The 115,343-nt window shown below is 32.1% G+C and carries 103 protein-coding genes, 3 tRNA genes and 1 pseudogene (1 of these 107 cut by a window edge); 60 read left to right on the top strand and 47 right to left on the bottom strand.

Annotation, left to right across the window (positions count from 1 at the left end; genetic code table 11):
• The 5 genes in view from truB to mce are tightly spaced (at most 58 nt apart) and all read right to left on the bottom strand, a layout consistent with a single transcriptional unit that may run on beyond the window.
• On the bottom strand, positions 1-372 hold the 5' portion of the coding sequence (gene truB, locus C7448_RS03475; RefSeq protein WP_115899949.1) for a tRNA pseudouridine(55) synthase TruB. It extends 312 nt beyond the left edge of the window; the window shows 372 of its 684 coding nt (coding positions 1-372); its start codon is at positions 370-372; the stop codon falls past the left edge of the window.
• Entirely contained in the window at positions 373-1,167 is a 795-nt protein-coding gene (locus tag C7448_RS03480) for an undecaprenyl-diphosphate phosphatase (protein ID WP_115899950.1), read from the bottom strand.
• 2 nt (positions 1,168-1,169) lie between these two features.
• Complete coding sequence (locus C7448_RS03485) at positions 1,170-1,412, bottom strand: DUF3098 domain-containing protein (RefSeq protein WP_115899951.1); 243 nt, start codon at positions 1,410-1,412, stop codon at positions 1,170-1,172.
• 7 nt (positions 1,413-1,419) lie between these two features.
• Positions 1,420-2,298 (bottom strand): cell division protein FtsX, encoded by an 879-nt coding sequence (locus C7448_RS03490; RefSeq protein WP_115899952.1) that lies wholly within the window; start codon positions 2,296-2,298, stop codon positions 1,420-1,422.
• A 58-nt stretch (positions 2,299-2,356) separates the two neighbouring features.
• On the bottom strand, positions 2,357-2,761 hold the full coding sequence (gene mce / locus C7448_RS03495; protein ID WP_115900131.1) for a methylmalonyl-CoA epimerase: 405 nt from the start codon (positions 2,759-2,761) through the stop codon (positions 2,357-2,359).
• Between the two features lie 233 nt (positions 2,762-2,994).
• On the opposite strand from mce, the gene C7448_RS03500 reads away from it, so the two are divergent.
• From C7448_RS03500 to C7448_RS03525, 5 genes are all read left to right on the top strand, one after another.
• Positions 2,995-3,693, top strand: a complete 699-nt coding sequence (locus C7448_RS03500) for a hypothetical protein (RefSeq protein ID WP_147300491.1) — start codon at positions 2,995-2,997, stop codon at positions 3,691-3,693.
• Between the two features lie 509 nt (positions 3,694-4,202).
• Positions 4,203-5,039 carry a sensor histidine kinase gene (locus tag C7448_RS03510; RefSeq protein ID WP_317124703.1) on the top strand — a complete coding sequence of 279 codons (837 nt, stop codon included), beginning with the start codon at positions 4,203-4,205 and terminating at the stop codon, positions 5,037-5,039.
• A gap of 54 nt (positions 5,040-5,093) precedes the next feature.
• Entirely contained in the window at positions 5,094-5,738 is a 645-nt protein-coding gene (locus C7448_RS03515; RefSeq protein ID WP_317124704.1) for a response regulator transcription factor, read from the top strand.
• A 21-nt stretch (positions 5,739-5,759) separates the two neighbouring features.
• A complete protein-coding gene (rbfA, locus tag C7448_RS03520) occupies positions 5,760-6,155 on the top strand; it encodes a 30S ribosome-binding factor RbfA (protein ID WP_115899957.1) in 396 nt (131 codons plus the stop codon).
• A gap of 38 nt (positions 6,156-6,193) precedes the next feature.
• Positions 6,194-7,396, top strand: coding sequence for an ABC transporter permease (locus tag C7448_RS03525; protein WP_115899958.1), 1,203 nt, complete (start codon positions 6,194-6,196; stop codon positions 7,394-7,396).
• A 5-nt stretch (positions 7,397-7,401) separates the two neighbouring features.
• Here C7448_RS03525 and dusB read toward each other — a convergent pair whose 3' ends face one another.
• Positions 7,402-8,403: a tRNA dihydrouridine synthase DusB gene (gene dusB, locus C7448_RS03530; RefSeq protein WP_115899959.1), complete on the bottom strand. Its 1,002-nt coding sequence runs from the start codon at positions 8,401-8,403 to the stop codon at positions 7,402-7,404.
• Positions 8,404-8,468: 65 nt separating this feature from the next.
• On the opposite strand from dusB, the gene C7448_RS03535 reads away from it, so the two are divergent.
• The 4 genes from C7448_RS03535 (at position 8,469) to lepA (ending at position 12,776) form a co-directional block, all read left to right on the top strand.
• Positions 8,469-9,221: a prolipoprotein diacylglyceryl transferase gene (locus C7448_RS03535; protein ID WP_115900132.1), complete on the top strand. Its 753-nt coding sequence runs from the start codon at positions 8,469-8,471 to the stop codon at positions 9,219-9,221.
• Positions 9,202-10,596 (top strand): radical SAM protein, encoded by a 1,395-nt coding sequence (locus C7448_RS03540; protein WP_115899960.1) that lies wholly within the window; start codon positions 9,202-9,204, stop codon positions 10,594-10,596. Before C7448_RS03535 ends, C7448_RS03540 begins: the two co-directional genes overlap by 20 nt.
• Positions 10,597-10,602: 6 nt before the next feature.
• Positions 10,603-10,803, top strand: a complete 201-nt coding sequence (locus tag C7448_RS03545; protein ID WP_115899961.1) for a hypothetical protein — start codon at positions 10,603-10,605, stop codon at positions 10,801-10,803.
• A 176-nt stretch (positions 10,804-10,979) separates the two neighbouring features.
• Positions 10,980-12,776 (top strand): translation elongation factor 4, encoded by a 1,797-nt coding sequence (lepA, locus tag C7448_RS03550; RefSeq protein ID WP_115899962.1) that lies wholly within the window; start codon positions 10,980-10,982, stop codon positions 12,774-12,776.
• Positions 12,777-12,891: 115 nt separating this feature from the next.
• On the opposite strand, the gene C7448_RS03555 is transcribed toward lepA, so the two are convergent.
• Positions 12,892-13,590, bottom strand: coding sequence for a zinc metallopeptidase (locus C7448_RS03555; protein WP_115899963.1), 699 nt, complete (start codon positions 13,588-13,590; stop codon positions 12,892-12,894).
• Positions 13,591-13,685: 95 nt separating this feature from the next.
• On the opposite strand from C7448_RS03555, the gene C7448_RS03560 reads away from it, so the two are divergent.
• The 6 genes from C7448_RS03560 to C7448_RS03585 all read left to right on the top strand — a co-directional run bounded on the left by C7448_RS03560 (position 13,686) and on the right by C7448_RS03585 (position 18,006).
• Positions 13,686-14,717, top strand: coding sequence for an asparaginase (locus tag C7448_RS03560; RefSeq protein WP_115899964.1), 1,032 nt, complete (start codon positions 13,686-13,688; stop codon positions 14,715-14,717).
• Between the two features lie 252 nt (positions 14,718-14,969).
• Positions 14,970-15,683 (top strand): MotA/TolQ/ExbB proton channel family protein, encoded by a 714-nt coding sequence (locus tag C7448_RS03565; RefSeq protein WP_115899965.1) that lies wholly within the window; start codon positions 14,970-14,972, stop codon positions 15,681-15,683.
• 9 nt (positions 15,684-15,692) lie between these two features.
• Positions 15,693-16,130 carry a hypothetical protein gene (locus C7448_RS03570; RefSeq protein ID WP_115899966.1) on the top strand — a complete coding sequence of 146 codons (438 nt, stop codon included), beginning with the start codon at positions 15,693-15,695 and terminating at the stop codon, positions 16,128-16,130.
• A gap of 6 nt (positions 16,131-16,136) precedes the next feature.
• On the top strand, positions 16,137-16,763 hold the full coding sequence (locus tag C7448_RS03575; protein ID WP_115899967.1) for an ExbD/TolR family protein: 627 nt from the start codon (positions 16,137-16,139) through the stop codon (positions 16,761-16,763).
• Between the two features lie 17 nt (positions 16,764-16,780).
• Positions 16,781-17,251 carry an ExbD/TolR family protein gene (locus C7448_RS03580; protein ID WP_115899968.1) on the top strand — a complete coding sequence of 157 codons (471 nt, stop codon included), beginning with the start codon at positions 16,781-16,783 and terminating at the stop codon, positions 17,249-17,251.
• Between the two features lie 86 nt (positions 17,252-17,337).
• Complete coding sequence (locus tag C7448_RS03585) at positions 17,338-18,006, top strand: porin family protein (RefSeq protein WP_115899969.1); 669 nt, start codon at positions 17,338-17,340, stop codon at positions 18,004-18,006.
• Here the strand turns inward: C7448_RS03585 and C7448_RS03590 are convergent.
• The 11 genes from C7448_RS03590 to C7448_RS03640 form a co-directional block, all read right to left on the bottom strand.
• The gene (locus C7448_RS03590) at positions 18,001-18,600 is read right to left on the bottom strand and encodes a hypothetical protein (RefSeq protein WP_115899970.1); all 600 of its coding nucleotides are present in this window, start codon (positions 18,598-18,600) and stop codon (positions 18,001-18,003) included. The two genes, C7448_RS03585 and C7448_RS03590, sit on opposite strands and share 6 nt — an antisense overlap.
• Complete coding sequence (gene rpoN, locus C7448_RS03595; protein ID WP_115899971.1) at positions 18,600-20,063, bottom strand: RNA polymerase factor sigma-54; 1,464 nt, start codon at positions 20,061-20,063, stop codon at positions 18,600-18,602. Before rpoN ends, C7448_RS03590 begins: the two co-directional genes overlap by 1 nt.
• Before the next feature lie 83 nt (positions 20,064-20,146).
• Complete coding sequence (gene asnS, locus C7448_RS03600) at positions 20,147-21,580, bottom strand: asparagine--tRNA ligase (protein ID WP_115899972.1); 1,434 nt, start codon at positions 21,578-21,580, stop codon at positions 20,147-20,149.
• 154 nt (positions 21,581-21,734) lie between these two features.
• The gene (locus C7448_RS03605) at positions 21,735-24,098 is read right to left on the bottom strand and encodes an efflux RND transporter permease subunit (protein ID WP_115899973.1); all 2,364 of its coding nucleotides are present in this window, start codon (positions 24,096-24,098) and stop codon (positions 21,735-21,737) included.
• 98 nt (positions 24,099-24,196) lie between these two features.
• Entirely contained in the window at positions 24,197-24,751 is a 555-nt protein-coding gene (gene frr / locus C7448_RS03610; RefSeq protein WP_115899974.1) for a ribosome recycling factor, read from the bottom strand.
• Positions 24,752-24,798: 47 nt separating this feature from the next.
• The gene (pyrH, locus tag C7448_RS03615) at positions 24,799-25,509 is read right to left on the bottom strand and encodes a UMP kinase (protein WP_115899975.1); all 711 of its coding nucleotides are present in this window, start codon (positions 25,507-25,509) and stop codon (positions 24,799-24,801) included.
• A gap of 110 nt (positions 25,510-25,619) precedes the next feature.
• Positions 25,620-26,588 (bottom strand): translation elongation factor Ts, encoded by a 969-nt coding sequence (gene tsf / locus C7448_RS03620; protein ID WP_115899976.1) that lies wholly within the window; start codon positions 26,586-26,588, stop codon positions 25,620-25,622.
• A gap of 91 nt (positions 26,589-26,679) precedes the next feature.
• The gene (gene rpsB, locus C7448_RS03625) at positions 26,680-27,432 is read right to left on the bottom strand and encodes a 30S ribosomal protein S2 (RefSeq protein ID WP_115899977.1); all 753 of its coding nucleotides are present in this window, start codon (positions 27,430-27,432) and stop codon (positions 26,680-26,682) included.
• A 143-nt stretch (positions 27,433-27,575) separates the two neighbouring features.
• Entirely contained in the window at positions 27,576-27,962 is a 387-nt protein-coding gene (gene rpsI / locus C7448_RS03630) for a 30S ribosomal protein S9 (protein ID WP_115899978.1), read from the bottom strand.
• A 2-nt stretch (positions 27,963-27,964) separates the two neighbouring features.
• Complete coding sequence (rplM, locus tag C7448_RS03635) at positions 27,965-28,420, bottom strand: 50S ribosomal protein L13 (protein ID WP_115899979.1); 456 nt, start codon at positions 28,418-28,420, stop codon at positions 27,965-27,967.
• Positions 28,421-28,611: 191 nt separating this feature from the next.
• Positions 28,612-29,460 (bottom strand): OmpA/MotB family protein, encoded by an 849-nt coding sequence (locus C7448_RS03640; protein ID WP_115899980.1) that lies wholly within the window; start codon positions 29,458-29,460, stop codon positions 28,612-28,614.
• 129 nt (positions 29,461-29,589) lie between these two features.
• On the opposite strand from C7448_RS03640, the gene C7448_RS03645 reads away from it, so the two are divergent.
• Entirely contained in the window at positions 29,590-30,561 is a 972-nt protein-coding gene (locus C7448_RS03645; RefSeq protein WP_115899981.1) for an FAD:protein FMN transferase, read from the top strand.
• On the opposite strand, the gene C7448_RS03650 is transcribed toward C7448_RS03645, so the two are convergent.
• The 5 genes from C7448_RS03650 to C7448_RS03675 form a co-directional block, all read right to left on the bottom strand.
• Positions 30,558-31,328 (bottom strand): class I SAM-dependent methyltransferase, encoded by a 771-nt coding sequence (locus C7448_RS03650; protein WP_115899982.1) that lies wholly within the window; start codon positions 31,326-31,328, stop codon positions 30,558-30,560. The two genes, C7448_RS03645 and C7448_RS03650, sit on opposite strands and share 4 nt — an antisense overlap.
• 207 nt (positions 31,329-31,535) lie before the next feature.
• Positions 31,536-32,354, bottom strand: coding sequence for a type I methionyl aminopeptidase (gene map, locus C7448_RS03655; protein ID WP_115899983.1), 819 nt, complete (start codon positions 32,352-32,354; stop codon positions 31,536-31,538).
• Between the two features lie 29 nt (positions 32,355-32,383).
• Positions 32,384-32,914, bottom strand: a complete 531-nt coding sequence (locus C7448_RS03660) for a thioredoxin family protein (RefSeq protein WP_115899984.1) — start codon at positions 32,912-32,914, stop codon at positions 32,384-32,386.
• Between the two features lie 16 nt (positions 32,915-32,930).
• The gene (gene gpmI / locus C7448_RS03665) at positions 32,931-34,448 is read right to left on the bottom strand and encodes a 2,3-bisphosphoglycerate-independent phosphoglycerate mutase (RefSeq protein ID WP_115899985.1); all 1,518 of its coding nucleotides are present in this window, start codon (positions 34,446-34,448) and stop codon (positions 32,931-32,933) included.
• 382 nt (positions 34,449-34,830) lie between these two features.
• Entirely contained in the window at positions 34,831-35,598 is a 768-nt protein-coding gene (locus C7448_RS03675) for a M48 family metalloprotease (RefSeq protein ID WP_115899987.1), read from the bottom strand.
• Between the two features lie 115 nt (positions 35,599-35,713).
• On the opposite strand from C7448_RS03675, the gene C7448_RS03680 reads away from it, so the two are divergent.
• Positions 35,714-37,471: an aromatic amino acid hydroxylase gene (locus tag C7448_RS03680; protein ID WP_115899988.1), complete on the top strand. Its 1,758-nt coding sequence runs from the start codon at positions 35,714-35,716 to the stop codon at positions 37,469-37,471.
• 34 nt (positions 37,472-37,505) lie between these two features.
• Positions 37,506-37,787 (top strand): rhodanese-like domain-containing protein, encoded by a 282-nt coding sequence (locus tag C7448_RS03685; protein WP_115900133.1) that lies wholly within the window; start codon positions 37,506-37,508, stop codon positions 37,785-37,787.
• 11 nt (positions 37,788-37,798) lie between these two features.
• Here C7448_RS03685 and C7448_RS03690 read toward each other — a convergent pair whose 3' ends face one another.
• Positions 37,799-38,749: a GSCFA domain-containing protein gene (locus C7448_RS03690; protein WP_115899989.1), complete on the bottom strand. Its 951-nt coding sequence runs from the start codon at positions 38,747-38,749 to the stop codon at positions 37,799-37,801.
• Between the two features lie 111 nt (positions 38,750-38,860).
• Between C7448_RS03690 and C7448_RS15995 the strand changes: the two are divergent.
• The 16 genes and pseudogenes from C7448_RS15995 to C7448_RS03765 all read left to right on the top strand — a co-directional run.
• A pseudogene (locus C7448_RS15995) lies at positions 38,861-39,070 on the top strand (MerR family transcriptional regulator); the annotation flags it as partial.
• A gap of 6 nt (positions 39,071-39,076) precedes the next feature.
• On the top strand, positions 39,077-39,754 hold the full coding sequence (locus C7448_RS03695; protein WP_245939431.1) for a cobalamin B12-binding domain-containing protein: 678 nt from the start codon (positions 39,077-39,079) through the stop codon (positions 39,752-39,754).
• A 211-nt stretch (positions 39,755-39,965) separates the two neighbouring features.
• Positions 39,966-40,922: a fasciclin domain-containing protein gene (locus tag C7448_RS03700; protein WP_115899991.1), complete on the top strand. Its 957-nt coding sequence runs from the start codon at positions 39,966-39,968 to the stop codon at positions 40,920-40,922.
• Positions 40,923-41,001: 79 nt separating this feature from the next.
• Positions 41,002-42,483: a phytoene desaturase family protein gene (locus tag C7448_RS03705; RefSeq protein ID WP_115899992.1), complete on the top strand. Its 1,482-nt coding sequence runs from the start codon at positions 41,002-41,004 to the stop codon at positions 42,481-42,483.
• A complete protein-coding gene (locus C7448_RS03710) occupies positions 42,467-43,309 on the top strand; it encodes a phytoene/squalene synthase family protein (RefSeq protein ID WP_115899993.1) in 843 nt (280 codons plus the stop codon). Before C7448_RS03705 ends, C7448_RS03710 begins: the two co-directional genes overlap by 17 nt.
• Positions 43,306-43,752 carry a hypothetical protein gene (locus tag C7448_RS03715; RefSeq protein ID WP_115899994.1) on the top strand — a complete coding sequence of 149 codons (447 nt, stop codon included), beginning with the start codon at positions 43,306-43,308 and terminating at the stop codon, positions 43,750-43,752. The genes C7448_RS03710 and C7448_RS03715 overlap by 4 nt, the downstream gene beginning before the upstream one ends.
• On the top strand, positions 43,749-44,204 hold the full coding sequence (locus C7448_RS03720) for a sterol desaturase family protein (protein WP_115899995.1): 456 nt from the start codon (positions 43,749-43,751) through the stop codon (positions 44,202-44,204). Before C7448_RS03715 ends, C7448_RS03720 begins: the two co-directional genes overlap by 4 nt.
• Complete coding sequence (locus C7448_RS03725; protein WP_170136997.1) at positions 44,201-44,902, top strand: lycopene cyclase domain-containing protein; 702 nt, start codon at positions 44,201-44,203, stop codon at positions 44,900-44,902. Before C7448_RS03720 ends, C7448_RS03725 begins: the two co-directional genes overlap by 4 nt.
• The gene (locus C7448_RS03730) at positions 44,889-45,362 is read left to right on the top strand and encodes a TspO/MBR family protein (protein WP_115899996.1); all 474 of its coding nucleotides are present in this window, start codon (positions 44,889-44,891) and stop codon (positions 45,360-45,362) included. Before C7448_RS03725 ends, C7448_RS03730 begins: the two co-directional genes overlap by 14 nt.
• Before the next feature lie 3 nt (positions 45,363-45,365).
• A complete protein-coding gene (locus tag C7448_RS03735; RefSeq protein WP_047790020.1) occupies positions 45,366-46,019 on the top strand; it encodes a TetR family transcriptional regulator C-terminal domain-containing protein in 654 nt (217 codons plus the stop codon).
• The gene (locus tag C7448_RS03740) at positions 46,016-47,326 is read left to right on the top strand and encodes an ABC1 kinase family protein (protein ID WP_115899997.1); all 1,311 of its coding nucleotides are present in this window, start codon (positions 46,016-46,018) and stop codon (positions 47,324-47,326) included. The genes C7448_RS03735 and C7448_RS03740 overlap by 4 nt, the downstream gene beginning before the upstream one ends.
• Entirely contained in the window at positions 47,326-47,940 is a 615-nt protein-coding gene (locus tag C7448_RS03745) for a flavin reductase family protein (protein ID WP_115899998.1), read from the top strand. Before C7448_RS03740 ends, C7448_RS03745 begins: the two co-directional genes overlap by 1 nt.
• Positions 47,937-49,358 carry an SDR family oxidoreductase gene (locus C7448_RS03750; protein WP_115899999.1) on the top strand — a complete coding sequence of 474 codons (1,422 nt, stop codon included), beginning with the start codon at positions 47,937-47,939 and terminating at the stop codon, positions 49,356-49,358. The genes C7448_RS03745 and C7448_RS03750 overlap by 4 nt, the downstream gene beginning before the upstream one ends.
• Before the next feature lie 21 nt (positions 49,359-49,379).
• Complete coding sequence (locus tag C7448_RS03755) at positions 49,380-49,922, top strand: glutathione peroxidase (RefSeq protein ID WP_115900000.1); 543 nt, start codon at positions 49,380-49,382, stop codon at positions 49,920-49,922.
• Complete coding sequence (locus tag C7448_RS03760; protein ID WP_115900001.1) at positions 49,922-50,407, top strand: SRPBCC family protein; 486 nt, start codon at positions 49,922-49,924, stop codon at positions 50,405-50,407. Before C7448_RS03755 ends, C7448_RS03760 begins: the two co-directional genes overlap by 1 nt.
• The gene (locus C7448_RS03765; protein ID WP_115900002.1) at positions 50,397-51,683 is read left to right on the top strand and encodes a cryptochrome/photolyase family protein; all 1,287 of its coding nucleotides are present in this window, start codon (positions 50,397-50,399) and stop codon (positions 51,681-51,683) included. Before C7448_RS03760 ends, C7448_RS03765 begins: the two co-directional genes overlap by 11 nt.
• Positions 51,684-51,720: 37 nt before the next feature.
• On the opposite strand, the gene alaS is transcribed toward C7448_RS03765, so the two are convergent.
• Complete coding sequence (gene alaS, locus C7448_RS03770; RefSeq protein ID WP_115900003.1) at positions 51,721-54,336, bottom strand: alanine--tRNA ligase; 2,616 nt, start codon at positions 54,334-54,336, stop codon at positions 51,721-51,723.
• 153 nt (positions 54,337-54,489) lie between these two features.
• Here alaS and C7448_RS03775 point away from each other — a divergent pair, with 153 nt between their 5' ends.
• The 6 genes from C7448_RS03775 (at position 54,490) to C7448_RS03800 (ending at position 59,533) form a co-directional block, all read left to right on the top strand.
• Entirely contained in the window at positions 54,490-55,458 is a 969-nt protein-coding gene (locus tag C7448_RS03775) for a M23 family metallopeptidase (protein WP_115900004.1), read from the top strand.
• A 21-nt stretch (positions 55,459-55,479) separates the two neighbouring features.
• Positions 55,480-55,809 carry a MerR family transcriptional regulator gene (locus C7448_RS03780; RefSeq protein ID WP_115900005.1) on the top strand — a complete coding sequence of 110 codons (330 nt, stop codon included), beginning with the start codon at positions 55,480-55,482 and terminating at the stop codon, positions 55,807-55,809.
• Positions 55,810-55,828: 19 nt separating this feature from the next.
• Complete coding sequence (locus tag C7448_RS03785) at positions 55,829-56,425, top strand: LemA family protein (RefSeq protein WP_115900006.1); 597 nt, start codon at positions 55,829-55,831, stop codon at positions 56,423-56,425.
• 6 nt (positions 56,426-56,431) lie between these two features.
• On the top strand, positions 56,432-56,869 hold the full coding sequence (locus C7448_RS03790) for a TPM domain-containing protein (protein WP_115900007.1): 438 nt from the start codon (positions 56,432-56,434) through the stop codon (positions 56,867-56,869).
• On the top strand, positions 56,850-57,743 hold the full coding sequence (locus C7448_RS03795; protein ID WP_245939423.1) for a TPM domain-containing protein: 894 nt from the start codon (positions 56,850-56,852) through the stop codon (positions 57,741-57,743). The genes C7448_RS03790 and C7448_RS03795 overlap by 20 nt, the downstream gene beginning before the upstream one ends.
• A gap of 86 nt (positions 57,744-57,829) precedes the next feature.
• On the top strand, positions 57,830-59,533 hold the full coding sequence (locus C7448_RS03800) for an alkaline phosphatase D family protein (protein ID WP_115900008.1): 1,704 nt from the start codon (positions 57,830-57,832) through the stop codon (positions 59,531-59,533).
• Positions 59,534-59,809: 276 nt separating this feature from the next.
• On the opposite strand, the gene C7448_RS03805 is transcribed toward C7448_RS03800, so the two are convergent.
• The 4 genes from C7448_RS03805 to C7448_RS03820 form a co-directional block, all read right to left on the bottom strand.
• Positions 59,810-60,535: a DUF6261 family protein gene (locus C7448_RS03805; protein ID WP_147300492.1), complete on the bottom strand. Its 726-nt coding sequence runs from the start codon at positions 60,533-60,535 to the stop codon at positions 59,810-59,812.
• A gap of 679 nt (positions 60,536-61,214) precedes the next feature.
• Complete coding sequence (locus tag C7448_RS03810) at positions 61,215-62,054, bottom strand: hypothetical protein (protein WP_115900010.1); 840 nt, start codon at positions 62,052-62,054, stop codon at positions 61,215-61,217.
• 24 nt (positions 62,055-62,078) lie between these two features.
• Positions 62,079-62,780, bottom strand: a complete 702-nt coding sequence (locus tag C7448_RS03815; protein ID WP_115900011.1) for a hypothetical protein — start codon at positions 62,778-62,780, stop codon at positions 62,079-62,081.
• Entirely contained in the window at positions 62,780-66,139 is a 3,360-nt protein-coding gene (locus C7448_RS03820) for a toxin VasX (RefSeq protein WP_115900012.1), read from the bottom strand. Before C7448_RS03820 ends, C7448_RS03815 begins: the two co-directional genes overlap by 1 nt.
• Before the next feature lie 326 nt (positions 66,140-66,465).
• On the opposite strand from C7448_RS03820, the gene C7448_RS03825 reads away from it, so the two are divergent.
• Positions 66,466-67,320, top strand: coding sequence for an SdiA-regulated/phytase-like domain-containing protein (locus C7448_RS03825; RefSeq protein ID WP_115900013.1), 855 nt, complete (start codon positions 66,466-66,468; stop codon positions 67,318-67,320).
• 73 nt (positions 67,321-67,393) lie between these two features.
• On the opposite strand, the gene C7448_RS03830 is transcribed toward C7448_RS03825, so the two are convergent.
• A complete protein-coding gene (locus tag C7448_RS03830) occupies positions 67,394-67,846 on the bottom strand; it encodes a hypothetical protein (protein WP_115900014.1) in 453 nt (150 codons plus the stop codon).
• A gap of 144 nt (positions 67,847-67,990) precedes the next feature.
• Between C7448_RS03830 and C7448_RS03835 the strand changes: the two genes are divergently transcribed.
• The 6 genes from C7448_RS03835 to C7448_RS03860 all read left to right on the top strand — a co-directional run bounded on the left by C7448_RS03835 (position 67,991) and on the right by C7448_RS03860 (position 74,454).
• On the top strand, positions 67,991-69,847 hold the full coding sequence (locus C7448_RS03835) for a tetratricopeptide repeat-containing sensor histidine kinase (protein WP_245939424.1): 1,857 nt from the start codon (positions 67,991-67,993) through the stop codon (positions 69,845-69,847).
• A gap of 1 nt (position 69,848) precedes the next feature.
• A complete protein-coding gene (locus C7448_RS03840) occupies positions 69,849-70,598 on the top strand; it encodes a LytR/AlgR family response regulator transcription factor (RefSeq protein WP_115900015.1) in 750 nt (249 codons plus the stop codon).
• Between the two features lie 92 nt (positions 70,599-70,690).
• On the top strand, positions 70,691-71,101 hold the full coding sequence (locus C7448_RS03845; RefSeq protein WP_115900016.1) for a hypothetical protein: 411 nt from the start codon (positions 70,691-70,693) through the stop codon (positions 71,099-71,101).
• Between the two features lie 28 nt (positions 71,102-71,129).
• The gene (locus tag C7448_RS03850) at positions 71,130-71,771 is read left to right on the top strand and encodes a hypothetical protein (RefSeq protein WP_115900017.1); all 642 of its coding nucleotides are present in this window, start codon (positions 71,130-71,132) and stop codon (positions 71,769-71,771) included.
• Positions 71,772-71,790: 19 nt separating this feature from the next.
• Positions 71,791-72,951, top strand: coding sequence for a DUF6882 domain-containing protein (locus C7448_RS15930; protein WP_211321878.1), 1,161 nt, complete (start codon positions 71,791-71,793; stop codon positions 72,949-72,951).
• A 12-nt stretch (positions 72,952-72,963) separates the two neighbouring features.
• Entirely contained in the window at positions 72,964-74,454 is a 1,491-nt protein-coding gene (locus C7448_RS03860; RefSeq protein ID WP_115900018.1) for a M48 family metallopeptidase, read from the top strand.
• Positions 74,455-74,496: 42 nt separating this feature from the next.
• Here the strand turns inward: C7448_RS03860 and C7448_RS03865 are convergent, their stop codons facing one another.
• The 4 genes from C7448_RS03865 to C7448_RS03880 form a co-directional block, all read right to left on the bottom strand.
• The gene (locus tag C7448_RS03865) at positions 74,497-74,880 is read right to left on the bottom strand and encodes a DUF423 domain-containing protein (RefSeq protein ID WP_115900019.1); all 384 of its coding nucleotides are present in this window, start codon (positions 74,878-74,880) and stop codon (positions 74,497-74,499) included.
• 13 nt (positions 74,881-74,893) lie between these two features.
• Positions 74,894-78,532: a ShlB/FhaC/HecB family hemolysin secretion/activation protein gene (locus C7448_RS03870; protein WP_170136998.1), complete on the bottom strand. Its 3,639-nt coding sequence runs from the start codon at positions 78,530-78,532 to the stop codon at positions 74,894-74,896.
• A 66-nt stretch (positions 78,533-78,598) separates the two neighbouring features.
• On the bottom strand, positions 78,599-79,186 hold the full coding sequence (locus C7448_RS03875) for a nucleotidyltransferase family protein (RefSeq protein ID WP_115900021.1): 588 nt from the start codon (positions 79,184-79,186) through the stop codon (positions 78,599-78,601).
• Between the two features lie 2 nt (positions 79,187-79,188).
• Positions 79,189-80,208, bottom strand: coding sequence for an XdhC family protein (locus C7448_RS03880; RefSeq protein WP_115900022.1), 1,020 nt, complete (start codon positions 80,206-80,208; stop codon positions 79,189-79,191).
• 97 nt (positions 80,209-80,305) lie between these two features.
• Here C7448_RS03880 and C7448_RS03885 point away from each other — a divergent pair, with 97 nt between their 5' ends.
• Positions 80,306-81,535, top strand: a complete 1,230-nt coding sequence (locus C7448_RS03885; protein WP_115900023.1) for a Pycsar system effector family protein — start codon at positions 80,306-80,308, stop codon at positions 81,533-81,535.
• Between the two features lie 6 nt (positions 81,536-81,541).
• Here the strand turns inward: C7448_RS03885 and C7448_RS03890 are convergent, their stop codons facing one another.
• From C7448_RS03890 to der, 3 genes are all read right to left on the bottom strand, one after another.
• Positions 81,542-83,926: a GAF domain-containing protein gene (locus C7448_RS03890; RefSeq protein WP_115900024.1), complete on the bottom strand. Its 2,385-nt coding sequence runs from the start codon at positions 83,924-83,926 to the stop codon at positions 81,542-81,544.
• Positions 83,927-84,186: 260 nt separating this feature from the next.
• Positions 84,187-86,961 carry an outer membrane beta-barrel protein gene (locus tag C7448_RS03895; RefSeq protein ID WP_115900025.1) on the bottom strand — a complete coding sequence of 925 codons (2,775 nt, stop codon included), beginning with the start codon at positions 86,959-86,961 and terminating at the stop codon, positions 84,187-84,189.
• Between the two features lie 78 nt (positions 86,962-87,039).
• Complete coding sequence (gene der, locus C7448_RS03900) at positions 87,040-88,347, bottom strand: ribosome biogenesis GTPase Der (protein ID WP_115900026.1); 1,308 nt, start codon at positions 88,345-88,347, stop codon at positions 87,040-87,042.
• Positions 88,348-88,453: 106 nt separating this feature from the next.
• Here der and C7448_RS03905 point away from each other — a divergent pair, with 106 nt between their 5' ends.
• Positions 88,454-88,966: an ABC transporter ATP-binding protein gene (locus C7448_RS03905; protein ID WP_115900027.1), complete on the top strand. Its 513-nt coding sequence runs from the start codon at positions 88,454-88,456 to the stop codon at positions 88,964-88,966.
• On the opposite strand, the gene era is transcribed toward C7448_RS03905, so the two are convergent.
• Positions 88,963-89,844, bottom strand: a complete 882-nt coding sequence (era, locus tag C7448_RS03910) for a GTPase Era (protein ID WP_115900028.1) — start codon at positions 89,842-89,844, stop codon at positions 88,963-88,965. The two genes, C7448_RS03905 and era, sit on opposite strands and share 4 nt — an antisense overlap.
• 140 nt (positions 89,845-89,984) lie before the next feature.
• On the opposite strand from era, the gene C7448_RS03915 reads away from it, so the two are divergent.
• The 10 genes from C7448_RS03915 to C7448_RS03960 all read left to right on the top strand — a co-directional run bounded on the left by C7448_RS03915 (position 89,985) and on the right by C7448_RS03960 (position 98,006).
• Positions 89,985-90,057 (top strand) — tRNA-Met (locus tag C7448_RS03915).
• A 521-nt stretch (positions 90,058-90,578) separates the two neighbouring features.
• Positions 90,579-90,651 (top strand) — tRNA-Met (locus C7448_RS03920).
• Between the two features lie 109 nt (positions 90,652-90,760).
• Entirely contained in the window at positions 90,761-92,053 is a 1,293-nt protein-coding gene (locus C7448_RS03925; protein WP_245939425.1) for a tyrosine-type recombinase/integrase, read from the top strand.
• Positions 92,054-92,197: 144 nt separating this feature from the next.
• Positions 92,198-92,383, top strand: coding sequence for a hypothetical protein (locus C7448_RS03930; RefSeq protein ID WP_115900030.1), 186 nt, complete (start codon positions 92,198-92,200; stop codon positions 92,381-92,383).
• Between the two features lie 107 nt (positions 92,384-92,490).
• Positions 92,491-92,928: a hypothetical protein gene (locus C7448_RS03935; protein ID WP_115900031.1), complete on the top strand. Its 438-nt coding sequence runs from the start codon at positions 92,491-92,493 to the stop codon at positions 92,926-92,928.
• Positions 92,929-93,166: 238 nt separating this feature from the next.
• Positions 93,167-93,790 (top strand): JAB domain-containing protein, encoded by a 624-nt coding sequence (locus C7448_RS03940; protein ID WP_115900032.1) that lies wholly within the window; start codon positions 93,167-93,169, stop codon positions 93,788-93,790.
• 300 nt (positions 93,791-94,090) lie between these two features.
• A complete protein-coding gene (gene tssD / locus C7448_RS03945; RefSeq protein ID WP_115900033.1) occupies positions 94,091-94,876 on the top strand; it encodes a type VI secretion system tube protein TssD in 786 nt (261 codons plus the stop codon).
• Complete coding sequence (locus tag C7448_RS03950; protein WP_115900034.1) at positions 94,869-96,254, top strand: hypothetical protein; 1,386 nt, start codon at positions 94,869-94,871, stop codon at positions 96,252-96,254. The genes tssD and C7448_RS03950 overlap by 8 nt, the downstream gene beginning before the upstream one ends.
• Complete coding sequence (locus tag C7448_RS03955; RefSeq protein ID WP_115900035.1) at positions 96,254-96,880, top strand: toxin-antitoxin system YwqK family antitoxin; 627 nt, start codon at positions 96,254-96,256, stop codon at positions 96,878-96,880. Before C7448_RS03950 ends, C7448_RS03955 begins: the two co-directional genes overlap by 1 nt.
• Before the next feature lie 469 nt (positions 96,881-97,349).
• Positions 97,350-98,006 carry an IS1 family transposase gene (locus tag C7448_RS03960; RefSeq protein WP_115900036.1) on the top strand — a complete coding sequence of 219 codons (657 nt, stop codon included), beginning with the start codon at positions 97,350-97,352 and terminating at the stop codon, positions 98,004-98,006.
• Between the two features lie 142 nt (positions 98,007-98,148).
• On the opposite strand, the gene C7448_RS03965 is transcribed toward C7448_RS03960, so the two are convergent.
• From C7448_RS03965 to C7448_RS03990, 6 genes are all read right to left on the bottom strand, one after another.
• A complete protein-coding gene (locus C7448_RS03965) occupies positions 98,149-98,934 on the bottom strand; it encodes a DUF4261 domain-containing protein (protein ID WP_047788658.1) in 786 nt (261 codons plus the stop codon).
• Positions 98,935-99,299: 365 nt separating this feature from the next.
• Complete coding sequence (locus C7448_RS03970; protein WP_047788692.1) at positions 99,300-100,094, bottom strand: cation transporter; 795 nt, start codon at positions 100,092-100,094, stop codon at positions 99,300-99,302.
• A gap of 1 nt (position 100,095) precedes the next feature.
• Positions 100,096-102,279 carry a TonB-dependent receptor gene (locus tag C7448_RS03975; protein WP_115900037.1) on the bottom strand — a complete coding sequence of 728 codons (2,184 nt, stop codon included), beginning with the start codon at positions 102,277-102,279 and terminating at the stop codon, positions 100,096-100,098.
• A 66-nt stretch (positions 102,280-102,345) separates the two neighbouring features.
• The gene (locus tag C7448_RS03980; RefSeq protein ID WP_047788656.1) at positions 102,346-102,756 is read right to left on the bottom strand and encodes a Fur family transcriptional regulator; all 411 of its coding nucleotides are present in this window, start codon (positions 102,754-102,756) and stop codon (positions 102,346-102,348) included.
• 272 nt (positions 102,757-103,028) lie between these two features.
• On the bottom strand, positions 103,029-104,975 hold the full coding sequence (locus tag C7448_RS03985; RefSeq protein ID WP_147300493.1) for a hypothetical protein: 1,947 nt from the start codon (positions 104,973-104,975) through the stop codon (positions 103,029-103,031).
• Between the two features lie 115 nt (positions 104,976-105,090).
• Positions 105,091-106,197 (bottom strand): tyrosine-type recombinase/integrase, encoded by a 1,107-nt coding sequence (locus C7448_RS03990; protein ID WP_115900039.1) that lies wholly within the window; start codon positions 106,195-106,197, stop codon positions 105,091-105,093.
• Positions 106,198-106,308: 111 nt separating this feature from the next.
• On the opposite strand from C7448_RS03990, the gene C7448_RS03995 reads away from it, so the two are divergent.
• A tRNA-Ser gene (locus C7448_RS03995) sits at positions 106,309-106,376 on the top strand.
• Positions 106,377-106,431: 55 nt separating this feature from the next.
• On the opposite strand, the gene C7448_RS04000 is transcribed toward C7448_RS03995, so the two are convergent.
• Genes C7448_RS04000 through C7448_RS04010 form a run of 3 tightly spaced genes read right to left on the bottom strand, consistent with a single transcriptional unit; the run spans position 106,432 to position 115,024 of the window.
• The gene (locus tag C7448_RS04000; RefSeq protein ID WP_170136999.1) at positions 106,432-108,345 is read right to left on the bottom strand and encodes an OmpA family protein; all 1,914 of its coding nucleotides are present in this window, start codon (positions 108,343-108,345) and stop codon (positions 106,432-106,434) included.
• A gap of 12 nt (positions 108,346-108,357) precedes the next feature.
• The gene (locus C7448_RS04005; RefSeq protein ID WP_115900041.1) at positions 108,358-109,278 is read right to left on the bottom strand and encodes a PorP/SprF family type IX secretion system membrane protein; all 921 of its coding nucleotides are present in this window, start codon (positions 109,276-109,278) and stop codon (positions 108,358-108,360) included.
• 10 nt (positions 109,279-109,288) lie between these two features.
• Positions 109,289-115,024: an Ig-like domain-containing protein gene (locus C7448_RS04010; RefSeq protein ID WP_115900042.1), complete on the bottom strand. Its 5,736-nt coding sequence runs from the start codon at positions 115,022-115,024 to the stop codon at positions 109,289-109,291.
• Positions 115,025-115,343: the final 319 nt, after the last annotated feature.

The following is a 115,343-nucleotide window of genomic DNA, read 5'->3' on the forward strand; positions in this document are numbered from 1 at the left end:
TTGAATTTTGCCGGTGAACTGTTCGGTAGTTTTATGTAGTAATTCTTCCGTAATATGTTCTGTAGGAAACGTTTCGTTAATTTCTGTTTCTAAATCGTAACTAGGCGTGGTAGCACCAATAACAAATGTACCCGTATATTCTTTTACCTGTCCTTGATATTCGTTAATGTTTTTGGTCTGTTTACCAGTGCAAATAATTAGCAAACCAGTAGCTAGAGGATCTAGAGTTCCAGCATGCCCAACTTTAATTTTTTTGATATCAAAACGTTTACGAATATGCCAACGTAGTTTGTTTACGACTTGAAAAGAAGTCCATTCTAAAGGTTTATCAATCAATAAAACCTGTCCGTTTTTGTAATCTTCTGCAGTCATTTAAAAAAATAAAGAGTAGCCAATGGCAATTAAACCTACAATAGCACAGTATAAAGAGAAATAAGATAACTTACTCTTTTTAACTAAGGCTATCATCCAAGTACATGCTAATAATCCAGAAATAAAAGCAGCGATAAAACCAGCTGATAATGGAATAATTTCTGAACTCTGAAAATTAATGTCTCCACCTAAAATATCTTTAGCTACTTTTCCTAAAATTAAAGGTACAACCATTAAAAAAGAAAAACGAGCAGCTTTGGTACGATCTACTCCTAATAATACAGATGTTGAAATAGTAGCTCCCGAACGTGAAATTCCAGGTAACATGGCAATTGCTTGAGAGATTCCTATAATTACAGAGTTCTTAAAAGAAACACTTTTGTTTGTGTTTTTAGCCTTGTCAGCCAATAAAAGCAACACAGCAGTAACTAGCAACATTAATCCTACTAATAAAATTTTTCCTCCAAAAAAGCTTTCTAATTCTTTTTCAAAAGCTAGACCTATAATTACAGCAGGAATCATAGAAAGAATAATTTTCACAGAAAACTGCATTTCCTCATTCCATTTAAATTGAAAAAGTCCTTTAAAAATTTCAGCAATTTCTTTTCTAAATACTACAATAGTACTGAGTGCTGTAGCAGCGTGTAGAACAACAGTAAATGTTAGGCTTTCTTGAGGTACAGAAGTATCTCCAAATAAAGCTTTTGCTAACTCTAAATGACCACTAGATGAAACTGGTAAAAATTCAGTAAGTCCCTGGATGATTCCAAGGATAATTGCTTCTAATAAATCCATGCTTATTTTTTAGGGTTGGCAAAAATAGCATAAATTTCAATACCCAATCCGATAATTACTAAGGTAGGAGCTAAACGAATTCTACGCCAACCATATATTTCAGGGTTAAACATGTTAGGGTCGTCGCTACCGCCACCTGCCATTAAAATAAACCCTAAGGCAATTACAGCGATACCAATAAGCATGATGATATAATTTCGCTTACCGAATAGAAATTCTTGTTTTGATGAATTATCTTTTTTCATAAATAATTTAGTAATACAAATCGTTGGTTTGTAAGTTTAAGAATCGTTGTGTAGCAAAGAAGGTGCTAATCCATGTAATAAAAAATGCAACAAGTATAACTCCTCCAGCTACATACCCTAAAGCAGCATAATCTGTAAGTAGTTCTAATGTAGGGATGTATTTGTCTACATAATAAATTAAAACACCCAATCCACTTATAGATATAAAAGCTCCTAGTAACCCTAGTTTAATACTTTGCCAAATAAAAGGTCTACGAATAAAACTCTTAGTGGCACCAACCATTTGCATGGTTTTTATGTTGAATCGTTTTGAGTAGATTGATAATCGGATAGAGCTGTTAATTAAAATAATAGCAACCAACCCAAAAAAACCACTTAATACCAATAACCAAAAACTAATACGTTGAATATTTTTGGTAAGTAGTTGTACTAATGGTTTGTCGTAACTTACTTCTGCAATAAATTTATTTTTATCAAAAGACTTTTCAAGCTCACTCATTTTTTCAGGAGTCACAAAATCTGCTTTCAGGTAAATGTCTATTCCATTTTTTAACGGGTTGTCTCCCAAAAACTGTAAAAAGTCTTCGCCTAAATCTTTTTTATATTCTTTAGCTGCGTCTTCTTTAGAAATGTAAACTACTTTATTAACAAAATCTTCTTTTTTAATAGATTCTTTAAGGCTTTTAATGTTTTTGTCAGCGACTTCATCTTTTAAGAAAAGCGTCATAACTACTTTTTCCTTAAAGTGATTTGCAACTTTCGTTGATTTTAAAAGAACTAAACCTAAAACACCAATCATAAAAAGTACTAGTGCAATACTTACTATTACTGATATGTATGAAGATTGTAATCGGCGTTTTTGAAAAGAATCAAAAGAGGTTGTCATTAGTAAATACTGATTTTAAGGCGTTGCAAGATACAAATATTTAATTTTTAAATACTTCCTATTCTTCTATCTCTTGGCATAACTCTATGAGTACACCATTGGTGGTTTTAGGATGCAAAAAAGCGACTAGTTTATTATCGGCTCCTTTTTTAGGAGTTTCATTCAAAACAGTAAAACCTTCACCTTGTAAACGTTTAATTTCTTCTTTTATGTTATTAACTGCAAAAGCAATGTGATGAATTCCTTCTCCTTTTTTTTCTATAAACTTTGCTATAGGGCTATCAGGCTTTGTAGCTTCTAATAATTCAATTTTATTAGGTCCTGATTTAAAGAAAGAAGTTTTTACACCCTCGCTAGTAACTTCTTCAGTTTTATAATGTGATTCTCCAAAAAGAGAAGCAAATAACGAGTTAGATTTTTCTAAATCTTTAACGGCTATACCAATGTGTTCAATTTTGTTCATAGCGTAAAAGTAAGAAAAAGTCTTCTTAAAAACTTCATAAAAAACAAGAGTATATGTCATGAAAAAGTAATAGTTAAAACATTTGTAGCGGTAAGGGGTTTTTCCTGTTTGTAGGTTGTTGTTGATTGAGTAACCAGTTGATAACTTTAGTTTTAGAGGTTTTCTCTGTTGGTCCGCTTTTTTTATTAAAAAATAAGCCGTTATATTTAGAAAATCAAAAAATCAACTTTATTATGAAAAAAACTAACCAACTTAAATTAGTATTGTTAACTCTTGTAATGAGTTTTGCTATTTCATGTGATAAGATAAATGGCAATAAATGCGACTGTGACGATTGGCAGTCTCAAGTTCCAAAAGGTACTTTTTGCTACTCTGATGAAGGAAGAACAGAAGAAATGCTAAACTATAAGGAAGTTATTGAAATGTTATCAAGTTATGATAGAACAAGAATAGCTCCGCTAGAAGAGGCCTTAGGGTATGAAGATACGCGGGCAAATACATTCGATTTTGTACAGTTTAAAAAGTATCTGGGGCATGTAGAAAACCTAAGTAAAAAGGCAAAAATTAAAATAACGGGAATTAGCTTTATATCTACAGCCAAGGAAAACCACAATAAAACAGGGAAAAGTTATAGTAGTTTAATTTATATTCCTACCACTACAATTGATGGAAAGCAAATAGCTTTTGATCCTGTGCAATCTGCAAAACATGGAAAGTTAGTAACGTTTAAAGAAATGCTAAAAAAGAATGGATATAAATGGATTTACAATACTAAAGAAGAGTTTGAAAAAGGGAAGAAAGATGATTATAATTATAGGATAAAAACAGTAAGAGAAAATAAAGCAGGTTTTATGTTTACTACTTCTTTAGATGATGAATTATTAAGTGGAGCAGGTAATTATGGGCATTTAGAACCGCCTTACGCCAATTAATAAATAAATTTTATGCACCTATTTGACGCTCCTTTATATTCACAGTTATTAGCAGCTTTATTAAGTAGTATTCTTTTATTGAAAAAGAGAACATTTTTTATAAAGATATTGACATTATATCTAGTTGTGACTTTTGTTGTTGAGTTAATAGGGACATATTTGAGTAGTATTAGAGGAGCAAATTTTAGAGTTTATCATTACTATGCGGTCTTTTCTTACTTTACAATATTTATTCTATTTAGGAGTGTTTTAAAAGAAAAAAAATATTTGAAAATTGTCTATACATTATTGGTATTACTTGTAATTCTATGGGGATTGACTTTTTTTGATAAAAACTATATGCATTACACAGCTATGTTGGGTTCTCTGTGTATTGGAGGTTTGATTTTTTTGTACTTAAGAGAGTTATTACTATCAAATGAGATTGTAAATTATAAAAAGTTGTTGCCATTTTGGGTATCTGTAGGGTTTCTAGTTTTTCATTTACCGGCCATCCCATTTTTTAGTTTTTGGAGTTATATGAAAAACAGAGATTTAGTACCAATTTTACATTCGTTAATTGTTTTGATGAATATTATCATATCTTTTGGATTAATATGGAGCAGCAGGAAGGTAGAATATTAATAGTCACCACAATTGTAATCATTATTATTATTGTTTTTTTAGTGACATTGTTTACGGTTTTCCAAAACAGAAAAAACAAGCTGTTGCAGGAGAGAGCTGTTAATAAAAAACGTTACGAACGTGAAATTGCAGAAACTCAAATAGAAATAAGAGAAGAAACTTTAAGAAATATTAGTTGGGAGTTGCATGATAACATAGGGCAACTCCTAACATTAGCAAAAATACAATTACAACATGCCTCTCCAGAAAATATGGGAGAAATCTCTGAAATTATAGCAAAAAGTTTAACAGAAGTAAGAGCCTTATCAAAAATAATTAATCCTGATTTTATTAATAACATAAAATTAAGAGAAGCTTTAGACTTAGAGATTGAACGATTTAATAGGTTGAATTATATCGAAGCAAGTTTAATAGTAACAGGAGAAGAAATAGAAATAAATCAAAAACACGGAATTATTATTTTTAGAATTCTTCAAGAATTTTTTTCAAATACAATAAAGCACTCTAAGGGATCTAAACTAGAGGTTTTTCTGCATTATAAAAATGATTTAATTCAAATTGTAGCAAAAGATAATGGTGTAGGATTTGAAATGGCCAGAGTGAGGTTTAAAGGGCTTGGTTTACAAAATATAAAAGCTAGAGCGAAGCTAATTAATGCAGAGGCAAAGTTTATGTCAGAGCCCCAAAAAGGCACAAGTTTAATAATAAATTACTATATTTAAAGAACCTTAGTGTATTTCCCCAACAACTAATAACCAAATATAACCTAAGAAATCATGAAATACTCAGTTGTTGTTGTAGATGATCATACGTTATTGTCACAAGCTATCGAAGGTATGGTAAACACTTTTGATAAATTTAAGGTGCTTTATACTTGCAAAAATGGTAAAGAAGTCGAAGAAAAGTTTTTAGCATCGCCTAAAAATATACCAGATTTAGTTTTAGTAGATGTAAATATGCCAGTGATGAATGGTATTGAAACTACAGAATGGATAGTGAATAACTATCCACAAGTTCATGTTATGGCATTGTCTGTAGAAGATGCTGATGGAACTATTTTAAAAATGTTAAAAGCAGGTGCTGTAGGGTATTTACTAAAAGATACTAAAAAAGAAATCCTAGAGAAAGCGTTGTTAGAAATGATGGATAACGGATTTTATCATACTAGGAATGTTACCACTCTTTTATTAGATTCAGTTTCAGGGAAAAACTCAAGAAATAATTTCGCATTTAAGGATAATGAAGTAACGTTTATGAAGTTAGCATGTTCTGAATTGACGTATAAAGAAATCGCAGAAAAAATGTTTTTAAGCCCAAAAACTATTGATGGCTATCGAGATAGTTTGTTTACGAAACTAAACGTAAGAAATAGAGTTGGCTTAGTTATGTACGCCATAAAAAATAAAATTTACACTCCGTAATTTTATCCTTAAATTTGCAGCATGGAAGAAACAAATAGACAACGAAAAATAGCAGGAGTGTTGCAACAGGATTTGGTAGACGTTTTACAACGTGCTGCTCAAGATGGAATGAAGGGGGTGATTATATCGGTTTCTAAAGTTTCGGTTACTGCAGATTTAGGGGTGGCGAAAGTATACTTAAGTGTTTTCCCTTCTGATAAAAGAGACGAAATTATTAAAGGAGTAGTATCAAATACACCTTTAATTCGTCATGAATTAGCACAACGAACAAAAAATCAATTACGAAGAATGCCAGAACTGTTGTTCTTTGGAGATGATAGTTTGGATTATATTGAAGATATTGATAAGTCTTTAAAAGGAAAAGATGTAGATCCGATAAAAAATCCAGATGTTTTACCTCGTCGTCAAAAACGTTAATAATTTTTGTTACATTGGCTAGCTAAATTTATTAATACTTGAACTTCTCTTTATACATAGCTAAACGATACCTGTTCTCAAAAACAAGTACTAATGCGATTAATATTATTACAGCAATAGCTGTTTTTGGTGTTGTGGTTGGTACCTTAGCCCTGTTTGTTGTATTGTCTGGTTTTTCAGGGTTAAAAACGTTTAGTGATTCGTTACTAAATGCATCTGATCCAGATATAAAAATTACAGCATCTAAAGGAAAAACTTTTCAATATTCTCAGAAATTAGATAGTGTCTTGCAACAAAATAAAGAGCTAGAAGTAGCTTCAAAAGTTGTTGAAGAACGTGTTTTCTTAAAGTATAAAGACAAGGAGCATATTGCCCAAATAAAAGGGGTAGATTCAAATTATTCAAAAATTATTCCAACAGACTCTTTGTTAACAGTAGGTACTTGGATTGATGAAGAATATAAGAATACAGCAGTAGTAGGGTACGGAATATCGTATAAATTATCGTTAGGGATTTTTAATTTTGGTGAAGCACTTCAAATTTTAGTGCCAAAGCCAGGAAAAGGGTTTATTAATGCAAACAATGCTTTCCGGTCTGTTTCAACACAAATAGTAGGTGTATATACGGGTTCAGAAGAATTTCAGAATAAATACGTTTTTACTGAAGCTTCACTCGCTCAAGAATTGCTAGGGTATGGTGATAATGAAATTACAGGCATTGAACTTCGTTTAAAAGAAGGTGTAAACCTTGATACATTTCAAAAGAATTTGCAAAATGTTTTGGGAGATGAATTAAAAGTACAAACCCGTGCGCAGTTAAATACCTTGTATTATAAAGTCATAAATACCGAAAACTTTATTTCGTATTTAATTTTTACTTTAATTGTAGCTATTGCTTTATTTAATGTCATCGGATCAATCATAATGATGATTATTGATAAACGTCAGAACCTAAAAACACTTTTTAATTTAGGAAGCAGCATTGACGATATAAAAAAGATATTCGTATTGCAAGGTTTTTTATTAACGTTGGTAGGAATGAGTATCGGAGTTGTTTTAGGAGTAATCCTTGTGCTAATTCAACAACGATTTGAATTATTAATGATTACACAAAATTTAGCATATCCAGTAGAGTTTAAATGGTTAAACTTACTGGTAGTGGTTATTACAATTTCAGTTCTAGGATATTTAGCAGCAAAAATTGCAAGCTCTAGAATTTCAAAAAACTTTATTGAGCGATAGAATACTTATCCTATTTCAGGAATAGTTGCATTTCCAAATTTAGTTTGTACTTCATCAAAAGCAGCAAAAACATCTTTAGGATCATCAGAAGTAACCATTTTCATTCTGTATTCTTTAAAATGTGGAATTCCTTTAAAATAATTTGTGTAGTGTCTTCTTGTTTCTACAACACCTAAATGTTCACCTTTCCAGTCAATAGCCATTTCTAAATGACGACGAGCCATATCAACACGTTTAGAAATAGTTGGTTTAGATAAATGCTTGCCAGTTTTAAAATAATGTTTCACTTCATTAAAAAACCAAGGGTATCCAATAGAAGCACGACCAATCATACAGCCATCTAGTCCATATTTGTCACGCATTTCCATAGCTTTTTCAGGAGAATCAACATCACCATTCCCAAACACAGGAATATGCATTCTCGGATTGTTCTTTACTTCAGCAATTGGAGCCCAATCAGCGCTACCTTTGTACATTTGAGCACGTGTACGTCCGTGAATTGAAATAGCTTTACAGCCAACATCTTGTAAACGTTCGGCAACTTCAATAATTCGAATAGAATCATGATCCCAGCCTAAACGAGTTTTTACAGTAATAGGTAAGTTGGTATGTTTAACCATGGCCTCAGTAAGAGAAACCATTAAGTCAATATCTTTTAAAATTCCAGCCCCAGCACCTTTTGAAACCACTTTTTTTACAGGACATCCAAAGTTGATGTCAATAATATCTGGATTCGTTTTTTCAACAATCTCAACCGAACGTAACATGGAGTCGAGATTTGCACCAAAAATTTGAATACCTACGGGGCGTTCTTTTTCGTAAATATCTAGTTTCATTACGCTCTTGGCTGCGTCGCGAATCAATCCTTCCGAAGAAATAAATTCAGTATACACTACATCAGCACCGTTTTCTTTACATAAAGCTCTAAACGGAGGGTCACTCACATCTTCCATTGGCGCTAACAATAGCGGAAAATCAGGAAGTTCTATGTTACCTATTTTTATCATGCTGCAAAGTTACTTTTTTTTGAGTAATTATGTATATTTCGTCTTTTAACTCACAATCTTTTTTATTGGAACTACCTTTTGAACCAATTTTATTTGGTTATACACTTAATATTCATCTTATTTTAGAATATTTAGCATTTTTTTTAGCCTTTCGTTATTATGTTTTCTTGCGTAAGAAAAAAGAAGATTATATTTCTTCTCATAACAGGTTGTCTATTATTTTAGGTGCAGCAGCTGGGGCTTTGATAGGTTCTAGGTTAGTGGGAGTGTTAGAAAATCCTTTAGTCACTTTTTCTACAGAAAACATGCTTCAAATTTTGAATACTAAAACAATCATGGGAGGTTTGTTCGGTGGTTTGTTAGGTGTAGAGATAGCAAAGAAAATAATTGGAGAAACAAAATCATCTGGAGACTTGTTTGTACTTCCAATAATTGCAGGAATTTTTATAGGAAGAATAGGGTGTTTTCTTTCTGGGATTAATGAATTTACCTATGGAAGAAAAACTAAATTATTTTTAGGTATGGATTTAGGTGATGGTATTTTAAGACATCCGGTAGCGTTATATGAGTTGGTGTTTTTAATTGTATTGTTTGTTGGGTTGAAATATTTACAAAAATATTATACTTTACAATCGGGAGAACTTTTTAAGTTTTTTATGTTAACTTATTTTGGTTTTCGCTTTTTTATAGAATTTTTAAAACCAAATATCTTTTTTGTATTAGGGTTAAGTACTATTCAAATACTATGTATGGTTTGTTATGTATATTACACGAAATTTATAATCCAAAAAATAAAAAATGCCAGAAAGAAAATATAACTACTATGATTTTACATTGAGCTTGTGTCCTGAATGTTTAAAAAGAGTAGATGCTAAAATTGTTTTTGAAAATGATAAGGTTTACATGCTTAAACGTTGTAGAGAGCATGGTAATTCTAAAGTGTTAATAGCAGATGATATTGAATATTATAAAAATATCAGAAACTACAACAAACCTAGTGAAATGCCTTACACGTTTAATACAAAAACAGATTATGGATGCCCTTATGATTGCGGTTTATGTCCAGATCATGAACAGCATTCATGTTTAACAGTTGTAGAGGTTACTGATAGATGTAATTTAACGTGTCCTACCTGTTATGCAGGTTCATCACCCACTTACGGACGTCATCGAACATTAGAAGAAGTAAAAGCGATGTTAGATGCTGTGGTAAAAAATGAAAAAGAACCCGATGTGGTACAAATTAGTGGAGGAGAACCAACAATACATCCACAGTTTTGGGAAATCTTAGACTATGCAAAATCACTTCCTATTCGACATTTAATGTTAAATACTAATGGAATAAAAATAGCGAAAGACATTACTTTTGCCGAACGATTGAAAACCTATACACCAGATTTTGAAATTTATTTACAGTTTGATTCTTTTGAAGATAATGTGTTAAGAGAGTTAAGAGGAGCAGATTTGAATAGTGTTCGCAAGCAAGCACTCGATAATTTGAATAAACTAAATCTATCTACAACTTTGGTAGTTACCCTTCAAAAAGGATTAAACGATCATGAAATAGGTAAAGTGATAGATTATGCTTTGCAGCAAAAAAGTGTGAGAGGAGTTACTTTTCAACCAACACAAATTGCAGGAAGGTTAGAAAGTTTCAATCCAGAAACAGATAGAATGACGCTTACAGAAGTTAGAAGAAAAATCATGGAACAAACTGATGTTTTTAACGCAGATGATTTAATACCTGTACCCTGTAACCCTGATGCTCTTGTAATGGGATATGCGCTTAAATTAGGAGGAGAAGTATTTCCATTAACACGCTATATTAATCCGAATGATTTATTAGATAATAGTAAAAACACTATTATTTATGAGCAAGACGAGGCGCTGCATGGAAAAATGATAGAGCTATTTAGTACTGGGAATTCTGTAGAAGTAGCGGAAGAAAATTTAAAATCAATAATGTGTTGCTTGCCTAATATTGATGCACCAGAGTTGGGGTACGATAATTTATTTAGAATTATTATTATGCAGTTTATTGATGCTTACAACTTTGATGTTAGGGCTGTGAAAAAATCATGTGTACATATTGTTGACAAAGACAATAAAATTATTCCTTTTGAAACAATGAACCTGTTTTATAGGGATGACAAAAAAGAGTATTTAGAAGAGTTAAGACAAGAGATAAAATAAATTGATATGAATTTTTTAGAAGGAAATATGGATCTGTCAGGTTTATTTATAATTATTGGTTTAATTATGTTTGGACCTCCAATACTATTTGCTATCATAGGAGCAGCAGTTAGAAAAAAAAGTAAAACAGCCTCAAAAATATTTTATATACTGGCTGTTTTATATTTAATAATTGGCCTAGGAATATGTGGAGGTGCTCTTAGTTAAATAAGTTAGTAGAGATGTTTAATTTTCGCTATCTATTTTGTTTGCAGTAGCCTGCAAATAAAGTATCTTTGCAGATTAGAAGTAGTTAGAATTACGACGAATGAATCCATGCTAGATATCAAGTAAACAAAAATTTATGTTACATGTCTAGAAATGGCTTGAGAAACTTTAGATGAATGAAAAATATCAGAAACTTTTGCATTATTGCACATATTGACCACGGTAAAAGTACCCTTGCCGATAGGTTGTTAGATTATACAGGTTCGGTTACAGAACGTGAAAAGCAAAACCAACTGTTAGATAGCATGGATTTAGAGCGAGAACGTGGAATTACCATTAAATCGCATGCAATCCAAATGGATTATGTTTATGAAGGAGAGCAATATACCTTAAACTTAATTGATACTCCAGGTCACGTAGATTTTTCATATGAAGTTTCTCGTTCAATTGCAGCTTGTGAAGGAGCTTTATTAATTGTTGATGCAGCACAAAGTATTCAAGCACAAACGATTTCGAACTTATATTTAGCCTTAGAAAATGACTTGGAAATTATTCCAGTATTAAATAAAGTAGATTTACCTTCAGCTAACCCAGAAGAAGTAACTGATGATATTGTTGATTTATTAGGGTGCGAGCCAGAAGATGTGATACATGCTAGTGGAAAAACAGGTTTTGGTGTTGATAATATTTTAGAAGCTATTATAAAGAAAATATCAGCTCCAAAAGGTAACCCAGACGCTCCATTGAAAGCTTTAATTTTTGACTCGGTGTATAATTCGTATCGAGGGATTGAAACCTATTTTAGAGTGATTGACGGATCTATTAAAAAGAACCAACAAATAAAATTCATGGCAACCGGAAAACAATATGGTGCCGATGAAGTGGGAACGCTAAAGTTAAGTCAGGTTGTTAAGCAAGAAATAAAAACAGGAGATGTTGGTTATTTAATCACAGGAATTAAAGCAGCAAAAGAAGTAAAAGTAGGTGATACTATTACAGATTTTGCAAACCCAACAGCCGAAAGAATAGAAGGGTTTGAAGATGTAAAACCAATGGTGTTTGCAGGGATTTATCCTGTAGATACAGAGGACTATGAAGAATTGCGTGCATCTATGGAAAAGCTTCAGTTAAACGATGCTTCGTTAGTGTTTCAACCAGAAAGTTCAGCTGCACTTGGTTTTGGATTCCGATGTGGATTCTTAGGAATGCTACACATGGAAATTATTCAAGAACGTTTAGAGCGTGAGTTTAATATGACAGTAATTACTACCGTTCCTAACGTAAGTTATCACGCATTTACGCATAAAAACCGAGATGAAATTATCATCGTTAATAACCCAACAGATTTACCGGACCCATCTAAATTAGATAGAGTAGAAGAACCCTTTATTAAGGCTTCAATTATTACAAAATCTGACTTTGTTGGTCAAGTAATGTCACTTTGTATTGAGAAACGAGGACAAATTGTAAATCAAACCTATTTAACTCCAGAGCGAGTTGAGTTGATCTTTGATATGCCATTGGCAGAAATTGTTTTCGATTTTTATGACAGGTTAAAAACAGTTTCTAAAGGATATGCGTCATTTGATTATCATCCGATAGGAATGCAAAAATCGAAGTTAGTTCGTGTAGATATGTTATTAAATGGGCAGCCAGTTGATGCGCTTTCTGCATTATTACATGCAGATAATGCCTATTCAATAGGAAAGCGTATTTGTGAGAAGTTAAAAGAATTAATTCCGCGCCAACAATTTGATATTCCTATTCAGGCAGCGATTGGAGCAAAAATTATCGCTCGTGAAACTGTAAAAGCCTTACGTAAAGATGTAACTGCAAAATGTTACGGAGGAGATATTTCTCGTAAACGTAAGTTGTTAGAAAAGCAGAAGAAAGGTAAAAAACGTATGCGTCAAGTTGGTAATGTAGAAATTCCACAGCAAGCATTTATGGCAGTTTTGAAGTTGAATGACTAGTTTTTTAGAAACTAGAATAAATAAGATAGAAAGAATAGTATAGAAAAATCCCCGTTTTGATTTAATCAAAACGGGGATTTTAATTGTTACATTTTCAAATTACTACATTAGAATATTAATCTCTGTTTCCTAAAATTTGCAAGGCCCAATATAATAACATTGCTAAAGAACCAAGAGCAGCAACTAAATAAGTTCTTGCAGCCCATTTTAAAGCATCTTTAGAGCCTGCCAGCTCTTCACGAGTTACCATGTTTTTATTTTCTAACCAAGCCAATGCTCTATTACTCGCATCATATTCAACAGGTAAAGTAATAAAACTAAAAATAGTACCTAAAGCCATAAAAGCTAAACCAGCTAATGCAATATAAAAACCAATACCTGTGCTACCTGAAGCTGCACCAAAAGCAATACCTCCAATCACCATCCATTGAGAAAAACGAGAAGTAATACTTACCATAGGCACCAATTTAGATCGCATTTGTAAATATTGGTAAGCTCTAGCGTGTTGTACAGCGTGTCCAACCTCGTGAGCAGCGACGGCAGCAGCAGCAGCATTTCGTTGGTTGTACACAGCTTCACTTAGGTTTACAGTTTTGTTTTGCGGATTGTAGTGGTCGGTTAACATACCTGGTGTAGAAATTACCTGAACATCGGAAATGCCATGATCAGCTAGCATTTTTTGAGCAATTTCAGCACCACTCATCCCATTACGTAAGTGAACTTGAGAGTATTTTTTAAACTTACGTTTTAACGTATTGCTCACTAACCAACTGAATAGCGATATAATACCAATTAGAATATAAAATCCTATCATAATCTATATAGTTTTAAAATTTTGTATCATTTTTGTTGGATAAATTTACAACATAAATTATTCCAAATTAATAACGGTATAAAAAAAATGTCAAGATGACAAATCAACCTAAAATTTTAATAGTTTACACAGGCGGAACTATTGGTATGGTTAAAGACTATAACACAGGGGCGTTAAAAGCTTTTGATTTCAGTCAAATATCAAGTAAAATACCAGAATTACAGCAGCTTAACTGTGAAATTAATACGATATCGTTTGATGAACCTATTGATTCTTCTAACATGAGCGTAACCTATTATATACAAATAGCAGAAATTATTTCTGATAATTATGACAAGTTTGACGGTTTTGTAGTGCTAACAGGTTCGGATACCATGTCGTATACATCGTCAGCAATAAGTTTTATGTTTGAAAACTTACAAAAGCCTGTGATTTTTACAGGCTCACAATTACCTATTGGAGATTTACGTACAGATGCTAAAGAAAACTTAATTACATCCATACAAGTTGCATCAGCTTATGAAAATGGAAAGCCAGTAATTCAAGAAGTAGGGTTGTATTTTGAATATAAATTGTATAGAGCGAACAGAACTACAAAAATAAATGCCGAACAATTTGAAGCGTTTGCTTCTATGAATTATCCACCATTAGCTGAAAGTGGGGTACATCTAAATTTTAATTATCCATTATTACTTAAGCCGAAAGAAAATCAAAATGATTTAGTAGTAAGAAAGAATTTAGATAATCACGTAGCTATTTTAAAATTATTTCCGGGTATTACAGAATCAGTAGTTAGAAGTTTTATGAATATTCCAGATTTAAAAGGAATTATTTTAGAAACTTATGGATCAGGTAATGCGCCAACCGAAAAATGGTTTGTTGATTTGTTGGAAGAGTCAGTAAGTAAAGGAATTTATATTGTTAATGTAACTCAATGTAAAGGAGGAAGCGTAATTTTAGGACATTACGAAACAAGTTCAGAATTAAAACGTATTGGTATTGTTGATGGTAAGGATATTACAACAGAAACAGCCATTGCAAAAATGATGTATTTATTGGGAGAAAAGCTTTCAAAAGAAGAATTTACACATTATTTTCAAATACCACTTAGAGGAGAAATGGTTTAGTTTGTAAATAAATCGTTAATTTTGTGCTTGTAACTGCTTGAAATAGTATAGAAAAGAGTTAAAAAAGGGGTGTTTAATAGAAATCATATAGATTTTTTTTAATGTACCAACATTTTTTTGTTACTTGCCACTCTGTAAAATTAAAAGCGTAATAAGTACAAGTAAAGAATTACTTATTTGTAAAAAATTAAGTTATTCATAGTAAAATTTGTATTTTTAACCCGTTAACTATTTAAAATTAATTATAACAAAATGAAAAAAGTAGTAAATATCCTAACGATTACAGGATTTATGTTTTTAGGAGCTATTCAATCAACTTATGCTCAAGAAGCTGAGAAAACTTTTCACCAAGAGTTAAAGCAACGTTTTATTGAAGGAGACCCTAAGTTTATGGGAATTGTATTGGTAGCCTTAATTTTAGGTTTAGCTATTGCAATTGAAAGAATTATTTATTTAAACATGGCTACAACAAATACTAAAAAATTAGTAGCTAGCGTTGACGAAGCATTAAGTTCAGGTGGTGTAGAAGCTGCTAAAGAAGTTTGTAGAAATACAAAAGGTCCTGTTGCCTCTATCTTTTTCCAAGGTTTAGAGAGAGCTGATGAAGGATTAGATGCTGCTGAAAAAGCTGTTGTAGGATACGGTGGAGTACAAATGGGGTTATTAGAGAAAAACGTTTCTTGGTTATCTTTATTTATCGCGTTAGCACCAATGTTAGGGTTCATGGGAACTGTAATTGGTATGATTGATGCATTTGATAGAATTGCTGTAGCAAATGATATTTCTCCAGCGGTAGTTGCAGGGGGTATTAAAATTGCATTATTAACAACAGTATTTGGTCTTATTGTAGCGATTATTTTACAAATTTTCTATAACTATATTATTTCGAAGATTGATAGTATCGTTAACAATATGGAAGATGCATCTATCTCTTTAATCGATTTATTAGCTAAGTATAAAAAATAATCAATCAATATGAATAGTAAAATATTAACATTACTAGTAGCTGCAATTTCACTTATCGGTGCTGCATTATTTTTAAATGTAGCAAGAATAGATAAAGAAGATGTAGAGGCAGTGTCAAGTGCTGTTTCTCCTTTAGTAACCTATTCTTTCTGGTTGTTAATTGGGGTAGTAGTAACAGCAGTTGTAGCCTCTATGTGGGGGATGCTTAAAAATCCTGCAGCATTAAAAAAAGTATTATTAGGTGTTTTAGCATTAGCAGTTCTTTTTGCAGTATCTTATTTCTTATCTTCAGATGCACAAGTAATTGGAGCAGATGGAGCAGAATTAGCAGCGCAAGGGAGCACATCTAAATGGGTAGGAACAGGAATTACATACAGCGTTTTCTTAGGAGTAATAGCTAGTGCATTCTTTGTTTGGGATTTATTAAAAGGAATCGTTAAATCATAAGTTAATATGGCAAGAAGAGAAAACCCAGAAATTAATGCAGGTTCGATGGCAGATATTGCCTTCTTGCTACTTATCTTTTTCCTTGTAACAACAACGATGGATGTAGATTCAGGTATCCCTAAAAAGTTAGCTGAAAAAACTGATGTAAAACCACCAATTATTAAAGAAAAAAATATTTTTCAAGTTAGCATTAACCGTAATAATCAACTTTTAGTTGAGGATCAGGTAATGGAGTTGAAAGACTTAAAAGATGCAGCTATAAAATTTATTGATAATGGTGGAGGTATTGGTAACCCAATGCCAGGAAAAGAAGCAGGAGCTACTTGTAATTACTGTAAAGGTGAAAAAGACCCTGAATCGTCAGATCATCCAAATAAAGCAGTAATCTCTGTTGAAAGTGATAGAGGTACTGAGTATGGTACTTATGTTGCTGTACAAAATGAATTGTTAAGAGCTTATACAGAATTACGTAACAGATTGTGCCAAGAGAAATATGGTATGAGCTTTACTGAATTAGAACAAGCTTTTAAAGACAGCGCAAGAAAAGATGAGTCATTAAGAAGGAAAGTAGAAGATATCAAGTCAAGTTATCCTCAAATTATTTCTGATACAGACCCAACAAACGTTCAATAATAGTAAAACAATAGAGTATGTCTAAATTTAAAAAGAAGAAAAAAGGGTTGCCAGCTGTATCTACGGCATCTTTACCAGATATTGTTTTTATGTTATTATTCTTTTTTATGGTAACTACTACCATGAGAGAAACAGATTTACAGGTTGAATCACCTCGTTTACCTAGTGCAAGTGAAGTAAAAAAGCTTGAACGTAAAAGTTTGGTGAGTACAATTTATGTTGGTAAAGCAAAGGATCCAAAATATGGTACAGGATATAACAGAATTCAGTTAAACGACAAAATAGCTACTCCAGATGAGGTACCGTCGTTTATCTATCTTGAAAGAGATAATGTTTCTGAAGCAGAAGTACCTTTTATGACAACTTCAATAAAGGCAGATAGAGAATCGAGTGTAGGTACATTAGCCGATATTCGTGAGAAATTAAGAGATGTTAACGCTCTTAAATTAAGTTTATCTACTCACAAAGGAGATGTTATTAAGAAGTAATTACTTTTAAATAAAACAAAAAGAGCAATCATTTGATTGCTCTTTTTTTATACAAAAAAGGTATATTTATCGTTAGATAATTATCTATGAAGTACATCGTAAGTTTTTTAATGTTTTTTCTGTCTTTACAACTCTTTAGTCAGAAAGATTCTCTACAGTTAGGAGATAAATATTGGGAAGATCAATTATATATTGATATAACCTATAATTTATTACAAGATCAACCTGAGGAATTAGGTAGGACAGGTTTCTCATATGGATTGGCAGCAGGTTATATGAAAGATATACCTTTTAATAGAAATGGGAAAACAGCTATTGCTATAGGATTAGGGTATAACTATGACTCATTTAGTCATGAATTAAAAGTGTTAGAAGGAAATGTAAAAGAGTATGAAACTGATCCTGACATTTCATCCAATAAAATAAAACTTCACAATTTAGAAATGCCTATTCAGTTTAGATGGCGATCTTCAGATGCAAACACGTATTCATTTTGGCGTTTTTATGCGGGTTTTAAAGTTTCTTATAATATAAGTAATAACTTTCGATACGATTTACCATCAGGACAAGTTAGTTTTTCAAATGCAGAAAAGTATAATAAATGGCAAACAGGTGTAACGTTATCTGCAGGTTATGGTACATTTAACTTTCATGTGTATTATGGACTGTCTCCAATGTTTAAAGATGTGAGTCTTAATGGAAAATCAATAGATAGTAAAATAGTTAAACTTGGTTTAAGTTTTTACCTTTTATAATATGTAATAAGCTATAAAAGGGCTAAATAAGCCAATAAAAAAACCTAAGTAGACTTCTCTTACATTATGAGCTTTTAAATGCAACCTAGAGCTTGCAAGAATTCCTGCCAAGAAAATAAATGTTATAATAATAGGTAGTACATAAACAGCCTGTATCTGTTGAAATAATAAGAAATATCCAATAGCAACCCCCATAGATAACAAATGAAGGCTTCCTTTAATCATAAAAGGAAATAGTAAGTAAATAAAGCCTAAACCAAATACAGTCCCGTAAAATAGATAGCTAATATCTTTTACAACACTCATACTAGCGAACATTTTTCCTAGAATTAAAAACAAAGTCATCATAAAGAAAATAGGAAACTTTCGTTCGTTAATACTGTATACGCGAAAAGATTTTATATAACCAATAGACTTTAAAAAAACTAACAAAAGCATTGGGATAAGATAAGTAGCAACAAAAACTATTGATAATATTGTATATTTTTGTTGTTTGTTTAAGCTTATTGGTGAAAGTAAGAAATATAAAATTATGCCTATAGTAGGCATTACAATAGGGTGCAGAATTGTTGATATGAACTTATACCAACGCATTAAATTTCTTTGCGTAATCTAGCGACAGGAATGTCTAATTGTTCACGGTATTTGGCAACTGTTCTTCTTGCAATAGGATATCCTTTCTCTTTCAAAATCTTTGATAATTTTTCATCAGTAAGAGGTTTTCGCTTGTCTTCCTCTTTAATTACAGTTTCTAGAATTTTCTTAATTTCCTTAGTAGAAACATCTTCTCCTTGGTCATTTTTCATCGATTCAGAAAAGAACTCTTTAATTAACTTTGTGCCATAAGGTGTAGAAACATATTTGCTACTAGCAACACGAGAAACAGTCGATACATCCATACCAATTTCATCGGCAATATCCTTTAGAATCATAGGTTTTAACTTACGCTCATCGCCTGTTAAAAAAAATGCTGTCTGACGATGCATAATTGCACTCATAGTTATTAAAAGTGTCTGCTGACGTTGTTTTATAGCGTCTATAAACCACTTTGCGGCATCTAATTTTTGTTTTATAAAAAGTACTGCATCTTTTTGTGATTTAGTCTTCTCTTTAGCATCTTGATACCCTTTTAACATATTGTTATACTCTCTAGAAACATGTAATTCTGGAGCATTACGGGCATTTAAAGTTAGGTCTAAATTACCATCAATAATTTTAATTGAAAAATCAGGAACTATTTGCTCTGCTATTTTATTGTTTCCAGCGTAAGAACTTCCAGGTTTAGGGTTTAATCTACTTATTTCACTAATAATATCTTTTAGCTGTTCTTCAGAAATATTAAATTTTTCTAAAAGTTTTTTGTAGTGTTTCTTAACAAAATGATCAAAAGCTTCTTGCAAAATTCTTACAGCTAAGACTCTGCTTTCATTTTCTGATTTTGCTTTTAATTGAATAATTAAGCATTCTTTTAAATTTAAAGCACCAACGCCAGTTGGATCTAACTTTTGAACTACATTAAGCAAAACATCTTGTACCTTTTCCTCAGTAGTAAAAACATTTTGAGTAAAAGCTAAGTCATCCACTAAATCAATAATATCTCTACGAATATACCCGCTATCATCAATGCTACCTACCAAAAACTCAGCAATAGCACGTTCTTCTTCATCAATTCTAAAGGTATTTAATTGATTTTTTAAAGACTGATGGAAGCTAGTGCCAGCTGCATAAGGAACTTGTTTATCTTCATCATCTGAAGAATAGTTGTTAGTTTGCGTTTTATAACTTGGGTATTCATCGTCACTTAAATACTCATCAATATTTATATCATCAGCCTCTATCTTTTCATTGCCCGAATCGTCATAATCAACATCATTGGCTAAAGTGTCTTCAAAATTTTCAGGTTCATCTTTACCCGTGTCTAATGCAGGGTTTTCTTCAATTTCTTGTTTCAAACGTTCTTCAAAAGCTTGCGTAGGCAATTGAATTAACTTCATCAACTGTATTTGTTGTGGAGATAATTTTTGAAGTAACTTCTGATGTAAACTTTGTTTTAGCATATATACAAAGATATGAAATAGGACAAAAAAAATCGCCATTCGTAAAGGAATGACGATTGTTATTTATAAGTTTTATGATTTTTTTAGAACTCAGCGTTTTGTGGCGTTCTAGGAAAAGGAATTACATCTCGAATATTGCTCATTCCAGTAGCAAATAAAACTAAGCGTTCAAAACCTAAACCGAAACCAGAGTGTACGGCTGTACCAAACTTACGAGTATCTAAATACCACCATAATTCTTCTTCAGGAATATTTAACTCAGCCATTTTTTCTTTTAAAACATCCAAACGTTCTTCTCTTTCAGAACCTCCAACCATTTCTCCGATTCCAGGAAATAAAACATCCATGGCTCGAACAGTTTTACCATCTTCATTCAAACGCATGTAAAAAGCTTTTATATTTGCTGGATAATCAAATAAGATTACAGGACATTTAAAGTGTTTTTCTACCAAATAACGCTCGTGTTCAGATTGTAAATCAACTCCCCATTCATTAACTGGAAATTGAAATTTCTTCTTTTTGTTAGGTTTAGAATTTCTTAAAATATCAATAGCTTCTGTATAGCTTACACGCTTAAAGTTGTTGTCAACAACAAACTTTAATTTTTCAATTAAGCCCATTTCACTACGCTGCGCTTGAGGCTTTGTTTTTTCCTCTTGCGCTAAACGATTGTCTAAAAAAACTAAATCATCATGACAATTATCTAATACATATTGTAATACATACTTGATAAAGTCTTCAGAAAGATCCATGTTATCATCTAAATCGTTAAAAGCTACCTCTGGTTCAATCATCCAAAATTCTGCTAAGTGACGTGTTGTGTTTGAGTTCTCAGCTCTAAAAGTAGGGCCGAAAGTATATATTTTACCCAATGCCATAGCGTAGGTTTCTCCTTCTAATTGACCAGAAACCGTTAAGTTGGTCTCTTTTCCAAAGAAATCTTGAGAATAATCAATTTCACCTTCTTCGTTTACAGGAGCCTTGTTTGCTTCAAATTGAGTTACTTTAAACATTTCACCAGCACCTTCAGCATCAGAACCCGTAATGATTGGAGTGTTTACATAGTAAAATCCGTTTTGTTGGAAATATTGATGTACTGCAAATGATAATGCAGAACGTAAACGCATTACAGCACTAAAAGTGTTAGTTCTTACACGTAAATGAGCATTTTCGCGTAAGAATTCTAAACTATGTTTTTTAGGTTGAATTGGATACTCATCAGGATTTGAATCTCCTAAAATTTCTAAATTAGTTACTTTAACTTCTACTGTTTGTCCTTTACCTTGACTTTCAACTAAAGTACCTTGCATACTAACAGCAGCTCCAGTATTTATTCTTTTTAATAAAGTTTCGTCGGTATTTTCAAAATCTACAACACACTGAATATTATTAATAGTAGAGCCATCATTTAAAGCAATAAAACGATTGCTTCTAAAAGTTCTTACCCACCCTTTTACGTGTACTTCTTGTAAAAAATTGTCAGATTGTAATAAATCTTTAACGCTACTTCTTTTCATGTCTTTATATCTTCAATAAAATCAAGCAAAGATACTTTTTTGCTGTTAATTAGCAATAATAGAAATCGAAGAATAAAGAGTTAACTTTTACATGCTAAGTTTAATAGAAAAAATAAGTATTTATGAGTAAAATATGACTTTCTTGAGACGAACCTTATTTATCTTCTTTTGGAGGTAATATTTTAAACTTAGTTTCTTTTAAAACTTTCTTGTTTGCTATTTTCTTCTCAAACGAAAGTAGGAGAGAAGGTAACAACAATAAGTTTGAAACCATAGCTAACAATAATGTTATTGAAACTAAACCTCCTAAGGCGATAGTACCTCCAAAACTTGAAACAGTAAATACTAAAAACCCGAAGAAAAGTACAATAGATGTATAGAACATACTTACTCCTGTTTCTCTTAAAGCTGAATATACAGCAGGCTTTATCTTCCAATTATTAGCCAGTAGTTCTTGTCGATATTTAGCAAGGAAGTGAATAGTGTCATCTACCGAAATACCGAAGGCAATACTAAAAACTAAAATTGTGGAGGGTTTTATAGGAATGCCAAAGAATCCCATTAATCCACCAGTAATTAGTAGTGGGAGCATATTGGGAATCAATGAGATTAATATCATTTGAGGCGAACGGAACATCCATGCCATAAATATTGAAATTAGTATGATTGCTAACGATAGTGAAATAACTAAGTTTTTTATCAGGTAATTGGTTCCTTTCAAGAAAACTAGTGCTTTACCTGTTAGTGAAACATCAAACTTTTCATCTGGAAATTGCTTATTGATTACAGCTTGTAGTCGCTCTTGGATAATGTCCATTTTATCAGTACCAATATCCTTCATAAAGGTAGTAATACGTGCGTAACGTCCGGTACTGTCCACAAAGTTTTTCAGCATTCCTGAGTTACTATCCGAGTTTTTAGTGTACGAAAAAATGTAGCTTTTCTCCTGACTTGTTGGTAGTTGATAGTACTTAGGATTTCCATTATAGTAAGCCTGTTTAGAGTACTTTACTAGGTTGGTGACAGAGATAGGTTTAGACAATTCAGGGAAAGTTTCAATGGTTTCATTGAGCTTTTCCATCTTTTTCAGTGTAGAAAGTTTCATAACTCCTTTTTCTCTTTTGGTGTCAATTAAAATTTCTAGGGGCATAATCCCTCCAAATTCATATTCAAAAAACTTAATGTCTTTATAAAACTGTTTCCCTTTAGGCATGTCTTCAATCAAACTACCTGATACACGAATCATATACAGCCCAATCATACTTAAAATAATCACAGAAACTGTAGTAATATAAATGGCTATTCGTTGTTTTTTTACCATGCGTTCCATCCAAGAAACAACATTTCCCATCCATTTTTTTTCTAAATGGTTTAGGTGTTTTTTCTCTGGAAGAGGCATGAAACTGTATATAATCGGAATGATTAATAATGCCAAAATAAAAATACTAATGATGTTTACAGATGCCAAAACACCAAATTCACGCATTAGTCTACTTTTAACAAATATAAAAGTAGCAAAACCTGAAGCAGTAGTAATGTTGGTCATCAATGTTGCATTTCCAACTTTTGAAATTACACGTTGTAATGATTTTGCTTGATTTCCGTGTTTTTTTACTTCTTGTTGATATTTATTAATCAGAAAAACTGCATTAGGTACTCCAATTACAATAATTAAAGGCGGGATTAAAGCTGATAATACAGTGATTTCATAACGGAATAAACCCATAAAACCAAAAGCCCAAGTTACTCCAACGCTTACCACTAGTAAAGTAATAAATGTAGCTCTAAATGAACGGAAAAAGAAGAAAAAGATGATAGCAGTTATGAGTAAGGCACCTATAACAAAAATTCCCATTTCATCTGTGATGTTCTGAGAATTCAAGGTTCTTATATAAGGCATACCAGAAACGCGAACATCTATTTTATGATCTTTTTCAAAAGACTTTATGGTAGGAATTAATACATCATAAACAAAATCTTTACGAATAGGAGTGTTTACAATATCTTTATTTAAATAAATAGCTGTTTGTAAAGTACCTTTATCGTTGTATAATAAATTGTTATAAAATGGAAGTTTTTCAAAAAGTTGTTTTTTTATATTTTTAATTTCCTCATCAGTCGAAGGGGCTTCTTCAAATAGGGGTTCAACAACAAACTTTCGTTTCTTTCTATCTGCCTTTAACTGTTGAACATCTGCAACTGATACGGTAAAGTCTACTTGTGGTAAACTATCTAAATCTTTAACAAGCTTATTCCATGCGTTAAATTTAGCAGGTGTAAATATTGTAGAGTCTTTTACGCCTAAAATAATAAGGTTACCTTCTTCTCCAAAGATTTCTAAAAATTTGTTGTACTCAACATTAACCTCATGATCGGTAGGAAGTAAATTGGCTTCTGTATAGGAGAAGCGCATATATTTCATCTGAGTGACTAAAAGTCCTGTAATTATAGCAATAGTAATTAAAACTAAGTAACGATTTCGCAACAAGAAGCCTGCGATTTTAGTCCAAAAAGTCATCCAAAAAAAATTTCAGCAAAGTTATGCTAAATGAATGAATTAAACGAAAAAAAGAGCGTCATATGACGCTCTTTTTTAACTATTCTATAATAAAGAAGTTATACAGTCATAATCTCTTTTTCTTTTACGGTATACTTTTCGTCGATTATTTTTACATAATCGTCAGTTAATGTTTGAACTTCAGCCTCAGCATTTTTTTTCATGTCGTCAGAAATGTCCACTTTTTTAATTTCGTTATTAGCATCTTTACGTGCATTACGAATTCCGACTTTAGCGTGTTCTGCTTCAGATTTAGCTTGTTTTGCTAACCCTTTACGACGCTCTTCTGTTAATGGAGGAACACTGATTATAATATTTTCTCCATTATTCATTGGATTGAAACCGATGTTTGCAAGCATGATAGCTTTTTCAATTTCTTGTAACATATTCTTTTCCCAAGGCTGAACAGAAATAGTTCTAGCATCAGGAGTATTTACGTTTGCTACTTGTGATAATGGTGTTTGAGAACCGTAGTAATCTACCATAATAGTACTTAACATAGCAGGAGTGGCTCTACCAGCTCTAATTCCTACTAATTCTTTTTCTAAGTGGCTAATAGCTTTATCCATTGCCTCTTTTGTCGAATCTAAAATAAAATCAATCTCTTCGTTCATTTTGTTCGTATTTAAAAACCTCAAATAGTCTGAGGATAATTTTCGATTTATTCGTTATCAACTATTGTTCCAATATTTTCTCCAGAAACTAGTTTTAATAGGTTTCCTTGTTTGTTCATGTCAAAAACAATAATTGGTAATTTGTTTTCTTCACTTAAGGTAAATGCTGTCATATCCATTACTTTTAAACCTTTTTCAATAACGTCTTTAAAGGTAATGTTTTCATACTTAACCGCATCTTTATCTTTTTCAGGATCTGCTGTATAAATACCATCAACACGTGTGCCTTTTAAAATAGCATCAGCATTAACTTCAATAGCTCTTAATACAGCTGCTGTATCGGTTGTAAAATACGGATTTCCTGTTCCTCCACCAAAAATTACCACACGCCCTTTTTCTAAATGACGGTTTGCACGACGTTTTATATACGGCTCTGCAATTTCTTTAATTTCAATAGCAGTTTGTAAACGCGTATGAATTCCTTCATCTTCTAAAGCGCTTTGTAATGCTAATCCGTTAATACAAGTAGCTAACATTCCCATGTGGTCACCTTGCACACGATCCATACCTTGACTAGCACCAGCAACTCCTCTAAAAATATTTCCACCACCAATAACAATGGCTACTTCTACGCCTTTATTTATAACTTGTTTTATTTCTTGGGCATACTCTTTAAGTCTATTTGGGTCAATTCCATATTGACGCTCTCCCATCAGTGCCTCACCACTTAATTTTAAAAGGATTCTTTTGTATTGCATTTGTTTTGTTGAAAGTTGTGCAAAGCTACATATTTTTTTTATTCTAATTTTAACACATAAAAAAAAACCATCCAAAAATGGATGGTTTCGTATAAAATTGTTGTTGAGAATTATCCTAAAGTAACTCTTACGAAGTTTTTAACTTCAACATCACCGTAAGAAGAAACGTATTCTGCAACAGTTTTCTTTTCGTCTTTAATAAACTTTTGATCTAATAAACATTGTTCTTGATCTAAAGTTGTATTGTCAGAGATAAATCTTTCCATTTTACCTGGTAAGATTTTATCCCAAATTTGTTCTGGTTTACCTTCAGCTTTTAATTGCTCTTTAGCTTCTTCTTCAGCTTTAGCGATAGCTTCATCAGTTAACTGTAAACGAGAAACAAACTGAGGAACGTTCTTTAAAGTTTTACCTAAACGTACTAACTCTTCGTTGTCTTTTTTAATTGCAGCAATTCTAGCTTCAGTTTCAGAAGCTACATAAGCAGGATCAAAATCTTTGTAAGATAAAGAAGTTGCTCCCATTGAAGCAGCTTGCATAGCTAAGTCTTTAGTTAACTCAGCAGCATTATCTACAACAGCAGTTAAACCAACTATAGCAGCAATTTTACCAACGTGAGTATAGGCTCCTACATATGGTGCTTCGATTTTTTCAAAAGCAGTAATATCGATTTTCTCACCGATAACTCCTGTTTGCTCGATTAATTTTTCAGCAACAGTTACTCCACCAAAATCAGCAGCTAAGAACTCCTCTTTTGTGTTGTAGTTAAAAGCGATGTTTACAAATTCTTGCGCTAATTCTTTGAAAGAATCGTTTTTTGATACGAAATCTGTTTCACATGCTAATACGATAGCAACACCGTAAGTGTTATCATCGCTAATTTTTGTAATAGCTACACCTTCAGTAGACTCTCTATCGGCTCTTTTAGCAGCGATTTTTTGTCCTTTTTTACGTAAAATTTCAATAGCTTTATCAAAATTACCTTCAGCTTCTACTAATGCATTTTTACAATCCATCATACCAGCTCCGGTAGTTTCTCTTAATTTTTTTACGTCTGCAGCGCTAATTTTTACTGACATTTCTATCGTTATTTTTTAGTTGTAAATATATTGTTGTACAAAGTTGTAAAAATTTAAAGGTTCCAATGTAATGAAACCTTTAAATTAAAAATTATTTTGCTTCTTCTTTTGCTGGTGCTTCAGCTGTTTTTTCTTTATCAGCTTTAGCTTTTTCTTTGTCAGCTTTTCTTTCAGTTAAGCCTTCAGCAATTGAATCTGTTACATACGATAATACTTTATCGATAGATTTAGAAGCATCATCATTTGCAGGAATTACAAAATCAATCGGTCTAGGATCAGAGTTTGTATCAACCATTGCAAAGATTGGAATGTTTAATTTTTGTGCTTCAGCAATAGCAATATGCTCTTTCTTTACATCAATTACAAATAAAGCTCCTGGTAAACGAGTCATATCAGAAATTGAACCTAAATTCTTTTCTAATTTCTCACGTTGACGAGTGATTTGTAATTTTTCTCTTTTAGATAATGCATCAAAAGAACCATCAGTCTTCATTCTATCAATAGCAGTCATTTTTTTAACGGCTTTACGAATAGTAACGAAGTTTGTTAACATACCACCTGGCCAACGCTCAGTAATGTAAGGCATGTTTACAGCTTTAGCTTTTTCAGCAACGATATCTTTAGCTTGCTTTTTAGTTGCAACGAATAAGATTTTACGTCCTGAGTTAGCTATTTTTTGTAACGCAGCAGAAGCTTCGTCAATTTTAGCTGAAGTTTTGTACAAATCGATGATATGAACACCATTACGCTCTGTATAAATGTATGGAGCCATGTTAGGGTTCCATTTTCTTGTTAAGTGACCAAAGTGTACGCCACTTTCTAATAATTCTTGAATGTTTGCCATTTTGATAAATGTGTTTACGTTCTGTTTTCGCAATATTTCAGTAGTTATTAAGTCTGAAATATTTAGATACTAAACTGTTAAAAATTGATTTATAAATAACAGTCTCAAAACATTTGAATACTGAAACAAGTTCAGTGTAAATATTAACGTTTAGAGAACTGGAATTTCTTACGTGCTTTCTTCTGACCGAATTTCTTACGTTCAACCATTCTTGGATCACGAGTTAATAATCCTTCTGGTTTTAATACAGCTTTGTTTTCTTCGTTAATAGCTACTAATGCTCTAGTAATCGCCAAACGAATAGCTTCAGCTTGACCAGTAACACCACCACCATATACATTTACTTTAACGTCGTAAGCCTCTAAGTTTTCAGTTAACATTAAAGGTTGTTGAACTTTGTATTGTAAAGTTGGTGTAGTGAAATAGTTTTTAAACTCTCTTTTGTTGACAGTGATGTTTCCACTTCCTTGAGAAACATAAACACGAGCAACAGCTGTTTTTCTTCTACCTATTTTGTGTACAGTTTCCATAATTATTTAAGATCGTTAAGGTTAATAGTTTTAGGTTTTTGAGCTTCTTGATCATGCTCTGTACCTGCGTAAACATATAAATTTCTGAATAACGCACTACCTAATTTGTTTTTAGGTAACATTCCTTTTACTGCTTTTTCGATTAATCTTGTAGGATCTTTTTCGAACATTTCTGTAGCAGTTAATGATCTTTGACCTCCTGGGTAACCTGTGTGACGGATATAAGATTTATCTGTCCATTTTTTACCAGTTAGGTTAATTTTTTCAGCGTTGATAATAACAACGTTGTCTCCACAATCCACGTGAGAAGTATAATTAGTCTTGTACTTACCTCTAATAAGTTTTGCAACTTTAGAAGCTAGACGACCCAATGTTTGCCCGTCCGCATCAACTAAAACCCACTCTTTGTTTACGGTAGCTTTATTAGCTGATACTGTTTTGTAACTTAATGTGTTCATAATTACACGATTAGTTTTTGTCTATTAATAATGATTTTTTCTCCTTTAAAAAGGTCTGCAAATGTACGATTAATTATTTGATTGACAAATAGCGTGTTAGTTTAATTTTTAAGCTGCTTACTTTAGCTAAATGAACTTCATAAAAAAAAGCGTGCTTCAAGCACGCTTTTTTGAAATTGTATGTTTAAAAACTATTCTACTTTTTGATCTAATAAATCAAAGAATTGATTTAATCTAGGTAAGATAATAATTTTTGTACGTCTGTTTTTAGCTTTGTTAGCAGGACTGTTATTCTCTACTAAAGGAACATAACTACTTCTACCAGCAGCAATCAACCTTTGAGGAGCTACATTGTATTTTCCTTGTAATTCACGAACAATAGCTGTAGAACGTAATACACTTAATCCCCAGTTATCTTTTAATGATGAGCCAGCACTTACAGGAGTATTATCAGTATGTCCTTCAACCATAACGTCCATTTGAGGCTGTCCGTTAACAACAGTTGCAACTTTCTCTAACACTTTAGAAGCTTTGTCGTTAATAGTATAGCTTCCGCTTTTAAATAATAACTTATCAGAAATTGAAATAAAAACTACAGTTTTTTCAACATTTACTTCAATGTCTTCGTCATCAATACCATCTTGTAGTTCTCTCTTTAAATGGAAAGCAACAACTAAATTTAATGAATCTTTTTTAGAAGCAGCTTCTCTAATTTTGTTGATGTACTTATCTTTTTTGCTTAATTGAGAAAGTGTTTCTTTAATATTGTCATTAGCACCTTTGGTTAACACTGTTAAGTTTTCAACTTGTTGTAAAGTGTTTTCTTTATCTCTTTTTAGTTCTGTTACTCTTGACTCTAAAGAAAATGCTTTGTCTTCACAGTTTTCTTTTTCAACTAAACATTTTGTTAAGTTAGCTTTTACGGCTAGCAACTCTTCTTTTGTTTGTTCGTGTTTAGCTTTTATTGCTTCTAATTCTTTTGTCGAAGCACAAGATGCTAGTAAAATCGAAGCGGTAAGGAATAAAAATATTTTTCTCATTTTATTCTGATTTTTTTAGATGTATTTATTAATAGTTAAGCAAATTTATAAAAATGAAGACACAAAAAAGAGAATTAACAATCTTTTATGAAGTGTGAATACATTATTTTTGTGACTAAATTTTTAAAGATGATTAAAAGGATAACGCTTTTAGTAGTTTCATTATTGTTGGTAATAGCTTGTAAGGAAGAAAAAAGACAACATATAACTAAATTGCAAGGAGCCGTTTTTGGTACTACATATCATATAACTTACTTGAAAAAAGTTGATTACCAGAAACCTATTGATAGTTTGTTTAGCTTGGTAAATAAATCCTTATCAACATACCTACCTACTTCTGATATATCAAAGATTAATCAAGGAGATACGACTGTGGTGGTTGATGATATGTTTGTAGAAGTGTTTGAAAAGGCAAAGAGAATTTATAAAGAAACAGATGGTTACTTTGATCCTACTATAGGAAGATTAATAGATGCCTATGGGTTTGGTTCAGGTAAAGAAAAGAAGAACTTAACATCAGAAGAAATTTCAGTTTTAATGCAAAATGTAGGGTTTGATAAAGTTGTGTTAAAAGATAGGAAAATTCATAGAGAAAGTAAAAATATTGAATTTAATGTAAATGCTTTTGCAAAAGGATATGGAGTAGATGTAGTTGGGTGGTTTTTAGAATCGAAAAACATTCATAATTATCTAGTAGAAATTGGAGGAGAGATTAGAGCGAGAGGAACAAAAGATGGAAAGTTATGGAAAGTAGCAATTGAGAAGCCTAATGTTGACGGAACACGTTCTGTTCAAAAAATAATTGAACTGGATGATGAGTCTATGGCAACTTCGGGGAACTATAGAAAGTATAAAATAAATAGTGAAGGAAAAAAAATAGTACATACTATAAATGCAAAAACAGGATTAGCAGAAGAGAGTAACCTACTAAGTGTGTCAGTTCGATTAAAAGGAGACTGTGCTGATGTAGATGCGTATGCAACTGCCTTTTTAGCTATGGGGTTAGAAAAAACAAAAGAATTTCTTAAGGAGCATCCAGAACTTAAAGTGGTATTGTTATATCATAATGATGCAGGAGAACTTGCAGAATTTGTAAACTAGTTTTTATAACATACAGGCAAAATTTCACCTTTCATTAACGCAAATCGTTCTAGTTTTTCTGGAGCGATTTTTTTTGTGTAGTCAATTTCATCAACTGTAAATCCGATAGAACGTAGTTTGTCGAAATAATCATGACCATACACACGAACATGGTCGTACTGACCAAATATTTTTGCACGCTCTTTAGTTTCGGTAATAGAATCGTCTTCAAAAGTAACTTCCCTCGATAAATCCTGCGGAATTTGAAAAATACCAAATCCACCAACTTTCATTACTCGATACAATTCTTGCATCGCTTTGGTGTCATCAGAAATATGTTCTAAGACATGGTTACAAAAAACAACATCGAAAGAGTTGTCTTCAAAAGGAAGATCACAAATATCTGCTTTTACATCTGCAATAGGTGACTCTAAATCAGAAGTAGTGTATTCTAAGTTTTGTTGCTTTCTAAAAAGGTCTAAAAAACACTGTTCAGGAGCAATGTGTAATACTTTTAATCTTTTATCAGAAGAAAAAAAGTTGCTTTCTCGCTGTAAAAAAAGCCACATCAAACGATGTCTCTCTAACGACAGTGTAGAAGGAGAAAGTGCATTTTTACGTTGGACTCCATATCCGTAAGGTAAAAACTTCTTAAATGATTTTCCATCAATAGGGTCTGTAAAGTTATCTCCTTTTAGCCACCAAGTAATAATAGGCCTTGCTAGGTAACTAGCCTTAATTAAAAAAGGTCTTGGAATGGTATTAAGTATCGTTTTGAAAATGCTCACTTAGTTTTTATCAGTTAAGTAGTTCTTTATTTTTTTTGAAGTTACTAGTTTCCAAAGAAGTATTATGCCAAAAAACATTTTTAAGATAAACCCTACGAAAAACATCTCTAGGGCATATGGCCAATGCATAACTTTAAACAAAGAGACAAAAACGGAATAGATAAATAGAATAACTAAAACAATTAGTATGTGTCTTATTGTTATCAATTATATAACTAAAGGTTGCTGTCTAAACTCAGCTTCCTCAGTACTTTCAATACCTAAAGCTTCGTATATGTACTTAAAAGTGGATAATAATTCAGGTTTACCATTAACAATAGCTACATCGTGCTCAAAGTGAGCAGATGGTTTACCATCTAAGGTAGTAATTGTCCAACCATCACTGTGTTGACGAATTTTGTGAGTTCCCATATTAGTCATAGGCTCAATAGCAACGACCATACCTTCTATAAACTTTTTACCACGACCTCTACGTCCGTAGTTAGGCATTTCTGGATCTTCGTGCATCTTACGCCCTAATCCGTGTCCTACCAACTCACGAACAACACCATAACCATGTTTTTCAGTAAAGTTTTGAATAGCAAAACCTACATCACCTACACGATTTCCTGTTTTAAGTTCACGAATACCCACGTATAAACTTTCTTTAGTGATGTCTAGTAATTTTTGTGTTTCAGGTTCAATTTCACCCACAGCAAACGTGTAAGCATGATCTCCGTAAAAATCATTTTTTACAGCACCACAGTCAATGGAAATAATATCACCCTCTTGCAAAGGAGTGTTATTGGGAATTCCGTGAACTACTTGTGAGTTAGGACTCATACAAAGTGTATTTGGAAAATCGTACAAGCCTAAAAAACCAGGAATAGCTCCTTGCTCACGAATAAAATCTTCGGCAAGTTTATCAAGTTGCAATGTAGTAACCCCAGGTTTTACTTCTTTGGCAAGCATACCTAAGGTTTTTGATACTACTAAAGCACTTTCGCGCATTAATTCAATTTCTTCTCTAGTTTTTGGTTTAATCATGGTAAAAATATTGAGGCGCAAATTTACAGTTATTTTTGATATGGATGTTTGTATTCTTGACCAGATAGTATTTTTAAGAAATCTTCCTCAACAGTACTATCTTCTACAGCGTGTTCTACAAAACGACCAATTTCTTTTCCGTCTTTGTAAAATATGAAGGTTGGAACTCTAATTACATCGAAGCCATCTTCCAAACCATTGGCTTTTTTCTGACGGTTTACTGTGACTAATTCAAGGTTTTTGTATTCGAATTCAGCTTCGTCTAAAATTTTGTAAAAGTTAGGAATCTCTCTCTTGCTGTCTCCACACCAAGTTCCCATAAATCCTTTTATTTTTATATCCTTTAGGTATGGTTTTAGTTTTTCTACGGTGCCTTTATCAGTTTCGTAATATGAATAAAAATCGTTGAACCACTCACTTCCGTAAGGTTCTTGTTGGAAGTCTTTTTTAGTGGCAATACCAACTAAATTCCCATTTTTGTTTTTTGTTGCAATGTTTTTTGGTGTCGATGCGCAAGAAACAATTAATAAGGCTACAAAAAGGTATATGATTTTTTTCATCTGTTTGATTTTATTTTTAAATAAGCGAATGTTGTGTCATTTCTTTAGGTTGTTCAATACCCATTAATTTTAAAATTGTTGGAGCGACATCGCCTAAAATACCACTTTTTATTGATTTTAATTCGTTGTCAATTAAAATCATAGGAACCGGATTAGTGGTGTGTGCTGTATGTGGTGTTCCATCTGGATTAATCATGGTTTCACAGTTTCCGTGATCAGCAATTAGAATAGTGGTGTAATCATTATCTAGAGCTTTGATTATTACATCTTTTACACAATTATCAACAGCTTCACAAGCTTTTACCGCTGCTTCAAAAATACCAGTATGACCAACCATATCTCCATTTGCAAAGTTTAAGCAGACAAAATCTACGTCACCTTTTTGTAACTCAGGAACAATCGCATCACGAATTTCAAAAGCACTCATTTCAGGTTTTAAGTCGTAAGTAGCTACTTTTGGTGACGGACATAACAAACGTTTTTCTCCATTGAATTCTTTTTCTCTTCCACCAGAAAAGAAAAAGGTTACATGAGGATACTTTTCTGTTTCAGCAATTCTTATTTGAGTTTTTCCAGCTGACTCTAATACCTCACCTAACGTGTTTTCAATATTTTTTCCGTCGTAAATAACATGAATATTGTTAAAAGTGTCATCATAGCTTGTCATGGTAACAAAATACAAGGGTAACTTTTTCATATTGAACTCAGGAAAATATTTTTGACTTAAAGCCTCTGTTAATTGACGTCCCCTATCGGTTCTAAAATTGAAGAAAATAACTACGTCATCTTCTTTAATAACGGTTTTCGGTTGATTGTTTTCGTCAACCATGATAATAGGTTTGATGAATTCATCGGTAACATTAGCATCATAGCTTTGTTGAATGCTTGATGAAGCATCTAAAGAAAAAGAGCCTTTCCCGTTTACCAAAGCGTCATAAGCAAGTTGTACACGCTCCCAACGATTATCACGATCCATAGCATAGTAACGACCAGTAATTGTTGCCAATTCACCCGTTGTTTTTTGCATGTGTTCTTGTATATCGTTGATAAAGTATTTTCCTGATTTAGGATCGCAATCACGTCCGTCAGTAAAAGCATGTAAAAACACATTGTCTAACTCATACTTATCTGCTGCGGTAAGCAACCCTTTTAAATGTTCTATGTGTGAATGGATTCCTCCGTTGGAAACCAGTCCTAAAAAATGCACATTTTTATTGTTTTCTTTGGCGTATTCAAAAGCATTTAGAAGCTCTTTTTCTTGAGCTAAAGTGTCTTCTTTTACAGCTTTGTTAATTTTAGCTAAGTTTTGGTACACAATTCTACCAGCACCTAAATTCATGTGTCCAACTTCCGAATTTCCCATTTGCCCTTCAGGTAAACCAACATGTGTACCATCAGTTCTTAACTGGGCATGCGGAAAATTATCGTATAACGAATTTATAAATGGAGTTTTTGCGTTGTATATAGCCGATACTTTTGGATCTTGGGTAATTCCCCATCCATCCAAAATCATTAAAATTACTTTCTTGTTCATTTGTTGTGTGTTGCACTGCAAAAGTAAGAAAGATTTTTGGGGAATATTTTAGGAATTCACGAAAACAAACGCAATATATAGTAGTAGAGAGAAGATTATGAGAAAAGCAATACTGTTTTTAATAAATCGGTTTGTATTTCCTCTTATAGTTTGTAGACGAATCTTCTCTAGCTCTTTTTTATTTGTGGATTTATTAAAATATAATTTATCACTGTTTTCTTTTTGAAAACGTTCAAGCTTGTCAAAAGCACTAACCCTTTTCCTTTTATTGTTTTTTAAACTGGTAATCATTGCTGATACCGCACCTCCGAAGCTCATAGCAAACTAATTTTAAGATACAGCTATTAGTGTCTTTAATTAGTCAAACGTTACAAAAACAACATTACTTTTTATATTTACGAATAGCTTCTTTAATCTTTTCAATTCTGTTTTCAGGGTCAGGGTGTGTGCTTTGAAATTCAGGAACTCTATTAGGGCCTGCAGCTGCTTTTAAAATTTCCATGACCCCAATTAAGCTTTCAGGGTTATAACCGGCATCAATCATTAATTTAACACCTAATTCATCACTTTCTAGTTCATCACCACGGCCGTTCTTTAATAAGGTTTGTTGTCCGATGTTATTGGCTAATTGTCCCAAATCAGCACCTACAGAAGCTCCCATGGTTAGTAATTTCCAAAAGTTAGCATCCGTAATTCGTTCATTGGAGTGTTTTCCTAGTACATGACCTATTTCGTGTCCTAAAACTCCTGCCAATTGATCTTCATTTTTTAATTGAGAAAATAAAGCATGAGTAATAAAAACTTGTCCTCCAGGTAAGGCAAAAGCGTTAATTGTTTTTTCATCTCTTAAAAGGTGAAAGTTGAATTGGTAGCCAGATTTTTTTGCTACGGTGTTGTTTACAAGCTTAGCACCTACTTTGTCTACCAATACCTGAGCATTTTCGTTAGGATACAAACCTCCGTGTTGCTGAGTCATTATAGGGGTTTGTCGTAGTCCGATAGCAATTTCTTGTTCTGGAGATAAGCTAACAGCTTGTGTTTTTCCTGTGTAAGGGTTTACCTCTTGTTGACTGCATTTACGTAAATAAGCAAAAGCTACAATAGCTATCCCTATAAGTAAACGAGTTTTAAAACCTCCTTTAATTTTCATCAATATGTTGTTTTATTAGTCCCGAAAGTAAAAATACAAAATATATAATTTAACGGATATCAATTTTTTGTGAACTATAAAAAACTTAAATTTACACAGCAAAACAAACAACATTATGGAGCCTCACTTTGAATTGAACGAAGTTACTAAGAAGTTACCCAAGCACTTACATAAGTTTGTGGTACAACAGCCATATGATGAATATACGGCTCAAAACCAAGCTGTATGGCGTTATGTGATGCGTATGAATGTAGATTATTTAGGAAAAGTAGCACATGATTCGTATTTAGAGGGGCTGAAAAAAACAGGTATTTCAGTAGAAAAAATTCCTTATATGCAAGGGATGAACCGTATTTTGAAAGAAATTGGTTGGGCAGCAGTGTCTGTAGATGGATTTATACCGCCAAATGCTTTTATGGAGTTTCAAGCATATAATGTGCTAGTAATCGCATCCGATATGCGTACGATAGATCATATTGAATATACGCCTGCACCAGACATTATTCATGAGGCAGCAGGTCATGCGCCAATTATCGCAAATCCAGAGTACGCTGAATATTTAAGGCGTTTTGGAGAAATAGGAGCAAAAGCAATTTCTTCTGCAAAAGATTATGAAATGTATGAAGCTATTCGTTTGTTGTCTATTTTAAAAGAAGACCCTAACTCTACTCAAAAAGATATTGACGAAGCGCAAGAAAAAGTTGAGTGGTTACAAGATAATATGGGAGAACTTTCAGAAATGGCTCAAATTAGAAACTTACACTGGTGGACAGTTGAGTATGGATTGATTGGAACTCTTGAAAACCCCAAAATTTATGGAGCAGGATTGCTATCTTCCATAGGAGAAAGTAAATGGTGTATGAAAGATGAGGTAAAAAAAGTTCCGTATACATTAGATGCTGCCAACGTAAGTTTTGATATTACTAAGCCACAACCTCAATTGTTTGTTACGCCAGATTTTGCTCACTTAAGTTTGGTGTTGGAGCAGTTTGCGAATAAGATGGCAATACGAACAGGAGGATTGAAAGGTGTAGAAAAGCTAATAAATTCCAAAAATGTAGGAACTATTGAGTTAAGTACTGGTGTTCAAATATCAGGAGTTTTTACAAATGTAATTACCGATGAAAATAACAAAGCTATTTATGTGCAAACGACAGGTCCTACTGCGTTAGCAAATAGAGATAAAGAATTAATAGGTCACGGAATTACTTATCATGCAGAAGGTTTTGGAAGTCCGATAGGGAAGTTAAAAGGAATTAATATTCCGATAGAAAATATGAGTCCGCGTGATTTGAAGGCTTATGGAATTTATGAAGGAGAGCAAGTTACGTTAGAGTTTGAAGGAGGAATAAAAGTAGTAGGAGAAGTTATTACTGGAACTAGAGATTTACGTGGTAGAATTTTACTGATTTCTTTTGAAAACTGTATGGTTACTCATGGAGAAACACTATTGTTTCATCCAGATTGGGGAATTTATGATATGGCGGTTGGAGTTGAGATAGTATCAGCTTTTGCTGGATCAGCAGATGTGGTTTCTTTTGGAGATGTTGGGAAAGTATCGGAAACTAAAACCCACAAAATTCAATATTCTGAGTCAGACAAAAAATTATATAGTTTGTATGACAAAGTAAGAGAGATAAGAGAAAATGGCATGGTTTCTGAGGAAAAAATTCAGGAAATTTTTAAAGAAGTAAACACGCAGTTTAAAAACGATTGGTTATTGCCATTAGAGTTGTTAGAATTAGCTGTGCTAAACAATTTTTCAATAAAAGAAACGTTACGTGAATACATTGAAAACATGAAAAGTAACAAGAGTTACACTACGTTAATTGAAAACGGTTTACTTTTGTTGGAAAATTACCAAGAAGTATAAAATGGGATTATTTAATTTATTTAGAAAGAAAAATATGAGTAACGAAATACAGGAATATTTAGCTAAAGGAGCGGTTGTACTAGATGTAAGAACTTTAGCAGAATGGAATGAAGGGCATAGCGAAGGAGCTAAGCATATTGTGTTAGCTACGATTCCTACAAATGTAGATGAGATTAAATCGTGGAACAAACCAGTAATTGCAGTATGTAGAAGTGGTGGTAGAAGCGGACAAGCAGCCGAGTTTTTACAAAATCATGGAATAGATGTAATTAATGGAGGTCCTTGGCAAAATGTAGATCAATTTTTAGTAAAATAAATACATAAAGATTAAAAGTTTATAAAAGGAAATGCTTGTAAAAGTGTTTCCTTTTTTTGTTGCAGCTTTTTTAAAAATGATTGATGTGCTTCTGAACTAGGATTAAAAGGCTTATGATTTAAGCCTCTTTGAATGGTTTCAACTTCTTGCATAGTTTGGTTAGATTTTTCTGTAATCCAAACCTCTTTAAATTTTTTCCAGATATAATTTATAGCGGTTTTGTTTGGGTGGATCATGTCTTCATTATAAAAACGATAGTCACGCAACTCATCCATCATAATCTCATACGAAGGGAAATAATAAAGATTGTTTCTAGGTTCTACTACTTGATGTATGGCAGAAAGTAAATGTGCTTTACTACGCTGATTTTCTATAAAACCATCTTTTATATGTCGCACAGGAGATACCGTATAAATAATTGAAATATCTTTATTTATTGATTTAACTAAAGAATTGATCGCTTCTAAGCTCTCTGAAATTTCTTCAACAATTAATAATTCTTTTGAAAATATTTTTTGCGGAACTTTATGACAATTGGCGACCAAAGTATTTGAAGTGATTTCTCGATAAACCCAAGCAGTACCTATAGTGATAATAAGATGCGTGGTGTTTCTCAGTTGCTGAAAAGTTTGTTGTATTGATGAGTTTAAGTTGTTTAATAACTCATCCTTGTCAGAAGTGCTTAAGCTAGAATGTGCTTCAAAAGAATGCCAACGTTCATTGTGAAAGAAAATATCTTTATCAGTATATTTTTCTTCGTTTATAGCTTTTGTAATTAAACTTTCAATCGCTTTTGGGTGGAATAAAATACCCAATGGGTTTTGTTTTGATTGAAATTTATAATAGTTTAGTTTATCACCAATGTTTTCAGAAAAACAAGAACCTAATAATAATAGCTTTGATTGGTAGCTAATTTGATTGTGTTTTTGTTTTATAAGTGGTATTTGCGTCTGAAAATTCATGAGTTTTGAGAAAAATAACAATCAAAAATAAGTATAAAATATTCATAAGAAGCACTATAAGTTCCTAGTTTATGAAAATTTGTATCTTTGTTCAAAAGAATTCAGAATAAATTGAACAATATAAAATCTACTTTCACAATTAAAGACCTGGAAAATATTTCAGGAATTAAGGCCCATACTATTCGAATTTGGGAGAAACGATATAATCTGTTATCACCTGATAGGACAGATACAAATATTCGTTATTATTCTTCTGAGAACTTACAGAAGTTGCTTAATGTAGTATTGTTGAATAAAAACAATATAAAGATTTCTAAAATAGCCGAAATGTCTGATGACACAATCGTTTTAAAGGCAAGAGAGTTGGCTTTTAAAATGGCTGTAAATGACGAAGCAATAAATTCTTTTAAGTTGGCAATGTTTCAGTTTGATAAAACGTTATTTAACAATGCTTACAATAGGTTACTTAAAAGAAAAACGTTTAGAGAAATCTTCAAAGACGTTTTTGTACCTTTTTTAAATCATATAGGGTTATTGTGGCAAACAGATACGTTGTTGCCAGCACATGAGCATTTTATTTCGAATTTAATTGTCCAGAAAATTCAAATAAACATAGAGAAGTTAGAGTATTCTAATAATAATTCAGAAATGAGCTATGTGTTATTTTTACCTGAAAATGAGATTCATGAATTAGGATTGATGTACCTAAATTATGAACTTATACTAAGAGGGTATAATACGATTTATTTAGGGCAAAGCCTGCCTTTAGATAATTTAGATTGTTTTTTTAAAAGTAAATCGAAAGTTTGTTTTATTACATCTATGACTGTTCAGCCATACGATGATAAAGTAGAAGAATATTTTTCAGAAATTGAAGCTGTACTTGAAAACACTAACCATGAATTGATTGCTATAGGAAACAAAGTGATGGCTGTTGATAATGTAGATTTTAAAGCTAAAATAAAAGTGTATTCCTCCCTTAAAATATTTTTAAATCAGTTCTAATTTTTTTTGATCTATATAATTTTGTTTATTTTTTATTTGTTTTTGTTAAACAAAAAATGTAATTTTGACTAATGTTTTGATTTTCAATACATATTTTTTTAACGAAACTAATTTTGTTTAATGTTTTTTAGTATAAAATAAACAAAGTCTACCGAAGCTGAAAAGTAGACTATAAAAAATAAGAGTAAGCAATAATTTAAAGTGTGAAATTATGAAAGTAAAGAATTTGACCTCGGTGTTGTTTTTGGGTTTGTTTTTAAGTTTTGGTTTATTAACATCATGTAGTGATGATGACCCAGTAATAGAAAAACCAAAGAATATAGTTAATGTAGCAGTTGCAGATTCTAATTTAAGTGTTTTGGTTGCAGCTTTGCAAAAAGCTGATTTAGTATCAGCATTACAAGCTGACGGGCCTTATACTGTTTTTGCTCCAACTGATGCAGCATTTCAGGTGTTGCTAGATAGTAATGACTCATGGAATTCATTAGATGATATTCCAGTAGAAACATTAAAGTCGGTATTGTTATTTCATGTGATAAGTGGTGAAGTAAAAGCGGCAGATTTATCTAATACTTATGTGAATACCTTGTCAACAGGTCCAAATGATGAGATGTTGTCATTACAAGTAGAAGTTGATGGAGCAGTGGAGTTTAATGGGGATTCAAAACCAATTGCTACAGATGTTATGGCTTCAAACGGAGTTATACATACAATAGATAAAGTAATGTTACCAGCTAATGTAGCGACCTTAGCGTTAAATAATAGTGGTTTTACTTCTTTGGTAGCAGCATTAACAGATAGCCGTCATACTACAGATTTTGTTTCTTTATTAAAAGAGGATGGGCCATATACAATCTTTGCTCCTACAAATGATGCATTTCAAGCATTGTTAGATAGTAATGATTCTTGGAATTCATTAGCAGATATTCCTATTGCAACATTAGAAGCAGTATTAAAGTATCATGTGTTTGCAGGAGGAAATGTGCAGTCAGATGAATTAAGCGACGATCAAGAAATTACAATGTTTGATGGCAATATAGTTACAGTTGATTTATCTAGCGGAGCAAAATTAGATACAAGTTCAGGGCAATCTGTTGTAATCTCTTTAACCGATGTGCAAGGAACTAATGGAGTAATTCATGTAGTAGATAGTGTTCTTTTGCCTTAGTTTTATAGTAATGTGTTGATTACGAGTAAAAACATTTTTTTCACTCGTAATTAATTTAATTATATTTATAAGAAATAATTTGAAAAAAAAAGTATACATAATAGGTTCAGGATTCTCTTCTTTGTCGGCATCATGTTATTTAGCCAAGGCTGGGTATGAAGTAACTGTGTTAGAAAAAAATGCTACCATTGGTGGGAGAGCAAGACAATTATTGAGAGAAGGGTTTACTTTTGATATAGGTCCTACATGGTATTGGATGCCAGATGTTTTTGAAAAGTTTTTCGCAGATTTTGGTAAGAAGCCATCAGATTACTACGAGTTAGAAAGATTAAATCCGGCTTATGAAGTCTACTTTGGAGAAAAAGATTCTATTGTAATTCCAGGAACACTAGAAGAGATTTATGAAGTTTTCGAAAAAGAAGAAAAAGGAAGTTCAAAACATCTTCAGTCTTTTTTAAAGTCAGCAAAATATAATTATAATGTTTCTATAAATGATTTAGTTTATAAACCTGGTGTTTCTCCTTTAGAATTAGTAACTCCAGTTACTATGGGGAAGATATTTCAGTTTTTCTCTACAATTAGACATGAAGTAAGAAAGAAAATTAAAAGTAAGAAGCTGGTCCAAATTTTAGAGTTCCCAGTATTGTTTTTAGGTGCAAAACCTAGTAATACACCTGCTTTTTACAATTTTATGAATTATGCTGATTTTGGCTTGGGTACATGGCATCCAAAAGGAGGTATGTATAAGGTAATTGAGGCTATGACCACGCTTGCTACTAGTTTAGGAGTAGCGTTTCAAACCAATGCAAATGTTGAAGAAATTGTAGTAAATGACAAGGGAGAAACAATTGGTGTTGCGGTAAATGGAAAAATCATGGAGTCTGATCTAGTGTTAAGTGGGGCAGATTACCATCATACCGAAACACTACTTCCTAAATATTTAAGACAGTACTCAGAAAGTTATTGGGATAAAAAAACATTTGCACCTTCATCATTACTCTTTTATGTAGGGTTTGATAAGGAATTAAAAAATGTATGTCATCATACACTGTTTTTTGATACAGATTTTGATGTGCATGCAAAAACAATATATGATGTTCCCAGTTGGCCAAAAGAACCATTGTTTTATGCGAGCTTTCCCTCAATAACAGATGGTTCTTTTGCGCCTAATGGAAAAGAAGCTGCTACTTTTTTAATTCCATTAGCGCCAGGTATAGAAGATACTCCAGAGTTGAGAGAGCGCTATTTTAACATTATAATAGAGAGGTTAGAAAGATTAACAAATCAATCCGTTAAAGAGCACGTGTTGTTTAAAGAAAGCTTCTGTGTAAATGATTTTATAAAGGAGTATAATTCATATAAAGGAAATGCCTATGGTTTAGCAAATATTTTAACGCAAACAGCATTTTTAAGACCCAAGATAAAAAGTAAAAAGGTAAAGAATTTATTTTTTACAGGACAGTTAACAGTACCAGGACCAGGAGTTCCTCCGTCTTTAATTTCAGGAAAAATAGCTTCAGATTTAATTTTAAAAACGTACAAAGATGAAACAATTATTTGATGAGGTTTCTTACGCATGTAGTAAGTTAGTAACTAAAAAGTATAGTACCTCGTTTTCGTTAGCCACGAAGATGTTATCACCCAAAATACGTGCTGATATTTATAATATTTATGGTTTTGTACGCTTTGCGGATGAAATAGTAGACTCTTTTCATAAATATGATAAAGAGCAATTACTATTAAAATTTGAAAGAGATTATTATGAATCTAAGAATAGAGGAATTAGTTTAAACCCTATTCTAAACTCTTTCATATATACTGTAAACAAGTATAAAATTTCTGATGATTTAGTACAATCGTTTTTAAAAAGTATGAAAGCTGATTTATATAAAACAGCATATACAACTACAGAAGAGTATAATGAATATATCTATGGTTCTGCTGATGTTGTTGGATTAATGTGTTTAAAGGTTTTTGTAAATGGAAATCAACAAAAATATGAAGAGTTAAAAATTCCTGCGATGCGTTTAGGATCAGCGTTTCAAAAAGTAAATTTTCTAAGAGATCTAAAAGAAGATTTTAACGAATTGAATAGATCTTATTTTCCAAATATCAATTTTGGAGATTTAAGTGCGGAAGGAAAAAATACAATTATTAAAGAAATAGAAGACGATTTTGACTTTGCTTATAAAAATGGTATTTTAAAGCTACCAGTTGAAGCAAAATTTGGAGTGTATATGGCGTATAGGTATTATAAAAAGTTATTAAAGAAACTGCAAGATACACCTTCAACAAAAATTATGGATACCAGAATTAGAATTTCAAATCCTATGAAAATTAATTTGCTAGCAAGAAGTTATGTAAGGTATAAACTCAATTTAATATGATAAAAAGTGGTATCTTAGGAGTACTGTTTTTTATGTCGTTCGTTGGTGTTAAAAAAGCCCCTGATTTTGTAGTAAGATACCATGAATTAGCTGCTAAAAAAGCCGAATTGACTTACATAGCTACTTATAAAAACAGAAAAGAAGTAAGTATTCAGGGGTATGTTGTTTCTCTACAAATGAAACAGGCAAAATATAAAATGATGCCTTGGAGTAAACTAAAAGTTTTTAATACAAATAAAAACAAATTAGAAGAGTTGATTTCAAAGAATCCTAACAACGTTCATTTAAGATATGTTCGATTAGTAATACAAGAAAATATACCTAGTATTTTAGGGTATACATCTTCTATTAAAAAAGATAAACAGTTTTTAAAAGAAGTGCTCCAAAAAAAAGACAGTACAAGTTATTTACATACATATATAATTAACAATACATCATTATGAATATAGTAATTTACATAGCAGTTACAGCAGTAACATTTATTGTTATGGAAGGAGTTACTTGGTGTACTCATAAATATGTAATGCATGGTTTTGGATGGTATTTACACGAAGATCATCATCAGCCAGGGTACCCACATGTTTTTGAAAAAAACGATGCTTTTTTCGTGGTCTTTGCAATTCCTAGTATTCTATTGTTTTATTTCGGAATTCGACCAGAGTTAAACTTTTTGTTTTTTATAGGTTTAGGTATTTTGTTCTATGGTGCAGCCTATTTTTTAGTGCATGATGTGTTAATTCATAGAAGATTTAAGTGGTTTGATAAAACGAATAACCAATACTTAAAAGGATTGCGAAAAGCACATAAAATTCATCACAAACATTTGGGAAAACACGACGGAGAATGTTTCGGAATGTTGTTTGTACCCTTTAAATATTTTAATAAAAGACAGTGAGTCAGTATTTATATCTAATATTAAATCTAGGCAGTTTAAGTATCCCGCTATTGTATAGTGTTTTTGAAAAAAAACTACACTTTATACAATACTTCAAACAAGCAGCGCTTAGTATTTTGTTAGTTGCTTTGTTTTTTTTAATCTGGGACAGTTGGTTTACGCAAATGGGAGTATGGGGATTTAATCCAGACTATCATTTATCACTAAAACTACTGAATATGCCCATAGAAGAATGGATGTTTTTTTTCTGTATACCCTATGCATGTTTGTTTACACATGAAGCGTTGAAGTTTTTATTTTCAAGGTTTAAAATGTCAAAATCAGCGACAGTAATCATAAGCTTTTTCCTCATTGTTTTAGTGAGCTTATTGTTGATTTTTAACTTCGGAAAGTGGTATACCACAGTAAATTTTGTGCTGTTTTTACTATTGTTAGGTTATGCGTTAAAGAACCACTTGAGTACATTGCAAGAATACTACCCTAGTTTCTTAGTAATATTAATTCCTTTTCTACTAGTCAATGGAATTTTAACAGGAAGCTTTATAGAAGAACCGGTAGTTTGGTACAATAACGCAGAGAATTTAGATTTTAGAATTTTTACGATACCTATAGAAGATGCTTTTTATGCATTTACAATGTTATTTTCAGTACAGTTAATTTTTAATTTCTTAAAAAACAGAAAACTTGAAAGAAAATAAATACATACGTTTTTTAATATTCTTAATAGCTAACCTTTCAGCCTTAGGTATTGGTGTTTGGTTAATGAATGAAGGGCCAAGAACAGATTGGTACTTGTCTTTAAATAAAGCTCCATGGACACCAGCAGGCTGGGTTTTTGGAGTAGCTTGGACAATCATTATGGTATTGTTTTCTGTATACATGACAAAAGTGAGTTTTCAGCATGAATTTTTAAACAAAAAGGTACTCATTTTATATGTAGATCAGTGGATTTTAAACGTAAGCTGGAACTATATTTTCTTTAATCAACATTTAACAAAATTAGGCTTGGTTGTAATCGCTTTATTATGGCTACTTATTGGTTATTTCACTTTTGAGTATGTAAAAAAAGTAAGGTGGTATACTCTATTTATACTTCCATATTTAATATGGATGACGATTGCAACTAGTCTCAACGCATATATTGTATTAAATAATTAAACTATGGCCAAAAAAAAGAACATAACACAAGAAAAAATAATAGAATGGTATATGAATACGGTACTATTATCAGGTCAACCGAATTCAATATTTTCTTTTGCGAAAGAAAATAACTTTGAAGAAGCGGAATTTTATAAACACTTTTCAAGCTTTGAAAGCTTAGAAAAAGCTGTTTTCGGAATTTTCGCTAAAGAAACCATTCATTTACTACACAAAACAGAAGCTTATAAAGACTATTTGCCAAAAGATAAACTATTGAGTTTCTATTTTACCTTTTTTGAATTATTAACAATAAATAGATCGTATGTATTGGCGCAGTTAAAAAGGATAAAAACAGATTTTTCGAAATTAAAAGTATTGCAAGAACTGCGTACAGAGTTTATTCATTTTGTAAATGAAATAAGCCTTGAAAAAATTGATTTTAAAAATGATAAAATCAACAAAATTCAAGATAAAACTATTGCAGAGGGGTATTGGATGCAGCTATTGCTTATTTTAAAGTTTTGGATAGAAGATGAGTCATCAAACTTTGAGAAAACAGATTTATTTATAGAAAAATCAGTAAAGGCAAGTTTTGATATTCAACAAATAGCACCTGTAAAAAGTGTGATTGATTTAGCGAAATTTTTGTGGAAGGAAAAATCACCAATGACATGAAAACCTTAAACAGAATACCTATGTCAAAAATAGAACGAGCTACCAAGTTGGTTTCAACAGGAGTGAAAGTTGGTGTAAATTATGCCAAGTACTACGGCAATAAAATCACTAAATCAGAAGAGGAAGCTAAAAAGCAACTTAATGAAGATAATGCTGCTGATATTTACGATGGATTAAAAGAACTAAAAGGGTCAGCATTAAAAGTAGCACAAATGCTAAGCATGGAAAAAAATATTTTGCCCAATGCTTACGTAGAAAAATTTTCATTATCACAATTTTCAGTTCCACCATTATCAGGACCTTTAGTAATCAAAACGTTTAAAAAATACTTCAGTAAAACACCAAACGAAGTTTTTGATACGTTTACAGCAGAATCAGTAAATGCAGCAAGTATAGGACAAGTTCATAAAGCCACTAAAGATGGAAAAGAACTAGCTGTAAAAATTCAATATCCAGGGGTTGCTGATAGTATTTCAACCGATTTAGCATTGGTGAAACCTATTGCGATGAAAATGTTTAACATTAAAGGAGAAGGTTCAGATGAATATTTTAAAGAAGTTGAAGAAAAGCTCTTGGAAGAAACTAATTACGAATTAGAACTTGTGCAGAGTAATGAAATTGCTCATGCCTGTAAACATATTCCAAACTTAAAATTTCCAAAATACTATCCAGATTTGTCATCAGATAGAATTTTAACGATGGATTGGATGGATGGAGTTCACCTGTCAGAGTTTACTAAAAATGAGCAACCTGAAGATGTTGCAAATAAACTAGGGCAAGCTTTGTGGGACTTTTACATGTATCAAATGCACAAGCTAAAAAAGGTACATGCAGATCCGCATCCAGGGAATTTTTTAGTGTCCAAATCAAATGAATTGATTGTTATCGATTTTGGATGTATGAAAGAAGTTCCTGAAAGTTTTTATGTGCCTTATTTCGAACTAGCAAAAAGAGAAAATATAGATAATCCAGCTTTTTTTGAAAGCAAATTGTATGAGCTAGAAATTTTAAGGAAAGACGATGCCCCAGAAGAAATTACATTTTTTAAAGGACTGTTTTACGAAATGTTATCACTTTTTACGCAGCCTTTTCAGCAAGAAGATTTTGATTTTTCTGATGCCGTTTTCTTTGGGAAAATAGCCGATTTAGGTCAGAAATATGCAAAAAGCACAGAGCTTAAAAAAATGAATGGAAATAGAGGTTCAAAACACTTTATTTATATTAATAGAACCTTTTTTGGTTTATACAATTTAATGCACGATTTAAAGGCAAATAAAGTGAAAATCAATAATTTTAATACCTTATAATGCACATTACACGTGAGCAAATAGATGAGTTTCCTCATATTTATAAAATAAATTTGATGAATAGTATTTCTGGTTATAAACCAGCAAACCTCATTGCTACAAAATCTAAAGGCAATATTACCAATGTTGCAGTTTTTAGCTCGGTAGTGCATTATGGTTCAAGTCCAGCAATTTTAGGATTCGTATTGCGTCCTACAACAGTTGTAAGAAACACATATAACAATATAAAAGAAACAGGATATTATACCATCAACGCTATTAATGAGGCAATAATTGAAGAAGCGCATCATACCTCGGCTAAATATCCGTCAGAAATTTCAGAATTTGATAAAACAACACTATCTGAAGAATTTAAAAATAACTTCCATGCTCCATTTGTAGCAGAGTCACCCTTACAAATAGGGATGAAGTTTTTAGAAGAACATCATATAAAAGCTAACGGAACTATTTTAGTTCTGGGAGAAGTTACTGATTTGTATTTTAACGACAATATGCTTTCAGAAGATGGTTTTTTAAACCTATCTAAAGAAAAAGTAGCTGCAATTAATGGATTAGATACCTATATGGTTGCAGAAAACTATACAAGATTATCATATCAAAGACCAAAGGAATGAAAATCTTAGTTACAGGCACAACAGGTTATATAGGAAAACGATTAATTGTTAGGTTGCTGGAAAATAACCATCAATTAGTCTGTTGTGTTCGTGATTTAGATAGAATACCAGATGAGTTTGAAAACAGCCCGAACGTTACTTTTATAAAAGTTGATTTTTTAAATATAGAAAATACACGTTTTCCTAAAGATATCGATGCAGCGTATTATTTAATACATTCGATGGCGACGACATCAGAAAATTTTGAAAACTTAGAATTAACCTGTGCACAGAATTTTAAAAAACTATTAGAATCCACTAATTGTAAGCAAGTAGTGTATTTAAGCGGAATAGTTAATGACAATTCGCTGTCCAAGCACCTAAAATCAAGATACGAAGTAGAAAAAGAGTTACAATCAAACAGTTATGCCTTAACGACCTTTAGAGCAGGAATTATTGTAGGAAGTGGAAGTGCTTCTTTTGAAATTATAAGAGATATTGTAGAAAAGCTTCCCGTAATGGTAACACCAAAATGGTTAAAAACAAAAACACAGCCTATAGCAGTTAGAGATGTATTAGCCTTTTTAGAGAATAGTTTACAAGTTAAAGAGGTCTACAATAAATCTTTTGATATCTGCGGTCCGGAAATATTAACCTATAAGGAAATGTTGTTACAGTTTGCTGAGATAAGAGGGTTTAAAAGGTACATTTATACACTTCCAGTTTTAACACCAAAGCTGTCTTCCTATTGGTTATATTTTGTAACATCAACCTCTTTTAACCTGGCGCAAGCCCTAGTGGATAGTATGAAGGTTGAAGTAATAGCAAAACCAAGTGCTATTAATATGTTACTTAATGTAGCGCCAATAACCTATAAAGAAGCGGTAGCATTAGCTTTTCAAAAAATAGAACAAAACGAAGTAATTTCTAGTTGGAAAGATGCTATGAGTAGTGGTGTTTTTCATGACCAACTAGCAAAACATATTCAAATACCTCAATACGGCTGTTTTAAAGATATTAGAGTTAGAGAAGTACAAAATGAAACAGAGACACTACATAAAATTTGGAGTATAGGAGGAGAAACAGGATGGTATAAATTCAATTTTCTTTGGAAGATAAGAGGGTATGTAGATAAACTTTTTGGAGGTGTAGGTTTAAGAAGAGGAAGAAGGCACCCAACAGAATTAGAATCAGGAGACCCACTCGATTTTTGGAGAGTATTGTTAGCAGATAAAAAGAGTAAGCGGTTGATTTTATTTGCTGAAATGAAACTACCTGGAGAAGCGTGGTTAGAGTTTAAAATAGTAAAAGACAAATTATATCAAAGAGCCATTTTTAGACCTAAAGGAATTTGGGGAAGAATGTACTGGTATGCCGTTTTACCTTTTCATGCATTTGTATTTAAAGGAATGATTAATCATTTAATAAAAGCGTATTAATAAAAATAACAATTCAATAAGATGAACACAGTAAAAATATTTTTAATCATGGCATTATTTAGTTTTTCAGGAAAAGCACAAACAGTAACCCCTAAAGAATCGTTATACGATATAAAAATAGAAGGAATCGATGGAGAAAATTTAGACCTTCATCAATTTAAAGGAAAGAAAATACTATTTGTAAATGTAGCATCAAAATGTGGTTTTACAAGTCAATATGAAGGCTTACAAGAATTGTATTCAAAATATAAAGAAAAACTAGTAATTATAGGTTTACCATGTAATCAATTTGGAGGGCAAGAACCCGGAACAACAAAAGAGATTCAATCGTTTTGTAGTTTAACTTACGGAGTAGATTTTCCTATGACAGAAAAAATTGAGGTAAAAGGAGGAAATCAACACCCGTTATACCAATGGTTAACACAAAAAGATAAAAATGGAAAAATGAGTTCTTCAGTAAAATGGAATTTTCAAAAATATTTGGTAAACGAAGAAGGAAGGTTAATGGATGTTTTTTACTCAATAACAAAACCAATGAGTAAGAAAATTACCAAATTGTTATAATGATTCATTTCAAAAAACATTCAGGAATTTATACTTTATCAACAGAGCAAACTTTAAACGTTCCGTTGCAGCAAGCGTGGGATTTTTTCAGTTTTCCAGGAAACTTACAAAAGATAACACCACCGCATATGGGGTTTCAAATTACCTCTGGGGTTGATAAAAAAGCGTATGCAGGACAAATAATAACATATAAAATAGGGATTCTACCTAGGATTAAGTCTAGTTGGGTTACTGAAATTACACAAGTAAAAGAGCAGCATTTTTTTATAGATGAACAGCGATTTGGTCCTTATAGCATGTGGCATCACGAACACTGGTTTGAAGAGTTGCCAAATGGAAAAACATTGATGAAAGATAAAATATCATACAAAATACCTTTTGGTTTTTTAGGACGCATAGCCCAGTCAATCTTTATAAAAAGGCAGTTAAAAGGAATATTTAAACACCGTTATAGTACGTTAGAAAAATTATTTAATGGAAAATAAAGTATCGATTTTTTGGTTTCGTCGAGATTTACGTTTAGAAGATAACAAAGGATTGCATAAAGCGCTACAATCAGGAAATAAAGTAGTTCCGTTATTTATTTTTGATGAAGATATTTTAGAAAGTCTTCCTAAAAATGATGCTCGAGTAACGTTTATTTACGAAACCTTACAAAACCTAGATGAAGAGCTGAAAAAGTATCAATCTTCTCTGTTAGTTAAAAAAGGAAAACCGTTAGCAATTTGGAAAAAACTAACTGAAGAATATACAATTGAAGCAGTTTACACAAATAAAGATTACGAACCTTATGCAGTTAAAAGAGATAAAGAAGTAGCTGACTTTTTAGCGTCTAAAGAAATAGCGTTTAATACTTTTAAAGATCAAGTAATCTTTGAAGAAAAAGAAGTTTTAAAAAACGACGGAACTCCATATACAGTTTTCACTCCCTATAAAAACAAGTGGTTGCAAAACTTCTCAGAAAAGAAAGATACGCAAGACTTTACGATAGACTTTGTTAACTTTTATCAGTTTTCATCTGAATTTCCATCATTAGCTTCCATAGGTTTTGAAGAAAGTACAATTAAAGTAAAACCATATAACTTATCTAATTTAGATTTGTATGATGAGATGAGAGATTTTCCTGCTGAAGATAAAACTTCATACTTGTCACCATACCTGCGTTTCGGATTGGTAAGTGTTCGAAAAATGGTTCGGTTTGCGTTAATAACAAACGAAACTTTTTTAAGCGAACTAATTTGGCGTGAGTTTTTTATGCAGGTTTTATATCACTTTCCAAAAGTAGTTACCCAGAATTTCAAGCAAAAGTATGATGCAGTTCCTTGGAGAAATAATGAAGAAGAATTTAAAAAATGGTGTGAAGGTAAAACAGGGTATCCGATGGTAGATGCTGGTATGCGAGAGCTAAACGAAACAGGGTACATGCATAACCGAGTACGAATGATAACCGCAGGCTTTTTATGCAAACATTTACTCATTGATTGGCGTTGGGGAGAAGCGTATTTTGCAGAAAAACTGTTAGATTATGATTTGTCGGCAAACAATGGGAACTGGCAATGGGCAGCAGGTACAGGTTGCGATTCAGCTCCGTATTTTAGAGTGTTTAACCCAGAATCTCAGTTAAAAAAGTTTGATAAGGAGTTACAATATGTTAAAAAATGGGTAAAAAACTTTGATGAGTTAACCTATCCGCAACCAATGGTAGAACACAAGTTTGCGAGAGAACGAGCGATAAGTACCTATAAAAAAGCATTACAATAAAAAAGGTTCAGAATTTTCTGAACCTTTTTAGTATATATTAAGCAATATAGTCTTTTGCTCTCTCTAATGCTTTTGGAATTCCTCCAGGGTTTTTACCACCAGCGGTTGCGAAGAAATTTTGTCCACCACCACCACCGTGGATTAGTTTTCCTAATTCTCTAACAACCTTTCCAGCATCGTATCCTTTTTCATTAGCTAAGTCTTTAGAAATATAACAAGTTAACATAGCCTTTTCAGGAGAAGGAGCGGTAGCAAATACTACAAATAAGTTATTAACTTCTCCTCCTAACTCAAATAATAAGTTTTTAATGCTGTTAGGATCTAAATCTACTTTAGTTGCTAAAAATTGAACCCCATTTACTTCTTGTAACTGGTTTTTAAGTTCACCTTTCATATTTTTAGCTTTATCCTTTAACAGTTGCTCAACTTGCTTTTTTAAAGCAGTGTTTTCATCTTGTAAGCTATTTACCGATTTAGCAACATCTTTAGGGTTTTTTAATAATTGTTTTACCGCATCGTAGTTACGCTCAACGCCTTCAAAGTAATCACCAACAGCTACATTAGTAATTGCTTCAATTCTTCTGATTCCAGCAGCAACAGCACCTTCTGATTTTATTTTGAAATACCAAATATCACCAGTTTGTTGTACGTGCGTACCTCCACAAAGTTCCATCGATTGACCAAAACGGATGGTACGAACACTATCCCCATACTTTTCACCAAATAAAGCTACGGCACCTTCATCAATAGCTTGTTGCATTGGTATATTTCTTTGCTCTTGTAACGGAAGGTTTTCACGAATACGAGCGTTCACAAATTCCTCAACAGCTTCTAATTGATCTTTGTCTACTTTAGAGAAGTGAGAAAAATCAAAACGTAAATGCTCTGGACTAACTAAAGAACCTTTTTGCTCCACATGCTCACCTAATATAGTGCGTAAAGCTTGGTGCAATAAATGTGTTGCAGAGTGGTTACTTGCCGCTAATTTTCTAAAATCATCACTAACAATTGCTTTGAAGGTCTCGTGTAAATTGTTAGGTAGGTGTTTGGTGTAATGAATAATTACATTATTCTCTTTCTTAGTGTCTAACACGTGAATAACATCCCCATTTGGAGATTCTATATGTCCTTTATCACCAACTTGTCCACCACCTTCAGGATAAAAAGGAGTCATGTTGAATACCAGTTGATATTGGTCTCCATCTTTTTTCGTGGTAACTTTTCTGTAACGAGTTAGTTTTACGTTGGCAGCCAACATATCGTAGCCAATAAACTCTTCTACATCATCTTCAATTAAAACAACCCAATCGCCAGTTTCGCTAGCAGAAGCAGCACGAGAACGCTCTTTTTGAGCCTTCATTCCAGCATTAAACTCTTCTTCATTGATTTCATATCCTTTTTCACGAGCAATTAACTGCGTTAAATCTAAAGGGAAACCGTAGGTGTCATATAATTCAAAAGCGCGTTTACCAGAAACAACTTTACCATTAGTTGTAGTAATAATTTGGTCTAATAATAATAACCCTTGATCTAATGTACGTAAGAAAGAACTTTCTTCTTCTTTTATAACATTATGTACTAAGTTACTTTGTTTTTTTATTTCAGGAAAAGCATCACCCATTTGGTGGGCTAGGGTTTCTACCAACTTATAAATAAAAGGCTCTTTCTGGTTTAAGAAAGTAAACCCGTAGCGAATTGCACGACGTAAAATTCTACGAATTACATAACCTGCACCGTTATTACTTGGTAATTGACCATCGGCAATGGCAAATGCAACCGCACGAACATGGTCAGCAATTACACGAATGGCAATGTCAATTTTTTCATCTTTACCGTATTTAGATCCAGTAATTGTTTCAACTTCACGAATTAAAGGAGTAAATACATCAGTATCGTAATTAGATTGAACCCCTTGTAAAACCATACATAAACGTTCAAACCCCATACCAGTATCAATATGTTTTGCAGGAAGATCTACCAAAGAACCATTAGCTTTACGGTTGTACTGCATAAAAACTAAGTTCCAAATCTCTACAACTTGAGGATGGTCTTCATTCACTAACGATTTTCCATCAACGTTAGCTTTTTCTTCAGCAGAACGAATATCAACATGAATTTCGGAACACGGACCACAAGGACCTTGTTCACCCATTTCCCAAAAGTTATCTTTTTTGTTTCCCATTAAAATACGATCTTCAGCAATGTACTGTTTCCAAATATCGTATGCTTCTTGATCCATTTTTGTACCATCACTTTCATCACCTTCAAATACAGTTACGTACAAAATATCCTTATCTACTTTATAAACCTCAGTTAGTAATTCCCAAGTCCAAGCAATAGCTTCTTTCTTAAAATAATCACCAAAACTCCAGTTACCTAACATTTCAAACATGGTATGGTGATAAGTATCGTAACCAACCTCTTCTAAATCGTTGTGTTTACCAGAAACACGTAAACATTTTTGACTATCAGAAATTCTACTATTTTTAGGAGTAGAGTTTCCTAAGAAAAACTCTTTAAATGGAACCATACCAGCGTTGGTAAACATTAAAGTAGGGTCGTTCTTTAACACCATAGGTGCTGAAGGAACTATTTCGTGTTGTTTTGATTTAAAATAATCTAAAAATTTAGCTCTAATATCTTGAGATTTCATACAACTCTGGGTATCTGTATTTTGTTAAAAAATATTTAAAAAACTGCTTGTAAAAAGAAGTTTTAAAAGATTTTGTAAATTTGTGGGTTTTCAAATTGTACATCCCCTTAGGATGCTTCATTTAAAAAGCACAAAAATAGTACATTTAGGATTATGGCAAAAGTAAAATATTATTATGACCCAGACACTTTATCGTATAGAAAGATAGAGGTTAGGAGAAGTGAAAAGTATAAAAAAACTTTTTTTGGAATACTTAGTTTTTTATTGATTGCTTTTTTTGGTTTTATAGGCTTTAGTCAGTTTTTAATGTCTCCAAAAGAGCGCGCTCAAAAAAGAGAATTAGAAAACTTAAAATTACATTATGAGTTGCTTTCAAAAAAGATGGAAGAAAGTGCTGAAATCTTAACCGATTTACAAAAAAGAGATAATAATATTTATAGAACATACTTTGAGGCAAGTCCAATACCAGAAGAGCAACGAAAAGCAGGTTTTGGAGGTGTAAATAGATATAAACATTTAGATGGTTTTGATAACAGTTCTATGGTAAAAAAGGTAACCAAAGAGCTAGATATTTTATCAAAGCAAATGGTAGTACAATCAAAATCGTTGGATGAGATTGTTGAATTAGCCAAAGAAAAAGAGAAAATGTTGGCTTCTATACCAGCTATTCAGCCTGTAAAAAATCAAGATTTAAAAAGAATGGCATCGGGGTATGGTATGCGTTTGCATCCTATATTAAAGTCGTGGCGTATGCATAATGGGATGGACTTTACCGCACCAACAGGTACGCCAATCTTTGCATCAGGAAACGGTATTGTTAAAAAAGCACATAGAAGTTCTACTTTTGGTAAAGTGGTTTATATAAATCATGGATATGGTTACGAAACTATTTATGCTCACATGAGTAAAATTCTTGCTAAAAGAGGACAGAAAATAAAACGTGGTGATTTAATAGGTTATGTTGGAAACACAGGACGTTCTGCAGCACCCCACTTACATTACGAAGTACATAAAAATGGTAGACCTGTAAACCCTATTTACTATTATTATGGAGACTTAACTCCAGAAGAATTTGCAGCAATGCAAAAAGCTTCACAACAAAAAGGTCAGTCGTATGACTAAACACATAACAAGCTGTGAAAAATGTATGTAGACTTACCTGATAAACGATATTATAGAATAGGTGAAGTCGCTAAAGCTTTTGGGGTAAATAGTTCACTCATTAGGTTTTGGGATAAAGAGTTTGAAATCATCAATCCTAAAAAAAATGCTAAAGGAGATCGGTTGTTTACACAAGAAGATGTAAAAAACTTTAAAATTATTTACAACCTTGTAAAAGAAAGAGGGTTTACTTTAGATGGTGCAAAACAAAAGCTAAAGAAAAACCCAGCAGGAGTCTTAAATAATCAGGAAATTATTAGTAGATTAGAAACTGTAAAAGCAGAGTTAATAAAAATCAAAAATCAATTATAATTACAAAAAATCAAAGATTATGAAAAAATGGTTAGTGCCTTTAATTATTATAGGAGTTCTAGTATTTGGAATTTATTCATGGGCAAAAGGATTTTATAATACCGCAGTAACATACCAAGAAGACGCTAAAACTACATGGTCAAATGTAGAGAGCTCTTACCAACGAAGAAACGACTTAATTGGTAACTTGGTAAAAACGGTACAAGGAGCAGCCGATTTTGAAAAAAGTACGTTAACTGACGTAATTAACGCAAGAGCAAAAGCAACCTCTGTAAACATTAATGCTGGTGACTTAACACCAGATAAAATGGCACAATTTCAACAAGCACAAACAGGGTTAAGCGGAGCTTTATCCAAATTATTAGTGTCTGTAGAGCGTTATCCAGATATCAAAGCAAACAAAAACTTCCTAGAATTACAAAGTCAGTTAGAAGGAACAGAAAACAGAATTAACGTAGCACGTGACCGTTACAACGAAGCTGTAAATTTATACAACAAGCACATTAAAATGTTCCCTGGGAATATGCTTGCAGGTATGTTTAATTTAACAGAAATGACGCGTTACAAATCAGATGCAGGTTCAGAGAATGCGCCTGATGTAGATTTTAAATTCTAAAAATATATGTCTAAAGTAGAAGATTTTCTTACTGCCAAAGAAGAAGAGGAAATCGTTCAGGCTATTAGAGAAGCAGAACGAAATACTTCTGGTGAAATCCGTGTACATATAGAGAGAACTACTGAAAGTTCTCACTATGACCGGGCACTAGAAGTATTTCAAACGCTTAAAATGTTTAATACCCAGCAACGAAACGGTGTGTTGTTGTACATAGCTGTTGACGATCATACATTTGTAATTTATGGTGATGAAGGTATTAACAACGTGGTTCCCGATAACTTTTGGGAAACAACCAAAGAAGCCATCCAAAACCAATTTAAACAAGGCGATTTTAAACAAGGAATTATAGATGGTGTGCTAAAAGCAGGAAAAGAATTACAAGCTCACTTTCCATGGACTACAGATGATGAAGATGAGCTAAGCAATGAAATATCAAAAGGCTAAAACCTTCACAGAAGGAAGAAATATGATAAAGAATATAACGTCATTACATAAAAGAGCAAACAAGTTACAGAACGTAAAAGTTGTTCTTTTTTTTATTGCATTTTTATGTGGACACACTCTTTTTTCACAAGGATTTGAAATTCCAGAAACACCTAAAGAGCAAACAAGTGTTTACGATTACGTAAACCTTTTATCACCAAGTCAAAAAGCAAGCTTAGAAAATAAGCTAATTAAGTATTCTGATACCACTTCAACACAAGTAGTGGTAGCAATTATAAGCTCTACAAAAGGAGAAGAAATAGGATACTTAGCAACCAATTGGGCGCATGAATGGGGAATAGGACAAGAAAAGGAAGACAACGGAGTATTTATGTTGTTGGCAAAAGACGATCATAAAATAACCATCCGAACAGGTTATGGAACCGAACACCTATTAACCGATTATGTTTCTCGACAAATTATAGAGTACGACATTATTCCTTATTTTAAACAAGGTGACTATTACGCTGGGTTAAACAGTGGAGTAGATGCTGTTTTTAAGGTAATGAGTGGTGAGTATAAGGGAAGTAGAAAAGAATCTAAAGGAACCAACTTTGGGTTTATTTTCTTTATCATTATTCTAATAGTATTCTTTATCATTATCTCAAGCGGAAGTAAAGGAAACCGTGGAGGTGGAGGAAGAGGCTACAGAAAATCAGATATTGCAAGAGGCATTTTAGAAACCATTATTTTAAGCAACGCTGGTAGAGGCGGTTTTGGAGGCGGAAGCTTCGGTGGAGGATCATCAGGAGGTAGTTTTGGCGGCGGAGGCGGCTTTGGCGGAGGTTTCGGAGGCGGAGGCTTTGGGGGTGGTGGAGCCACAGGAGGCTGGTAGTAACTTCATTTATTTAGTAAAGGTTAGGTAACGTTAAAGCAACGTTGAAATAGTACTTATGCAGGGAAATTAAAAGACCCCTATGTATGAAGACTAACATTAAAAGAAGAAACTTTTTAAGAAACTCATTATTAGTAACTGGAGGACTACTTTTAGTCCCTAACTTTATCAGTTGCAAAGATGATGATATTGATGAATTACCTATTCCAGATAATTTAGCAGATAAAAACTTTGAGCAAGGAGTTGCTAGTTTTGATCCTACAAACTCACAAGTTATCATTTGGACTCGTTATAGCACCCAAAACACTTCAGCAACCTTAGTTTGGCAACTTGCAAAAGACAAAAACTTTAAAGACGTTGTTCGTCAAGCAGAAGTAACTACCGATGCTTCAAGAGATTTTACCGTAGCTGTTGAAATTAAAGACTTAGATGCAGGACAAAAACTATACTACCGTTTTGTAAGTGTTGACGATAAAGCAACATCGCCAGTAGGAGAAACCTTAACGTTTAGCGAATCAATTAGTGAAGTAAAACTAGCAGTAGCATCTTGTGCAAACTTTGCCTACGGTTACTTTAACGTATATGAAGAAATAAAAAAATCGGATGCAGATGTTGTCATCCATCTAGGAGATTATATCTATGAATATGGAGAGAATACGTACGGTTCGTTTAGAACACCAGAACCAAAAGGAGAAATTATTTCGTTAGATGATTATCGTATTCGCTACCGCCAATACCGTTCAGACGAGCAATTAAAAGAATTGCACAGAACCAAACCTTTTATTTGTGTTTGGGATGACCATGAGGTAGCTAACGATACGTATAAAGACGGAGCGGAAAACCATCAAGAAAATGAAGGTAGTTTTACTTCAAGAAAGCAAAGTGCCTTAAAAGCGTATAGCGAATACTTACCAAACATGACGAATTTGGTAGATAATTCAATTATTTACAGAAACTTGAAAATTGGAAGTTTGATAGATTTAATTATGCTTGATACGCGTATTGTTGGTAGAGATAAGCAACTAGAATATTCAGCGTATTATGATGAAAAAGGGGCGTTTGACGCAACAGCTTTTCAACAAGCATGGTTAAACCCGCAACGCACCCTTTTAGGAACTACCCAATTAGGATGGTTAGAAAGTGAATTAGCAGCAAGCAATAGTACATGGCAAATTATAGGGCAGCAAGTATTAATGGGAAAAATGTTAGTTCCTGCTGAACTACTAACACTGTTAGCAACAGTAGTGGCAGAAGCATCGGCAACAGGTGGGGCAAGTGAAGCAACTTTTAATCAATTTAAAAAGACGATAACAGAATTAGTAACTATTAAAACAAGAGTTTTACAAAACGACCCAACGTTAACAGCAGAAGAGAAAGCAAGAGTACAAACCGTATTGCCATATAACTTAGATGCTTGGGATGGTTATTTTATGGAAAGAGAACGCATTTTAGCAAGCTTTAAAAGTAAAAATGTAGTAGTGCTGGCAGGAGACACTCACAATGCGTGGTATAGCGATTTAAAAGATAATTCTGGAGAAAAAGTAGCAGTTGAAGTAGCCACTAGTTCAGTATCATCACCAGGGTTAGAAACCTACTTAGGAGCATCTGCTACAGAATTAGAAGGCGCCTTAGGTTTGTTAATAGACGATTTGCAATACAGTAATTTCTCTCAAAGAGGATATATGAAACTTACAGTAACAGCCGCAGGTATACAAACCGATTGGAATTTTGTTGATACCGTTACCAACAAAACCTATTCAAATAGTATCGGAAAAACAGTAACCCTATAATTACATAACCTGTTGTGCATTTTAAAGTTTTTTGCCGAAAGAATGTCTGTTCGAGTGATTTTCGATAGAAAATCGTATCGAGAACAATAGTCTAAGTCGTAAAATTTTATTCTCGATACTAATTTTACGGGTTTTTACCCGCAAAATTCACTCGAATTGACAAATTTTACTCAAAACGCAGAACGTTTACATAGAGCATTACCAATACATTAAAAGGCTCCTGAATTATTCAGGAGCCTTTTGTATGCTATAAAAGAAATACGAAATCAACTAATGTTATACTTCTTCGGTAGTTGGAGTACTAGATTTAGACCTGTTATCTACTACCAAATTATATTGTTTAGCCAACACATCAATCTCATTAAGTAAGATTGGGTAGGCTTCGTTTTCAGAAAGTGTTGCATGCGCTTCAATATGTAATACAAGTTTTCTGTAAGTAAGCGAAGCTTCAGTACGCAACTCTTCAATATTGTTTTCTGGTGAAGCTGCAGTTTCACCTACACGCTCAATATACTTGGTAGAAAACTCGGTATTGGCATTTTTTAATTCAGCAACCCAAGTAGCTATATCAAGCAAAGAAATAGCCTGAATAAGCTCAGGTTCAGTTTCAAAATCTTTACTAATACTATCTAAAATAGCGGTTTGTTCTTGGTAACTTTTGCGAATAATATTAGTACCATGTGCATTTATAGTAGCAAGTAGTGCTTTGGCGGCACTTACTATAGCTTCGTTAAAATGGTTCTCATAACCATTTAAAATCATTTTAATTCCAGAAATAGCTTTATCCCTTCTAGTGTCAAGAGTTATAATTTCTTGTGTTAGGGTGCTTCCCTGCACTTGTTGGTATAAAACATCAATACGATTAACAATGGTTGTTAATTCGTTAGTGGGGTTTGTTAATGCTAACGCATCAACGTCTTGTAAGTTTACAAGTTGTAGAATATCTTTCATGTATTGTAGATATTCACCGTTACGATACCGATTTAAATACGGACTGTTCATAAGCTAATTTTTAAAATTAATATTAAATATTTGTAGAAAGTGATTTGATAACTTTCATAGCGTTAGCAATTTAAGAGTATAAAAGTTTTTAAAAAAGTTAACATTTGTTAAAGTTTACTTACTAAGCGAGGTTTGCATACGGTTACTATAGTTAACAGGGTACACTGTAAGGAAACTTGTGGAGAATTTTGTTATTTAAAGGAACACTCAGCGAGTTTCGCTGATGGTTTCGTTGTGTTGAGGATTGTTCAGCGCGTCACGCTGACGGTTCCGTTGTGTTGAGGAATGTTCAGCGCGTCACGCTGATGGTTTCGTTGTGTTGAGGAACGTTCAGCGCATCACGCTGATGGTTCCGTTGCGTTGAGGATTGTTCAGCGCGTCACGCTGATGGTTTCGTTGTGTTGAGGATTGTTCAGCGCGTCACGCTGACGGTTTCGTTGCGTTGAGGAATGTTCAGCGCGTCACGCTGACGGTTTCGTTGCGTTGAGGAATGTTCAGCGCGTCACGCTGATGGTTCCGTTGTGTTGAGGATTGTTCAGCGCGTCACGCTGATGGTTTCGTTGTGTTGAGGAACGTTCAGCGAGCTTCGCTGACGGTTTCGTTGGGGAGTATTCAATAAAGTGTGTCAACTTATTTTTAGTTTTCTATAAACCTTTTACCAAATTTAATAATTGCCTGACTAATAATTTTTAACTCTAAAGGGAGTGAAAATATTTATTCTATACTTTAATTTATCAACATCTGATTTATATCTTTCTGGTACAGGAAATGTCATTGAAGAGTTGATTACTGTGTCAGGTGAAGAAATATCATCTATACCGCCTGAAGTCCCTTTGATTAAGGTAGAAAAATCAAAAATTAATGAGCTATTATTTTCATCATATCTTAAATCTATTAGTTTATTTTTACTAGAGTTAAAAGGCATTACATGTATGCCTGAAACAACAATTCCAGCTTTAGAAAAAATTAATGTAGCATTATTTTTCTTTAATGCTTTTTCCCAATAAGCAGAATCATAATCTTTTCCTGTACTAAAAAAAATAACCAAAAAAACTATAATACTTATAAATGCTGTAGAGACTCTAGGTTCGAAAGTGAAAAGAAGAATTAAACAAATCAACGTGATAAAACCATAAACTTTAATCTTGTAAAAAAGATACTTTTTCTCTCCAATAGAATGTTTTTCTTTAAATACTTCCCATTCTTCATAAGTATATTCCCACTCACATATAAATTTACCTATTTTTTTTTGATATAAAATCTCTTTCTTTATATTGTGGGCTTCTATATACCTTAATATATCTAATATTTTTAAGAAAAAATTAAAAAAATATTGTAGAATTAGATACAATAAGATATATAATGCTTTTTCTTTAATATTTTCACCCTCATGTACTTTGAAGACAAAGTAAAAGCTTGAAAATAAAAATATTAAGCTTATGAATAACCCTATTAAATAGACAAGTACCTTTGCTCCATCATCATTAATCAACAACATTTTTTTTAAAAAATAATTCATTTTTATTTAACTTTAATATTAAACTTACCACCCTCCAATGCGTTTCCTTTCCTCTTGTTGTTCTGGTGTAGCTTCAGGTGTAGGGACGTTACTAGGGTATAATGGTTTTGGAAAGCCTAATGCTTTTCTACGTTCAAAATCTTGCTGTCTATACGGGTCGAATGTATTGCCTGGTGGTAGCGGTCTGTTTTTGTCCATATACCATACCATGAAACTCCACTCCCTACGAGGTTCATCTCCGTAAAAAGTGTATAACAAATCTATCTTTCGAGGTTTAAACGTATTTACAAACTTTAAGTACTCTGTATCTACATACCCATCTATATTACCACTTATGGAAATGACAGCTTTTAAGTCTTTAAACTTTCCTTTTAATGGCGGTCTGAAAAAATTATCAGGATACGTTACTGTACCTTCTAAACGATTTAACTCAAATATTTTATAGTTTTTTTTAGCGTATAAACTATAAAACACCAAAAAACCTCCGCCTAAAATCAATAATATAGAGAGAGTTAAATATCCTTTATCTTCAACTCCAAAGCTTAAAAACCAAAGAGCCAAAACAATTGCCCCCCACCCAAATTGAGAATATACACTTAACCTATGACCATGAGACTCCAAATAAATTTTATCATCTATACGTTTAAACATACTTTTTTCTTCTTTTTCAATAATTCCAAAATCTATCCGCTCAGGGTATTCTAATATTCTATGTGGTATGCTCATTATTTTTCTAATTTAGGGTTGTATGAAGCCAAGTGTTTTACATCTTTTTCAGCTACAATTTTAATTTTTTGTTGGGCTTCTTTTGCAGACATGTGTTGTAGCTTAACATCACGTACCCCAACACGTTGCCCGTATTTATGAGCAGTAAATATACTCGTCATGTTTCTAGAATTATACTCTTTTTTGTTTTTTATTTGGGCGTATGCTACAACGAAGCGTTTTTGGTTATTAAAATTGGTAGGGGTAAATTCTTCGTTTTTTATGCGTAGTCTGTATAGAAAAAGAACTTCTCCCCTAGGGTAGTTTTCATATTCCCAATTAAAGTGTTGGGGTAAGTCAAATTCTACCGTAGCATTAGGTACAATTTGTTCAGTATCACTATATCCTTTTGGATAGGGGATATCTAAAGAAATATGAAAAGCTTTGATTTTAAAGCGCCAACCTTCTTTTAATGGGGCTTTCATTCCGTATGGATAAAACCAGGCATGTGTCTCTATGTCATCAAGCTGTTGAATGGTTTGAGCTGAATAAATATTGGCTTTAAAACTACTGGTAAAGGTATTGTATTTGTCAAAATTCCCGTTATTTGGAGTATTGTAACCGTTGGGAGCTGACTCTAAAATTGCAATGCTGGGTATTACAATGTCTATAAAGGCAGTAAAGGCTTTTTCAAAATTGCTATAACTTTTGTATTCTTTGGTTTTAATAGTCTCAAAACAAGGGTTGATAACAGTTTCATTACGATTAGTTACTAGTCTGTTGATATACTCGTATGGTGATTCACTCGATTTTACAGATAATGCATAATCACTTAACGGAAAGTTTTTAAAATAGGCTTCAAGTTGGGTATCTGCAAAATATTTTTGTGCCAAGTAGTAACAACCAACTAAGGCTCCACCTAACAAGGCTCCGGGCCAAAAACCGATTGAGAAAGCAGTAGCTCCACCAGCTATTAATGCCGATACATCAGCCGCTAAAAAAACTGCGCCTATCCCCGCAGCCATTGCATATAGTGCTGCTGCGTCGTTATCGCGTGCCGAAAAATGGGTGTAGGAGTCTCTACCTGCCGTAAATACCGTTATTGAGGAACTGACTACTTTTAGAGCGCCTACCACAAGCTTAAATTTGTCTACTTTAGATTTTATCATTTTAACATTCTCCCCTTTTTTAATTAAATGTTTATCATATAACTTCATTTGTTGAATCAGACTCATCGTAGCTGCACTCAATTTTATACTTGCAACAGAAAAGGCACCAGTATTTTCAAGTGAATATTCGTTTATAAGTTTTTTAGCTGCACCCGCCCATACATATGCCTCAATGGCTACTACTACTCCTGACAAAGCATTAGATTTTAGTAGTTTTTCGGCTTCTGCTTTAAATTTCTTAGGATAATTACCTTTTATTTTTACTTCTAACTTACCATCGTTTACCAGTTGTTCGGCACTTTTTTGTGTCATTTTTTTATACTCTAAGTGCCAGTGTTTTTCATATTTTTGTAACGAAACAGGCTCTCCTTTAATTTCTAAACGAAAATTAGTTTTTTTCATTTGAGCTTCAAACCCTTCTAGTGCTTTAAACTTAAGAAAAGCAACCCGTGTTTTTTTATCTCTAAAATAGGATACCTTACCAGCAATAGGGAATTTAGTTTCCTTTAGCCTTTGGAAACTACCTATATGTTCATCATGGTTTGCATAGGCTTTTATTATTTTTTCAATAACCTTTGTTGTTTTTTTTGTGAAGCTTATTACTTTAATATCTTGTATATCTATTTGAAAATCTAAAATTTTGGTGCTTGTGGTAAATCTGCTTGGGTTATTGTCATAAAGGGTTTCGTTAATTTCTTTGTACCATGAGTCTTCTTTAAGTTTGTAAACTTGCTTTAAGTCTAAATGGCGATCGTGCATGTTGGGGTATTGCCCTAACACAATAAAGTGTTCAGCAGTTTTTTCTTTACCATCTTCAACAACATCAGCACTTGTTAAATACACTTTTTTAGCGTCTTGATAGTACTTGCTTGACATTGCATTACCTAGATCATCTCTATAGCTATTTATGAGAGCTCGTTGTTCGGCTCTTTCTTTTACTCCTAGAAGTTTTTCTAATTTGCTTTTTTCAACTCCGTTTTGTTCAATAAAAGGTCTTAGCAAACCGCCCACAGTTAAATCTAATGCTATGTTGGCAGTGGTAGATTTTATAAGGTCTGAGTTGTACTTTTCTGCATTATCGTGGTTATTGTAAACAAAATCGTAGGTTAGTTGTGCTAGCCTGTGTAGGTATTGTATTTGTTTACTTTCTTCAGATTGGTTAACGGGTACTTGTTGTTCGTTTCTTATGTAAGGAAATACTTCCTCTGGACTCTTTCCTGTTTGTAGGCTTACCATAATAGCTTTTAGCTGGTCAATTTCTCTATCAACCCCAAAACATATGGTGTCTGCACAACCTATAGGGTCATGTAGGGTAATAAAGAGGTCTTCAAGTAGCTCGTTGTCTCCATTTTTTTCTTGTTGCTTTTCATCTGCTGCAATACTGTATAAAATATCTTTGTATTTGTGAGCCATAGGATGACTATTAGGCACAACAATACTGGTTTCTTTATAATGTGTTACAGCTGCATCTTTTGATTCTTTGTTTTTGGGCAGTCCTTTGCACACAAATTTAGTGGTACATTGTTCGGCTCTTTTTTCAGCATTGGTTAAAATTTCATTAACGTATTTTACACTCCATTGTACAGGTGAATAAGCTAAACAATATGTTTGCTCGTTAGGTTCAAGTATTTTATACATTAACTTTTTTCCTGTAGCTTTACGTATATCTAGATATTTTCCGTTTTCTTTATTCTTTTCCCACTCAATTTCTTCAAACATCCCAAATTCATCAACTTCAAATTCTTTAAAATCATCTTTTGGGTTCTTCTCGTTAATCATATATACATACCCTGATCGTAATGGGGTTCTAGCTATGTAAAAATTCTCAAGTTTAGGTAGGTTAATTGTGTTTTCAAGAATTACCTCATCTAAAGGAATTGTAACTTTTTGAGTGTTGTCGTTTTTTGTCGTATTGTTAGCTTCTTTTTCCTTAACTACCTTACCAATGGCAGGTTTTTTATTTTGATCTAAAAAAATACTATTATAAAACTCTTGTGTGTCAGGTGAGTGGTAGGTAGATGTTTTATGATCTACATTATAGTCAAACAAGCCAAAACGTAAAAAGTGTAATCGAACACCTTGTGGTTCTGTTATAATTGAGGGTTGTTCTTTACTGCTAATTTCATTGTAATGAGCAGTGAAACTGTAGGTAGCAGTTTTTTGGCTGGAGTCTTTTTGTTGCGTTTTTTCTAATGCAATGTTTTCTTTCATGATTTATTATTTTCTTTTTTTTCATGTTTTTGCATAGCAAAAACACAACCATAGCAATAATAGCTACAGCATAGCACAGGGGGAGAATATTTTTTTTTGGATTACAATTTTTCAAAAAAGCACGTTAGCAATTTTTTAAATAAGTACTCTTTTGATGTTTCAAATGTATAGATAGAAAGTTTATTAATCAAAAAAAGTTTAATTTTTTTCTAAATAGCGTTGTTTTGTTAAAGGAATTCATGTGTTATAAAGAGATGAGATGTTTCCGTTTGCAGAAGCAACCTTAACATAAATCTTTTTATTTTTACAGATACAAAACTTATGATATGAAAAAGCTACTCTTTTTGTTATTAACCACTTTATTAATTACTAGTTGCACCAATTACGGACAACTAAAGTTAGTGTCGTACTTATCGGAAGATTTAAAAGAAGTTTCTGGTGTTGAGAAAAATCACGACTTAAATGTACTATGGATGCATAATGATAGTGGTAATGCAGCGGAGTTATTTAAAGTTAGTACCCAGGGAAAAATTTTACAAAAAAGAGCATTAGAAGTAAAAAACCACGATTGGGAAGATATAACTTCTGATACCGATGGAAACATTTATATCGCCGATTTTGGAAACAATAACAACAAAAGGAAGAACTTGGTAATTCTTAAAGTTAAACAAGAAAACTTGTTAAATGGAGACAATGTTGAGGTGGAAAAAATACATTTTTCGTACCCTAATCAAACCAAGTTTCCGCCCAAAAAGAAAGACCGTTTTTTTGATGCAGAATCCTTAATTTATAAAGATGGGTTTCTGTACATTTTTACCAAAAGTAGGGTTAAGAGTAAGCAAGGAAAAACAATGTTATACAAAGTTCCAGCCACAAAAGGTGATTATACTGCTAAATATATCTCCGAGTACACAAATTGCGATGCTTTACATTGTGCAATTACAGCAGCAGCAATATCTCCTGATAAACAAAAAGTAGTTTTGTTAACACACCAATCCGTATTAATGTTTACCAATTTTAACGAAGATGACTTTTTTAGCGGAGATGTTAAAGAGTATTCATTTGACCATGTTTCTCAAAAAGAAGGGGTTACTTTCAAAAATAATACAACGCTTTACATAACTGATGAAGCCGCTAAAGAAGGAAGCAGTAAGCTATATGAATTTGTAATAAAGGATTAAAAAAATCAGTTACCAAAGCTATGTGCAATGATAACTGAAAAAGGGAGGGGAATTAGGTATGTATTTTAAGTGTTTACACGTAATCTATTTGTCGGCAACTACCTGCTCTCATAGATAATAACATAGTTTTATCATCGTCAAAATTAAACGGAATAATGCTTGTTAAAGGTTCTTTTAGTTCTTTCTCAATTTTTTGTTTAGATAATATCAACGCTTGTTTTACCAATAGAGGGTATTCTGTAATGAAGTAATACTTGTGTAAGTTTTCGAATTTATCAATATCATAATCATAAAACGTAGTTTTTGTGACCGCTTTATATTCTTGGTTGTTATGAATAAAGAAATAAGTCAATTCTACGTGAATTGTGGCGTTTGCTCCTTCAGGGTCATCAGGCCAATTATAAATTAAAATGAAAGCATCACTAATATCAATATCTGGTTTAGAAAAGGCTTCAACTTTTTTAAAACTTGTTAAATCACAAGATCCCGATGTAATAACTTTTTCTATAGTTTCAACTGTACTCATTATTAATGGTTTAATTTTTTAGTCAAATATCTTAGAAATTAGAGTTTTACTTTTAGGTGTTTTATAACCGTGTATGATTGTTTTGTAAACGTTTTGTTAAAGTGGAGGATATGGAGGCAGAATAAAAATATATAATTACTTTAGTTGCCTAATTTTTTACAGAAAATACCTTTGTTTACAAGAACTTACTTTTTATATATTATAGGTGTCTGTCTTGTTTTTACAGCATGTACAAAAAATAAAGTAGATGAAAATTTACAAGAATATTTATATGCTATTGATAGCATTTCTCAGCAAAAACCAAAAGAAGGGTTAAGAAAAATAGATAGTTTATTAGAAAAGAAACAAAATTCTAAAAACAGGGCTCTATTACTATTTAGTAAGGGAGAACTATTTTACCTGAATGATAAGTTAATTGAAGCCAAAAATATACACTTAGAAACCTACAGGCTATTTACAAAGCTAAAAGATGATTATAATAAAGGAAGGAGTTTAATAACATTGAGCGGTGCTTGTATTAAATTAAATGAATTAGAAGACGCACAAAAGTATGCGTTAGAAGCTTTAGAGGTAGGAGAGAAAATAGGAAATACGAGAATAGAGGGTAAGGCAAATAATCAACTATTTAAACTTCACTTTAGATTAAAAGATTACGAAAAAGCATTGTTTTATATAAAAAGGTCAGAGGAGTTATTTACTGATCCTAACGACGCTAATTCAACCATAGCAATTAAAAGTAATATTGCAGGGGTGTATTTTAAATTAAAACAATATAACAAGGCATTAGAACAATTTTCAGAAGCATTGAAAGTGGGGCAGTCAGCAAAAGACCCAAAGACAATAGTAAGTGTTTTTAATAACATTGGGTATACCTACCTTGAAGCGAAACGCTTTGAAGAAGCAGAAAATTTTTTGCGTGGGGCAATTAAACTCAACAAAAAAATAAAAACAATTAATGGAGCGCCATACAAAGGTTTAGGAGCACTCTTTTTGATTACCAATAAATTAGATTCGGCAGAAGTAAATTACAACAAAGCAATGTCAATCTACAAGAGTAAAAACTATCTTTCAGAAGAAATAGAAATACGAGATAAATTAATATCAATAGCCATACTTAAAAAACAGTATGAGATAGCACTTAACCACCAAATAATAAGAGATAGTATAGAGGTGGTTAAAAATAAAAAGCAAAATCAAAAACTACTTCATTTTGCCAATGTAAACTATAAAATTAAAGAAAAAGAAATAGCGTTAACACATCAAAAGGAAATAAATAAACAAAATTGGTGGTTAGGAATAAGTGTAATTGTTTCATTGATGCTTATTTTAATTATAGCATTATTTATTGGATATAACAATAAGTTAAGAGCAGCAAACAAAGCATCAAAATTAGAACAACGTTTGCTTAGAGCTCAAATGAATCCGCATTTTATATTCAACACCTTAGCGGCAATTCAGAATATAACTTTAGAAGGAAACCCCGTGAAATCTTCAAACTATATAGCTAAGTTTTCAAAACTGATTCGACAAAATTTTGATTATGTTCGAAAAGAAGAAATTAGTTTAGAAAAAGAGCTAACCATGATTTCTAATTATATAGATACACAGCAACTTCGATTTAATAATAGTTTTAGCTATCATATACATATTTCTGAAAACTGTAATACAAAAGAATTAAATGTACCACCAATGTTATTACAGCCTTTTGTTGAAAATGCTATTGAATACGGTTTAAAAGAAAAGAAATCAGGAGGAATGTTGAACCTAAAAATTCGAAAAATAGGACAAGAATTGTTTTTTGAAATTGAAGATAATGGAGTAGGAAGAAAACAAAAAAAGAGTCAAGAAAAAATAGCGAAAGATTTACACGCTACTGATATTTTTATTGAAAGATTACAGACAAGAAATAAAGGAGAAGAAAAATCTTTTACCATAAAAGATTTGAATGATGAAGAAGGAAACCCTTCAGGAACAAAAGTTGTATTTAAATTAAAGTTATAAAATGATAAGAGCGGCTATAATAGAAGATGAGTTTAATGCGCTAAACACCTTAACAAAGTTGTTACAATACATGCAAAAAGATATAGAAATTGTAGCTAAAATTGATAATGTAGATGAGGCTATAGATTTTTTAAGCAACAATAATTTAGACTTGGTGTTTATAGATATTGAGTTAATTGGAGGAAATGCTTTTCAAATATTAGAGGCTTTAGAAACCATAAATTTTAAAATGATTTTTACCACAGCTTACGATGAGTTTGCTATAAAAGCAATTAAGTTTGATACGGTAGATTATTTGCTAAAACCTATAGATACTGATGAGTTAAATGCTTGTATAGGTCGTTTTAGAACCGAATTTGAAAAAGATGAAAAATATACACAAGCATTACATAAAATAAGTGAATTAGATAAAAAAGAAGCTCAAAAAACATTGCTTATTAAAACTACTGAAGAGCAACATTTTTTGCATGTAGATGATATTGTACGCTGTCAATCAGATGGAAGTTACACCGTTTTTTATACCACAGATAAAAAAATAATGAGCGCTCGAAATTTAAAGTATTATGAAAACATTTTAAGTACACATGCCTTTGCTAGAGTGCATCAATCACATTTAATTAATATAAAATATTTAGCCTCTGTAAGTGCAAATACCGTGAAGCTATCTAGTGGAGAAAACATTCCGTTATCATCAAGGAAGAAAACATACTTAAAACAGTTTTTAGAGAATTTTAATACGAATACAAAATAAAAAGTAACACATACAAAACTCATTAAAAGAGTACTGAAGTTCCACGTAGTTTTGAGGTAAATAATTGAAAGTAACCTTAAAAAAACAATTAAATGGGACTTAAAGAAAAAAGATTCACAAAAACTTTTCAAGAAGAAAAATACCCTGCATTAAAAGAACAAATAAACAATGCAGCAGGTTTTGATGTAACAATAGATGTAGAGTGGGATACCATGTTTGAAGATAAGTTTTTGCATTTATACGAAGACAGTTATCCTAAAATTTACTTCCAACCACTTATCAATGCTTTTGCAGCCATTACAGCAGATGATATGGGAAAAGAAGCATTAGCAGAATCGTTAAAAAAAGTAGTGATTACCAATAAAGACGATCATCACAATCCTTCACGTGCTTACACCTTTGAAGAAGGAGTTTTACAAGTAAACCACAGCCCAATTTTAAACGCAGATCAAGTTCAAAATAGAACAGACGTACTTGTTGATTTGTTAGAGAATAATCTATAGTCTAGTAATCTATAACAAAAAAAATGCTATGGAAACAGATTACATCAATCAATTTAAAGCACAATCGCCAGCAGCTATAATTCAAAACATGTTTAGCGAAAAGAAACAACTAAAAGTTGCTTTGTCATTAAAAAATGGAATCTATGTAGAAGGGTTTGTGGTTGATGTTACTAAAGAAGAATACCAAACATTTGTGTGTATGAGAACCGAAGAACAAGAAGTGTTGTTTTTCGACCTCCAAGAAGTATCCGTTTTACGAATTAAACACCCTAAAAAAATAGCTGTTTCCTTATCTAAAGGAAGTATCAGTCGTCCGTTAGGAGAGGAGCCTATAAGTACTTTACAGTTAAAAAGATGGGCTCTTGAGCAAGAATCGTTATTAGAAACAACAATCAACTTATCATTCGAAAAATCAGTATTACAAGAAGCGAATGCTCGATTAAATTGTAAAGATGTTATTACAAGTTTATTAAAAGCAAAACAACGAATAGTAGAGGATGAAATGGGGTTAGTAGCATGGAAGGAAATAGAAACTGTTGCTATTTCTAACACAGAAAAATTGCAGGTTAGTAAAGAAGGAAGTGTATTAAAAATTGGTGTTGAAATTACTAAAGCACTGCCAAAAGAGTTAGAGTGTCTTTTTGTTGAAAAGATAGAAGAAATATTGTAGAATACTAAAATTATTAAAAATGGGACTTAAAGAAAAAAGAGCAGTTCAAACATTTAAAAACGAATCATTTCCAACATTAGAATCGGAAATAAATAATAAAGCAGGATTTAACGTATCACTTAATATAGCATGGGATACACTAGTAGAAGATAAGTTTTCACACCTTTATAACGATACATTTCCAAAAATATATTTTCAACCTTTAATAGAAGCTATTAAAACAGTTAACATTGATGAAATTGGGAAAGAATTGCTAAAGAATGGATTAAAAGAAGTAAAAATCGTTAATGAAAATAACGAACATAATTTAGAAAGAGCAATTACTTTCGTAGATGGTATTTTAACCATTAACCATAGCCCAGTTATGAATGCTGACAAGGTGGAGGAGAAAACAGAGAGAATTGTACACCTTTTAGAAACTCACTTAGAAGAATTTGCAGGAAGTGAAGCTAGTGTTGAAAGTACCGAGAACCCAAATAATATAGCGGGAGGAAAGGTAGATAATACTGTAAAGTTAAGCTTACCTCAACTACACAATCAATATGTAGCCTTAGCTTTTGAAAAGCAAGATAATTTAGCTGATATAGTTGAAGATTTACCTTGGACTTGTGATATGCTTCAAGGAACGGTAACTTACGGTGACCTTACCTTTAAAATGCAGGTATTAGGAACCTATTCTCATAATGAACAATCTTGGTTATGGGCTTGGGCAAATAAACAAAGCGGTATTCCAGAACAATTTTTAGAAGCTTCATTACAAATGAAAGCTCTTGGAGAGAGACATGGAATAGAAGATTTACTATCATCAAAAATAGAAACAGAACACGATCTAGGACATTATTTCTCTTTCGTAGCAACAGGAGTAAATCAAGCAAGTTGTTATGCTCCATTACCTTTTAAAGGGCTTACAGTATATGTGTTATTATATACAGATGTAGTAGATGAAAAAGAAATAAACATTCCGGCTTTAATCTGTTCACACTTCTCAAAAACAATTACTCGAATGGATTTTGAACATAAACACGCACTGTTCTGTTACTTAGTTCAAAAAGGATATGAAGTTGAGGTATCAGGAAATAACATTGTTGCTAAAAAAGGAGAGGATCAAATTTTAGGGATTTTTGACCTAAAAGGAAGATTATTAAAATTGTCTAATTCAAAAGTTTCAGTAGGAGCTTAAAAAAAGAAAACTATGTACCAATCAACCACATTATCAGAACTAGAAAAAGAACATCAAGAAGCGTTAACTCAAGCGCAAAATAAAATGATGGAAGATTTGAATCTTGCCCAACAGAATGGCGACAACGATTTAATTCATCAAGCAAGTGTTCATTTTCAAAATATAGCAAAAGAATTAGCAGAACAATACACAAAACGTATTGAAGAAATTAACGAGTTAAACCTTAAAAATGTAACAGAAAACATTCAAGAGGTATATGACAACTCTAGAGCAGATATTGACTTAAACGCATTGGTGTATGACGGTGATCGTGATTACGTTTTAGAGTTTCAAGAAGACGAATTGATTCAAAAAACGTTAGAAAGAATAAAAGAGAACAACCCAGTTTTCAAGTCGAGAAGGCATTTGCTAAAATCTAGTTTACGATTAACAAAAATGTTAGCTCCAGTGCTTCATGAAATAGGAGAGCATTGTAAAGAGGTTTTAAAACTGAAAGCTGATATTGAGTTTTTTGTGTATCAGAACGATAAATTCAACGCATCATGTTATCCGCCAGATGAAGATAAATTATATATTATTTTAACTTCCGGAATTTTAGAGCGTTTTACAAAAGACGAACTAGCTTTTGTAATTGGTCATGAAATTGGGCATGTTTTGTTCGAGCATTTTAACTACCCAGTAAAACACATTTTAGATGAAGGAGCAAACGATTTAGCGCCGATTCATGCAATGAAGTTATATGCGTGGAATCGTAATGCTGAAATTAGTGCTGATAGAGCTGGGTTATTATGTTGTAACAGCTTTGAAGCAGCAGCAAGAACATTTTTTAAGTTGTCTTCAGGAGTTACTTCTGATTCTTTAGATTTTAAATTAACCGAGTACATTAATCAATTTTCAGATTTAGAAGAAGTATTAAACGATGATACGCATGATCCGTCAGACTGGTATAGTAGCCATCCATTTAGTCCGCTACGAATTAAAGCGCTAGAGTTATTTAATAAGAGTAAAACGTACGAGTTATTTAATCCTGAAATTAATGGAGAAATAACAGAAGAAGCAATGGAGCTAGAAATACAACGAATTATGTCGTTAATGGAGCCAGAAGACTTAGGAAATGAAACTGAACATTCGGAAAAAATTCAACGCTTTATGTTTTTAGGAGGTTATATGATTTCAAAGGCAGATGGAGTTGTGGATGATTCTGAAATACAGGCGTTGAGTAGTGTGGTGTCTCCATCTGTTTTTGCTCAGTGTATGTTAACAATTAAAGGGTTGACGGAACAAGATATTATTGATGAAATTATAGCTTTAGCTAAAGAGTTAGATATCGTAATTTCTGTGATGCAAAAACTAAATATTTTAAGAGATTTATCTATTATTTCGTATGCTGATGGAAGTATTGATGCTTCAGAAGTTGAGGTGTTATACAACTTAGCAAAGCAATTATATATAAAAACTGAATTTATTGATAGAATTATCAGTGACGCACAAGGCGTTGATTAATAACATAATTTTTGTTTACCCATGTTAGCTAAACCATACACATTAAACGTGTATGGTTTGGCTTATGTTATATATTAAAAGGACCCATCCAATAATTAGTAATAAACCTCCTAAAGGAGTAATAGGACCTAAAAAGGTCATTTTTTTACCTTTTGCATCCGATAATACCAAACCATAAATACTAAAGGAAAACAGTATAATTCCAACTACAAAAGCATAGTATATTGCAGAACTAGGTGCTTCAAAATAACTTCCAATAAATAATAAAACAAGTGCATGATACATTTGATATTTTACACCCGTTTCAAACGATTTTAGTTGTTCGTTAGATAAAGTTTTTTGTAAAGCATGTGCTCCAAAAGCACCAAATATTACAGCAAGCATACCAAATAAAGCTCCTGTAATTAATACTATTTGTTGTGTCATATTTTTATAAGAATTAAAAAGAAAAACCAATACTAAAAGCTACTCTGTCTTCTTGAGAGGTTCCCTTAAAGTATGAAATATTTGCCGTGAATAAGTCAATTCCACTTAACCAAAAAGAACCACCATAACTAGTATGCCATTTCTTTGAATTAGGAGAATACGGAGACCACACACGACCATAATCAAAACCACCAGTAACGCCAATTTTCATAGGGATAATTCCTGTGCGAATGCGACCAAAACGCAAACGTAAGTCATTACTATGGTAAAAGCTTTCGGTTCCAGAAAAACGTTCTCTATTAAAACCACGTAAACTACGATCACCACCTAAAGTAGCCGCTTGGTAAATTTCAAAACGGTTTCCTACATTAATTTGAGTTCCCACTTCAGAAGCAAAAACTAACGAACGATTAAATACTAGGTTTTGATACATAGCTAAAGAACTCTTAATATAACCAAAACGTCTATCGAAATTATCTAAGTTTGCTTTAGCTCCAACAGCTAAATCGAAGTTCATCCCTTTGGTAGGGAAGCTACTATTGTCCACTCGATTATGATTAAAGTTTAGTTCACCACCCCAAAAATAATTAGTATCAAAAATAGCAGTAGGTTGGTTATCAAAATTATTAACAAATCTGCCAGGAGTATCTTCAATTTCAATAGCTTCAAAAAGACCTGAAATTTTAAAGATACTTCCGCCTCGTAAGCGTTTTAATAACGAAGGATAAAAACTAATTTCTTCTTTTTTAACACGATAATGATCTAAATCAAAATTTTGGTCGTAAATACTTTCATTCCCCCACCCAAAGAAGTTAAAAGAATAATTGTCGCTAGTAGCCTTGGCACGTAAGTGTAAGCTCCAATTACCAATTAACTCGGTAAATTCACCATTGTATTCTAAATCGTATCCACTAGTTGAAGAGTAGTAGTTTGCAGCTAATGTGTGTTGACTGGCGAAGGGTTGCTTTTTAAAACCTTGTTGTGTATGTGTTACCGAAGCACCAAAAAAGAAGCCATCATCTGGGTTGCTACCTAAGCTAGGAAAAACAATAGTTGTATTGTTGTTAATGTCATGCGCATCATAGGTGTTTTTAAAATAGCTATTTGAACGTAAGTCAGCAGTTTCAGAACTCGGGTGTATCGTGTTTTTCTTTGATTTGAAATCGTAAATTTTAGTTTTCTTTCCCCAACCAGCAACTAATGATTTGTCGGTATATACATCGTGATTTTGACCACCTATAATTCGTAGTAAAATTCCATCATGTACATCACCAGAAATTAAAAACTCATCATCTCCATTTAAACCGTAAAGCTGTATCTCTTTAGTTTCTTTTGTTTTGAAAACACGGTTGTAGATTTCGTTTTCTTTTCTAAAAACAACAACACTAGTTTCCTCATCATTTAAACGTTTAATGATGAATTTATCATCCTTATCTGTACCAACTACATGTACCACTTTATTTAGTTTGGTGTAGTAACGTTTTGCAATTTCTTTTAATTTATCTCTTCTAGATTTAATTTTTGCAATGGTTTCTTTTCCATCAATATTATAAATAACCTTTGGTAATTGTTGAGTTGATTTTTCAATTACTTCATCCGTTAAATTTTGTTGGATAAATTCAGCTTGTTTATTCCAATCATCTAAAGTTAATTGATTTAAAAAGGCAGCGTCAAAGAAGCGAGCATAATTGTTATACCACTTCATGTTTTTGATGTCGTTATCAAAAGTTTGCATATTTCTTACTAAGGGTGCGAACTGTTGAAAAAGTGGAATCATAACACCATCAAACTTAGAAAAAGGTTGATCTCTATCTCTAGGAATTGGGCGGTAATATTTTTTACCATCTTCAGTTTTAAAAGAAGCCCAACGCCATTGGTCTTCGTGTCTATCCCAGTCACCAATTACCATATCAAATAAACGAGAGCGAATTACCCATTCTTGGTCGATAGAGTGCTTACCGTTTTTTCTAATTTTTTCTAGCACATCAAAAGTGCTAATAATATCATCTGAATTTCCAAAGTTGTCTAATTCACTACGGTCATCAGCAGGTCGCTCTTCTAATAAGTATAACTGTCCGCCAAAAATGTCGTTATGTTTACCTAAAGCGGGTTGCTTAGGCATGTAGTATAATTTTGGATTGGTATGGTAAATATTTACAGCATCTGCCATATCAGGAAGTACAAAAGCAGCATACGGGTGCGACATGGTAAAAATATCTTGAACCACATCAACTAAAAAAGTGCCTTTTAAAATACCTCCCATAATACGACTTCCGTCTTTTACCATTGAACGTAATACGTACTGTTTACCATCAGGGTTTTCTAATCGTAACGAATTGGTTTGGTTTCCACCACCTCTTCTAATAGGAGTTAAGCCTCCAAAAACATTTTCTAATTCAAGTACAGGAACTTTTACTGTTTTTCCGTATTTATCTCTGTTTAAATCTCCCCACATAAACTTATGAAAATCACTAACCTCTGTGGATTCTGGAGGGTAAATAGAGGTTTCTACAAATTTCTTGTGCGCTTCGTACTCAGGAAAACTTGAATAGGTTTTTGTTTGTTTTGGTTTTACAATTTCTTTACTGAATAAAAGTTTGTGACCATCTTTGGTATTGGCAGCATAGTATTCAATAATTGCTGAACCATCTTTGTAGTAATTTAATTTAGCATATCCGTGATTACCGTAGGTAAATTGAGCACTATAACCAACTAAAGCAGCTGATTGTTTTGAGCCTGAACCACTAATTACTTGTTTAAATCCGTCTTGTTCTATGTATTGTAAGTTATGATCATGACCAGAAACAAATACGATATTGTCTGTGAAATCATTAGACACTGCTTGTATTTGGTTAATGAAGTCACTGTAGTTTTTATTGAAAATATCGGTCTGAATCCCTGCGTGAGATCGTAGTGCGTTTTTTAAAGTACCCAAAATAGGTAGTGGACTCATATGGTCTTTTACAGAAAAACTTCCTCCATGTGGACCATTACTATATAGTGGATGATGTACAGCTACTACAACATTTTTATATCTATTCTTTTTAAATAAACTAGAAAGCTCTTGAATAAAATGCTCACGAGTTTTAATGTCGCAGTTATCGTTCATTTTAGGTTCTTTATCCCAGTCCATAATAAACCAACGACTATCAATAAGAATTAGAGTAAGGTCATCGTTAACTTTTATTTTATCTAACCCGCACCCACCTTCAGGTAAAAAAGAGTCCTTACCTAAAGCTTTTTCTATCATTTTTTCTTGACGTTTTAAACCATCAACACCATTATACCAATCGTGATTTCCAGGAATAAAAATTGTATTCCCTTTAAAACCTTTTAGAGCGTCAATTTGTGTTTGTAAACGATGTTCTGCCAAGGCTCTATCTTTATGTTTTTTACCTGGTATTCCGTAAGGGTATATATTGTCTCCTAAAAATAAGGTGGTTGCGTTTTTAGGAGCTTTGGTTAACTCTTTTTGAAAATAAGTTAGGGTAGGAGTAGTTTGTCCCATTTCTGCATTACCAGCATCTCCAATTAAATAAAAGGAGTGTAACAATTCTTTATTTGTTTGAATTGTTTTTGGAGAAGTCTTATCTGCGTACTTAGCTTTATAAGATGCACAACCACTAACTACAACAATTATAGTTAGGTACATGCAAAACTTGGTTAAGTTCATGTTTTGTTTTTTGGTTATGTAAAAATAAGGCTTTTTAAGCTAAAATTACTGTTTTAGTAAACGCTGATAGTCTTCAGGAGTATCAATGTCTAGTAAGTTTTGAGAGGAGTTCACTTTGAGAATATTATCGTTATGTTGTAACAGAAAATTCTTAGCTCCTTTATCACCTTTTAAGCTCAGTAAATTATTAAAATATTCCTTCGGAAAAACGGCAGGAACTCCAACGCTGCCTTGGTAACTGGAAGTAATTATTTTAGAAGGATTGTTTTTTGAAACTTCAATTAAGGAGTTTAAATATTCAGAAGTAACATGAGGTTGATCTGCGAGCATTATTAAAGTACTGTCAAAGTTATGTTCTTGTAAAAATTCAATACCCTTTACAATACTAGAGCTTAAACCGTCTTGATATTTTGGATTATAAACTGTTTCAATAGCATTCGTTGTAAGCTCTTTTTCAATAGTTTCTTTATTAGCTCCCAATACACAAAACACATTTTTTACTACTGATTTTTGGGCTTGCTCAATTGTCCATTCTAGTAACGTAGTGTTTTTGTAAGAAAGTAATTGTTTTATTTTTTCCATTCGGGAAGCATTCCCTGCAGCTAATATGAGAATTGCTGTTTTTTGCATCATATTTAATTATGTATTCGCCCAGTAATCTTTTTTAGAGAGAACACTTCTTTGTTACGAATTACGGATAGTATTTCTGCTAAGATTGATAATGCAATTTCTTCAGGAGTTTCAGCTCCAATATTTAAACCAGCAGGAGTATGAATTTTATCTAAAAACTCGTCAGAAACATTTGGAGAAAACTCAAACAATTCATTAAATAACTTCTCTCGTCGTTTAGCAGCTCCTAAAATACCTATGTAAGCAGGATTTTGTTCTTGTAATTTAATCAACCAACGTAAGTCGTATGTGAAATTATGATTCATAATAACAACAGCAGTATTGTTATTAACATGAGAAAGCTGAATAACTTCTGGAGTTTGTGCAATGACTGATTTAGCTCCAGGAAAGTCAGTTAATTCTTTTGGGTCTTTTATAGAGGTAATTACATCAACTTCCCAGCCTAACTGAGTGGCTTGCGTACATAGTTTTACAGCGTCGTGTTCTCCGCCAATAATAAGTAAGCGAAATAGTGGTTGTAAAGTTTGTTTAAAAGTAGCTAACTGATCTGTTTTTTCAGTATCAAGCTCTTTATTGAAAGAGAATACTTGTTGGTTGTTAAATTGAATTATAGAACCAAAATTTCCATGCGCTTCATCTTCTTTTTGAAAGAAAGATGTAATATCATACGGTTCTCTTTGAATATTGTTTTCAGAGAAAGCATGAATAAATTCAGGAGTGAGGTAAAAAGATTCTAAAAGAATATATAATATTCCTTCACAACCTAAACGATAACGACCATCATAGGTTACTATTTTAGGTTTGTTGTTTTCAAAAACCGATTGTGCTCTACGTTGTATTTCTTTTTCAACACAGCCACCGCTAATAGTTCCAATTATTCTTTCATCAGAAGATAATAACATTCTAACTCCTGGTTTTCTGTAAGAAGAGCCGTCTAAATCTACAACTGTTGCTAAAACATTTTGTATGCCTTGTTGTTGATTTACGGTAGCCTGCTGTATTATTTCTTTAAGTTCGTGTGTCATTTAGTGTAAAAAAACTCTTTTAAAAGTACGCTTTTTTATCACTTTATTAAAAATTAATACTGGTTAATAATTTATTATTTTAGCAAAAACCTTTTTCATGAACAGTTTGATACAAGAAACAGAGCAGTTTGTAATTGATTTATTAAATGAGAATTTAGATAAAAACTTTGTATATCATAATATAGCTCATACTCAACGAGTGGTTGAGAAGTCACTTGAATTAATTGAAGGAGAAAGCTTCTCAGAAGAGCAGCAACAAATTTTAACATTAGCAGCATGGTTTCATGATGTTGGATATACAGTTAACCCTGAAAATCATGAAGAGGAGAGTATAAAAATAGCAACAGAGTTTTTAAAGACTAAAGAAGCATCAGGAAGTGTTATTGATGAAGTGTCTAGGTTAATAGCTTCAACTAAAATAGGAGCAAAACCTCAAAGAGAATTAGAAAAGGTTTTGAAGGATGCTGATTGTTCTCATGTAGGAAGTAAAAATTATACAGACTTTAGTGAATTATTACGTAAGGAAAGAGAGCTAGTATGTAATAAAAAAATTAAAACTGTTGAATGGGATGATGCTAATCTTGAGTTTTTAACAATACATCGTTTTTATACAAGCAAAGCGTCTAAGCTTTGGGAAAAACAAAAAAGTAAAAATATAGCTCAACTTTTAAAGAGAAAACAAAAAGAGGTACAAGAAACCGCTAAATTGAAACAGAAAAAAGAAGAGTTAGCATATAAAAAAAACAAGATTGAACTACCTGAGAGAGGTATTGAAACAATGTTTCGTGTGGCACTTCGTAACCATATTACGTTAAGTGATATTGCAGATACAAAGGCAAATATTTTACTATCGGTAAACGCAATTATTATTTCAATGACATTGTCAACGTTAATTCCAAAGTTAGATAATCCGTCAAATCATTATTTAATAACTCCGACCATAATTTTTGTGCTTTTTACAGTAATATCAATTGTACTATCAATTTTAGCAACTAGACCAAACGTTACCGAAGGAAAGTTTACAAAAGAAGATGTGGCTAACAAAAAAGTAAACTTATTATTCTTTGGAAATTTTCATCAAATGAAGTTGCCAGATTTTGAATGGGGAATGAGTGAGATGATGCAAGATCGTGATTATTTATATGGTTCACTTACCAAAGATTTATATTTCTTAGGATTGGTTTTAAATAGAAAATACAAGTTATTACGAGTTACCTATACCGTTTTTATGATTGGTATTTTAGTAAGTGTAATAGCTTTTGCAATTGCATTTTATATGCAAGAACAAGCATCTAAAGTAGGAGATATAGTTTCAGTATTGTTATAGTAGTTTTTACTTAAATTCTTGGATAAGCTCATCAATGGTCATTGTTTTTTGGGTATTAAAGTTTTTGTGGTAAATGACTTCTACACGCAAAGCTTTTAATCCAGAAACACCTTGTAAATCTTCAATATCTAACTTTTCTACGTTACCTAGTAACTTTTTAGATTGTAAGTATTTAATATATTTGTAATACTCTTCGGCATCTTTGTCTTGAGAATATACAATTGCTATTTTACCAGGAACAGTTAATCGTTCTTCGGTTCCTTTTATATGAGCTTTGTCAATACGTTTTTTAATAATTTCGTATCGAATATTGTAGGCGCCATCAACATCAAACTGTTTTTCATCCATTCTGAACTTTATAGCTAATGGATTACTGTGTACTAAAACCAAGGAGGCTACTCTAAGTTTATGTTCCATTTTTTCAGCAGCTTTTAAAGCTACATTTTCCATTTCACACATTATTTGTAGTTGCCATAATCTAAGGTTGTATAGATATAGGTCATCGTATTTTTTTTCTCTTGTTAACGATTGCCCTATATACATGTTATACTCAACACCATCAGTTTTATAACGTTCAAAATAATGAGGGAACATTTGTTGAGCTTCTTCTTGTCTAGCGTCGATAAAAGAAGCTAGTTTATCGTTTAGTAAAGTAACACTATCTTCATAAGCTTTTCGTTTTTCATATACTACTTGTAAGTTAGGGTCTAAACGATTAATATATGATTCTACTAAGGAGTTTAAGTCGTCGTTAACCAATTTTATATGATTAAAAACAGGATAAATTTCACGTTTTAAAAAGTCTAAAATAGCTATTTCATCACCAGCTTTTAATCCTTTTTTAACTTCTAATAAATATTCTTCAACCCTAAATCGTAATTCTTTATAAATAGGAAGGGCTTCTATTTTGCATGCTTCCAATAATACAGAAATTGCTAAAGAGAGTTGAGTAGTTAAGTCTTCTTTAATAGCGGTATTCCTGGCAATAGATGAACCTTTAATATCAGATTGACCATACAAAGGGTGTACATCAGGAAAAATAATATCCTCAATTTTAACCTTCTCTTTTGCCTCAAATGATTCTCTGTGAAACCTTTCAGCAGCTTCATAAAAACGCCACTTTACAGTAGGGTGAATGGAAGTATAGTTTTCTTGAATTGTAGCTTCCAATACGTTTTGATGCTCTTCTGAAAAACGATCTACCGCAATTTTAAACAGTGGAATTAAGTCTTGTAATTTATTTTGATTGATAGAGTTTAGTTCAAAAGGTCTTGGCGAAGCGAATTCTATAATTGCTAAACTCCCCCTAGTTGAAGCTAGAATTGGAACTAAAATAATGCTACCAATATTTTTGTCTTTTAATCGTTGGTAAAAATTCTTGTTTTCGGTTTGCTTACCATATTTTTCTACATCAGAAATAGCAAGAGTTTCGTTATTTATAAAAAGTTTTTCTAAAATATAATTACAAAAAATGCAATCGCAAGAAACATCTTTTTCATAATTTAGAACAAGGCTTTCTTCCTTATTTATATGTGAAGAATTAAAGTTGTTTGAATCGGTTTCAAAAATAGAAAATCCTAGGGATAAATCATTTATTCCAAAGAATCTGCGGAATATTTCTTGTAGTGTGTGAACTAAGTCATCGTCTTTTTTTATAAGACTAGTTCTTATTTCTGAAATAATTTCATCTGTTGTTACATCAAATAAATTCATTATTCCAAAGCCCTTAAAGATATAGGATTTAGGAGGGAATTTTTCTTTCCAAACATCAATGTCATCAAAATTATCGAGTAAAAACTTAATGTCATCTTCCGTGATTTTAGGAGCATTTTCGGTTGGGTAAATCTCCATAAAATCAGCATTAAAAGCCGCACGATATTTTTTTATAGTGTTGGTTGTTTTATCAGGAATATCAAAATAAAAGGGACGCTTTATATCAATAGAGTAGTTGTATACATCAGTTAATATGATACTACAAGCATATTTATACATCAAGTCGTTTTCAAAACTTCGAACTTTTAACTCGTAGTCTTCTCCAGCGTTTTGTAAAATTTTTTCAAATCGAGTTGTAAACTTGAAAGAAGTAAATGTAAAAGGAATGCTTACTGCTTTAATTTCATTTTCTAATAATAATTCAGGAAATAAGGGCTCTAGTAACAATTCAATAGTATTTCTGTGTTTTTCTAATACAGATTCATCAGAAAAACCATCAATTAACTCAGGAGCTTTTTTTGCTTCTCGAACTATGTTAATAGAAGATTCATGGTAGGGGTGGTTTTCATACTCTTTAGCTGCATATTTTTGAAATAAAGAAACAATCTTCTCAAAACTTATTTTAAGTTTAAAAGGAAGTTCTAGATTTTGAATGTCTTTTGTTCGTCTTATGTTCATAGAGTAAAAAAAATGAATCAATACAAATTTACAAAATTGTAAGTAATCAGTCGTTTTTATTACTACTCCCTTTCAAAAAATAGTAGTTCTTAGAATATTAAAAGTTAATTATATAGGCTTTATAAATAATGTTTTATAGTTTTTATAATGCCAAATAAGCAAATAAAGATTTCCTAATACCATAATTGAGGTTATTATAGGTGTTCCTTGCATTTTTAAAGATAAAGAAATAAGAAAGATGTTTATAACTACTGGTGTTTTTAGAAAGCTAAACCGTACTCTCGAACTTTTCCTTTTTTACCTAAACTATTAAACTTCCAACTAAACCCAAGCATAAAATATTGTTGTAATACAGTACTTTCAGAGTCTTCTATATAGTTTGAAGTAGCTCTACGTTGAGCGTTGGTGTTTTGATTCAGTAAATCATACGCTTTTAAGCTAATAGTACCTTGATCTTTTAAGATAGAGTAGGCGAGAGTAGCATTCCAAAACCAAGCAGCTTTGTTAAACCCAATCACATTGGGATTATATGTATAACGAATGTCATTTCTCCATTCTAACTTTTTAGGAATATTTGTTTTAGTTCTTATATTAACAGAATGTCTAGTGAAGTCTTGGTTTTGATTTTGGTTAACATCATACTTCGTGTTTGAAAAAGAAATACGATACTGTGTTTCTATAGAAGCCAGTTTATCCCATTCTAAAGTGATTCCAAAATTTGGGGTTAAGGAAGTTGTTTTAGCTCCTTCCTTTACGTTATTTAAAATATTAAAGTTTTTACTGGAACTAATGTTTCCACCTGCTCTAAATTTAATACTAGCAATAGAGTCTAGCCTTACTTTTTTTGTATAACTACCACCACCCCATAAATCATAACCACCATCATTGTTTTCGTAAGAGGTTTTTCTAACTAAATCGTCGTCAATAGAGGTATTTGTTATTACTTGATTTTCATAAAGAGTACCACTTATATAAAACCAAAATCCAGTACGAGCCTGCCAGTTAAATTTGTTAAAGTTAATATATGCTCTGTGATTTTGAGCTGGTTTTAAATTTGGATTACCTGTAACAATATTAGAAGGATTGGTTACATCAGAAAAAGGTTGAATTTGGTTAATACTAGGCGCATTGTTATTTAAACGATAGTCAAAATAAACAGAAGCTTTAGAGTCAAATCTATATCTGAAACTAGCATCTAAATCCAAATTGTTATATTCTTTTTTTAAGCTTAACTCAGGACGTAATTTGTCATTGTTTTCTAAGGTTCTATTTACAAAACCAGTCCCAAAATTTAATCGCCACTTTTTGGTTCTATATATCAGTTCTAACGATGGAGTCTTAGTAATGTCGTTGTATGTAAAATCAGAACTTAAATCAGTGTTAAAATTACTATATTGCTGTGTTGTTGAATTGAAATCAAAGGTGTTTTCTTTGTTTTTTCGTTCATCACGTTGGTAACGATATTTGGTGTCTAAAAAGAATTTTTTAGCAATTAAAGGAAAACGATAGGTTAAGTGTGTGGTGAGCCCCATTAAGTTGTTTTCAATAGTACTCTTTTGATCTCTATTTTCGATATTAGGGTTGCTTCCAAAAGTTTCAATAGTAGATTTATTAACCTCTTCAGTATCTGCTTTATCTATACGGTTGGTTACAGAGGCTTTAATAAACGAACCTTTAGCTCCTAATTTTTTAGTAATATCTAATCTATTTTGAAAATTGTTTGCTTCCGATTTAGAGTAAGCAGAGCTCATGTAATTATTGGTAAGTGTATTGTCTTCATCTAAAGACTCTTCTTGTCTACGACTGCTTCCTTCTCTTTTATTAAATACAAAACTAGGTTTAATGTTGATTAAAAATGTAGAATCTATTTCAATGTCAAAATCAGTATCAAAACTATGATTGTGATTTTCATCATCTGAAGTAGTAGTTGAATTAGAAAAATATTTTCTATCGGGAAGCGTATATTCTCTGTTCCTTTTTGATTCGTTGTTTGAAGTACTTCCAGAGTAAAAATAGTTGGCATTTACATCTAACCCCTTACCAAATTCATCAGCATACGTTGCTCCAGCAGTTTTTGATTTTATAATACCGCTACCACCTCCAAAACTTCTTCCATTAATATTAAAACCACCGTTTCCACCTATCCAAATATTACCACCGCCACCAAACATTTTTTGAATTTCTCCAAAGCTAAACCCTGGAGAATTTATGTTGTTAGTACTGGCTAATACACTAAATCGTTGATTGTTGTCAAATCGGTTAACCATTGCAGCTCCTTCAAAACGTTTATCGGTGCCTGTACCACCAGATACTCTACCAAACCAACCTTTATTATTTTCTTTTTTAATGGTTAGGTTAATGGTTTTGTTGTTAGCGTCTCCTTTTTCACCAGTAAAAGCTTCTGATTTAGATTTAGTATCTGTAATTTGAATTTTTTCAATAATATCTTTTGTCAGGTTTTTAGTAGTAATGCTTGGGTCGTTTCCGAAGAAAGGTTTACCGTTAACCAAAATTTTATTAACTTCTTTTCCGTTTACCGTAATTTTACCATCTTCATCCACTTCAACACCAGGTAGTTTTTTTAAAAGATCTTCAACGTTAGCATCTTTCTTAGTTTTAAAAGATTTTACATTAAATTCTAAAGTGTCTTTTTTAACAGTGATTGGTGCTCGTGACTGAATAACTACTTCGCTAAGTAAGTTACTTTCCTCTTTTAATAAAATTGTGCCTAAATCAAGGTTAGAAGTTTTGTTTAGTTGTATTGATTTGGAGTAGCTATCCATTCCAACATAAGAAATAAAAAGTTTTACGTCTTTGCTGAAAGATTTTCCTTCTAGAGAAAATTTTCCTTTGTCGTTAGAAATAGTATAGGTAACAATAGAACTGTCTTTAGCTTTTTCTAGATGAACTGTTGCTGCATCTATGACAGTTTTATCTTTTTCAGAGTTAATCGTACCAGTTATTTTAAACTGATAAGATTGAGCAAAAATTGAACTGGTAAGTAATAGGGCAAAAATAAAAAGTAGTTTTTTCATTGTTTATAGCAATATGATTTTCAAAGAGCTACAAATAAAGAGAAAAAACTACTTTCTAAAAGTTAAATATTGTTAAACTTACTTTTGTCTGAAATAGATACTAATTGGAACCCCGTTAAAGTTATAATGTTCGCGTAACTGATTTTCGATATAACGCTTATAAGGGTCTCTAATATACTGAGGTAAATTAGCAAAGAAAGCAAACTGAGGTGTATGCGTTGGTAATTGCATACAGTATTTTATTTTTATGAATTTACCCTTTGTTGCTGGAGGCGGATTATGTTCCATAATCTCTAACATGGTTTCGTTTAACTTACTTGTTTGAATACGACGTTTTCTGTTTTCAAAAACTTCAACAGCAGTTTCAATAGCTTTAAAAATACGTTGTTTAGTTAATGCAGAAATAAATACAATTGGAACATCGGTAAAAGGAGCAATTGCTTGACGAACTTTGGCTTCAAAATCACGCATGGTATTGGTTTCTTTTTCAACTAAATCCCATTTGTTTACTAAAATAATAACTCCTTTTCGGTTTTTCTCTGCTAACCAAAATATTTTTTCGTCTTGTCCTTCAAAGTCACGAGTAGCATCAATAACTAATATAGCTACATCACAATGTTCAACTGCACGAACAGCTCTCATTACCGAGTAGAATTCTAAATCTTCTTTTACTTTCGATTTTTTTCTAATTCCAGCTGTATCAACTAAATTGAATTCAAATCCAAAACGGTTATATTTTGTGTCGATAGAGTCTCGAGTAGTTCCTGCAATATTGGTAACAATGTTTCTGTCTTCACCAATTAGAGCATTGATAAACGATGATTTTCCTGCATTAGGTCGACCAACTACAGCAAAACGAGGTAATTCATCTTCTTTATCCTCATCTTCATCAGGTTTATGGATTTCCAGTGCTATGGCGTCTAGTAATTCTCCTGTTCCACTTCCATTGATAGAAGAGATAGTATAATAATTTCCTAAACCAAGGTTGTAAAACTCTACAGCATCGGCATCACGCATTGCGTTATCAACCTTATTAACTGCCATAAATAGCGGTTTTTCAACTTGACGTAAAATTTTAGCAACTTCAGCATCCATGGGTGTAATACCTTGCTCAACATCAACTACAAAAACAATAATATCAGCTTCGTCAATAGCCAACTGAACTTGTTTACGTATTTCTCCTTCAAAAATATCATCAGAACCAACAATATAACCACCTGTATCGATTACAGAAAATTCTTTTCCGTTCCATTCAGATTTTCCATAATGGCGGTCTCTTGTAACTCCGCTAACAGAATCAACAATGGCTTCACGACGTTTTACTAGTCGGTTAAATAAAGTGGATTTACCTACATTTGGTCTTCCTACAATCGCAATAATACTCATTTTGCAAAAAATTTGTGCAAAGATACAATATTAGTAGGTGATTTATGATGAATTTTAGATAGTATATAGTTTTTGCTATATTGTTGGCTTTTAATATGTTATTTTAATGGATGATAGATTGTACAATCAGGTTTTTTTAAAACCTCGTTTTCAATTAGAATATGAAATAAGCTCTCAGGTTTTGTTAGAAGAGGTAAAGAAGCACTTAAACGATGTTTCCAAGTATAAAATGAAGGTTGTAGATAATCATGTAGTGATTGATGTACCAGAAAAAGAAGCTCATTTATGGTCACCTCAATTACATATAGAAATAGAAGAGGTATCAGATACTTCGTCAAAGATTAAAGGATTGTTTGGTCCAAAACCACAAGTTTGGACTTTTTTTATGTTTTTGCACTTTTTGGTAGGTACGGCTTTTATAATTTTTGCCATTATAGCATATAGCAACTGGTCGTTAAAAAAAGTAACAATGCTGCCAGTGGTGATGTTAGTTGTTTTACCCATTGTCTGGGTTGCGTTATATTTGGTTGGTAGTTTAGGTAAATCAACAGGAAAAAAACAAATGGATGAGTTGAAAGAATATACCAAACAATTGTTGCAAACAATTAAAAGAGATTAATCTTTGTATCCGAATCGTTTTAATTGACGGTCATTAGAACGCCAGTTTTTATTGATTTTTACATATAAGTCTAAAAAAACTTTTTTATCAAAGAATTGTTGTAAGTCTTTACGGGCCTCTGTTCCTACACGTTTAATGGCGCTTCCTTTGTGTCCAATAATAATTCCTTTTTGGGTATCACGTTCTACCATGATTACAGATCGAATTTTAATAATATTGTCTTCTTCAACAAAACTTTCAGTTTCTACTTCTACTGAATAAGGAATTTCTTTTTTATAATGCTGAAGGATTTTTTCGCGAATTTTTTCGTTCACAAAAAAACGTTCAGGTTTATCTGTTAACTGATCTTTTGGATAAAAAGGAGGAGCATCAGGAAGTAGTTCGATGATTTTGTAAAAAACGGTATCTACATTGAATTTCTCTAAAGCAGAAATAACATATACGAACGAGTTAGGAACTTTCTTTTTCCAATATTCAATTTTTGCTTCTACTTCTTCCTGTGAAGATTTGTCTATTTTGTTCAATAATAAAATTACTGGAATTTTACTTTGAATAATTTTGTTGAAAAAAGCTTCATCCTTTAAAACAGTTTCACCAACTTCTACCATATAAATAAGTACGTCAGCATCTTCAAAAGCAGACTTTACAAAATCCATCATAGATTCTTGTAACTCATAAGCAGGTTTTATGATCCCTGGAGTATCAGAAAAAACAATTTGATAATCCTCTCCATTAACAATACCTAAAATACGGTGCCTAGTAGTTTGTGCTTTCGAAGTAATGATTGACAGCTTTTCTCCAACTAGGGCATTCATCAAGGTAGATTTTCCTACGTTTGGGTTTCCAATAATATTTACAAATCCTGCTTTATGTGTCATGATGCAAAGATAGGTTGTTTTATGTAAGAAGTATTTATTTTTTATAGACTTGTTATTTTAGGTAAATATACTTATATGAAAAATAAATACTTTTTATTTGGGTAGAACAAGAAAAAGAATGTATATTTGCAACCGCAAATCGCGGGATAGAGCAGTAGGTAGCTCGTCGGGCTCATAACCCGAAGGTCACTGGTTCGAGTCCAGTTCCCGCTACTAAGCAAAAGCTTTCGAGAAATCGAAAGCTTTTTTTGTAATAGATATAGAATCATAGTTTTTTCGATTTGATTCTTTTTTGATCACATATACTATACATTTTGTAATTAGAAATCCATTGTAGATATGTTTTAGTGCTTAAACATATTTCTTATGAGTTTTATTTCAAATCTTAGAAAGCTTAAATATACCTCTATTTGTTCCCGTTTGGTTACATTCCTGTTGAATAATTGTATTAGTACTAGCATTGACTTTTTCTTCTGTGGTTTGAGTATAACCTAGTCATAAATATCCTTTATCATATTTCCAAGAGACCTGTTTTTATTCTGGAATTATAGTTTCTTGATGTTTTTTTAGAACTATGTTCCTTTACACTTAGATTGATGTCTTGTGTTTTCGGGTTAATGTTGTTTTTTATTTAGTTTGTTAGGGAGGAACCCCATATTTAGAATCAAAGCAAGAATTATTAGCTTTTTATTTGGATAGAACAAAGAAAAAAACGTATATTTGCAATCGAAAATCGCGGGATAGAGCAGTAGGTAGCTCGTCGGGCTCATAACCCGAAGGTCACAGGTTCGAGTCCTGTTCCCGCTACTAAGCTAAAGCTTGTTAAATCAACGGATTGTTTACCACAATCCGTTTTTTTATGTCTTTATCTTTCTTACTTTTACGTACCGTAAACGCTAGCGTAAACGTTTTTAATATGAAATTGAATTTTTCAGAGCCTAAAATATATACAGGTGGAGTACGAATTTCAGAGTGGTCGAAGCTGACAAAATCTGAAAAAGAAATTGCATTAAAAAAGGATTGGTTTGTATATTATTCTTATAGAAACCCTAAAACTCAAAAATTACAAAGGCAGCCGCATATTAAGGCAGGAGTTAATAAATTAAAGACAAAGCAAGAACGAATTACATTCTTACGAACAATGCAAAAAGCGTTGCTAGAGTTATTACAAGCAGGATTTAATCCATATATAGATAATTCAGAGCTAGAAGCTGAACTTTTCGGTGATGCTAGTAAAACGCAATCTTCAAATATTGCACAAGCGCAAAAAGTGCAAAAAACGCAAAATAGTTTTAATACCAATGAATTAGTAGAGAAATCAATATTAGAAGCTTTTGAAATAGGTTTGAAATTGAAAGAAAAGTTAATGAATAAAAATTCATTTACTAAATATAAAAGTAGAATCAAACGTTTTTCGAAATGGTTAAAAAAGAGAGGGTACGAAAAACAATCGATACTTACTATTGATAAGAAACTTATTATAGAGTATTTGAATGAAGTTTTACAAAGTTCAAGTGCAAGAAATAGGAATAACACCCGTACTGATATAGCTTCTTTATTTCAAATTTTAGAAGACAATGAACTTATCACAGAAAACTTTGTGAAAAAGATTAATGTATTAAAATCTACACCTACGAGAAATAAAACCTATTCACCAAAACTACAGGAAGATATTTATAGTTATTTAAAAGAAAATGACAAACACTTACTATTATTTATTCAATTTATATCGTATAATTTTTTACGCCCAATTGAAGTATGTAGGTTAAAAGTAGAAGATATAGATATTGAAGATAAAAAACTATATGTAAAAGCCAAAAACAGCCCTGTTAAAATTAAGATTATACCAGAAATTTTACTAGAACAATTACCAGATTTATCAAATAAAAAACCAAACTCTTTTTTATTTACTCAAAACATAATAGGAGGAGATTGGGATATTGAAGAAGAAAATAAAAGAGACCATTTTACCAAAAGGTTTAAAAATATAAAAGATCACTTTAAACTAGGTAAAGAGTATGGTTTGTATAGTTTTAGACATACTTTTATCACAAAACTATATAGAGAATTTCGTAAGACAAATTCTCCATTTGAAACTAAAAGTAAGTTAATGTTGATTACAGGTCATACAACAATTAGTGCATTAGAAAAATACTTAAGAGATATAGATGCTGAATTACCGAAAGATTATTCTTCTTTAATAAAATAATCTATACTAGCCGATTTTAAAAGTGTCGAAAAGTAGTTTATCTTTACTTAACCTTGCGTAAAGTGGCGTAACCTAACGTAACTGATTTCACCTATTTGTAGAGTTGTTATTATTGCCTTTAACTCTGTTAAAGCAATAAAAGTATTGAACGCACAAGTAGTATATCAAGTAGCAAAAGCTCTTCCAAAAGAAGAGCAAAAATTGTTGTTTGAAATGCTACAAAAAGAATTTCGTTTGAATATGCATAAGGCAAGGAAACGTAATACCCCTGTCTTAACAAAAGAAGAAGCAACTCAATACTTACTAAAGAATGTTTTTAACAAGAAGTAATTTAAAATAAAGACTTATTGAAAAATTAAGTCTTTATTTTTTTACTCATTTCAGAAAACGTTAAATTCAATAAAATTTAACGTTTTAGGATGCTAAAATTGATTAAAATGAAGATAAATTGTGAAAATTGTGGTGAAGTATTTAAAAGAAAAAGAAGAAATCAAAAGTATTGTAGTTCAAGTTGTAGAACTATGGCTTGTTACAAAAGAAATAAATATGAGTATGTTTCAGGAGGATATAAAAAGCCTACTAACAAATTAGGAGCAATCAAAGTCAAAAAAGAAAAGCAGCTTTTAACTAATAAGTCAAACCCAAAGTTAGAGAGTCTAATACAAAAAGAGAAAAAAATATTTGACACAAAAAGTATAACAAATACAGTTGCGAGTAATTTAATTTCAGAAACTGCTGTTTATGGTCTAAAAAAAATATTAAACCCTAATTCTTTGCCTGCTACGAAAGGGGATATAGAAAAAGTGTTATTACAAATTCAAGAAACGCAAAGATTGTTAATTGAAATGAAATTTAAAGATAAGTTTAAACTTTAAGTAGCTTTATATTTTTTAAATTAAATCAAGGAGTGTTTTTTAAAAGTTCTTTTTGATTATCAGAAATAAAACTATTTAATTGTGTTGAATTATATAGTTTTAAGAGACGCAATAAAAACGCAAAAAAAAGAGCAATAACTAATTCTTGTGATAAGAATGGCACTATTATACACAATATTTAATTAATGAACATAATTTACAGTAAAAAGAAACAAAATAAAATCTTATTTTTGTTTTTATGGATATAAAATTGACAGAACAAGAGAAGATAAAAATCTTAAATTCCGACGATATTTACGGAATTATGCAGCGCATTTTATTAAGAGATAATAAAATAGACCAAAATCGTGAGCATTTTTGGGTTATTGGTTTAGCAAATAACAACCGTATTCTTTTTATTGAATTAATAAGTTTAGGAACTGTCAATGCAACCTTGGTAGAACCTATGGAGGTATTTAGCTTTGCGTTGCAAAAAAGAGCTGTTAAAATTATATTGTGCCACAACCATCCAAGTGGTGAATTAACTCCATCAGACAATGACAAAAACCTTACAGATAGGTTGATACAGGTTGGTATTATAGTAAATACCCATGTAATAGATCACTTAATTATCTCTGATAAAAGTTATTTGAGTTTTGCCGATAATGGTCTTTTGCAAGAGCTGGCAAAAAGTACTAAATATGTGCCTAAATATGTTTTAGAAGAACAGATAAAAAAGGAGATGTCTAAAATAATTGAGAAAAATAGAAATATTGAGATAGCTAAAGCTTTTAAAAGAAGTGGTCTTGATAATGAGTTAATTGCTAAAAACACAGGTCTTACGATTGAAGAAGTAAAAAAACTACGAGTGAAAAGGTCATAAAATAAATTTCTAATTATAAGGCAACAAAATTAACTTGTTAATACCCTTATTTTTCCTGATAAAACTAATCAAGTACTCAAAAATTGAAGTAAAGAAGTAAAAAGACAAGTACTACTTAGTAACTTGTTAAGTACACAATATTATTTATGTACGTACAAGTTTCGTATAAAAATGATTAGTTGCACTTAAAATACAATGTCTTATAGTAAATAGCTTAAAAGTCAGAAAACTATCTGCTTATTTTTCTAAATGTTTTTATATATTTAGGGTCAAAAATTGTTAACCCTTCAAAATATATCTATGAACATAAAAGCGAAGCTCTTTGTATGTGGAGAGGAGCGAGAATTAATTGCTACCAGTTTAAATTACATTCGACTTACTGATTGGAACGGCAAACCTACATCAGCCCTAATGGGAGGTACTTTTACCGTTACTTTTAAACCAGAAATGTACGATGATACCTTTATTGAATGGATCATAGCGGATAGAAAAGACAATAAAAAAATACGTCACCCTTTTAATCTTTATCTATTAAGAGATGGTAAAGTAGTTTTTTATGAAGATGATTTTGACGGAGTAGAACTATTCCAATACAACTTTCAAGACGGTGTACTTATAAACTACCATGAGGTTTTTGATAATCAAAAAGGTATGCAGGTTACCTTAACCATATCGCCTGCAATGCAAGATTATCGTTTTTTTAATAATAGTACCGATTGGCGTAGAAAAAGCCGAACTCGTTATATAAAACCATGGCAAGAGAGTTTTATATCGCCTATAGAAGATACTCCTTATAAAGCGAAAGAAGATATTATGCCAAGATTTAAAAGGTATTTTTTTGAGAATAAGAACGGAGAACGAATACAACAGGATGATATTGAGATAAATGAAAAAGTTATCTTAGTTATAGAAACAGAAAATGCAGAGGGAGAAACAATAACCATTGATTTAAAAGACGATAACCTAAATTATAAATACCAAAATAAAGTATTAGAAAACGATATTTTGAAAAACGTTTCAATCACAGGGAAACAAACAAAATTAGAATTAATAGCTATTGAAGAAAAAGTAAATAAAAATGACTAAAGAAAAGGAAAGAACGTACAAAGGAATAGCTTCTTTTGATAGTGGTAAAGGAAATACAATGGAAATTACTTTTCCAAAAGTAAGACCAGCATTAAAGTTTATAGCAAATTTAAGAAGGCTAGATAGTTACAAAGGAGAGTTTGGTTTTGATTGGATGAGGGATGATTATCAAACTATATGTAAAGATTACGAAAAGTTAAAGAAAGAATATACTCCAACTAAAATTCATGATAAAGATTACTTTGTACCTTGGTTAAGTATGTTTCCTCAACAGGAAGATGTAAAACTTAAATTAGAAGTTGAGATATTAGAAGGAACAGCAACAGACGTTGATATAATTAAACTACCTAAAAAAGATGGTATACGTTTTGAACCTGAACAAATAAAAGTAAATGAGGTTGAGAGTAAGCAAATAAAAATTATTTGTAATTCGCCTTTGAGTCATGATGTAATGATTGACTTGTTAGATAAGAATGATGAAAAGGTAGGAGCGATTAGTGTGGTTAAGAATGCAAATCATGAGCAATTGCATTTTAATATTATTCCTGTACGTATTTTAAGAAGTATATCTAAACAAACAGATATTGACATTATTGAAAAACAGATTGATATAGAAGGAGTAATAACAAAAAATGGAGTTAAAGAAAAAGTAAAAGGATGGGGTGATAAAGGCACTGATTTAACCGCTGATTTAAAAAATCTAGAAAATTATCTAAACAAAAATTCATTAAATCAAGCGTTATTGCAATGTAATATTGGCAAGGTTTATGATTTAATTATAGATGAAGATAAATGGATAGATGATAATTTAATTATAGATGAAGGGTGTATTTTCAAAGATACCGAAATATTAGAGAAATTACATGACGAATTTAAAAATCAACACCCTATTCAAGCTAAAAAGAGAGGTTTAGTTTTGTTCTTATCTCCATTACGTAAAGGAGGTGCAGGAGGAGAAGGAGAGATAAGTGAAATAGATGCTAAAAGATTAGTCATTTATCAATCTAACTTATGGGATAAGACAAGTTTTTCTCATGAAATCTCTCACGTTTTGGGACTTACACATTCATTTCAGAAAAAGGCTGATAAAAATAAGGTTTTCGAGTATAATAAATACATAAAAGAAATTGATGATTATTTTAATTCATTAATAAAAAAAGGAACTAGTAAAAGTGAGATAGCAAGAGAATGGGCAAGTTATAAGGAAGGTTATAGAGTTATTAGATCGTATTTAAATACTTATTATAGAAATCCATATATTTTTGAAAAAACTAAAACTGAGAACATTATGGATTATAGTAATGTTAGGAAGTCTTTTTGGAGATACCAATGGAAAGCAATGCAGGATGATATGATTAAATTTTACAATAAAAGATAATGAAAAACTCAACACTAATATTATTTTTATTTCTGTGTTATAATATTTTAGGTCAAACTCCAGAAAAAATAAAACCTCCAGCAGTACTCTTAAATTCTCTAGAGTTAAAAAAGGAGGTTAGAAGTGGGAAAAATTATTATAGTCACGTTGATAAAAGGAAGTTATATGATAGAGAATATAAAATAATTATACATACAGAAGTAAGAGAAACTATAATAGATACTGTTCCTACAATACATAGTGAGGGTAATGATTATGATTTTGGCTCACATTTTAAAGGTAAGTCTATAGGAATAATAGAGAAAGGCTTCTTTAATAAAGGTTATAAAAATGGGCTTTGGAAAGTTACTTATAAAAATAAATTAGTAAAAACTATAAATTATAATAATGGTTTAATCATAGGCAGATATAGGGTTTATAATGCCAAAGGACAATTATTATATAAAACTACATTTGGCTCAAAAGGTAATGGTAAATATAAAGATTTTAATTACTCTACAGGGGTTTTAAAAGAAGAAGGTAATTATGAAAATGGTAAAAAAGAAGGTGAATGGTGTTTATATAATGAACAAGGGAGTTTGATAAAAAAAAATAACTACAAAGAAGGAGAGTTTATAGACGATTAAGTATATAATATAAACTTAATCAGGGACAGACTGAAAATATAATGGATTATGGAGGTAAGAGGTTATCTTTTTATAAATGACTATTGGATATTTTATGATGAAAAAGGTAATGAAACCCATAGAGAATATTATAAAAAAGGGATTTTAATTAATGAGTGATTCTAAAAGAGAAAGTTGTATTTGCAAGATTTTTAAATTACCTAAAAAATGATGATTAAAGAAGTTGAAAAGTATCATGGTATATAAATATATAGTCTTTTTTATATTCATTATTAATGTTGGTAGTGTAGTAAAATAGTGCTTATTGAAAATAAGGTTTGATTTTATTTAAAAATCAAGAAGTTAAATAAAAGATGCCGTTCTAAAAAGAACGGTATCTTTTGCTATTTGAAATAGTAAAAAATCGTTAGAAACTATTAAATCTAGGCTTATTTCTGCTTCATGTAGTAAATTAGCGCTTAAAAAAGCTATGAATTGTACAAAGTGTAATGCTTCCAATTCTATTAGAAAGGGATTACAAAATAATAAGCAGCGGTTTTACTGTAAAAATTGCAAAAAATATTTTCAATCAGATTATAGATATCAAGCATACAAAACAGAAACAAATGATTTCATAAAAAAATTACTTAAAGAAGGTTGTGGAATCAGAAGTATTAGTCGAATACTCAACATTTCTAGTAAAACTGTTTTATCAAGAGTTTTAAAAATAAGTAAACAGGTAAAAACACCGTATTTTAACAAGTTTGGGCGCAAATTTGAAATTGATGAAATGTGGAGTTTTATTGGTAACAAGAAAAATGTTACTTGGATAACCTATGTGTTAGAAAGAGAAACAAAAAGTATTATAGACTTCTATGTGGGTAGAAAATCAAAAGAAACAATAAAACCTTTAATTAATAAAATTCTCTTACTTCAACCGAGTAAAGTTTACACCGATAAATTGAATATTTACCCAAGTTTAATTCCCAAAGAAATTCATAAGCGATTTCAGTATTGTACTAATAGAATTGAGCGAATGAATTTAAATTTAAGAACACATATAAAACGATTAAGTAGAAAAACTATTTGTTTTACAAAAAACCAGAAATATTTAGAAGCACATTTGAAAATTTATTTTTGGGGATAAAATGAAATTTTGCAAATACTGCAAAAAAATATTTATGATTAATTACTTTCCCTTTTTGATTACCCTTTAAATTTTATTAATCTGTTTATTAGTGTATTGAGTGGTTGTTTTTCCTGTCCGCCGTAATTGCGGTTATACATTGTTACCTGCTGGCTTTTCTTTCCAATTTCCACATTCCATAAGGATTTTCAAAAAGTTCGTCTCCAATATTCGGTTGGTTTCTTTCTTCATTAATTTCAAAAACTGGCGAATCCATATCTGTGCTAAATGTCTGTCCTGATTGAATTTTAGGTTTGTCTATAAGTTGGTAATATCCAAAAACAGAAAGTAGATTTACTGATTCTTGGAACTCTTCGTTGTAAACAATGCTGTCCTTAAGCCCTAAGTTGTGCATTCCACAAGTATAGGTTGTTCCCTTTCCATCACTTATTGAATCCAACACATACATTTGATAGAGATTAGACTCTTTAAAATCGGTTAATAATTCAGTCCAATGTTCTTTTGTAAACGCTTTTCCAGTTGTTTCTACTTTAATTCCCGTTCCGCCCGATTTTAATATCGCATTTCCTGCTTCTGCAATTTCTTTAGCCGATTTCAAATCTCCAGTTTCTGCTGAGAGATAAACAACGAATTTGTGCTTGTCGATTTTTTCTAAAAAATCTTCTGGAATTCGATTTACCATTCCTGCAAATTTGAAGGAATCTTTCATTCTGTCATCTCTTTCGTATATTTCCAATTCAAATCCTTTATTGGTCTTTAAGTTCAAAAGAACCATTCCAGCAAAAATGAAATCATTCATATTGTTTTCTGCAATTGCAGTTACTATTTCTGTTCTATCATTCCAATTTCCAGGAATGCAGAGGATCGTTTTAGGTTTTATTTCAGCTTGATTAACTGATTTTTCTTTCTTTTTGAAAATGTTGAACATAGTTGTGATTTCAGCTTGCAGGTAACGGTCTAGTATATGAAACGTAGCGTATAAATAAACACTAACTTTTCGGATTATACACGAGCCAAATTTTTATTTTTTCTATTTATCTTTAATTTTTTAAATATACAAAAATAAAAATTTGGTGGACTTAATAGAGAAGCAAAAACCTCTCGAAAAGCCTGTAATAGCTATGTTTTATATACATTGTTGTGCATAGTGCTTTTCACGTTTTGCTTGGTTTTCCGATGTTTGTTATTTAGTTCTAAATTGAGCGTTGGCAAGACATATTCTTTTACAGTTTTGGTGGTGCGATGGCTTGAGCGACTGTAAATGTGTATGGCTTTCAGCGTTGGCAATTCCGATTACTTACTTAATTTCAAAATCCGAAATGCACCTTGTATTACCACTATAAAAACGATTGTTCCGATAATCAAATCAGGTTTGTTGGAATTTAGCCAATTCACTAAAATTCCTGCGATTATTACTCCCAAATTGATAATCACGTCATTGGAAGTAAAAATCATACTCGCTTTCATATGTGCCTCTTCTTTGCTCTTTGACTTTTGCAAAATGTAAAGACAAATTCCGTTTGCGATAAGTGCTAAAATCGAAACGATAATCATCGTTGAAAAATCGGGAAGTTTCTCGGCTCCAAAAAATCTTCTCAACACTTCCACAAATCCGATAATCGCAAGTGTTATCTGAAAATAGCCTGCAATTTTTGCAATCCGTTTTTTCTTAATCAACGTTCCGCCAACCGCAAACAAGCTAATTCCGTAAACAAAACTGTCGGCAAGCATATCCAAACTATCGGCAACCAATCCCATTGATTTCGAGATGAGCCCTGTGGTCATTTCGATAATGAAGAAGACAAAATTTATCGCCAGTACAATCCAAAGTAGCTTTTTTTGGTTGGTGTTTTCTACAAAATCTTTTTTGTTGGTTTCTTCGGTCGAGATTTTCTTTCCGCCTAATTTTAATTCGATAATTGACTTTTCAATTTGGTCGTTATGACCATCGTGAAAAATGGTCAATTTTCGGTTGGGAATGTCAAAATCGAGATTTTTGATTTCTTGGATTCCATCCAATTTCATTCGTATAAGATTTTCCTCGGAAGGACAATCCATCTTACTGATTTCAAATATCGTTTTGTTCATTTTAGTCGTCATCTTCGTTTCCAAAAGGTTTGATTATTACTCCAACGCTAAATATAAAACCGTCTGTTGGTGCATAAATTTCGGAAAATTCTGGATTGTCGTGTGGTGGCAAAACCAATGGCGAAAACCTGCTTTGTCTTCTGTCCGTAAAGTTTTCAAAATTCACAAACGTTGTTCCCCATTTAAAATTTCGCATTGCCACAAAACCCATTGTTATGAAGTCGGTTGTTTCTGTTCCATTAGACAAAAATTGTTTTCCTGTGTAAAACGTTTCGTAACCGATTCGCCATTTTTCAGATTCGTACATCAAAACACTTCCTGCGTTGTGTTTTGCAGTTAGCGGTTTTTGTGGATTTCCAGCCAAATAATTCAATTTTGTGTCAATGAGTGCATAATTCAAGAACCAACGAAAATCTTTATAGGTAAACTTGATGTTTGTTTCAGCACCTTTGCTCAAAATTTCATCTGTTGCATTCTCAAATTGGAAAAATCCATTATCAGTTGAATTTAACAGTAATGCATCATTAATCGCAGTTACATAAAACAGTTGATTAATAGAAAAACCAATTGTTTCAAATAAACGTGTTTGATAGTTGAAGTCAAGATTTACACCGTAAGAACGTTCCGCATTTAGTGAAGATTTATCAATACCAAGTACATTTTCAAAATTGATAAATTCCGCCTCTTCTGTAAAAATATCTGGAATTTTGTAACCTAAACCACCACCAATTCTGCTGGAAAATCCGCTATCGTTTTTGTATAGCAATGAAACTCGTGGAAGCGGGAAAAAGCCAAAATCGGTATTGTAATCTGTTCTGAATCCTGTTTCCAAAATCCAATTATCCGAAATGTCATAAATGTTATTTACAAATGCTCCATAAGTTATATCCGTTTGGTCGCGTTGCAAAGTTGCATTATCATTTTCATCAAAATCAGAAGTATATAGGTTTGCACCAAAAATCCAATCAGTTTTATTGGCTGACTTTTGATAGTTTATTTCCGTGAATGTATTGGTTTGTTTACCGTCAAATGTAAAATCGGGAATGGTCAGTTCTCTGTCGAAGAACGAGATACTATTTTTGATAGTTAATGAACTGACGGAATCTATTTGAGTTTCGTAAACCGCTTGACTGCTCAATCTTTTCGATACGTTTTCTTCGGTATATTGATGGACGCCATTTTCGCCACTTTCAATTTTTGTGATGTCGCCACCAATTCTGTCGTCATACGTTCCGTTTAAGCCAAACCAAAATGTTGTTTTTTCCGATGGATAATAAAAGAACTTTGGGTTGAATGAAATCGAAGTTGTTTTTGGCAAGTTACTAAAGTCATCATCTTCTGGGTCATACGCTTTTTGATAATGACCTGAACCATAAAGTGAAACACCAAATTTTTCATTCCGTTTGCTGTAAAATACATTTGCTGTACTTCCCAGAGCTTGGGTTTGTGTCAACATAATATCCAAAGCAGGTTCTTCGTCTGGTGTTTTGGAAACCATATTTATCAAACCTGCAATCGCTCCACCACCATAAATCGTTGATGAACTTCCTTTTATTATTTCAAATTGTTTTAAGTCCAATGGCGGAATTTGTAAAATACTCAAACCGCTGGAAAAACCGCCATAAAGTGGAAATCCATCTTTCAAAAGTTGTGTATAGCGTCCATCGAGACCTTGAATTCTAATGTTGGTATTTCCGCTACTTAACGAAGTTTGTTGCATCTGTATTCCTGTACTTTCTCGAAGTACCATTGAAATATTGGTTGGGTTCATTACTGCTTTTTCGCTTAATTCCTCCGCTCCGATAAATTCAATTCGAGTTGGAATTTTTCTAACAGTTCGTGTACTTCTTGAAGATTGTATGACTACTTCGTCCAATTCATTTCCTCCAGATTCAAGTTTGAAAGTGAACGTTTTTTTTGTGCCGACTACAATAGTTGTTTCTATGGTTTTGAAACCTACGTATGAAATTTTTATGGTTTGGTTGCCGTTAGGGATTTCCGTAAATGTGGCAATTCCGTCAAAATTTGTTACCGCTCCTTTTTCAAGCTCCTCGAAATAAACTGTTGCTCCAAGTAATGGTTCGTTGGTTTCCGAATCTGTAATGAAAATAGAAATGTCGCTGTTCTGTGCGAAAGAAATAAATGATATAACGAAGAAAAATGAAGTTAAAAATGCTTTTGTCATCTGCTAATTCTGTTTTTAAGAATAGTGCAAATGTAAATTCCTTTTACTGCAACTCGATTGCAAAGATTACTTGTTGCAGTTGTCGCACAAGCCTTTTACAACCATATTAGCTTGTTGTAGTTTGAAGTTTTGAGGAAGTTCAATTTGAGGAATTGGAACATCGAAAAGGCAGAATGTTTTATCGCAGTTTGTACAGTAAAAATGATAGTGCAAATCCTTTGGGTCGCAGTTACAGCCTTTGGCACAAACCGCATATTTGGTCATTCCAGAACCATCTTCAATGCTGTGGATAACTTTGTTTTCCTCAAATGTTTTCAGCGTTCTGAAAATCGAACTTCTGTCAGTATATGCCAATGCGTTTTCAATATCTTTTAAAGATTGGGCTTTTTCTTGGCTCAAAAGATGTCGTAAAACCACAGTTCTGACTGCGGTGTTTTTTACTTTTTTTATTTTTAGGATTTCTTCTTCAGTTTGCATTTTCCTAATGTATCATTTTTTTCGAGCGTTGGCGAAAAACAGCTCTTTTATTTTTTTAGCGTTGGTATTTCGCGTTGGCAAAAAAAATAAATGTGCTGTTTGTGCGGTTGGCTTTTTTAGTTCAAATGTTGAATTTTAGAACGATTTTTTGCATTATGCACAACGTGATTGTATAAGATTAGTGGCGTGTTTAAGCACCTAATTTAGCAAATAAACACCAAATAGAAAATCCGCGAAGATTTTCGTAAGTAGGCGAGGACTAGCCATTAATTTTATACGGTGTTAGCAGCAGTTTTTTTATTTATCATTATATCGTCCTCAATTTTCAACAAAGTAAGAATTATTATTTTTAGAATTAAATAGTAATCATTTTTGTGCTTTTGCTCAGATTGAGTATTTGTTCCGTGTGAATATTTGTTTCTTAAATCATATCCGTTTGTAAATGTTTTTTGATTTAGATAAAAATTATAATATTTTACTTCTTCTTGAGATAATAAAGTGTTTTCGTTAAACATTTTTTTATCCTCAATTAGTAAGTCAATTTCGTCTCTAACGAATTTTGGGTAATGCCAATAATTTAATAATTCATTTCTATGTAATTCTCGAATTATGTATATAAAAGTTATTTTATCTATTTCGACTATATTTTCTGTATTTATTTTTAAGTAACCATCTTTAACTAGACTTTGAATTGTATCAATTTGATAGTTTGCAAAATCATCTAAGTTTACAGTTTCTTTTGTTAATAAATCAAATAGGTTATTGTGCTTAGTTTTGAAAGTTTTTGTGTAAAACATATGACTTTGGTCAGAAAAAAATATGTGCTTAAGTCGTAGGATTAGATTATCATTGGAATAAATATACTTTCTTTTATTGTAGCTGGTAATTTGACTAAATCCGATTGGTTTCGAACTTAGTTGAAGCAGTTCAATATTGATAGTGCCATCTTCAGCTAAACTTTTATATTGTTTTAATAAGAAATCAAAATCGGGTAAAAGAGTGCGGATTTTGTCTAATTCAGGCGAGTTTGATACTCTAACTTGAAATATTAAATTATTGGATTCTATTAGTTCATTTATATGTAACATAAATGAATTAATTAACTGCTCAATTCCACTATCTTTTCTTCTTAAATAATTATCTATGAGATGTAACTGTAATATAGATAGCATTTCTTTTCTAGCAAAAACTGCCCCTATTTCGTAATCGTTTTTGGATTTTAAGCCCATTATACGTTCCATAACATCTAATTCACTTGCCTTACTCACTAAATAAATTAATGAGGTTTCATCAGTGTAATTAAATAGGAAACTAAATATTTTGAATAAATCTACTTGATTTTCAATTCCATCCAAATATTTTTCACTGTAAGTCGCTTCTATTAATCCATTTTCATTTTTAAATATTACAGGTTCGTCTTGGACTTTACTAAGTCCACCTTGCACTCTAATATTCCAACTATGACCTTTTTCTAGTATTTCATTATTTTGTTCTTCAGCCTTTTTCTTTGCTTTGTATCTTGTTTTGTCAGAAAGCTTTAATTCATTTGAGCTTTTTGATTTTTCAGCCAACCTTACGTAGTTTAAGTTTGATTCTTCACGGTCTAAATAAGTGTTTATTATGTATTCCTTATCTTCTAAACTCAGACTTTTTGGAAAATAATATTTAGTTAATTTATTGTCTGCATTTTTTTCTTCAAATTGAGAAAGTAAAATCTCAGCTGAATTTTTGTAGGTCAATAAAAAATCTCTGATTACTTTATTAAATTTCTGAACTATATTTTTTTGTTGCAGTACATAATTTACTTGATAAGAATATTTTTTTAGAATTTCACTAAATGTTAAGTCAGATATATTTTTATATATGCTAAGTTTATTTATTAATTCCCAAATGTTATTTGTGTAGTTGTAGTTTAATTCGCTTAAAATTTTATCAAAATTTTCGTCATTGATTTTTAATAATTCAAGTTTTAAAGTTTTCCAAGTCTTTTCTGTAATTTGAATATAGCTCTCTTTTTCAGATATAACCCATTTAGGTAAGAAGAGGTCGTTATCAAAATATAACTTTATATTATAGAATTCAAGTAAATCATTAAATGTGAAATTTTGTTCAAAACAAAAATCGGTTAATAATTTTTCGGCTTTAATCAGGTTAGGGTTTCTAGCCATATCCTCTTTAGAATAAAATACTATTCTATCAATTTCTTCTCTTTTATCCACATTTTTTGTCAAATTGCTGCTAACTTGTTTATATAGATGTAAAATACATTGTTATACAACTTAATTTATACTGTAAGCGATGTATATGTACATCTTTATTTAAACTAAAAATAGGTTAAATATTAAAATCATCAAAAGGATTTTTAATTTTTTCTAAACTAGTTGTACTAATATGAGTATAAATCATGGTCGTTTTAGGATTATTATGCCCTAATAATTCTTGAATAAATCTAATATCTGTTCCATTTTCTAGTAAATGAGTAGCGTAACTGTGGCGTAGGGTATGAAGTGTTATGTTTTTATTAATCTTACAGGTATTTATAGCTCTTTTTAGAACTTGTCTAGCACTTATAGAACTGTATTTTGGTTTTGTTTGTCCTTCAAAAAGAAAAATAGAGGGGTTGTACTGTTTTATGTATTTTCTAATTAACTCAATCATAATAGGGGAAACAGGAACAACCCTGTCTTTTTTACCTTTTCCAGATTTTATATGTAATAAACGCCTATTTAAGTCAATCGAGTTAGTTTTTAAATTTATAGCTTCTCCTATTCTTAATCCACAAGAATAGATTAAGCTCAGTAAGGTTTTATGTTTTACATTTTTTATAGAAGTCAATAATAATTTTACTTCATCTAAACTTAATACTTCAGGTAATTTTTTGCTTTTTCTAGGTCTGTCTAAATTATTTAAGTTTAGTTTGTTATTTGTGTTATATTTATAAAATAATTTAATTGCATTAATTAATTGATTTTGAAAAGTTGAAGAAAAGTTATTCTTGATTATATATTCATTATTAAAAGTTTCAATATCTTTTTTGGTTATATTTTGAATATTCCCTTGATGATTGAATCTAAAAAAAAGTTCAATCATTGAGATATAGGTTTTGATAGTGTTTGGGCTATACCTCATTTGAATTAACCACTTTTTAAAAGCACCAATTGAAGAATAAAATTTTCGTTCTAAAGGGGGTAATTGTTTACGTTTTCTTGATTTATTTACTAGTTGACTGTAATCAACTTTATAATTGTTTTTATTTAGGTAACTACAAAAACTATTTGCATTTTGTTTAGAAAAAGGCAAGTAAAATGTTTTATGTGTTTTACTCCATTTAACTAAAGGGTGTTTTTTGATGTACTGCTTAACAGTAAAGTCATAATCAAACTCAATTTTAATTTGATTGATTTTATGGTGTATAAAAAAAGATAATGTTATTTTTTTCATAGAGTATTTTTTTATTCAAAAGCTATAATAAAAATAGACTTTTTTTTATACATTTGGGATTATAATAGTAAACAATATCGTAAACGATTTTGTAAGTTTTAATTATAAAAAAGCGAGAAAATTGGCATTCCTTCGAACTCATAACCCGAAGGTCACTGGTTCGAGTCCAGTTCCCGCTACTAAGCAAAGGCTTTCAATTTAATTGAAAGCCTTTTGTTTTTTAATTAGTGTAGATTACTTTTTTTCGATATAAAAATAAGACCTTCTATTTTGTTGATGTTCCTTTTCAGTACATTTATTTTGATTTAGGTCATTACAGTTATTTAATAACTGTTCTTCTCCATACCCAGTAGCATTTTTTATTCTCTCTGAAGAAATACCTCTTAGTATAATGTAATCTCTAGTAGATTTAGCCCTCTTATCAGAAAGTAGTTTGTTATATGCTTTAGAACCTCTACTGTCGGTATGAGACTCAATTCTTATATTTATATTAGGATTGTCTTTTAATACAGAAATGATGTATTCTAATTCATATTCGGCGTCTTCACGAATGTTATACAAGTCAAAATCAAAATAAATAGGGTTTATAACGATTTGATCATCTGTGATTAAAGATTTAAGCTGGATGTTTTCTGTAATTAATCTTTTGTTAGCGTTAAGTGTTTTTGTGTTTTTTTGGGAGTTTCTGTAATCTTTTTTAGAAGCAACAACTACAAAATTCTTTTCGCAATCTATTCTCTCAAATAAATAACTACCATCTTTACTAGTTGTTTTAGTTGAAATGGGTTTCCCTTGTTTATTTATAAGCTGAACGGTAGCGTTTGGGATAGGATTACCTGTTTTTGAGTCAGATATAACTCCTTTAATACTCTCTTTACAATTATATATTTTAAAACTATAAATATCATCATCTCCTTTACCTTCCTTTCTGTTAGAAGAAAAGTAGCCTTGAGTATGTTTGTTGTTAATAATGAAAGCAAAATCATCAAAAGAACCATTTATGGGGTTTCCTAAATTTACTGGTTTTGTATAAGAGTTATTTGTGATTTTAGACTCAAATACATCTAAACCTCCTAAGCCAATATGTCCATCAGAAGAAAAATACAAAACATTATCGTTTCCTAGAAAGGGAAACATTTCCTTACTCTCTGTATTGATGATACTACCAAGGTTTTCAGGTTTTCCAAAGGTATTGTTTTTTAAAATAGCCACTTTATAAATGTCTGTACTTCCAAAACCATTAGGCATGTCAGAGACAAAATAGAGTGTTTTTTCATTAGGGCTAAGGACGGGGTGTCCACAAGAGAAGTTATTACTATTAAAAGGAAGTTCTTTTACATTACCCCAATAGTCACCTGTTTTAGTAGCTTTATAAATTTTAAGATGAGAAATATTATTCTCATCTCCTATTAATCGCTTGCCATCAAAGTTGTCTCTGGTGAAATAAGCTGTTTTTCCATCTTTAGAAATAACAATGTTTGATTCGTGATATTTAGAGCTCAACCCTTCAAGAATGATAGGTTTCTCCACATCCAAAACTTTAATAGAGTTGTTACTTTGTTTTGCTTTATAAATGTTTAAATATGGTTGTTTGTTCCATCTATAGAGTTTTTTGTTTTTTTCTGCTTTGGGTTGAGTAGAGGAAAAGTATAAATAATTATCATAAATAGCCCCTCCAAAGTCTGAATAAGAAGTGTTGCTAGATAGGTTGTGAATATTTATATATGTTTTGTCTCGATTAGAGTATTCAACAAAATAATTAGCATTTTCTTCTAATGCTTTCACACGACTATCATTTTTATTTAGCTTTAATAACCATTTGTCAGATTCTTTTACCTTACCATTAGTTTTTAAAACCTGTGCATATCTAAATATATGTTTGGGTTTAGCAGAGTTCTCGTATAATTTCATTAACTCTTGATAATTTTTCTCAGCTAGAATATATTTAAAATTGAAATAATAAGAATCTCCCAATCTACTTAATACAGTATAAGAATTATCTCCTTTATCGTGAATAGTTTGATATAATTCAGCAGATTTTTTATAAGAAAATTCTTCAAAATACCTATTAGCAGCATACTTTCGCTGGCCACTAATGGTAGTTGGTATAAATGTTATTATAATTAAAAAATGTATTGCTTTTTTCATCTCATTCATCATTTAAAAGAACCTAGGAGATTTCATTGCTGGTTCTTTGAATATTTCCCACTTTATCATTAGTTCATAGGTTCCAGAGTTGTAGTTACTATAATTAGAGGTGGTAAGGTCATAGGCCAATCCTATATGTAAATTTCTAGAAGCTTGAAGCCCTATTAAAGCACTAATAGAATCGTCCCATCTCCAAGCTATACCTGCTGTAAATTTTTCATTGAAAAGAAAGTTAGCAGATACATCTAATGATAAAGGTGCTCCACTTACAATTTTTGTTAGAAATGCGGGTTTAAACTTAATGCTTTCATTTAAGTTAAATACATAACCACCAATTAGAAATAAGTGCATTCGTTCTTTTGCAATATCACCTCCATTATTAGAATCATCGTAATGATCTGTGCTAATAAAGTTTGGAATAGCGGCTCCTAAATACCAATTAGAAGTATAGTAATAAATACCTGCTCCAATAGTTGGTAAAAATTTATTAATGTTTCCAGTTAAACTCTTGTCATCTCTGTCTTTAACAAGGCCTTTATTCCAGTCAACATTTAAATATCTTCCACCAAGTTTTAACCCCAAAGCCAAATTACCTTCATCACTAGTACGAACGGTATAAGAAGCATTAACGTCTAGGAAAATTTCATTGGCAGGACCTATTCTATCATTAGTAAGATTGATACCTAATCCAACTCCGCTAAAACCTAGCGGAGTATCGAAACTCAATGTTTGAGTGTCTGGGGCACCTTCAATACCAACCCATTGAGTTCTTGCAAGAGCGTTTATTATAGTATGTCCACTTGATCCAGCATATGCAGGGTTCACACTCATAGTGTTATACATATATTGGGTATATTGAGGGTCTTGTTGAGCATTTACATTTATTAATATTTGTATTAAGAATATTAATGTGCATAGGTGTTTTAATTTCATATTATTTTTTTTATCTATTAATGTACAGCCAGCCTACTTTTGGTTTTGAACCATTACCTAAATTGATAACATAAAAATAGGTACCTGAAGGTAATTTTTCATCAATATTAATTGTTGTTCGTCCATTAGATACTCCTTTAAAAACAACATCTTTATTATTATAGCCAGAAGCTTTATATACAATGTTACCCCATCTATTAAAAATCTCAACAGTATTGTTACTATATTCAGGTCTGTCTATACAAGAGATGAAGAAAATATCATTATCACCATCACTACCAGGAGTCATGATATTATAGGGAGTACCACATGGTTTTGTATTAGGGTCTAGATAGTCAGGAATACCATTGTCATCGGTGTCAAGAGCATCGTTAGTTGTTGGGTCAGGGTCTCCAGGGTTTTCATCCGAAGTGTTAATACCGTCGTTATCATCATCAATATCTTGAAAATCTGGAATACCATCTCCATCATTATCAGGAATGTCTACAGGAGTACCTCCATTATCTGTGTCATAAGTATCATCTAAACCATCTCCATCTGAATCATTGCCAGAAGGAAGGCTGTCAGGTATTCCATCACTATCATCATCATTTCCTTCAATAACATCTGGAACCCCATCATTATCACTATCAGTATCAAGACTATCAGGAATCCCGTCTTCATCGGTATCTGTGTTGCCATCTCCTTCATCAGTATCTAAAATTCCATCATTATCATCATCAATATCAGTAATATCAGGAATTCCGTCATTATCAGAGTCTAATAAACTGTACGAATGAGTATCGGTAGCTGAAGCGGTATTTCCAGTAGTATCAGTTGTCGTAACACTTGCGTCTACTGTGGTATCTGGGTCTGCTGCCAAATCTGATCCAGGTACACTAATGCTATAATTTCCACTAGCGTCTATTGTACCTGTATAAGTGTTTCCATTAATGACTAAGGTTACGGTATCACCTGTATTAAAGTCACCACTTACAGTTCCAGTTACAGGGATGTTGGTTCCAGCTTCCGCTGCGTTAATAATATTATCAGAGGTAATATCATCTATAACGATAGAAAGAGTAGGGGCTGTAGTGCCTACATCGTACACATGAGTATCGGTAGCTGAAGCGGTATTTCCAGTAGTATCAGTTGTCGTAACACTTGCGTCTACTGTTGTATCTGGGTCTGCTACCAAATCTGATCCAGGTACACTAATGCTATAATTTCCACTAGCGTCTACCGTACCTGTATAAGTGTTTCCATTAATGACTAAGGTTACAGTATCACCCGTATTAAAGTCACCACTTACAGTTCCGGTTACTGGAATGTTGGTTCCTGCTTCTGTTGCATCAATAATATTATCAGAGGTGATATCATCTATAACGATAGAAAGGGTAGGAGCTGTGGTGTCCACATTGTACATATGAGTATCGGTAGCTGAAGCGGTATTTCCAGCAGTATCAGTTGTCGTAACGCTTGCGTCTACTGTGGTATCTGGGTCTGCTGCCAAATCTGAGCCTGGTACACTGATGTTATAGTTTCCGCTTGCGTCTACCGTACCTGTATAGGTATTCCCATTGATTATTAAGGTTACCGTATCGCCTGTATTAAAATCGCCTCCTACTGTTCCGGTTACTGGAATGTTGGTTCCTGCTTCTGTTGTATTGATACTATTGTCTGCCGTAATGTTGTCTACAGTAATGGTAGGAACTGGAGCTGTTGTATCTACATTGTATGAATGACTTATACTATAGGAGCAAGATGCGTACGACAAGAAACTTCCGTCTACTGTAGTGTCTGCATCGTCAGTTAACTCTGAGCCTGGTACACTGATGCTATAGTTTCCGCTTGCGTCTACGGTACCTGTATAGGTATTCCCATTGATTGTTAGGGTTACCGTGTCTCCCGTATTAAAATCGCCTCCTACTGTTCCGGTTACTGGAATGTTGGTTCCTGCTTCTGTTGCATTGATACTATTGTCTGCTGTAATATCATTTATAGTTAAGTTAACTACTCCACCTACAATAATAGTTGCTGTGGCCGAAGTAGCTTCTGTACACGCTCCACTTTGTACTACTGCACGATACTGTGTGGTAGCGGTAAGGTTGGTCGCCGTTAATGTGGTGGTGGTATTGGCAATATCGGTATCGGTGGTAAAGTTATCGGTAGAACTCTCCCAGCGGATGATGTTCCCGGTATGTCCACTTAAGGTTAAGGAAGTGGAGTTGGTTCCCGTACACACATTGGTACTTCCTGCGATGCTTCCACCTACCGAAGTAGGATCTACGATGATGGTTGCTGTGGCCGAAGTAGCTTCTGTACACGCTCCACTTTGTACTACTGCACGATACTGTGTGGTGGTACTTAAGTTGGTCGCCGTTAATGTGGTGGTGGTATTGGCAATATCGGTATCGGTGGTAAAGTTATCGGTAGAACTCTCCCAGCGGATGATGTTCCCGGTATGTCCACTTAAGGTTAAGGAAGTGGAGTTGGTTCCCGTACACACATTGGTACTTCCTGCGATGCTTCCACCTACCGAAGTAGGGATAATTGTAAGAGATACTTCATCTGAAGCTAAAGTTTGGCATGTATTAAGTGTACTTATTACTATTAATCTATATTTATTAGTGGAAGCGGTTACTGGCGGGTTGGTTAAAGTTAATGCAGGAGTAGTTGCGTTGCTATATATTCCTCCATTAGAAATACTATTCCAAGCTCCAACACCTGCAACTTGTTCTAGCCATTGATATACTAATCCTGTTGTAGTACTAGTGCTACCACTATAATCAGGTGTGGTAGATGGAGCGCTCCCTGTGTAACTAGTCGTACTTAAAGAGCTTGCTACAGCTGTAAAAGTAACATTACTTCCGGAACATATAGTGCTACTACTTGGTTGTGTGTCTATTTGTATTTGGGTAGCAATTATTTCGTTACCTGTGGTTTCTTGTCCTTGATCTCCTCCTATATCTGCTGTTCCAGAAGCATTTACAAGGTCAGGCACTCCATTGCCATCTATTCCTCCTTGACTTACTATATTTATTCTACCATTTCCATCTAATTGACTTGAAGCAACACTTTCACTTGCTTCTATAGCATCGTAGCACCCGTCATTATCACTATCTAGATCTAAATGATTTGGTATTCCATCATTATCGGAATCTAAAAAGCCTCCACAAATTAAAGCTAAGTTAATAGGAGATTTTGTATTTCCAGATTTTAGATCAAGTTTTAAAGATGTTGTGGTTGTTTTAATTTCCCAAGCTTCAGATGCTGAAATAGCTCCTAAGCCATCAAAGTTTAATATTCCTCCAGAGTTAGAGTTAATAGTTAAATCACTATCTGGGTCAGCTACTGTAAATTCTCCAGTTGAAGTTAATTCCCAAGTATCTCCTGAATCAAAATTTCCAGTTATACCAATTTCATGTTTTAGAGAAACTGTTACTGGGGATGAAAAAGTAAAAGTTGCTGTTCCTCCTTGAGTGATTAAGATATCTCCATTAGCATTACCTTGGTCTACTGTACCAGTTGTAGTAATTGTTACATCTATTATTTTTTCCGTATCCTGATCATAATAACTACCAGAGGTTAAGGTGCTCCCAATTCCTGTTAAATCTAATGGAGTTCCTGCACAAGCTAATGATTCTTCTGTGTCTAATATTCCATCATTATCATCATCTAGATCTACTCTATCGGCTATTCCATCTCCATCAGGATCTGTTCCTGAACCATTAATAGTAATTACTAAATTAGCTGTATCAGAAGATACTCCATCGGAAATTTCATAAAAAAAGGTGTCTGTTAATGTTTGACCTATAAGTAAGCCTGCTACTGCAGGGTTTGTAGTGTCAACAATATATTCATAGTCTCCATCTGAATTCATAACAATTGTACCGTAGGCTCCAGGATATGAAGTGTTAAGGTTAGCAGCATTAAGATTAGCTAATGATGTACCAAGTCTAATAGTAGTGACAGACCCTGAGCCTTGCCAATGAATATCTGAAACACCAGCAATTTGTCCAAGTGGATCAGCATCTGTAACATTAGGTCCGTAATTATAACTTAATCGTAATTGGTTGATTGGTTGTTCGAAAAATACATTAATATTCCCTGTAGCATCACTAGGTATAGCATTACCTATTCCATAAAAAGTATTTCCTCCAGCATCAACTACTCCTCCAGTTGTGACATATTTGTATGTAGCATTTCCTCCATTTAGTGTTCCTTCAATCTTCATTTGATCTTGCCATGAATTTCCTTGTGAAAAATCAATATCTGTTAATAAAAAACCTAAATTGAATACAGGTTGATCAAAATCTATAACTAAAACAGTGTCGTCAGTGGGATTAGTCGTACCATCTATATTGTATAATAAATAACCAGTATGACCTCCGTTGGTAGTATAGTCTACCGATTGATTAAAAGATGTACCAAACCCACCTGGGTCTAAGGTTGTAAATGAGAGACCTACGCCATCTACAGTTTTAGATTTTCCATCGACGGTTTCTCCGCTTGTAAAATTACTTTCCCAAAACAATGTTGATAAACCTCTGTCTACAGTATCAGAACCTCCTGTACCTGGGTCTATAATTACATTTCCTGTGGCACTAGCATCAATAAAAGCAGTTAGAGAGTCGGTATTGTCAATAGCTTCAGGAGCATCATCTACACCGTTAATTGTTATAGTTAATATACCGTAGTCTTGTATTCCTAAAGCATCTGCAACTGTGTATGAAATTATATCATCTAAGTTTTCTCCGTTTCTTAAACCAGTAACAGAAGCACTTGTTTCGTCAACATCATAAGTATAAGTACCATTTGCTTGTATTGTAATTGTACCATATAATGTGGTGTATGTGTTATTAACCATAGATGGATACACGTCTACTTCGGTAACAGATATTGCTGTTGAACCAGAATCGTTTGTTAAAACATTGCCTGTGATTGTCCCGGTTGAGTTTGCTGATATACTATTAGTTTCATCAACAACTGTTGGCGGCGTTGTATAAACTCTTATTATGGTTTGTGCGGTTGTAAAGTCTCCATTAGTATCAAAAATGGTAACATCCATTGTTCGTACGCCATCTGTATAAGGGCTTTGTATGTCTCCATAGAACAGGGTTGATAAAAATGTTTCGAATTCAGAGTTCGCAATCGGATTACCTGAGGTTTCCGTTATATTAAAAGAAGTATTTGTTAGTTGAGTTATCTGTATTGTAGAGCCTCCAATGGTATATGTAAATGGACCAGAAACAGGTACTTGTAACCATAATAAGTCAAAACCACCGTTATTAATAGCTAGCAATTCACCAAAAGGAGAATCAACAACGCCTGAAAAATTTATGGTTGCACTTAAAACCCCTGTATCTGTTGTGACTTGTGGATTTACTGTTAAAGGGAATACATTAGAAGTTGTTGGTTGTAGCTGAAAATCATAGTTGTTTCCAGAGGTTATGTTATTTAGGTCTAAAGTAGGAGCGGCCATCATCATGTTAAAAGAAGAAGAGGAAAATCTTTGCCTTGTTCTACTTTTATTGACTTTAGGTATTTTTCCTGTCAACAAAGAACTAGTTATGGAGCTAAGAGGGTTATTGGAAGAACTTAGCTTTGTATCTTGTATTGGTTTGTAAGACAAAACTTTGTTAAGGTTGCCTTTTTTTAGGTTTTCTTTTACAAATACTTGACCATTAATAGTTAAAGTAAATGTTAATAAAATTACATATAGTATGCTTTTATATATATTATAGTGAGGGAACTTATTTTTCATATAAAGCTAATTTTTATTTAAAATAGAGTATGATACAAATACAGAATTGTAACTACATATTCTTTAATTTTTTAGTTTATAAAAATTAAAGAATATGGTAAATCATATTAACCATATTGATGGTGTGAATTATGTGTAAGTTGGATACAAAAACTATATAAAGTATACTAGAGTGTTTTTATAGTTAGTTAATTGTGGTTCGTAATTACGTGAAATTTGTATGGATATATTTTAGAGTAAATCCCACAAACTGTTTTGAAAGGATTGAAAAAACTCATTAAATATATTTTGTGTTTTTTTGAGAGTTTAGTAACTACCT

Source organism: Tenacibaculum gallaicum (genome assembly GCF_003387615.1).
GTDB classification, from domain to species: Bacteria; Bacteroidota; Bacteroidia; order Flavobacteriales; family Flavobacteriaceae; genus Polaribacter; species Polaribacter gallaicus.

Coding starts and splice junctions, on each gene's coding strand:
- C7448_RS03480 (WP_115899950.1), bottom strand. CDS start 1,167: ATGGATTTATTAGAAGCAATTATCCTTGGAATCATCCAGGGACTTACT.
- C7448_RS03485 (WP_115899951.1), bottom strand. CDS start 1,412: ATGAAAAAAGATAATTCATCAAAACAAGAATTTCTATTCGGTAAGCGA.
- C7448_RS03490 (WP_115899952.1), bottom strand. CDS start 2,298: ATGACAACCTCTTTTGATTCTTTTCAAAAACGCCGATTACAATCTTCA.
- mce (WP_115900131.1), bottom strand. CDS start 2,761: ATGAACAAAATTGAACACATTGGTATAGCCGTTAAAGATTTAGAAAAA.
- C7448_RS03500 (WP_147300491.1), top strand. CDS start 2,995: ATGAAAAAAACTAACCAACTTAAATTAGTATTGTTAACTCTTGTAATG.
- C7448_RS03515 (WP_317124704.1), top strand. CDS start 5,094: ATGAAATACTCAGTTGTTGTTGTAGATGATCATACGTTATTGTCACAA.
- rbfA (WP_115899957.1), top strand. CDS start 5,760: ATGGAAGAAACAAATAGACAACGAAAAATAGCAGGAGTGTTGCAACAG.
- dusB (WP_115899959.1), bottom strand. CDS start 8,403: ATGATAAAAATAGGTAACATAGAACTTCCTGATTTTCCGCTATTGTTA.
- C7448_RS03540 (WP_115899960.1), top strand. CDS start 9,202: ATGCCAGAAAGAAAATATAACTACTATGATTTTACATTGAGCTTGTGT.
- C7448_RS03545 (WP_115899961.1), top strand. CDS start 10,603: ATGAATTTTTTAGAAGGAAATATGGATCTGTCAGGTTTATTTATAATT.
- lepA (WP_115899962.1), top strand. CDS start 10,980: ATGAAAAATATCAGAAACTTTTGCATTATTGCACATATTGACCACGGT.
- C7448_RS03555 (WP_115899963.1), bottom strand. CDS start 13,590: ATGATAGGATTTTATATTCTAATTGGTATTATATCGCTATTCAGTTGG.
- C7448_RS03560 (WP_115899964.1), top strand. CDS start 13,686: ATGACAAATCAACCTAAAATTTTAATAGTTTACACAGGCGGAACTATT.
- C7448_RS03565 (WP_115899965.1), top strand. CDS start 14,970: ATGAAAAAAGTAGTAAATATCCTAACGATTACAGGATTTATGTTTTTA.
- C7448_RS03570 (WP_115899966.1), top strand. CDS start 15,693: ATGAATAGTAAAATATTAACATTACTAGTAGCTGCAATTTCACTTATC.
- C7448_RS03575 (WP_115899967.1), top strand. CDS start 16,137: ATGGCAAGAAGAGAAAACCCAGAAATTAATGCAGGTTCGATGGCAGAT.
- C7448_RS03580 (WP_115899968.1), top strand. CDS start 16,781: ATGTCTAAATTTAAAAAGAAGAAAAAAGGGTTGCCAGCTGTATCTACG.
- C7448_RS03585 (WP_115899969.1), top strand. CDS start 17,338: ATGAAGTACATCGTAAGTTTTTTAATGTTTTTTCTGTCTTTACAACTC.
- C7448_RS03590 (WP_115899970.1), bottom strand. CDS start 18,600: ATGCGTTGGTATAAGTTCATATCAACAATTCTGCACCCTATTGTAATG.
- rpoN (WP_115899971.1), bottom strand. CDS start 20,063: ATGCTAAAACAAAGTTTACATCAGAAGTTACTTCAAAAATTATCTCCA.
- asnS (WP_115899972.1), bottom strand. CDS start 21,580: ATGAAAAGAAGTAGCGTTAAAGATTTATTACAATCTGACAATTTTTTA.
- C7448_RS03605 (WP_115899973.1), bottom strand. CDS start 24,098: ATGACTTTTTGGACTAAAATCGCAGGCTTCTTGTTGCGAAATCGTTAC.
- frr (WP_115899974.1), bottom strand. CDS start 24,751: ATGAACGAAGAGATTGATTTTATTTTAGATTCGACAAAAGAGGCAATG.
- pyrH (WP_115899975.1), bottom strand. CDS start 25,509: ATGCAATACAAAAGAATCCTTTTAAAATTAAGTGGTGAGGCACTGATG.
- tsf (WP_115899976.1), bottom strand. CDS start 26,588: ATGTCAGTAAAAATTAGCGCTGCAGACGTAAAAAAATTAAGAGAAACT.
- rpsB (WP_115899977.1), bottom strand. CDS start 27,432: ATGGCAAACATTCAAGAATTATTAGAAAGTGGCGTACACTTTGGTCAC.
- rpsI (WP_115899978.1), bottom strand. CDS start 27,962: ATGGAAACTGTACACAAAATAGGTAGAAGAAAAACAGCTGTTGCTCGT.
- rplM (WP_115899979.1), bottom strand. CDS start 28,420: ATGAACACATTAAGTTACAAAACAGTATCAGCTAATAAAGCTACCGTA.
- C7448_RS03640 (WP_115899980.1), bottom strand. CDS start 29,460: ATGAGAAAAATATTTTTATTCCTTACCGCTTCGATTTTACTAGCATCT.
- C7448_RS03645 (WP_115899981.1), top strand. CDS start 29,590: ATGATTAAAAGGATAACGCTTTTAGTAGTTTCATTATTGTTGGTAATA.
- map (WP_115899983.1), bottom strand. CDS start 32,354: ATGATTAAACCAAAAACTAGAGAAGAAATTGAATTAATGCGCGAAAGT.
- C7448_RS03660 (WP_115899984.1), bottom strand. CDS start 32,914: ATGAAAAAAATCATATACCTTTTTGTAGCCTTATTAATTGTTTCTTGC.
- gpmI (WP_115899985.1), bottom strand. CDS start 34,448: ATGAACAAGAAAGTAATTTTAATGATTTTGGATGGATGGGGAATTACC.
- C7448_RS03675 (WP_115899987.1), bottom strand. CDS start 35,598: ATGAAAATTAAAGGAGGTTTTAAAACTCGTTTACTTATAGGGATAGCT.
- C7448_RS03680 (WP_115899988.1), top strand. CDS start 35,714: ATGGAGCCTCACTTTGAATTGAACGAAGTTACTAAGAAGTTACCCAAG.
- C7448_RS03685 (WP_115900133.1), top strand. CDS start 37,506: ATGAGTAACGAAATACAGGAATATTTAGCTAAAGGAGCGGTTGTACTA.
- C7448_RS03690 (WP_115899989.1), bottom strand. CDS start 38,749: ATGAATTTTCAGACGCAAATACCACTTATAAAACAAAAACACAATCAA.
- C7448_RS03695 (WP_245939431.1), top strand. CDS start 39,077: ATGTCTGATGACACAATCGTTTTAAAGGCAAGAGAGTTGGCTTTTAAA.
- C7448_RS03700 (WP_115899991.1), top strand. CDS start 39,966: ATGAAAGTAAAGAATTTGACCTCGGTGTTGTTTTTGGGTTTGTTTTTA.
- C7448_RS03710 (WP_115899993.1), top strand. CDS start 42,467: ATGAAACAATTATTTGATGAGGTTTCTTACGCATGTAGTAAGTTAGTA.
- C7448_RS03715 (WP_115899994.1), top strand. CDS start 43,306: ATGATAAAAAGTGGTATCTTAGGAGTACTGTTTTTTATGTCGTTCGTT.
- C7448_RS03720 (WP_115899995.1), top strand. CDS start 43,749: ATGAATATAGTAATTTACATAGCAGTTACAGCAGTAACATTTATTGTT.
- C7448_RS03735 (WP_047790020.1), top strand. CDS start 45,366: ATGGCCAAAAAAAAGAACATAACACAAGAAAAAATAATAGAATGGTAT.
- C7448_RS03740 (WP_115899997.1), top strand. CDS start 46,016: ATGAAAACCTTAAACAGAATACCTATGTCAAAAATAGAACGAGCTACC.
- C7448_RS03745 (WP_115899998.1), top strand. CDS start 47,326: ATGCACATTACACGTGAGCAAATAGATGAGTTTCCTCATATTTATAAA.
- C7448_RS03750 (WP_115899999.1), top strand. CDS start 47,937: ATGAAAATCTTAGTTACAGGCACAACAGGTTATATAGGAAAACGATTA.
- C7448_RS03755 (WP_115900000.1), top strand. CDS start 49,380: ATGAACACAGTAAAAATATTTTTAATCATGGCATTATTTAGTTTTTCA.
- C7448_RS03760 (WP_115900001.1), top strand. CDS start 49,922: ATGATTCATTTCAAAAAACATTCAGGAATTTATACTTTATCAACAGAG.
- C7448_RS03765 (WP_115900002.1), top strand. CDS start 50,397: ATGGAAAATAAAGTATCGATTTTTTGGTTTCGTCGAGATTTACGTTTA.
- alaS (WP_115900003.1), bottom strand. CDS start 54,336: ATGAAATCTCAAGATATTAGAGCTAAATTTTTAGATTATTTTAAATCA.
- C7448_RS03775 (WP_115900004.1), top strand. CDS start 54,490: ATGGCAAAAGTAAAATATTATTATGACCCAGACACTTTATCGTATAGA.
- C7448_RS03780 (WP_115900005.1), top strand. CDS start 55,480: ATGTATGTAGACTTACCTGATAAACGATATTATAGAATAGGTGAAGTC.
- C7448_RS03785 (WP_115900006.1), top strand. CDS start 55,829: ATGAAAAAATGGTTAGTGCCTTTAATTATTATAGGAGTTCTAGTATTT.
- C7448_RS03790 (WP_115900007.1), top strand. CDS start 56,432: ATGTCTAAAGTAGAAGATTTTCTTACTGCCAAAGAAGAAGAGGAAATC.
- C7448_RS03795 (WP_245939423.1), top strand. CDS start 56,850: ATGAAATATCAAAAGGCTAAAACCTTCACAGAAGGAAGAAATATGATA.
- C7448_RS03800 (WP_115900008.1), top strand. CDS start 57,830: ATGAAGACTAACATTAAAAGAAGAAACTTTTTAAGAAACTCATTATTA.
- C7448_RS03805 (WP_147300492.1), bottom strand. CDS start 60,535: ATGAACAGTCCGTATTTAAATCGGTATCGTAACGGTGAATATCTACAA.
- C7448_RS03810 (WP_115900010.1), bottom strand. CDS start 62,054: ATGAATTATTTTTTAAAAAAAATGTTGTTGATTAATGATGATGGAGCA.
- C7448_RS03815 (WP_115900011.1), bottom strand. CDS start 62,780: ATGAGCATACCACATAGAATATTAGAATACCCTGAGCGGATAGATTTT.
- C7448_RS03820 (WP_115900012.1), bottom strand. CDS start 66,139: ATGAAAGAAAACATTGCATTAGAAAAAACGCAACAAAAAGACTCCAGC.
- C7448_RS03825 (WP_115900013.1), top strand. CDS start 66,466: ATGAAAAAGCTACTCTTTTTGTTATTAACCACTTTATTAATTACTAGT.
- C7448_RS03830 (WP_115900014.1), bottom strand. CDS start 67,846: ATGAGTACAGTTGAAACTATAGAAAAAGTTATTACATCGGGATCTTGT.
- C7448_RS03840 (WP_115900015.1), top strand. CDS start 69,849: ATGATAAGAGCGGCTATAATAGAAGATGAGTTTAATGCGCTAAACACC.
- C7448_RS03845 (WP_115900016.1), top strand. CDS start 70,691: ATGGGACTTAAAGAAAAAAGATTCACAAAAACTTTTCAAGAAGAAAAA.
- C7448_RS03850 (WP_115900017.1), top strand. CDS start 71,130: ATGGAAACAGATTACATCAATCAATTTAAAGCACAATCGCCAGCAGCT.
- C7448_RS15930 (WP_211321878.1), top strand. CDS start 71,791: ATGGGACTTAAAGAAAAAAGAGCAGTTCAAACATTTAAAAACGAATCA.
- C7448_RS03860 (WP_115900018.1), top strand. CDS start 72,964: ATGTACCAATCAACCACATTATCAGAACTAGAAAAAGAACATCAAGAA.
- C7448_RS03865 (WP_115900019.1), bottom strand. CDS start 74,880: ATGACACAACAAATAGTATTAATTACAGGAGCTTTATTTGGTATGCTT.
- C7448_RS03870 (WP_170136998.1), bottom strand. CDS start 78,532: ATGTACCTAACTATAATTGTTGTAGTTAGTGGTTGTGCATCTTATAAA.
- C7448_RS03875 (WP_115900021.1), bottom strand. CDS start 79,186: ATGATGCAAAAAACAGCAATTCTCATATTAGCTGCAGGGAATGCTTCC.
- C7448_RS03880 (WP_115900022.1), bottom strand. CDS start 80,208: ATGACACACGAACTTAAAGAAATAATACAGCAGGCTACCGTAAATCAA.
- C7448_RS03885 (WP_115900023.1), top strand. CDS start 80,306: ATGAACAGTTTGATACAAGAAACAGAGCAGTTTGTAATTGATTTATTA.
- C7448_RS03890 (WP_115900024.1), bottom strand. CDS start 83,926: ATGAACATAAGACGAACAAAAGACATTCAAAATCTAGAACTTCCTTTT.
- C7448_RS03895 (WP_115900025.1), bottom strand. CDS start 86,961: ATGAAAAAACTACTTTTTATTTTTGCCCTATTACTTACCAGTTCAATT.
- der (WP_115900026.1), bottom strand. CDS start 88,347: ATGAGTATTATTGCGATTGTAGGAAGACCAAATGTAGGTAAATCCACT.
- C7448_RS03905 (WP_115900027.1), top strand. CDS start 88,454: ATGGATGATAGATTGTACAATCAGGTTTTTTTAAAACCTCGTTTTCAA.
- era (WP_115900028.1), bottom strand. CDS start 89,844: ATGACACATAAAGCAGGATTTGTAAATATTATTGGAAACCCAAACGTA.
- C7448_RS03925 (WP_245939425.1), top strand. CDS start 90,761: ATGAAATTGAATTTTTCAGAGCCTAAAATATATACAGGTGGAGTACGA.
- C7448_RS03935 (WP_115900031.1), top strand. CDS start 92,491: ATGAAGATAAATTGTGAAAATTGTGGTGAAGTATTTAAAAGAAAAAGA.
- C7448_RS03940 (WP_115900032.1), top strand. CDS start 93,167: ATGGATATAAAATTGACAGAACAAGAGAAGATAAAAATCTTAAATTCC.
- tssD (WP_115900033.1), top strand. CDS start 94,091: ATGAACATAAAAGCGAAGCTCTTTGTATGTGGAGAGGAGCGAGAATTA.
- C7448_RS03950 (WP_115900034.1), top strand. CDS start 94,869: ATGACTAAAGAAAAGGAAAGAACGTACAAAGGAATAGCTTCTTTTGAT.
- C7448_RS03955 (WP_115900035.1), top strand. CDS start 96,254: ATGAAAAACTCAACACTAATATTATTTTTATTTCTGTGTTATAATATT.
- C7448_RS03960 (WP_115900036.1), top strand. CDS start 97,350: ATGAATTGTACAAAGTGTAATGCTTCCAATTCTATTAGAAAGGGATTA.
- C7448_RS03965 (WP_047788658.1), bottom strand. CDS start 98,934: ATGTTCAACATTTTCAAAAAGAAAGAAAAATCAGTTAATCAAGCTGAA.
- C7448_RS03970 (WP_047788692.1), bottom strand. CDS start 100,094: ATGAACAAAACGATATTTGAAATCAGTAAGATGGATTGTCCTTCCGAG.
- C7448_RS03975 (WP_115900037.1), bottom strand. CDS start 102,279: ATGACAAAAGCATTTTTAACTTCATTTTTCTTCGTTATATCATTTATT.
- C7448_RS03980 (WP_047788656.1), bottom strand. CDS start 102,756: ATGCAAACTGAAGAAGAAATCCTAAAAATAAAAAAAGTAAAAAACACC.
- C7448_RS03990 (WP_115900039.1), bottom strand. CDS start 106,197: ATGAAAAAAATAACATTATCTTTTTTTATACACCATAAAATCAATCAA.
- C7448_RS04000 (WP_170136999.1), bottom strand. CDS start 108,345: ATGAAAAAAGCAATACATTTTTTAATTATAATAACATTTATACCAACT.
- C7448_RS04005 (WP_115900041.1), bottom strand. CDS start 109,278: ATGAAATTAAAACACCTATGCACATTAATATTCTTAATACAAATATTA.
- C7448_RS04010 (WP_115900042.1), bottom strand. CDS start 115,024: ATGAAAAATAAGTTCCCTCACTATAATATATATAAAAGCATACTATAT.